This window comes from Paenibacillus sp. J22P277 (assembly GCF_059383675.1).
This window is the reverse complement of the sequence record NZ_JBXENS010000004.1, coordinates 173,014-286,487: the sequence shown is the minus strand read 5'-3', so window position 1 is coordinate 286,487 and position 113,474 is coordinate 173,014. Positions and strand designations below refer to the sequence as shown.

The 113,474-nt window shown below is 57.9% G+C and carries 110 protein-coding genes, 7 tRNA genes and 2 riboswitches (2 of these 119 only partly in view); of the genes, 83 read left to right on the top strand and 34 right to left on the bottom strand.

Going from position 1 to position 113,474, the window contains the following annotated elements; translation table 11 throughout:
- On the top strand, positions 1-1,286 hold the 3' portion of the coding sequence (locus tag AC50YL_RS14690; protein ID WP_494832946.1) for a UDP-glucose dehydrogenase family protein. It extends 52 nt beyond the left edge of the window; the window shows 1,286 of its 1,338 coding nt (coding positions 53-1,338); its start codon lies off the left edge, out of view; it ends in the stop codon at positions 1,284-1,286.
- Between the two features lie 244 nt (positions 1,287-1,530).
- Positions 1,531-1,992, top strand: a complete 462-nt coding sequence (locus AC50YL_RS14685; RefSeq protein WP_494832945.1) for a hypothetical protein — start codon at positions 1,531-1,533, stop codon at positions 1,990-1,992.
- Between the two features lie 137 nt (positions 1,993-2,129).
- Here the strand turns inward: AC50YL_RS14685 and AC50YL_RS14680 are convergent, their stop codons facing one another.
- Complete coding sequence (locus AC50YL_RS14680) at positions 2,130-2,360, bottom strand: DUF1128 domain-containing protein (RefSeq protein WP_494832944.1); 231 nt, start codon at positions 2,358-2,360, stop codon at positions 2,130-2,132.
- 158 nt (positions 2,361-2,518) lie between these two features.
- On the opposite strand from AC50YL_RS14680, the gene yyaC reads away from it, so the two are divergent.
- The 10 genes from yyaC to AC50YL_RS14630 all read left to right on the top strand — a co-directional run bounded on the left by yyaC (position 2,519) and on the right by AC50YL_RS14630 (position 13,467).
- Positions 2,519-3,133 (top strand): spore protease YyaC, encoded by a 615-nt coding sequence (gene yyaC, locus AC50YL_RS14675; RefSeq protein WP_494832943.1) that lies wholly within the window; start codon positions 2,519-2,521, stop codon positions 3,131-3,133.
- Between the two features lie 7 nt (positions 3,134-3,140).
- Positions 3,141-3,980 carry an alpha/beta fold hydrolase gene (locus AC50YL_RS14670; protein WP_494832942.1) on the top strand — a complete coding sequence of 280 codons (840 nt, stop codon included), beginning with the start codon at positions 3,141-3,143 and terminating at the stop codon, positions 3,978-3,980.
- A 33-nt stretch (positions 3,981-4,013) separates the two neighbouring features.
- Positions 4,014-4,670 carry a DUF6483 family protein gene (locus AC50YL_RS14665; protein ID WP_494832941.1) on the top strand — a complete coding sequence of 219 codons (657 nt, stop codon included), beginning with the start codon at positions 4,014-4,016 and terminating at the stop codon, positions 4,668-4,670.
- Positions 4,671-4,687: 17 nt separating this feature from the next.
- The gene (locus AC50YL_RS14660; RefSeq protein ID WP_494832940.1) at positions 4,688-5,896 is read left to right on the top strand and encodes a class I SAM-dependent methyltransferase; all 1,209 of its coding nucleotides are present in this window, start codon (positions 4,688-4,690) and stop codon (positions 5,894-5,896) included.
- 124 nt (positions 5,897-6,020) lie between these two features.
- Positions 6,021-7,685 carry a histidine kinase N-terminal 7TM domain-containing diguanylate cyclase gene (locus AC50YL_RS14655; protein WP_494832939.1) on the top strand — a complete coding sequence of 555 codons (1,665 nt, stop codon included), beginning with the start codon at positions 6,021-6,023 and terminating at the stop codon, positions 7,683-7,685.
- Positions 7,686-7,781: 96 nt separating this feature from the next.
- Positions 7,782-8,396 (top strand): GGDEF domain-containing protein, encoded by a 615-nt coding sequence (locus AC50YL_RS14650; protein ID WP_494832938.1) that lies wholly within the window; start codon positions 7,782-7,784, stop codon positions 8,394-8,396.
- 34 nt (positions 8,397-8,430) lie between these two features.
- Positions 8,431-9,513, top strand: a complete 1,083-nt coding sequence (locus AC50YL_RS14645) for an HD-GYP domain-containing protein (protein WP_494832937.1) — start codon at positions 8,431-8,433, stop codon at positions 9,511-9,513.
- A gap of 44 nt (positions 9,514-9,557) precedes the next feature.
- Positions 9,558-9,651, top strand: a riboswitch (cyclic di-GMP riboswitch).
- Positions 9,652-9,735: 84 nt separating this feature from the next.
- The gene (locus AC50YL_RS14640; protein ID WP_494832936.1) at positions 9,736-10,449 is read left to right on the top strand and encodes a PilZ domain-containing protein; all 714 of its coding nucleotides are present in this window, start codon (positions 9,736-9,738) and stop codon (positions 10,447-10,449) included.
- A 180-nt stretch (positions 10,450-10,629) separates the two neighbouring features.
- Entirely contained in the window at positions 10,630-12,726 is a 2,097-nt protein-coding gene (locus tag AC50YL_RS14635; protein ID WP_494832935.1) for an O-antigen ligase family protein, read from the top strand.
- 384 nt (positions 12,727-13,110) lie between these two features.
- Positions 13,111-13,467 carry a hypothetical protein gene (locus AC50YL_RS14630; RefSeq protein ID WP_494832934.1) on the top strand — a complete coding sequence of 119 codons (357 nt, stop codon included), beginning with the start codon at positions 13,111-13,113 and terminating at the stop codon, positions 13,465-13,467.
- Between the two features lie 93 nt (positions 13,468-13,560).
- Here the strand turns inward: AC50YL_RS14630 and AC50YL_RS14625 are convergent, their stop codons facing one another.
- Both AC50YL_RS14625 and AC50YL_RS14620 read right to left on the bottom strand, forming a co-directional pair.
- On the bottom strand, positions 13,561-13,872 hold the full coding sequence (locus AC50YL_RS14625; RefSeq protein WP_494832933.1) for a dehydrogenase: 312 nt from the start codon (positions 13,870-13,872) through the stop codon (positions 13,561-13,563).
- A gap of 193 nt (positions 13,873-14,065) precedes the next feature.
- A complete protein-coding gene (locus AC50YL_RS14620) occupies positions 14,066-14,512 on the bottom strand; it encodes a cupredoxin domain-containing protein (RefSeq protein WP_494832932.1) in 447 nt (148 codons plus the stop codon).
- A 171-nt stretch (positions 14,513-14,683) separates the two neighbouring features.
- Between AC50YL_RS14620 and uptA the strand changes: the two genes are divergently transcribed.
- The 4 genes from uptA to AC50YL_RS14600 all read left to right on the top strand — a co-directional run bounded on the left by uptA (position 14,684) and on the right by AC50YL_RS14600 (position 18,912).
- Positions 14,684-15,292, top strand: a complete 609-nt coding sequence (gene uptA, locus AC50YL_RS14615; RefSeq protein WP_494832931.1) for an undecaprenyl phosphate transporter UptA — start codon at positions 14,684-14,686, stop codon at positions 15,290-15,292.
- Between the two features lie 110 nt (positions 15,293-15,402).
- Positions 15,403-15,969: a thioredoxin family protein gene (locus AC50YL_RS14610; protein WP_494832930.1), complete on the top strand. Its 567-nt coding sequence runs from the start codon at positions 15,403-15,405 to the stop codon at positions 15,967-15,969.
- 1 nt (position 15,970) lies between these two features.
- On the top strand, positions 15,971-16,603 hold the full coding sequence (locus AC50YL_RS14605) for an MBL fold metallo-hydrolase (RefSeq protein WP_494832929.1): 633 nt from the start codon (positions 15,971-15,973) through the stop codon (positions 16,601-16,603).
- Between the two features lie 68 nt (positions 16,604-16,671).
- Positions 16,672-18,912: a Tex family protein gene (locus tag AC50YL_RS14600; protein WP_494833415.1), complete on the top strand. Its 2,241-nt coding sequence runs from the start codon at positions 16,672-16,674 to the stop codon at positions 18,910-18,912.
- Between the two features lie 164 nt (positions 18,913-19,076).
- On the opposite strand, the gene cmpA is transcribed toward AC50YL_RS14600, so the two are convergent.
- Complete coding sequence (gene cmpA / locus AC50YL_RS14595) at positions 19,077-19,211, bottom strand: cortex morphogenetic protein CmpA (RefSeq protein WP_161742182.1); 135 nt, start codon at positions 19,209-19,211, stop codon at positions 19,077-19,079.
- A gap of 114 nt (positions 19,212-19,325) precedes the next feature.
- A complete protein-coding gene (locus AC50YL_RS14590; RefSeq protein ID WP_494832928.1) occupies positions 19,326-19,679 on the bottom strand; it encodes a hydrolase/acyltransferase in 354 nt (117 codons plus the stop codon).
- 105 nt (positions 19,680-19,784) lie between these two features.
- Here AC50YL_RS14590 and AC50YL_RS14585 point away from each other — a divergent pair, with 105 nt between their 5' ends.
- The 10 genes from AC50YL_RS14585 (at position 19,785) to pyrB (ending at position 23,787) form a co-directional block, all read left to right on the top strand.
- Complete coding sequence (locus tag AC50YL_RS14585) at positions 19,785-20,264, top strand: SprT family protein (RefSeq protein ID WP_494832927.1); 480 nt, start codon at positions 19,785-19,787, stop codon at positions 20,262-20,264.
- A 28-nt stretch (positions 20,265-20,292) separates the two neighbouring features.
- Positions 20,293-20,368: transfer RNA gene (locus tag AC50YL_RS14580), tRNA-Asn, on the top strand.
- A 9-nt stretch (positions 20,369-20,377) separates the two neighbouring features.
- A tRNA-Ser gene (locus AC50YL_RS14575) sits at positions 20,378-20,468 on the top strand.
- 69 nt (positions 20,469-20,537) lie between these two features.
- Positions 20,538-20,612 (top strand) — tRNA-Glu (locus tag AC50YL_RS14570).
- Between the two features lie 37 nt (positions 20,613-20,649).
- A tRNA-Leu gene (locus AC50YL_RS14565) sits at positions 20,650-20,734 on the top strand.
- Between the two features lie 229 nt (positions 20,735-20,963).
- A tRNA-Glu gene (locus AC50YL_RS14560) sits at positions 20,964-21,038 on the top strand.
- 13 nt (positions 21,039-21,051) lie between these two features.
- A tRNA-Lys gene (locus AC50YL_RS14555) sits at positions 21,052-21,124 on the top strand.
- Positions 21,125-21,161: 37 nt separating this feature from the next.
- Positions 21,162-21,246, top strand: a tRNA-Leu gene (locus tag AC50YL_RS14550).
- Between the two features lie 171 nt (positions 21,247-21,417).
- The gene (locus tag AC50YL_RS14545) at positions 21,418-22,773 is read left to right on the top strand and encodes a TrkH family potassium uptake protein (RefSeq protein WP_494832926.1); all 1,356 of its coding nucleotides are present in this window, start codon (positions 21,418-21,420) and stop codon (positions 22,771-22,773) included.
- An 84-nt stretch (positions 22,774-22,857) separates the two neighbouring features.
- The gene (gene pyrB / locus AC50YL_RS14540) at positions 22,858-23,787 is read left to right on the top strand and encodes an aspartate carbamoyltransferase (RefSeq protein WP_494832925.1); all 930 of its coding nucleotides are present in this window, start codon (positions 22,858-22,860) and stop codon (positions 23,785-23,787) included.
- Positions 23,788-24,081: 294 nt separating this feature from the next.
- Here pyrB and map read toward each other — a convergent pair whose 3' ends face one another.
- On the bottom strand, positions 24,082-24,828 hold the full coding sequence (gene map / locus AC50YL_RS14535) for a type I methionyl aminopeptidase (RefSeq protein WP_494832924.1): 747 nt from the start codon (positions 24,826-24,828) through the stop codon (positions 24,082-24,084).
- Positions 24,829-25,091: 263 nt separating this feature from the next.
- A complete protein-coding gene (locus tag AC50YL_RS14530) occupies positions 25,092-25,892 on the bottom strand; it encodes an AraC family transcriptional regulator (protein ID WP_494832923.1) in 801 nt (266 codons plus the stop codon).
- 159 nt (positions 25,893-26,051) lie between these two features.
- Between AC50YL_RS14530 and AC50YL_RS14525 the strand changes: the two genes are divergently transcribed.
- Both AC50YL_RS14525 and AC50YL_RS14520 read left to right on the top strand, forming a co-directional pair.
- Positions 26,052-26,822 (top strand): sugar phosphate isomerase/epimerase family protein, encoded by a 771-nt coding sequence (locus tag AC50YL_RS14525; RefSeq protein ID WP_161745050.1) that lies wholly within the window; start codon positions 26,052-26,054, stop codon positions 26,820-26,822.
- A 33-nt stretch (positions 26,823-26,855) separates the two neighbouring features.
- Positions 26,856-27,875 carry a Gfo/Idh/MocA family protein gene (locus AC50YL_RS14520; RefSeq protein WP_161745049.1) on the top strand — a complete coding sequence of 340 codons (1,020 nt, stop codon included), beginning with the start codon at positions 26,856-26,858 and terminating at the stop codon, positions 27,873-27,875.
- A gap of 106 nt (positions 27,876-27,981) precedes the next feature.
- Here AC50YL_RS14520 and AC50YL_RS14515 read toward each other — a convergent pair whose 3' ends face one another.
- The gene (locus AC50YL_RS14515; protein WP_494832922.1) at positions 27,982-28,815 is read right to left on the bottom strand and encodes a phytanoyl-CoA dioxygenase family protein; all 834 of its coding nucleotides are present in this window, start codon (positions 28,813-28,815) and stop codon (positions 27,982-27,984) included.
- Positions 28,816-28,994: 179 nt separating this feature from the next.
- Between AC50YL_RS14515 and AC50YL_RS14510 the strand changes: the two genes are divergently transcribed.
- The 3 genes from AC50YL_RS14510 to AC50YL_RS14500 all read left to right on the top strand — a co-directional run bounded on the left by AC50YL_RS14510 (position 28,995) and on the right by AC50YL_RS14500 (position 31,726).
- Positions 28,995-29,903, top strand: coding sequence for a helix-turn-helix domain-containing protein (locus tag AC50YL_RS14510; RefSeq protein WP_494832921.1), 909 nt, complete (start codon positions 28,995-28,997; stop codon positions 29,901-29,903).
- Positions 29,904-29,963: 60 nt separating this feature from the next.
- Entirely contained in the window at positions 29,964-30,980 is a 1,017-nt protein-coding gene (locus AC50YL_RS14505) for an oxidoreductase (RefSeq protein ID WP_494832920.1), read from the top strand.
- A 206-nt stretch (positions 30,981-31,186) separates the two neighbouring features.
- A complete protein-coding gene (locus AC50YL_RS14500; protein ID WP_494832919.1) occupies positions 31,187-31,726 on the top strand; it encodes an NADPH-dependent FMN reductase in 540 nt (179 codons plus the stop codon).
- A gap of 148 nt (positions 31,727-31,874) precedes the next feature.
- Here the strand turns inward: AC50YL_RS14500 and AC50YL_RS14495 are convergent, their stop codons facing one another.
- Together AC50YL_RS14495 and AC50YL_RS14490 are read right to left on the bottom strand one after the other, a co-directional pair.
- A complete protein-coding gene (locus tag AC50YL_RS14495) occupies positions 31,875-32,765 on the bottom strand; it encodes a CAP domain-containing protein (protein WP_494832918.1) in 891 nt (296 codons plus the stop codon).
- A 76-nt stretch (positions 32,766-32,841) separates the two neighbouring features.
- Positions 32,842-34,872 carry a beta-galactosidase gene (locus AC50YL_RS14490; RefSeq protein ID WP_494832917.1) on the bottom strand — a complete coding sequence of 677 codons (2,031 nt, stop codon included), beginning with the start codon at positions 34,870-34,872 and terminating at the stop codon, positions 32,842-32,844.
- Between the two features lie 100 nt (positions 34,873-34,972).
- Between AC50YL_RS14490 and AC50YL_RS14485 the strand changes: the two genes are divergently transcribed.
- From AC50YL_RS14485 to AC50YL_RS14460, 6 genes are all read left to right on the top strand, one after another.
- Entirely contained in the window at positions 34,973-35,851 is an 879-nt protein-coding gene (locus tag AC50YL_RS14485; RefSeq protein ID WP_494832916.1) for an AraC family transcriptional regulator, read from the top strand.
- Positions 35,852-35,878: 27 nt separating this feature from the next.
- Positions 35,879-36,952, top strand: coding sequence for an HNH endonuclease (locus tag AC50YL_RS14480; RefSeq protein ID WP_494832915.1), 1,074 nt, complete (start codon positions 35,879-35,881; stop codon positions 36,950-36,952).
- Between the two features lie 102 nt (positions 36,953-37,054).
- Complete coding sequence (locus tag AC50YL_RS14475) at positions 37,055-37,792, top strand: CAP domain-containing protein (protein WP_494833414.1); 738 nt, start codon at positions 37,055-37,057, stop codon at positions 37,790-37,792.
- A gap of 110 nt (positions 37,793-37,902) precedes the next feature.
- Positions 37,903-38,535 carry a TetR/AcrR family transcriptional regulator gene (locus AC50YL_RS14470; protein WP_494832914.1) on the top strand — a complete coding sequence of 211 codons (633 nt, stop codon included), beginning with the start codon at positions 37,903-37,905 and terminating at the stop codon, positions 38,533-38,535.
- 72 nt (positions 38,536-38,607) lie between these two features.
- Positions 38,608-39,741, top strand: a complete 1,134-nt coding sequence (locus AC50YL_RS14465; protein WP_494832913.1) for an ATP-binding protein — start codon at positions 38,608-38,610, stop codon at positions 39,739-39,741.
- Positions 39,742-39,807: 66 nt separating this feature from the next.
- Positions 39,808-40,007, top strand: a riboswitch (cyclic di-AMP (ydaO/yuaA leader).
- Positions 40,008-40,111: 104 nt separating this feature from the next.
- Positions 40,112-40,927, top strand: coding sequence for a 3D domain-containing protein (locus AC50YL_RS14460; RefSeq protein ID WP_494832912.1), 816 nt, complete (start codon positions 40,112-40,114; stop codon positions 40,925-40,927).
- 48 nt (positions 40,928-40,975) lie between these two features.
- Here AC50YL_RS14460 and AC50YL_RS14455 read toward each other — a convergent pair whose 3' ends face one another.
- A complete protein-coding gene (locus AC50YL_RS14455) occupies positions 40,976-41,851 on the bottom strand; it encodes a polysaccharide deacetylase family protein (RefSeq protein WP_494832911.1) in 876 nt (291 codons plus the stop codon).
- A 139-nt stretch (positions 41,852-41,990) separates the two neighbouring features.
- Here AC50YL_RS14455 and AC50YL_RS14450 point away from each other — a divergent pair, with 139 nt between their 5' ends.
- Both AC50YL_RS14450 and AC50YL_RS14445 read left to right on the top strand, forming a co-directional pair.
- A complete protein-coding gene (locus AC50YL_RS14450) occupies positions 41,991-42,953 on the top strand; it encodes an acetylxylan esterase (RefSeq protein WP_494832910.1) in 963 nt (320 codons plus the stop codon).
- Positions 42,954-42,970: 17 nt separating this feature from the next.
- The gene (locus AC50YL_RS14445; RefSeq protein ID WP_494832909.1) at positions 42,971-43,630 is read left to right on the top strand and encodes an SGNH/GDSL hydrolase family protein; all 660 of its coding nucleotides are present in this window, start codon (positions 42,971-42,973) and stop codon (positions 43,628-43,630) included.
- 157 nt (positions 43,631-43,787) lie between these two features.
- Here AC50YL_RS14445 and AC50YL_RS14440 read toward each other — a convergent pair whose 3' ends face one another.
- Positions 43,788-45,047, bottom strand: coding sequence for a methyl-accepting chemotaxis protein (locus tag AC50YL_RS14440; protein ID WP_494833413.1), 1,260 nt, complete (start codon positions 45,045-45,047; stop codon positions 43,788-43,790).
- A gap of 249 nt (positions 45,048-45,296) precedes the next feature.
- Here AC50YL_RS14440 and AC50YL_RS14435 point away from each other — a divergent pair, with 249 nt between their 5' ends.
- Entirely contained in the window at positions 45,297-45,695 is a 399-nt protein-coding gene (locus tag AC50YL_RS14435) for an O-methyltransferase (RefSeq protein ID WP_494832908.1), read from the top strand.
- Positions 45,696-45,784: 89 nt separating this feature from the next.
- Here the strand turns inward: AC50YL_RS14435 and AC50YL_RS14430 are convergent, their stop codons facing one another.
- The 3 genes from AC50YL_RS14430 to AC50YL_RS14420 form a co-directional block, all read right to left on the bottom strand.
- Entirely contained in the window at positions 45,785-46,006 is a 222-nt protein-coding gene (locus AC50YL_RS14430; RefSeq protein ID WP_494832907.1) for an alpha/beta-type small acid-soluble spore protein, read from the bottom strand.
- A 93-nt stretch (positions 46,007-46,099) separates the two neighbouring features.
- Positions 46,100-46,423 carry a DUF1980 domain-containing protein gene (locus tag AC50YL_RS14425; protein WP_494832906.1) on the bottom strand — a complete coding sequence of 108 codons (324 nt, stop codon included), beginning with the start codon at positions 46,421-46,423 and terminating at the stop codon, positions 46,100-46,102.
- A 14-nt stretch (positions 46,424-46,437) separates the two neighbouring features.
- Positions 46,438-47,361: a permease gene (locus AC50YL_RS14420; RefSeq protein WP_494832905.1), complete on the bottom strand. Its 924-nt coding sequence runs from the start codon at positions 47,359-47,361 to the stop codon at positions 46,438-46,440.
- A 239-nt stretch (positions 47,362-47,600) separates the two neighbouring features.
- On the opposite strand from AC50YL_RS14420, the gene AC50YL_RS14415 reads away from it, so the two are divergent.
- Positions 47,601-49,628, top strand: coding sequence for a hypothetical protein (locus AC50YL_RS14415; protein WP_494832904.1), 2,028 nt, complete (start codon positions 47,601-47,603; stop codon positions 49,626-49,628).
- Positions 49,585-51,591 carry a beta-propeller fold lactonase family protein gene (locus AC50YL_RS14410; protein WP_494832903.1) on the top strand — a complete coding sequence of 669 codons (2,007 nt, stop codon included), beginning with the start codon at positions 49,585-49,587 and terminating at the stop codon, positions 51,589-51,591. Before AC50YL_RS14415 ends, AC50YL_RS14410 begins: the two co-directional genes overlap by 44 nt.
- 155 nt (positions 51,592-51,746) lie before the next feature.
- On the opposite strand, the gene AC50YL_RS14405 is transcribed toward AC50YL_RS14410, so the two are convergent.
- The gene (locus tag AC50YL_RS14405) at positions 51,747-52,745 is read right to left on the bottom strand and encodes a YihY/virulence factor BrkB family protein (RefSeq protein ID WP_494832902.1); all 999 of its coding nucleotides are present in this window, start codon (positions 52,743-52,745) and stop codon (positions 51,747-51,749) included.
- Positions 52,746-53,464: 719 nt separating this feature from the next.
- On the opposite strand from AC50YL_RS14405, the gene trpS reads away from it, so the two are divergent.
- Positions 53,465-54,451 (top strand): tryptophan--tRNA ligase, encoded by a 987-nt coding sequence (gene trpS, locus AC50YL_RS14400; protein ID WP_494832901.1) that lies wholly within the window; start codon positions 53,465-53,467, stop codon positions 54,449-54,451.
- Between the two features lie 45 nt (positions 54,452-54,496).
- Here the strand turns inward: trpS and AC50YL_RS14395 are convergent, their stop codons facing one another.
- Complete coding sequence (locus tag AC50YL_RS14395) at positions 54,497-54,673, bottom strand: DUF5325 family protein (RefSeq protein WP_161745029.1); 177 nt, start codon at positions 54,671-54,673, stop codon at positions 54,497-54,499.
- Positions 54,674-54,790: 117 nt separating this feature from the next.
- Here AC50YL_RS14395 and AC50YL_RS14390 point away from each other — a divergent pair, with 117 nt between their 5' ends.
- Positions 54,791-55,015: an alpha/beta-type small acid-soluble spore protein gene (locus AC50YL_RS14390; RefSeq protein WP_161745028.1), complete on the top strand. Its 225-nt coding sequence runs from the start codon at positions 54,791-54,793 to the stop codon at positions 55,013-55,015.
- Positions 55,016-55,138: 123 nt separating this feature from the next.
- Here the strand turns inward: AC50YL_RS14390 and AC50YL_RS14385 are convergent, their stop codons facing one another.
- Positions 55,139-56,125, bottom strand: coding sequence for a metal-dependent hydrolase (locus AC50YL_RS14385; RefSeq protein WP_494832900.1), 987 nt, complete (start codon positions 56,123-56,125; stop codon positions 55,139-55,141).
- A 120-nt stretch (positions 56,126-56,245) separates the two neighbouring features.
- Here AC50YL_RS14385 and AC50YL_RS14380 point away from each other — a divergent pair, with 120 nt between their 5' ends.
- Positions 56,246-56,548: a hypothetical protein gene (locus AC50YL_RS14380; RefSeq protein WP_494832899.1), complete on the top strand. Its 303-nt coding sequence runs from the start codon at positions 56,246-56,248 to the stop codon at positions 56,546-56,548.
- Here AC50YL_RS14380 and gerQ read toward each other — a convergent pair.
- On the bottom strand, positions 56,517-57,110 hold the full coding sequence (gerQ, locus tag AC50YL_RS14375; protein WP_494832898.1) for a spore coat protein GerQ: 594 nt from the start codon (positions 57,108-57,110) through the stop codon (positions 56,517-56,519). The genes AC50YL_RS14380 and gerQ overlap by 32 nt on opposite strands.
- A gap of 39 nt (positions 57,111-57,149) precedes the next feature.
- A complete protein-coding gene (locus AC50YL_RS14370; protein ID WP_494832897.1) occupies positions 57,150-57,572 on the bottom strand; it encodes a cell wall hydrolase in 423 nt (140 codons plus the stop codon).
- Positions 57,573-57,742: 170 nt separating this feature from the next.
- On the opposite strand from AC50YL_RS14370, the gene cyoE reads away from it, so the two are divergent.
- Genes cyoE through AC50YL_RS14355 form a run of 3 tightly spaced genes read left to right on the top strand, consistent with a single transcriptional unit; the run spans position 57,743 to position 60,241 of the window.
- Complete coding sequence (gene cyoE / locus AC50YL_RS14365) at positions 57,743-58,657, top strand: heme o synthase (protein ID WP_494833412.1); 915 nt, start codon at positions 57,743-57,745, stop codon at positions 58,655-58,657.
- An 11-nt stretch (positions 58,658-58,668) separates the two neighbouring features.
- Positions 58,669-59,289: an SCO family protein gene (locus AC50YL_RS14360; protein ID WP_494832896.1), complete on the top strand. Its 621-nt coding sequence runs from the start codon at positions 58,669-58,671 to the stop codon at positions 59,287-59,289.
- Between the two features lie 7 nt (positions 59,290-59,296).
- Positions 59,297-60,241 carry an AEC family transporter gene (locus tag AC50YL_RS14355; RefSeq protein ID WP_494832895.1) on the top strand — a complete coding sequence of 315 codons (945 nt, stop codon included), beginning with the start codon at positions 59,297-59,299 and terminating at the stop codon, positions 60,239-60,241.
- A 29-nt stretch (positions 60,242-60,270) separates the two neighbouring features.
- Here the strand turns inward: AC50YL_RS14355 and AC50YL_RS14350 are convergent, their stop codons facing one another.
- Positions 60,271-60,642 (bottom strand): toprim domain-containing protein, encoded by a 372-nt coding sequence (locus AC50YL_RS14350; RefSeq protein WP_494832894.1) that lies wholly within the window; start codon positions 60,640-60,642, stop codon positions 60,271-60,273.
- Positions 60,643-60,971: 329 nt separating this feature from the next.
- On the bottom strand, positions 60,972-62,183 hold the full coding sequence (locus AC50YL_RS14345) for an MFS transporter (protein WP_494833411.1): 1,212 nt from the start codon (positions 62,181-62,183) through the stop codon (positions 60,972-60,974).
- A 177-nt stretch (positions 62,184-62,360) separates the two neighbouring features.
- Between AC50YL_RS14345 and AC50YL_RS14340 the strand changes: the two genes are divergently transcribed.
- The 13 genes from AC50YL_RS14340 (at position 62,361) to AC50YL_RS14280 (ending at position 76,760) form a co-directional block, all read left to right on the top strand.
- Positions 62,361-62,804, top strand: a complete 444-nt coding sequence (locus AC50YL_RS14340) for a hypothetical protein (protein ID WP_494832893.1) — start codon at positions 62,361-62,363, stop codon at positions 62,802-62,804.
- Positions 62,805-62,862: 58 nt separating this feature from the next.
- The gene (locus AC50YL_RS14335; protein WP_494832892.1) at positions 62,863-64,035 is read left to right on the top strand and encodes a transglutaminase domain-containing protein; all 1,173 of its coding nucleotides are present in this window, start codon (positions 62,863-62,865) and stop codon (positions 64,033-64,035) included.
- Positions 64,036-64,061: 26 nt separating this feature from the next.
- Positions 64,062-66,077: a peptidoglycan D,D-transpeptidase FtsI family protein gene (locus AC50YL_RS14330; protein ID WP_494832891.1), complete on the top strand. Its 2,016-nt coding sequence runs from the start codon at positions 64,062-64,064 to the stop codon at positions 66,075-66,077.
- A 478-nt stretch (positions 66,078-66,555) separates the two neighbouring features.
- Positions 66,556-67,308 (top strand): Cof-type HAD-IIB family hydrolase, encoded by a 753-nt coding sequence (locus tag AC50YL_RS14325; protein WP_494832890.1) that lies wholly within the window; start codon positions 66,556-66,558, stop codon positions 67,306-67,308.
- Positions 67,309-67,315: 7 nt separating this feature from the next.
- Entirely contained in the window at positions 67,316-67,792 is a 477-nt protein-coding gene (locus AC50YL_RS14320) for a DUF456 domain-containing protein (RefSeq protein ID WP_494832889.1), read from the top strand.
- Between the two features lie 21 nt (positions 67,793-67,813).
- Positions 67,814-68,536: a ThuA domain-containing protein gene (locus AC50YL_RS14315; protein WP_494832888.1), complete on the top strand. Its 723-nt coding sequence runs from the start codon at positions 67,814-67,816 to the stop codon at positions 68,534-68,536.
- Between the two features lie 29 nt (positions 68,537-68,565).
- The gene (locus tag AC50YL_RS14310) at positions 68,566-70,218 is read left to right on the top strand and encodes a putative polysaccharide biosynthesis protein (protein WP_494832887.1); all 1,653 of its coding nucleotides are present in this window, start codon (positions 68,566-68,568) and stop codon (positions 70,216-70,218) included.
- A 77-nt stretch (positions 70,219-70,295) separates the two neighbouring features.
- Positions 70,296-71,879, top strand: a complete 1,584-nt coding sequence (locus AC50YL_RS14305) for a copper amine oxidase N-terminal domain-containing protein (protein ID WP_494832886.1) — start codon at positions 70,296-70,298, stop codon at positions 71,877-71,879.
- A 63-nt stretch (positions 71,880-71,942) separates the two neighbouring features.
- Complete coding sequence (locus tag AC50YL_RS14300; protein WP_494832885.1) at positions 71,943-72,287, top strand: thioredoxin family protein; 345 nt, start codon at positions 71,943-71,945, stop codon at positions 72,285-72,287.
- Positions 72,288-72,436: 149 nt separating this feature from the next.
- The gene (locus AC50YL_RS14295) at positions 72,437-73,372 is read left to right on the top strand and encodes a COX15/CtaA family protein (RefSeq protein WP_494832884.1); all 936 of its coding nucleotides are present in this window, start codon (positions 72,437-72,439) and stop codon (positions 73,370-73,372) included.
- Positions 73,369-75,135 carry a UbiD family decarboxylase gene (locus tag AC50YL_RS14290; RefSeq protein ID WP_494832883.1) on the top strand — a complete coding sequence of 589 codons (1,767 nt, stop codon included), beginning with the start codon at positions 73,369-73,371 and terminating at the stop codon, positions 75,133-75,135. Before AC50YL_RS14295 ends, AC50YL_RS14290 begins: the two co-directional genes overlap by 4 nt.
- Positions 75,136-75,246: 111 nt before the next feature.
- Complete coding sequence (locus AC50YL_RS14285) at positions 75,247-75,951, top strand: Cthe_2314 family HEPN domain-containing protein (protein WP_494832882.1); 705 nt, start codon at positions 75,247-75,249, stop codon at positions 75,949-75,951.
- Between the two features lie 20 nt (positions 75,952-75,971).
- A complete protein-coding gene (locus tag AC50YL_RS14280) occupies positions 75,972-76,760 on the top strand; it encodes an SDR family oxidoreductase (protein ID WP_494832881.1) in 789 nt (262 codons plus the stop codon).
- 84 nt (positions 76,761-76,844) lie between these two features.
- On the opposite strand, the gene AC50YL_RS14275 is transcribed toward AC50YL_RS14280, so the two are convergent.
- A complete protein-coding gene (locus tag AC50YL_RS14275) occupies positions 76,845-77,090 on the bottom strand; it encodes a NifU family protein (RefSeq protein ID WP_161745007.1) in 246 nt (81 codons plus the stop codon).
- 88 nt (positions 77,091-77,178) lie between these two features.
- Between AC50YL_RS14275 and AC50YL_RS14270 the strand changes: the two genes are divergently transcribed.
- Positions 77,179-77,448 (top strand): YuzB family protein, encoded by a 270-nt coding sequence (locus AC50YL_RS14270; RefSeq protein WP_494833410.1) that lies wholly within the window; start codon positions 77,179-77,181, stop codon positions 77,446-77,448.
- Between the two features lie 35 nt (positions 77,449-77,483).
- On the opposite strand, the gene AC50YL_RS14265 is transcribed toward AC50YL_RS14270, so the two are convergent.
- Together AC50YL_RS14265 and mqnE are read right to left on the bottom strand one after the other, a co-directional pair.
- Positions 77,484-78,551: an NAD(P)/FAD-dependent oxidoreductase gene (locus AC50YL_RS14265; RefSeq protein ID WP_494832880.1), complete on the bottom strand. Its 1,068-nt coding sequence runs from the start codon at positions 78,549-78,551 to the stop codon at positions 77,484-77,486.
- 140 nt (positions 78,552-78,691) lie between these two features.
- A complete protein-coding gene (gene mqnE, locus AC50YL_RS14260; RefSeq protein ID WP_494832879.1) occupies positions 78,692-79,795 on the bottom strand; it encodes an aminofutalosine synthase MqnE in 1,104 nt (367 codons plus the stop codon).
- A 295-nt stretch (positions 79,796-80,090) separates the two neighbouring features.
- Between mqnE and trhA the strand changes: the two genes are divergently transcribed.
- The 8 genes from trhA (at position 80,091) to sda (ending at position 84,938) form a co-directional block, all read left to right on the top strand.
- A complete protein-coding gene (gene trhA, locus AC50YL_RS14255; RefSeq protein ID WP_494832878.1) occupies positions 80,091-80,735 on the top strand; it encodes a PAQR family membrane homeostasis protein TrhA in 645 nt (214 codons plus the stop codon).
- A gap of 140 nt (positions 80,736-80,875) precedes the next feature.
- Positions 80,876-81,235 carry an iron-sulfur cluster insertion protein ErpA gene (erpA, locus tag AC50YL_RS14250; protein WP_161745003.1) on the top strand — a complete coding sequence of 120 codons (360 nt, stop codon included), beginning with the start codon at positions 80,876-80,878 and terminating at the stop codon, positions 81,233-81,235.
- Between the two features lie 659 nt (positions 81,236-81,894).
- On the top strand, positions 81,895-82,557 hold the full coding sequence (locus AC50YL_RS14245; RefSeq protein WP_494832877.1) for a hypothetical protein: 663 nt from the start codon (positions 81,895-81,897) through the stop codon (positions 82,555-82,557).
- Positions 82,547-83,074, top strand: a complete 528-nt coding sequence (locus tag AC50YL_RS14240; protein ID WP_494832876.1) for an accessory gene regulator B family protein — start codon at positions 82,547-82,549, stop codon at positions 83,072-83,074. Before AC50YL_RS14245 ends, AC50YL_RS14240 begins: the two co-directional genes overlap by 11 nt.
- The gene (locus AC50YL_RS14235; RefSeq protein ID WP_161745000.1) at positions 83,071-83,199 is read left to right on the top strand and encodes an AgrD family cyclic lactone autoinducer peptide; all 129 of its coding nucleotides are present in this window, start codon (positions 83,071-83,073) and stop codon (positions 83,197-83,199) included. Before AC50YL_RS14240 ends, AC50YL_RS14235 begins: the two co-directional genes overlap by 4 nt.
- A gap of 2 nt (positions 83,200-83,201) precedes the next feature.
- On the top strand, positions 83,202-83,600 hold the full coding sequence (locus AC50YL_RS14230) for a LytTR family transcriptional regulator DNA-binding domain-containing protein (protein WP_494832875.1): 399 nt from the start codon (positions 83,202-83,204) through the stop codon (positions 83,598-83,600).
- A 266-nt stretch (positions 83,601-83,866) separates the two neighbouring features.
- Entirely contained in the window at positions 83,867-84,541 is a 675-nt protein-coding gene (locus tag AC50YL_RS14225; RefSeq protein ID WP_494832873.1) for a YheC/YheD family protein, read from the top strand.
- A 253-nt stretch (positions 84,542-84,794) separates the two neighbouring features.
- Entirely contained in the window at positions 84,795-84,938 is a 144-nt protein-coding gene (sda, locus tag AC50YL_RS14220) for a sporulation histidine kinase inhibitor Sda (protein WP_494832871.1), read from the top strand.
- Between the two features lie 380 nt (positions 84,939-85,318).
- Here the strand turns inward: sda and AC50YL_RS14215 are convergent, their stop codons facing one another.
- The gene (locus AC50YL_RS14215) at positions 85,319-86,317 is read right to left on the bottom strand and encodes an NAD(P)/FAD-dependent oxidoreductase (protein ID WP_494832869.1); all 999 of its coding nucleotides are present in this window, start codon (positions 86,315-86,317) and stop codon (positions 85,319-85,321) included.
- 355 nt (positions 86,318-86,672) lie between these two features.
- On the opposite strand from AC50YL_RS14215, the gene AC50YL_RS14210 reads away from it, so the two are divergent.
- Entirely contained in the window at positions 86,673-87,866 is a 1,194-nt protein-coding gene (locus AC50YL_RS14210; RefSeq protein ID WP_161744995.1) for an NAD(P)/FAD-dependent oxidoreductase, read from the top strand.
- The gene (locus tag AC50YL_RS14205; protein WP_494832867.1) at positions 87,866-88,120 is read left to right on the top strand and encodes a hypothetical protein; all 255 of its coding nucleotides are present in this window, start codon (positions 87,866-87,868) and stop codon (positions 88,118-88,120) included. Before AC50YL_RS14210 ends, AC50YL_RS14205 begins: the two co-directional genes overlap by 1 nt.
- Before the next feature lie 55 nt (positions 88,121-88,175).
- Here the strand turns inward: AC50YL_RS14205 and hemQ are convergent, their stop codons facing one another.
- Entirely contained in the window at positions 88,176-88,922 is a 747-nt protein-coding gene (gene hemQ, locus AC50YL_RS14200; protein WP_494832865.1) for a hydrogen peroxide-dependent heme synthase, read from the bottom strand.
- Between the two features lie 173 nt (positions 88,923-89,095).
- Between hemQ and AC50YL_RS14195 the strand changes: the two genes are divergently transcribed.
- From AC50YL_RS14195 to dnaI, 3 genes are all read left to right on the top strand, one after another.
- Positions 89,096-89,401, top strand: a complete 306-nt coding sequence (locus AC50YL_RS14195; RefSeq protein ID WP_161744992.1) for a YuiB family protein — start codon at positions 89,096-89,098, stop codon at positions 89,399-89,401.
- 496 nt (positions 89,402-89,897) lie between these two features.
- Positions 89,898-91,436: a replication initiation and membrane attachment family protein gene (locus tag AC50YL_RS14190; RefSeq protein ID WP_494832863.1), complete on the top strand. Its 1,539-nt coding sequence runs from the start codon at positions 89,898-89,900 to the stop codon at positions 91,434-91,436.
- A 24-nt stretch (positions 91,437-91,460) separates the two neighbouring features.
- Positions 91,461-92,414, top strand: a complete 954-nt coding sequence (dnaI, locus tag AC50YL_RS14185; protein ID WP_494833409.1) for a primosomal protein DnaI — start codon at positions 91,461-91,463, stop codon at positions 92,412-92,414.
- 98 nt (positions 92,415-92,512) lie between these two features.
- Here dnaI and AC50YL_RS14180 read toward each other — a convergent pair whose 3' ends face one another.
- The 3 genes from AC50YL_RS14180 to AC50YL_RS14170 all read right to left on the bottom strand — a co-directional run bounded on the left by AC50YL_RS14180 (position 92,513) and on the right by AC50YL_RS14170 (position 99,247).
- Positions 92,513-94,042, bottom strand: coding sequence for an S-layer homology domain-containing protein (locus AC50YL_RS14180; protein WP_494832862.1), 1,530 nt, complete (start codon positions 94,040-94,042; stop codon positions 92,513-92,515).
- A 76-nt stretch (positions 94,043-94,118) separates the two neighbouring features.
- Positions 94,119-98,036, bottom strand: coding sequence for a bifunctional 2',3'-cyclic-nucleotide 2'-phosphodiesterase/3'-nucleotidase (locus AC50YL_RS14175; RefSeq protein WP_494832861.1), 3,918 nt, complete (start codon positions 98,034-98,036; stop codon positions 94,119-94,121).
- Positions 98,037-98,227: 191 nt separating this feature from the next.
- Positions 98,228-99,247 (bottom strand): sulfate ABC transporter substrate-binding protein, encoded by a 1,020-nt coding sequence (locus AC50YL_RS14170; protein ID WP_494832860.1) that lies wholly within the window; start codon positions 99,245-99,247, stop codon positions 98,228-98,230.
- Between the two features lie 410 nt (positions 99,248-99,657).
- Here AC50YL_RS14170 and AC50YL_RS14165 point away from each other — a divergent pair, with 410 nt between their 5' ends.
- From AC50YL_RS14165 to AC50YL_RS14145, 5 genes are all read left to right on the top strand, one after another.
- Positions 99,658-100,821 carry a sulfate ABC transporter substrate-binding protein gene (locus AC50YL_RS14165; protein WP_494832859.1) on the top strand — a complete coding sequence of 388 codons (1,164 nt, stop codon included), beginning with the start codon at positions 99,658-99,660 and terminating at the stop codon, positions 100,819-100,821.
- A 26-nt stretch (positions 100,822-100,847) separates the two neighbouring features.
- On the top strand, positions 100,848-101,696 hold the full coding sequence (gene cysT, locus AC50YL_RS14160) for a sulfate ABC transporter permease subunit CysT (RefSeq protein ID WP_494832857.1): 849 nt from the start codon (positions 100,848-100,850) through the stop codon (positions 101,694-101,696).
- 12 nt (positions 101,697-101,708) lie between these two features.
- Positions 101,709-102,587, top strand: coding sequence for a sulfate ABC transporter permease subunit CysW (gene cysW / locus AC50YL_RS14155; RefSeq protein ID WP_494832856.1), 879 nt, complete (start codon positions 101,709-101,711; stop codon positions 102,585-102,587).
- Between the two features lie 2 nt (positions 102,588-102,589).
- A complete protein-coding gene (locus AC50YL_RS14150; RefSeq protein WP_494832855.1) occupies positions 102,590-103,654 on the top strand; it encodes an ABC transporter ATP-binding protein in 1,065 nt (354 codons plus the stop codon).
- Positions 103,655-103,722: 68 nt separating this feature from the next.
- Positions 103,723-103,938 carry a YezD family protein gene (locus tag AC50YL_RS14145; protein WP_161744985.1) on the top strand — a complete coding sequence of 72 codons (216 nt, stop codon included), beginning with the start codon at positions 103,723-103,725 and terminating at the stop codon, positions 103,936-103,938.
- Positions 103,939-104,104: 166 nt separating this feature from the next.
- Here AC50YL_RS14145 and rsgA read toward each other — a convergent pair whose 3' ends face one another.
- Together rsgA and AC50YL_RS14135 are read right to left on the bottom strand one after the other, a co-directional pair.
- Positions 104,105-105,181, bottom strand: coding sequence for a ribosome small subunit-dependent GTPase A (gene rsgA / locus AC50YL_RS14140; protein ID WP_494832853.1), 1,077 nt, complete (start codon positions 105,179-105,181; stop codon positions 104,105-104,107).
- 560 nt (positions 105,182-105,741) lie between these two features.
- A complete protein-coding gene (locus tag AC50YL_RS14135) occupies positions 105,742-105,888 on the bottom strand; it encodes a YqzM family protein (RefSeq protein ID WP_494832851.1) in 147 nt (48 codons plus the stop codon).
- 198 nt (positions 105,889-106,086) lie between these two features.
- Here AC50YL_RS14135 and uvrC point away from each other — a divergent pair, with 198 nt between their 5' ends.
- The gene (gene uvrC, locus AC50YL_RS14130; RefSeq protein WP_494832849.1) at positions 106,087-108,099 is read left to right on the top strand and encodes an excinuclease ABC subunit UvrC; all 2,013 of its coding nucleotides are present in this window, start codon (positions 106,087-106,089) and stop codon (positions 108,097-108,099) included.
- Here the strand turns inward: uvrC and AC50YL_RS14125 are convergent.
- Both AC50YL_RS14125 and AC50YL_RS14120 read right to left on the bottom strand, forming a co-directional pair.
- Entirely contained in the window at positions 108,068-109,702 is a 1,635-nt protein-coding gene (locus AC50YL_RS14125; RefSeq protein ID WP_494832848.1) for a CPBP family intramembrane glutamic endopeptidase, read from the bottom strand. The two genes, uvrC and AC50YL_RS14125, sit on opposite strands and share 32 nt — an antisense overlap.
- 298 nt (positions 109,703-110,000) lie before the next feature.
- Positions 110,001-110,894 carry a LysR family transcriptional regulator gene (locus tag AC50YL_RS14120; protein ID WP_494832847.1) on the bottom strand — a complete coding sequence of 298 codons (894 nt, stop codon included), beginning with the start codon at positions 110,892-110,894 and terminating at the stop codon, positions 110,001-110,003.
- Positions 110,895-111,179: 285 nt separating this feature from the next.
- On the opposite strand from AC50YL_RS14120, the gene AC50YL_RS14115 reads away from it, so the two are divergent.
- Together AC50YL_RS14115 and sdhA are read left to right on the top strand one after the other, a co-directional pair.
- Positions 111,180-111,851, top strand: coding sequence for a succinate dehydrogenase cytochrome b558 subunit (locus AC50YL_RS14115; RefSeq protein WP_494832846.1), 672 nt, complete (start codon positions 111,180-111,182; stop codon positions 111,849-111,851).
- A gap of 24 nt (positions 111,852-111,875) precedes the next feature.
- Positions 111,876-113,474 carry the 5' portion of a succinate dehydrogenase flavoprotein subunit gene (sdhA, locus tag AC50YL_RS14110; protein ID WP_494832844.1) on the top strand. The gene runs 150 nt beyond the window's last position, so only the first 1,599 of its 1,749 coding nucleotides appear in the window; its start codon is at positions 111,876-111,878; the stop codon falls past the right edge of the window.

Below are 113,474 nucleotides of genomic sequence, written 5' to 3'. Positions count from 1 at the left end.
GCTTCGCGGAGCTTCATAACGAGGTCGTCTGCGTCGACAAGGACGCGTCCAAAATCACCGTTCTGTCGCGCGGCGAGATCCCGATTTACGAGCCGGGACTGCAGGAGCTTGTCGTACGCAATACGGAAGCGGGAAGACTGGCGTTTACATCCGACATTCAGTCGGCCGTCCGGCAGTCGGAGGTCATTATCCTCGCCGTGGGAACGCCGTCCCTGCCCAGCGGGGAAGCGAATCTGAAAATCATCGAACAAGCTGCGCGCGAAATCGCGGCCGCGATGAACGGATACAAGCTGATCATGGTCAAGAGCACCGTGCCGGTCGGCACGAATCACCGGCTCCAAACGCTGGTCGCTTCCGTGACGAAGTTCCCGTTCGAGCTCGTCTCCGTGCCCGAATTTCTGCGCGAAGGTTCGGCGGTCGGCGATACGTTCCATCCGGACCGCATCGTCGTCGGCGCGGACCGGAGCGAGGCCGCGGAAATGGCGGTAGCGCTCCATCGTCCGTTGACCGATCATATTTTCGTGACGGATATCCGCAGCGCCGAGATGATCAAGTATGCGTCCAACGCCTTTCTGGCGACGAAAATTTCCTTCATCAACGAGATCGCGAACATCTGCGAGAAGGTCGGCGCGGACGTGACGAAGGTCGCGGAAGGCATGGGTTACGATCGGCGGATCGGCCATTCCTTCCTGCGGGCCGGCATCGGGTACGGCGGTTCGTGCTTTCCGAAGGACACGCAGGCGCTCATTCAAATCGCCGGCAACGTCGATTACGAGTTCAAGCTGCTGAAGTCCGTGGTCGACGTGAACCGGGATCAGCGATTCAGCGTCGTTCATAAGCTGCAGCGCATTTTCGGGGAGCTGGAGGGGCGGACGATCGCGGTCTGGGGATTGGCCTTCAAGCCGAATACGGACGATGTGCGGGATACGCCGGCGCTGGATATCGTGCAGGCGCTCGTCGGGCTGGGAGCGAATGTCCGCGCCTGCGATCCGGTCGCGCTGCCGAACTTCAGAAACAGCTTCGACCACGGGCGGATCGCCTGGTGCGAGGATGCATTGGAGGCGGCTGACGGCGCAGACGCCGTATGCCTGCTGACGGAATGGCCGGAATTCGCCGGCGTGGATCTGCAGCAGCTCCGGCAAAGGATGAGCAGGCCGGTGCTCATCGACGGACGCAATCTGTTCTCCGCTGAGCGGTTGGAGCATGCCGGCTTCATCTACAGCTCGATCGGCCGCCCTGCGCTTAACCGTGGAACGGCGGGGCAGGCGGACGACAAGCCGGCGTGAACGTGTAACCGCAACATACGCTGTGTCATGCCGAATTCGCGAGAATCGGAAAAAATATATCCTCGTTTCCTCGTAAAGGTTGTTCGAAGCCGCGACGCTTCGGACAACCTTTTATGATTTCTCAATATATTTCGCTTTTACGACAAAAGAACTGGAATATTTTTATAATAAAAAAAGGAAAAATGAATGTTATGGCGAAAATAAATGCAGAAGCGTAATTTCCAGATCCGGAGGGACAATATCGATGCCGCAGCCAATCTTACCGATTGACGAGTTTCTTGCCTTATCGACCGATGAGCAAGTGGAGAAATTAAAGCAGTGGAAAATGGACTACACGCTGAAGGATATTCGCGACGCGTGGGGGTTCAAGCATTCCGCCCAGTATTATATGCTTCTGAAGAAGCTTCGCATTTACGAGCGCGTCGTGAACAAATCGGATAAATTTTCGCCGGAGCAGCTTCTGGCATCGCGCAATACCGCCGATGCTTATGCGGTGGGCGCTTACGCGGCCGGGGGGCGCCTGGCTCCCGAGGATCAGTTCGGTTACGAGCTGAACGTGACGCTGAGCGGGCCGGAGCTCGCGGAGAAGCTCGAACGGCTCGCGTATTTCCTGAAAGGCGAGAACAAGACGGTGAACGTCAAGCTGTCGATTTCCGCCTCGGGCGCTTCCACTGCAGGAGAAGGCGAGGAAGGCATTGAATCCTAGCTCCGCGGCGAAGGTTTGACCTTACTGGAATTTTCAGTAAAATAGTGGAAAAAAATAAAACCGGACGCGCTGCTCGCGTCCGGTTTTAAATTGTAATACTATGTCGGTAAATGGCATTAATTGTAATTATGTGGAAACTATTTTGTTTCGCGCAGCTGCCCGAGCTCCGACACGATCGCCTCGACTTCGCTGATGCTGAATTTGTCCTTGCCCGCCACGATCTCGTAGACATCCCGCAGGTCCTCGTATTTATCGAGACTGAAGTTCGATGCTTGCATAGCGGCTCCGGAGGCCATGCGGAGCTTGGTTTTGATGGCTTCGATCATGAAGGCGACGTTTTCCGCGTTCGGTTCTGCCAAATTTTGCATTCTATCTCTCCTTTCCCAATGAACGGACTGATTGATCGTATTGTAGCATGCCGAGCGGATGGCCGCTACTCCGGCCGCGGGCGGAAGGCGCTCGATTTGAAGCGGCATGGGGATTTCGGTACAATGAGGACAGTTGGAACGGAGAGGAAGCATGAAGCATGGGTAATCGGGCCAAAGCCCGCAGGGGACGCTCGGAAGATCCAGTGTTGCGTCAGCGCGTCGCGATCGACGGAGCGGCCGCTTTTCTGCGAAAAGCGGCCGCCGTTCAGCCGGACCGCAGCCGCGTGGCGTTCTTGTGCATCGGAACGGATTGCTCCACCGGCGATTCGTTCGGACCGCTCGTCGGCACGCTATTGGCGCAAGCCGGCTGGCTCCACGTCATCGGCACGCTGGAGGAGCCTTGCGACGCGGACCGGTACGACGCGATGCGCTCGGTCGTTCCGGAAGGCTGCATGACGATTGCGGTCGATGCCTGTTTGGGTAAGAAGGAAGAAGAACCGGGCTATATCGTCGGCGAAGGACCGTTGTTTCCGGGACAAGCGGTCGGGAAGAGGCTGGCGCCCGCGGGGCATTACAGCATCGCCGGCATTGTCGGACCGAAGAGCGTGAAGCCGTATTGGACGATTCAGCATGCCTCGCTGCGCGAAGTCTTGAGCATGGCCCGCGCCTTGGCGAGCGCCGTTCAAGCCGCTTGGGATCAGCCCGAGGTGCGATCCATGCGGCTGGAATCCATACATTCGCTGCACCCATTACAGCTTTCAAGGGAAAGGTAAATTCCTCATGACCACGGATCAACGTTCTATCGCAAACCTGTCGTTCGCGGCGCCGGGCGGACCGACGATCGCTTATTACGACTCGGCTCCCTCCGCGGAGGGGACCGGCAAAACGATCGTACTGCTGCACGGTTTCTGCGGCAGCTCGGCTTATTGGGAAGCGGTGCTGCCGCAGCTCCAAGAGGCGGGGCGGGTCATCGTGCCCGACCTTCGCGGCCACGGCCGGAGCTCCGCGCCGCGGCAATCCGTCTACGCGATGGAGGATTTCGCGTCGGATCTCGAGCAGCTGCTGGCGCATTTGAACGCCGGTGCAGTTTGGCTATTCGGCCATTCGCTCGGCGGTTACGTATCGCTGGCTTTTGCCGAACGGAACCCGGACAAGCTGGCCGCTTTCGCCCTCGTGCACTCGACGGCGAAGCCGGACGGCGACGAGGCGAGGGGCAATCGGGACAAAGCCGCGCAGGCGCTGCGCTCGGAAGGGATCGATCCTTTCGTGGCGGGCTTGGTCCCCAAACTGTTCGCGCCGGCGCACCGGGAATCGATGGCCGGCCGGGTCGATCGCATGATCGACGTCGGCCGCGGCACGGACGCGGAAGGCGCGGCGGCGACCGCGCTCGGCATGAAGGCGCGTCCCGACCGTACCGGCGTGCTGGAAGGACTCGCGGTTCCATGCCTGCTCGTCGCGGGCTCGGAAGACGGCGTCATTCCGCCGGCCAACACGTTTACGACGGACGGCCCGCAAGTGACGCAAGCGCTGCTTGAAGGCTGCGGCCATATGAGCATGACGGAGGAGCCGGATAAGCTGGCCGCCGCGATGCTCGCTTTTTTGGGAAGAGGCGAGGCTTAGGACCGGCAGCTGCCGGAATGGGGGGAATGGCGTTTGTTTCAGAGGGATTTCTTTATGCGCATGATCGAGCAGATGGGCGAGGCGGCGGGCGTGATCATGGGCCTGCGCCAGCAGCGCAAGCACGAAGAAGCGCTGCTCGTCATCGACGATTTATTGGATCGCCGGTTTCGCATGAACGGCAAATTGATCCGCCAGCTCTCCGATGCCGACCTCGTTCGGATGATGACGACGAACGGCGTCGTGGAAACGGCGAATTTGAGCGGAGTCGCGTTATTAATGAAAGAAGAGGCCGCGATTCTGAACGAGCTCGGCCGGACGGATCAGAGCTATCCGATCCAGCTGAAGGCCTTCCACCTGTTCATGCGCCTCGCGCTGCTGGATGCGCCGGCGCTGCTGCGGACCCCGTCGGAGGAAGCCGCCGATTTGGCGCAGCAGCTGGACGGCTACGAGCTGCCCCGCGCGACGAAGCTGCTCATGTGGGAATGGTACGAGGGCGACAAACGGTACGACGATGCCGAGAACATCCTGCACGAGCTGCTGGAGGACGGCATGGTCGACCGGGAGGAAGCCGAGGAATTTTACCGCCGGCTGCTTCTGCTGCCGGACGAATCGCTCGAGGCGGGCGGTTTGCCGCGGGACGAAGTGCTCGAAGGTCTGACGCGAATCAAGCAGGACAATGAAGCGGTTTAGGAGCTGAAGGACAGAAGATGGAAAGCAAGGAACAATGGCAGCGCGACGTCGAGCTATGGGTAGCGGAAGGAAGGCTGAAGGGGGCGACGTTCAGCCAGCTGCGCCGCAAGGACGGCGGCATCCCTTCCAAGACGGTCGTTCGTCCGGTCGAACTCAAAGGCGCGCTTCACTACCAATTTCAATATTACAAGGACAATAAAGTGACGCACGAGAACGTTCCGCAGGCCGAGGCGGCGGACCGGATGGCCGTTTGGCTGATTCAGCACTACCGTCAGGCGCTGATCCGTTCGGACGACGCCGACATGCAGGTGTTGTTCAACAAGAAAGGCAAAGCGGCGGTGCTCAGCAAACCGTCCGCGCTTGCTCCCGAGGCCAAGGGCGAGGCGCTCGCGCATAACCGGCAGAAGCAGCGGGTCGTGCAAGAAGGCGAGGCGGCGCCGTTTCTGGTCGAGCTCGGCATCATGACGAAGGACGGCCAGGTCATCGCGAAGAAGCGGGACAAGTTTCGCCAGATCAACCGGTTTCTCGAAATGGTGACGGACGTGCTGCCGCATTTGCCGGCCGACCGGGAGATTACGATCGTCGATTTCGGCTGCGGCAAGTCCTACCTGACCTTCGCGCTCTATCATCTGCTTGCGGTCAAGCAGGGGCGTCGGATATCCGTCGTCGGTTTGGATTTGAAAGCGGACGTGATCGCGTTCTGCACGGAGCTCGCCGAGAAGCTCGGCTACGACCGGCTGCGTTTTCAAGTGGGAGATATCGCCGACTACAAGGACCAATCCGAAGTGGATATGGTCGTGACGCTGCATGCCTGCGATACGGCTACGGATGCCGCGCTCGCCAAAGCGGTGGAGTGGGGCGCTTCCGTTATATTGTCCGTGCCCTGCTGCCAGCACGAGCTGTTCAAGCAGATCGCGAACGAGACGATGAAGCCGCTGCTCTCGCACGGGTTGCTGAGGGAACGGTTCACCGCCCTCGCGACGGACGCGATTCGCGCGCAGCTGTTGGAGGTACTGGGTTATCGCACGCAGCTGCTGGAATTCATCGATCCGGAGCATACGCCCAAAAACATGCTGATCCGCGCCGTCAAAGCCGCGGGCGGCAAAAGCGATGCCGACGCAAAATGGCAGGAATACGTAGCATTCCGCAGCATGCTGCAGGTGTCGCCTTATTTGGAGCGCGCCCTGGAAGAGCGGCTCCGGCAAGCCATCGGGGATGTCAAATAAGATAACAACTCATGTTGTCGAATATCTGAGCAGTGTGATAGAATGGAAGAGTGTTTTTGAAAATTGTCCCAGGCCTTTTTTCATAGAAAACTATATAGTGATTCGGGTGGAGTACATGGGACTTATGACAGGGATGGACTTAAGCTTACTCGTATGTTTGGTTGCCATCTTCATCTATGTGTTCGTCAAGAACGTCATCACTACGCAATATAAAGTCTACCTGCTCTTCCACTTCTTCATGATGATTTGGCCCATCGGTCAGATCGGCGTCCACACGACAGATCGTCCACACCTTCAGATTATCTACATCACACTATCCTTTGTCGGATTTTCAATGCTTGGCTTTGGCTGGCTGCTGTTCGCGAAGTTTCTGGTGAACGGCACATACTACAGGCCGGGCCGAAACGTCGTTCTGCTTATGTTTACGCCTTCGCTGCTGCTCTCCGCGGCCATGATCTGGAATCCGGCAAACTTATTCGTTGCGCCAGTCGATGACAATTACAGCGAGCGGGTCTATGGTCCTATCTTTTGGTGCATGCTGCTGCTGCTGATTTCTTATTATCTCTATTCGCTCTACCAGCTTTGGCAGGCGTACCGTTCCGAAGCGAGACAAGCCGACAAAGCACGCATTTTCAATGCGCTGATCGGCATCGTGATCATGCTCGGGCTGCCGACGCTGGACCTGGCCATCAATGTCGGCTTGGACCCGTGGCTTCCGGTCATTCCGGGCCTGACGACGCTCGGCATCGTGCTATCGGATTTGTATTTTCTGTTCTCGCTGCAGAAGCACCGTTCGTTCGATCTCGTCAAAGTGGCGCAGCAGGACGTGGTCGATACGCTGTCCGTGGGCATCGTCGTGCTGGACGAGGAAGATTTCGTCATCGAGATGAACCGCAATATCAACCCGGATCTTGCCATCGCGCTCGGCAAGCGGCTCGACATGGCGTCGCTGCTGGCGGGAAGATCGCTCGACGCAAACGCAGACGAGGCGTTTTTGCGAAGCTACGGCGAGCATTCGAGCGAGCGCATACATACCGAGATCGCGCTTGGCGCCGAGCCGGCGCCGAAGCAATTCCTGTCGCTCCATGCCGCGCGCATCATGGTCGGCGGGAACCTGCAAGGAAGGGTCATCACCCTTCAGGACATTACGGAGCTCAAATCGCTCGTACTGAAATCGCAGGAGCACAACACGTCGCTGCAGGAGCGGAACCGCGCCTTGATTTATATGCAGGACGAGCTGTTTCAGGCGAACCGGAAGCTCGAGCAGATGGCCATCACGGACAGCTTGACCGGCTGCTTCAACCGCAGGTTTCTGATGCAGCAGCTGGAGCACGAGGTGTTGACCAACTTGCGGTACAAAATCCCGTTCGCCGTCTTTCTGTTCGACATCGACTTGTTCAAGCTCGTCAACGATACCTACGGGCATGTCGTGGGCGACGAGGTCATCCGGCGCACGGCCGAGGCGGTGCGCGGCGCGTTGCGGCGCACGGACATCCTGGCGCGGTACGGCGGCGAGGAATTCGCCGTTTACCTGCCTCACACGAACAAGGATCAGGCGGAGCTGCTCGCGCAGCGGATCCGTCAGGTGGTGGAGTCGAACGAGGTGCCGACGGGCCGCGGCCGCGTGCCGATTTCCGTCACGATCAGCATGGGCGTTCACGTGGTCGAGGAACAGACGGATCTGCAGATCGACGACGTGAAGACGTATTTGAAAGATTTATTTTCCAAGATCGATTCGGCTCTCTACAGGGCCAAAGACAACGGGCGTAACAGGGTCGTCAACCATTAAGATGGAAGGGGATCAGCGAAAATGTCAAAGAACGGACGTTTGATAGCAACTGTCGCAGCATTGGGAATGACATCGGCAGCAGCGGGTCTGTGTTACATGGCGTCTCAACCGGGACATTCGCTGTTTCCCGTCGAACTCGGGCTTGGCGCGTTCGCGGCGGTCATGCTGCCGGGGGGATGGCTGCTCGGCCGCAGTTACGACCGTTTGAGGATCGATGCGACGGTAGACTCGCTGACGGGGGCCTACAACCGCAGATTCGTAGAATCGACGTTCGGGCGGCTGCTCCGGCAGGCGAGCCGAAAGCGCAAACGGATGTCGGTAATCATGCTCGACGTCAATGATTTTAAAGAAGTGAACGACCGTTTCGGTCATCAGCAGGGCGATTCGGTGCTTGCGCTCATCGCGGAGACGCTTCGTAGCTGCTCCGACCGCGGGGAGATCGTCGGCAGATGGGGCGGAGACGAATTCATCTTGATCTGTCCCTATGCGGACGACAAAGGAATGGACCGAATAACGAAACGGATTCATGATCAGCTGCTCGGCGTTTCCAGGCGAATCGGACTTCGTTTGTCAGTCTCGGTCGGCAATTCGATTTTCCCGGATCAAGGGAAGGATTTAAGCCAGCTGACGAACGTTGCCGATAAGAAAATGTATGCGGACAAGTATGTATGCAAAATGAAAGAAACCGAACCGGCAGCGCTGCAGGCATGAACCGTTAGCACGCGATAAAGGCGGGAGAACATCAATGAGGAAAATACACATTAACTCCGTTGCTCCGGGAGAAACGCTTGCCCGCCCTATTTTGCAGGAGAATGGAAACGTGCTGCTTGGTGCCGGCGTGGAGCTAAGCCAACGTTTCATAGACAGATTGATGGGGCTTGGCATCGATATGCTGTTCATAGACGACCCGCTGACGGAAGGATTGGAGCCGCCTTCCGCCATCCAGGACGACACGAGGAAACGGGCGTCGGATACGATATTCAAAACCATGACCTCGATCATGGATCAGCCGGTCATCAAAGGCCGGACGATCGCGCCCGAGCTTGGGCGAACGTTTCGCAAAGTATTCGGCGATATCGTGCAGGATCTCGTCAGGCGCCAAGAAGTGATGGTCAGCTTGACGAACATTCACGTCGCCGACAGCTATTTATTCCATCATTCGCTTAACGTCGCGATTCTCGCAGGTATTATGGGCTTGGCGAAAGGGTATAATCGAAATCAACTGGAAGAATTGGGCATGGGCGCGCTGATGTTCGATATCGGCATGACCCGGATACCGAAGGAGCTGCTGAAGAAGACGGGCGCCTACACGCCGGCCGAACGCAGCCAGATGGAGAAACACACGGAGGAAGGCTTCAATATCATCCGGGCGCAGCACGACATCTCGCTTCTCTCGGCGCATTGCGCGCTTCAGCATCACGAACGCTACGACGGGTCCGGCTATCCGCGCAAGCTGAAGCGGGAAGAAATCCACGAATACGCGCAGATCGTCGGGATCGTCGACGTCTACGACGCCTTGACCTCCGCGAGGCCGCACCGCAAACGATTTACGCCGACCGAGGCGATCGAATTTTTGTTTGCCGCGGGAAACACGTATTTCGATCTGGATTTGATCAAGATTTTTTGCAGGCATATCTCGATTTACCCCGTGGCCACGACGGTGCTCCTCAGTACCGGGCAGATCGCGGTCGTCGCGGTCAACAATCCGCTGGCGGTGCATCGGCCGATCGTGCGCATTATCCGGGAACCCGACGGGGCTCCGCCTCCGGCCGCGTACCAAATCGACCTCAAAGACGAGCACAGCCTCATGATCGTCAAAGAAGTGTAGAAGTGTAAACGGCAAAACCGATCGTCATTCAACAACTTCATAGACATCGATACTAGCAAACTTGCCGAAAGACAAGGACGCAAAGCCAAAGGGTCTAAGGTTCGCCTCGCGCGGACGACTGACAGCCTGGCTGCCGAAATGTACCCGAGCTGACGCCCGGGCCCTAGAAGCGGCTCCATGCACAAGGAAGCGCTTTTTTCATTATGGAGGAGGAAACGGAGAATGGCAGGAGGCATGAAGGCAAGGTCTCATGACGTTTACAACAGCGACAAGGCGAGATTCTCGTTGAAATCGCTGCTTCACAGCCGAACGGTCGTCGAGAAAGAAGGGTACGTGTCCACGGGCATCCTGGCGCATGCCGAGGGCGATATGCTGGAAATCGAACTGAGCGAGTTCAGAAACTTCGAGCTTGGCGACCCCGTCAACCTGACCGTCTATTCGCCGGTGGGCATTCATCGGCTGAGGTCGTCGGTGATCGCCAAGGCGAACGGGGCGCTTGCGGTGCTCTTCCCGGAGCGATCGTTCGCCGGGCTGGAGGAAAGGCGCGAATCGCCGCGCGTGGACGTCGTCGTGGAGGGTACGCTGAAGCACAAGCAATCCGAGACGGTCATGGTGAGAGGCGAGGCGCATACCGTGGAGATCGAAGAGGAATTCGAGCTCGCGACGCGCAATATCAGCGATTCCGGGGTGGGTTTCCGCTTGCTGTTCGGACCGAAGCTCCAAATCGGCGAAATCTTCGACGTGACGCTGGCGCTGGAATCGCGACTGGCCTGCAGGCTGGAGATTATCCGCAAGGAAGAGAACAACCAGCGCGAAGGGTACGGAGCGCGGTTCGTCGATATGGGCGAGCAGCAGCGCCGCGCGCTGCGGGCGTTCCTCATTCGCGAGCAGGTGGGCGCGTATTTCCGGCTCAAGCAGCAGAAGAACGAGCGGTAAGCGGATGAACAATCGATAAGCAGATGCGCCATTGCTAACAGAAGGAAGACGTTGACCGGGGGAGCCGGCGGCGTCTTCCTTTTTTGAACATGGCCGGCGCCTGCCGCGGGGGAGCGCGGCGGCTGTCGGCTGGCATGCGGTAAATTGGGGAAAAACGGGACGCCCGAGAGAAGGTGCTGGATGCGAAACGCGTTGCTTGGAATAGAATCGGCGGCCGCGGCTGCGGTACTTACGGAAGCCGCCTGGCGGTACGGCTTGTTTTTTGACGAGCTGTTTTATCGTCTGGCATCGACGCTCTGTCTCGGAGGATTGGCGGCCGTCGGCATGATCGGTTGGCAGCGCATGCGGAACGACCGTCATTGGCGGATCGAGTTGATGGCTATCCGGCCGGCCGTGCCGGGGCTGCTTCTCGCCGCGCTGCTGTACGGGCTTGCGCTCCTGCATGAGCCGGCGTCCGTGCTGGGCACCTTGCAGCAGGCGCTTCGCTACTGCGCTTACGCGGCTTATATGCTGCTGCTCTATGTAGGCTTCGGGGCGAAAGGAAGGCGTGCATGGCTATCGGCGGCGCTGCAGGCATCCGGCATCGTCGTTGCCGGCAGCGCGTTGGCAGGCTGGATGGGGGCGTTGTCTTTTCCGGCCATGATCATGACGACGGGCGACGGGCGAGTGTCGGCGGTCGGCGCAAGACTCGGGGGCTTCCTGCAATATCCGAACTTCTTGGGAGCGGCGGCCCTCGCGTATCTCGTATGGAGCTGGCTGCTGCTGGTACGGACGCGGACGGGGTGGGCATTCGGGCTGGCCGCCTGCAGCGTCTTGCCGTACTTTCTTGTCGGCCTGCTGACGGAGTCGCGCGGCGCGTGGCTGGCCGCTTCGCTCGCATGGGCGGCGGGCGCCGCGCTCATGCGAGGCAAGGAGCGCATCGGATGGCTGCTGTACAGCGGATGGACGCTGCTGTGCGGAGGCGCTGCTTGCCGCGTTGTCGTAGGGGCGGGCTTGCGCGGTCCGGGAGACGGTACCGGAGGCGGGGCGACAGTCACGGAATCGCTGCTGCTGCTGCTGCTATGCGCGGTGTCGGCTGCCGGCTTGTTCGGGTTGCGCTGGTTCGTCCGTAGGGGCGAAACCAAGCCGACCGCTGCTGCAGTTTGGACCGGCTGGGTATTATCGGTCGCCGGGCTGGCGCTGCTTCTACCGCCGGCGAGCTACGGACGGATGGCTGTCGGGAGCACGGGCGGCGGGACGGCTGGCGCGCGCGAGCTATTTTATCGCGATGCCTGGAGGCTTATACGCGAAGCGCCGCTCCTGGGAAGGGGCGGGGATGCTTGGCGAAGTCTCTTCGCGGGGGTGCAGTCGCAGCCCTATGTCGGGAACGAAGTGCACAGCGGGTATTTGGAAGTCGCGCTTGATCTCGGCGCGGTGGGCGCGGCGGCCGGCGTCGTCATTATGGCTGTGCTGCTGCGACCCGTCTGGAAGCACGACCGGACGGGACTGCTGCCGATAGGCGTGCTGCTGCTGCACGCAGCGATCGATTTCGATATGTCCTTCGGCTACTATTGGCTGCTGTTGACGAGTTGGATCGTGTATTATTCGGGCGGGCCGGACGAGGCGATACTGCATCGTGCGCTAGTGGCCGATGCTGGCCGCGGCGGACAACGCGGCCGGCGGACATGGCGGGGAGCGCGGTCCGCGACGTTGGCCGCGGCCGCCGCTTGCTTCGCCGCCGGAGCTCTGCTCGGCTGGCGGTTCGATGCCGCCGCGCGGCACCGCGAGGCGGCGGCTGCCGTCTCGGGCGCCGCGCGCACGGCCGCGCTCCGCGCGGCGCTCGAGGCGAATCCGTATTGGACGCGGATTCGCCTCGAGCTGGCCTTGCAGGCGCCGCCGCCGTCGGAACGCGCGGCGCTGCTGGCGGCCGGACTGCGCTATGAGCCGCAGTCCGTGCCGCTGCTGTGGGCGCTCGGCCGGCTATCCGCCGAACGCAAGGACGTTCGCGGCGCGTCGGCTTACATGCGCCGCGCGCTGGATGAGGACCGCTTCGACCGGGACAAGCAGACGGAAGCGGTCGTGACGATGGCGCGGCTCGCTCAGGAACTGAGAACAGCGTCCCGCTTCGCGGAAGCGCGGTTAGCGGCGGACGCGGCCGAAGCCTTCTTCGACAGTTACGAGGCGCTTGATCGCGATTACGCCGCGAACGACCGCCGGTTCTCGATTTCCGCGGCCGCCAAGTCCGCGGCGGAGCAGAACCGCCAGCTGGCGGCCCGGCCGGAGGCACCCGGCGACTAGCCGCTACGCCGCGAACGCTTTCGGCTCGCGGGCGCGTGCTCCCCGGCCGCTCGGCCCGGCCGGAGGCACCCCGCGACTAGCCGCTACGCCGCGAACGCTCGGCTCGCGGGCGCGTGCTCCCCGGCCGGAGGCACCCGGCGACTAGCCGCTACGCCACGAACGCTCTCGGCTCGCGGGCTCGTGTTCCCCGGCCGCTCGGCCCGGCCGGAGGCACCTGGCGACTAGCCGTTACGCCGCGAACGCTCCTCGCCCCGCCACCGGCCGCCAAGGCCATCCCGCGTCAAACCGTTCGCGCAAGAATAGGCGAACCGAGCTTAAGATTGTCCACGCCTCCGGGTTGCTCGCCGCATATGCTGTAGCAATTCCCCTTGAGGAGTGATGACAGTGACGACTCCACGCGTAAAACCGAAGCTCTTCGTGCCAAGCTCGGGTAAAACCATCCGGCGTTCGGTGCCGCAGAAGCTTGTCCAACAGTCGGGACCGATCTTTGACCGGCTGACGGTCGTCTGGGTGCAGAACAACGGCGTTTCTTTCAATACGTCGGGCTTCTTCGCTCGTTTGATCCGCAACAACCGGGTCGTGGCCACGGCTGCCTTCGATCCCTTCGGCGTCGTGCGGTTCAACCAGATCCAGACGCTGACGAACGTATCGTATACGATCCGCACGTTCAATGCCAACGGCGTCCAGTTCCGGTCCCGCTTCATTCCGGCCAGGGTCGAAACGTTCGCGATCATCGGCTGACGAATCGATTATCCCCCATTCGCGACAACGGCAGCACGGCTCTCTCGAAGAAGATGAGCCGTGCTGCCGTTCCATGTCTTGCGGGCCGGGCGGTCATCCGCCGAAGGCGTCCCGGAATGCCGCGCACAGCTTCTCCCGGTTGACGTCCCAGAGCTCGGCGATCTCGGCGCTCACGTTCTCGTCCCACCAATCGGCGAGCAATCTGCGGTTGCTGGCATTCTCATGGATCCACATCAGGTTCAGAAATACTTTCTGTACATAAAGCTTCTCGGCTAGCTCCAGTTTTTCCTTCGGAATGTAGACGCCGAGACGTTTGACGGTCCGGTAGAGCTCGTTTTCGCAGGCCCGTTTGATCTTGCGCGCGCTGGGCAGGGCGGATGCGTGCTTTTGGGTAGAAGGTTTCATCGTGACCGACTCCTCTCTACCCCTATATATGCGCCCTTCGGGCCTCGCGTCACAAGCCGTCGGGTCGGTGAGTCGCTGCGCCTGCCGGCGTGTCGTTGCCTTTCTGCGAGCCCTATCGATCTTGCAGAGATGCTAGGAAGCGCTCTCCCGATTGCTGCCGCGATCGCTGCATGCAGTCAAGCTTTCCTCCGGTCTACATCACCGTAATATACCCGACCATCGGCCCGCCGTTCGCGATCGACGTATGGGTCAGGCATTCGATGGCGAAGGTGCCGCGCTGATCCGCCGTAAAATGCACGACGGTCGTCCGGCCTTTGTTCACCGTGCCTTTGATGCCGAGCTCTTGAATGGCGAAAGGATGGGACGCGCCGTTCACGCCCGTGATGCGCAGCTCCACGGTCTCGCCTTTGTGCACGACGATCGAGGCGGGATCCCAGCGGTACACCTCCAGCTCCTTTCCGCCCGGCATCGTCGTTTTGAATTCGCCGGTCACGAGCTCGAACACCTGCGTTTCCTTCGGGGCGGACATGGCCGCGCGCGATTGGTTCCAGCGGAGGCAGACTGCCGCGAATACGATGAGGAGCAGCAGGAGGTAGATCAGCCGGAGCTGCTTTTTGCTGACGACGAAAATTTTGGACATCTCGCTTCACCTTCCTTTATGGGGTCGAAAGTTCGTTACTGCCAGTCTATGTCCGGGCTTGGACATCGATGACAGCGCTGGAAGGGATGTCCGCAAGTATGCTAGAATACCGTAAGAGAGACGGAATCATACGTTTGGCGAGACGCAAAAGAGAATGATAGGAGATGAAGAATGAGCTGGTTTCATGATCTGGTTAATACCCTGCTGAATTGGATTGAAGACCTCGGATATTTCGGTATCCTGATCGGTCTGATGATTGAGGTGATTCCGAGCGAAATCGTGCTTGGCTACGCGGGTTACCTGGTGTCCCAGCATTCGATTTCATTCGTCGGCGCGGTGCTGTTCGGCTTGCTAGGCGCCGTGGCGCAGCAGTGGATCCTGTATGCGATCGGGCGTTACGCCGGCCGGCCGTTCTTCGAGAAATACGGCAAATACATCAAAATCAAACCGAAGCATCTCGATATCGCCGAGCAGTGGTTTCAGCGTTACGGAGACGGCATCGTCTTCACGGCGCGTTTCGTGCCCGTCATGCGCCAGGTGATTTCGATACCGGCGGGGATGGCGCGCATGTCGTTCTGGCGGTTCACCGCGCTCACCGGCCTCGCTTCCATTCCATGGGTGCTGCTGTTCGTTTATTTGGGCCGTTCGCTGGGAGACAACTGGGAGGATATCGGCGAGAAGGCGGCGCCTTACGTGCAGCCGGCGATTCTGATCGCCCTCGCGGTGCTGATCGCGTACGTGGTGTACAAAGTGCTTAAGCGCAGAGGGAAATCGCTCTAGCCGTTTGTGCGCGACGGGCCGCGTTTGATACAATTGGAGCCAGAGGAAGCTTCGATTTAACGAGAGCATCGATTTTACCGGAAGAACCAGAAAACAAGGAGGCGTTTACGATGGGGAAAAACGTAGCCAACAAGCTGGGCAAGGGCATCAGCCCGCAGCAATTCATCGACGGCATGACCAAGAACCAGGAAGCGTTCAAAGATTGGGGCAGCCGGTTTGAATGGGTGAACGCGGAAGACCGCGAATTTTTCGAATCCATCCAGAACCGCGACGATCTGCGCTGCGTGATCATCGCCGCGGATTGGTGCGGCGACGTCGTCCGCAACGTTCCGGTCGTGTTCAAGGCGCTCGAACCGACCGGCATGCCGGTTGAAGTGCTTATCATGGAAGAGCATCTCGACACGATGGACGAGTTTCTGACCTTGGGCGGGCGCTCGATTCCGGTCGTGCTGATCGTGGACACCGGCGGTGCCGTGCTCGGCCAATGGGGGCCGCGCCCCACGTACGTTCAAGAGCCCATGGTTGCCTTCAAGCAGGCGAATACGGACCGCGAAGCCGCGAACTATCAAGAGAACCTGACGGCAGCGCGACAAGAGATCGGACGCCGCTACGGTGATGGCACGGCGTACCAACAATTGATCGTCTCCGAGCTCCGCTCGCTGATCGCGTCCGTCTAAGATGCGCATCGAAACCTTTACCCTCGGGCCGCTGCAAACGAATTGCTACCTCATCACCGAGGATGCCGGCAAGCGCGCGTTCGTGGTCGATCCCGGCATGGGACCGAAGCGCTTGATCGAGCGCATCCGCGAGCGCGAGCTGACGATCGAGGCGATCGTGCTGACGCACGCCCACTTCGATCATATGGCCGGGGTCGAAGACATGCGCCAAGCATTCGGCTGCCCCGTCTACCTGCATGACGAAGAAGCCGACTGGCTCGAGGACGCCCGCAAGAACGGTTCCGCGCGTTGGGCGGAAGTGACTCCGCCGCTCACGACGGCGCCTGCGGAATTCGCGTTGTCGGAAGGCCAGCAGCTGGAGCTGATCGGCCTTGCGTTCCGGGTCATGCATACCCCGGGCCATTCGCCGGGCAGCGTAAGCCTGCTGTGCGACGGCCATTTGATCAGCGGGGACGTGCTGTTCAAGCTGTCGGTCGGACGAACGGATCTGCCGGGCGGCAAGGAACGCGACCTGTTCGATTCCATTCGCACGAAGCTCTATAAGCTCGACCCTGCGGTTCGGGTATATCCCGGCCACGGCCCGCAGACGACAATCGGATTTGAAATGGCAAACAACCCTTACGTGCCGGCCTAACCGCCGGTACGAAGGGTTCTATTCGTTCTTGATGGAGGAATCGCACCGTGGCTGAGACGAAACAGCGGATGAAGGATGAAGATACGGAAGGTGCCGCCGGCAGGATCGAGCTGACGCCGGAAGAGCAGGCCGCCGAGCAGGCGGCCATCGTCAAGCGGATATCGGCGGAGCTTAATCTGCCGCACGGCAAAGTGAAATCGGCGGTCGCGCTGCTGGACGAGGGCAACACGATCCCGTTCATCGCCCGCTACCGGAAGGAAATGACCGGCGAGCTCGACGAAAACGAGCTGCGCGCCATCGAAGAGAAATTGCAGTACATGCGCAATCTGGAGCTTCGCAAGCGCGAAGTCATCCGGTTGATCGACGAGCAGGGCAAGCTGACGGACGAGCTGCGCGGCGCGATCGTCGCCGCCGTGAAGCTGCAGGAGATCGAGGACCTGTACCGGCCTTACCGGCAGAAGCGCAAAACCCGCGCGAGCGTTGCCCGCGAGCGGGGACTCGAGCCGCTCGCGCAGTGGCTGCTTTCCCAGCCGCGCCAAGGCGATCCGTTGCAGGAGGCGGCAAAGTACGCCGATGAGGCGAAAGGCATCCCGACGGCGGACGACGCTCTGCAAGGCGCGATGGACATCATCGCGGAGCAGCTGGCGGACGACGCCAAGACGCGGGCTTGGGTGCGCAGGTATACGTTCGACCACGGCGTGCTCCGCACCGAAGCGAAGGATGCCGCCCAAGAAACGGTCTACGAGATGTATTACGCCTACCAAGAGCCGCTCAAGCGGCTGCCGCCGCATCGCACGCTCGCGATCAACCGGGGCGAGCGCGAGGACGTGCTGCGTGTCGCGCTGGACGTGCCCGCGGACAAAATCCGCGACTACATGGACCGCCAGCTGCTGCGGATGGGGACGGCTGCCGGCGTGCGTTCCGCGCTCCTGTCGACGATCGAAGATTCGTACAAGCGGCTGATCGCCCCCTCCATCGAACGCGAGGTGCGCGGCGAGTTGACGGAGAAGGCGGAGGAGCACGCGATCGGCATCTTCTCGGCCAATCTGCGCAATCTTCTCCTGCAGCCGCCGGTACGCGGCAACGTCGTGCTGGGCGTCGATCCGGCCTTCCGGACCGGATGCAAGCTGGCGGTCGTGGACGAGACGGGCAAGCTGCTCGAAGTGGCCGTCTCCTACCCGACGCCGCCGAACAACAAAGTGGCCGAGGCGGAGAAGCTGATCAACGGTCTGATCGACCGCTGCAGCGTCAGGCTGATCGTCATCGGCAACGGAACGGCTTCCCGCGAGACGGAGCAATTCATCGCCGGCCTGATCGGCAAGCGGAAAGCCGACAAGCTGCCGGGCGCGGACGAGCTGAAATATATCATCGTGAACGAAGCCGGCGCGAGCGTCTATTCGGCTTCCAAGCTCGCGGCCGAGGAGTTTCCGAAGCTGGACGTGGCCGAGCGCAGCGCCGTGTCCATCGCCAGAAGGCTGCAGGACCCGCTCGCCGAGCTGGTCAAGATCGAGCCGAAGGCGATCGGCGTCGGGCAATACCAGCATGACGTCAGCCAGAAGCGGCTCGAAGAGACGCTTGGCGGCGTCGTGGAATCGGCGGTTAACCATGTCGGCGTCGACGTCAACACGGCATCGCCGTCGCTCCTGTCCTACGTGGCGGGCATCAATGCGACCACGGCCAAGAATATCGTGAAGTTCCGCGAAGAATCCGGCATCTTCACGGACCGTAAAATGCTGCAGAAAGTGCCGCGTCTCGGGGCCAAGACGTACGAGCAGTGCATCGGCTTCATCCGCGTGCTCGAGAGCGGCAACCCGCTCGACCGGACGCCGATTCATCCCGAATCCTACGCCGTCGTCGATAAGCTGTGCGGCATTCTGGGGCTGAAGCTGCAGCATCTCGGCAGCGATTCCTTCCGCGAGGCGCTGACGTCGATCGAGACGGATAAAGTCGCCGCCCAGCTCGGCGTCGGCGTTCCGACGCTGCGCGACATCGTCGACAGCCTGCTGCGTCCCGGACGCGATCCTCGCGAGGGGCTGCCCGCGCCGATCTTCCACACCGACGTTCTCAGCATGGAAGACCTGACGCCGGGCATGGAGCTGCAGGGCACCGTGCGCAACGTCATCGATTTCGGCGCGTTCGTCGATATCGGCATCAAGAACGACGGGCTCGTCCATATCTCGCAGCTGAGCGGCAAATTCGTCAAGCATCCGATGGACGTCGTGTCCGTCGGCGATACCGTGACGGTATGGGTGCTCGGCGTCGATACGAAGAAAGGCCGGGTCAGCTTGACCATGCGCAAGCCGGGTTAACGTCGCGGAGGAGGATTCCCGCCGGCTTCCCGAGCGAGGCCTGACGGCGCTTTACCCGTTTGGCACCTCCCCGCTAAAGTCAAAAGGGTGTTATCTCCGAGCAGTCGCGTTAGACGTCACTGCAAAGAGATAGCACCCTTTTTTGAGAATAAATCGACTGCTGCCTATAGACTTGCGGAATCGTCTTCCGGACGTTGACTGGTACGATAGAAATACCAGCAGTCGTTCAATAATCGGATCTGCCGGCGGTCCTTCTTCAAAAATGCGCGCATCAGTTGGTTGCACAGCCATTGCGGCACTGCCTTCGCCCTCCTTCCAGCCATCGCGTGTTGTATTAAGTAGTGTATGGAGGTAGGCGAATGTCCGTGCAGGTCCAACCGGTTTTTGTCGCAGAAAAGTCCGTTATCCGGCGCTTAGAGGTCGTATTCCTCTTCGTACCATTGCTCGAGCTGCGCCTGCAGGGCGCGGATTTCCGTCAGCAGGGAGATCAGCGGGTACGATTTCTCTTCAATAGAAGCGAAATCCCGTTCCAGCTGGTTCACGTAATCCAAGCCGGAGTGGATGGCGAGGGATTTGTCGTGAAGCTCGACATCGGCGCACTCCGCGATCGCATAAGGCAGCGCGGGGACATGGCTTGCAGTCAGCTTGTCGATTTCTTTATGAAGCCGCAGATTGAGCGCGCTCAGCTGGTAAGCGTGCGAGGCGGGCATTTCGACGAAGGAAACCTCTTGTCCGCTTTGTAAGACGATATATCGCATAATAGCCAATTCGAAAATCTCCCTTCAATATCGTTCCGATCAATACCTCTTGACAGTGTAGCGTATTCGTCCTTTAAAATTCAAGTATAACTGTTTATCGTAAGGAGATTGAGGATGCAGGATCATCTGTTGCAGGAATGGGTGGAGCGCGTATCGCTGCAATATTTCGGGCTTCCGTTCCGTCACCGCGCCACTTTTAACGGAAGGCTGAAGTCGACCGGCGGCCGTTACTTCACGAAGACGCACGACATCGAGATCAGTCCGCACCAGCTGCGCAATTACGGCGAGGAAGAGACGGAAAAAATCATCAAGCACGAGCTGTGCCATTATCATCTGCATCTCCTGAAGCGCGGCTACAATCACCGCGACCAGGACTTCAAGCTGTTGCTTGCCAAAGTCGGAGGCTCGCGCTTCTGCAAAGCACTGCCGGCCGGGGAGAAACGCAAGACGGAGCCGTACCGGTTCAAGCTGCAATGCCGGAGCTGCGGCATGGAATACATGCGCAAACGCAGGACGGATCCGCGGCGCTACGCGTGCGGAAAATGCCGCGGTCAATTAATGCTTTTTCAGCTTGACTTCATTTCTCAGACATGATACATTATTTCTTGTCACTAATTACTATTCCCTGATAGCTCAGTTGGTAGAGCACTCGACTGTTAATCGAGTTGTCACAGGTTCGAGTCCTGTTCGGGGAGCCATTTCTTTTTGGAGAGATACCCAAGTGGCTCAAGGGGACCCTCTGCTAAGGGGTTAGACTGCGCAAGTGGTGCGAGGGTTCGAATCCCTCTCTCTCCGCCATTTTATGGCGTTCGGCCGATCGGCCTGTTCTATTATCCTAGCTCATTCCTCGGTGAGCAAGGTTATCATGGCCCGTTGGTCAAGTGGTTAAGACACCTCCCTTTCACGGAGGTAACAGGGGTTCGAGTCCCCTACGGGTCACCAATTATGTATTCTTGATATGATAATCGCATATCACTTCGCGGTCGTGGTGGAACGGCAGACACACCATCTTGAGGGGGTGGCGCTCACAAGGCGTGAGGGTTCAAATCCCTCCGACCGCACCAACCTTACAACGAACAAGTCCCTGATCATTCAGAGGCTTTTTTTTGTTGCATAGACATTTGCCGATTCGCGAACACTATTTTGCATGCCCGAACATCAGGGCGAAGTAAGCAAGGTAGAAGCAAGTGCAAACGGCTGAACTTTTTTCGAAAAAAGTCTTGCCAACGGCTGGCGGGTTAGATATAATACTATTTGTTGTTTGAAAAGCTTATCCCATAAACAACAAATTATGGCCCGTTGGTCAAGTGGTTAAGACACCTCCCTTTCACGGAGGTAACAGGGGTTCGAGTCCCCTACGGGTCACCAAATTCCCATATTCGAGTCATTAGCTCAGTTGGTAGAGCACCTGACTTTTAATCAGGGTGTCGTAGGTTCGAATCCTACATGACTCACTTTACCTAATCGATATGGACAATTTCATATCACTCCGCGGTCGTGGTGGAACGGCAGACACACCATCTTGAGGGGGTGGCGCTCACAAGGCGTGAGGGTTCAAATCCCTCCGACCGCACCAACCTTACAACGAACAAGTCCCTGATCATTCAGGGGCTTTTTTTGTGCTCGCCCAGAAACGACCGCAATCGACGTTTGTCGAAGTTTTTTGCATTCGGGGCTGTATGCGACCCCATGACTTCGATTACAATTGTAAGATGCAGGAAGTACAGGCAGGAAGGAAACCGCCATCATGCTCAAAAAATTATTGACCGTGCTCTCGCCGGCGCAGCTCGTGTCGGCTGCTTATCTCCTAGTCGTCATTATCACCGGCGTGCTTCTCATGCTGCCCGTCAGCTGGAAGCCGGGCGTCTCGATATCGCCGCTGGACGCGTTGTTTACGTCGGTCAGCGCGATCAGCGTGACGGGGCTGACGACGGTCGGCACCGTGGATACGTTCAGCGGCTTCGGGGTGGCGGTGCTGCTTGTCGCCTTTCAATTCGGCGCGATCGGCATCATGACGCTCGGAAGCTTCTATTGGATGCTCATGGGACAGCATATCGGCTTGCTTCAGCGCAAGCTGATCATGATCGACCAGAACCGGAACAATCTGGCGGGGCTTGTCGATCTGATGCGGCTCGTGCTCATCTTGACGCTGGCGATCGAGCTGATCGGCACGGTGCTGTTCGCCGGCTATTTCTATTTGTCGGGATTCACGGCTTCGATCGGACGCGCGTTTTACTACGGCCTGTTTCATTCGGTTTCCGCGTTTACGAACGCGGGCTTCGATTTGTTCGGCGACTCGTTCGTCCGGTATTCCGACAGTTATTACATTCAAGCGTTGTCGATGCTGCTCATCGTCTCGGGAGCGATCGGGTTCCCCGTGCTGGCGGAGCTTTGGCGCTTTGTTCGCAGCGGGAAAGGGAAGCGATTCCGTTTCTCCTTGTTCACGAAGCTGACGCTCGTGACGCATGCCGTGCTGCTCTTCGGCGGGGCGGCCAGCATCTGGCTGACGGAGGCGGGACATTCTTTCGGCGCGATGTCCGTCGGCAGGCAAATCATGAACGCGCTGTTTCTCTCGGTCACGTCGCGCAGCGCCGGTCTGACGACGATCGACGTCTCGACGCTGCATCAGGCGACGCTGCTGCTGATTTCCGTGCTCATGTTCGTCGGAGCCAGCCCATCCAGCGTCGGGGGCGGCGTACGAACGACGACGGTCGCGGTTATATTCGTCACCATCGTCATGTTCTTCAAGGGCGAGCATGCGCCGAGAGCGTTTGGACGCTCGTTCAACCGCGAGGACGTGATAAAGAGCTTCGTTTTCTTCCTGTTATCGCTGTTGCTGGTCCTCGCGGGCGTCTTCGCGCTGTTGATGTCGGAGAAGCACAAATACGACCTCTCGGCGGTGCTGTTCGAGGTGGCTTCGGCCTTCGGGACATGCGGGATGTCCACGGGCATCACGGGCTCACTTCAGCCGACGGGCAAAATCACGCTCATGCTGCTGATGTTTTTCGGCCGTATCGGCATGTTTCTGTTCATCTCGCTGTTTCAGGCGCGCAAGAAGCAGCCGGCCGTCAAATACCCGGAAGAGAAGCTCATCATCGGGTAAACGGCCTGTTTGTCTCCGAACGGACGTCTCCCTTATAATCAGAGGGAAGCAAGCGATTTGAGACTGGAAGGGAATGAACGGGAAATGAGTACGCTGTATCACGTGCTTGGCGCAAAGCAGTTCGACAGGGAGCAGCTGGAGCAGCTGTTCGGATCGGCGAAGGAAATGGAGCAGGTGGCCGTGCAAGGAGGCGTCCAGCGCTATCCGAGCAAAATCATGAGCACGCTGTTCTTCGAAGCGAGCACGCGGACGCGCTTTTCCTTCGAATCGGCGATGCACCGGCTGGGCGGAAGAGTCATCGGCACGGAGAACGCGAGCCAGTTCTCGTCGACGATCAAGGGCGAGACGCTCGAGGATACGATCCGGATTATTGCCGGCTACAGCGATCTGATCGTCATGCGGCATACGGAGATCGGAGCGGCGAAGCGGGCAGCTGCCGTGTCGTGCGTGCCGGTCATCAACGCGGGCGACGGTTCGGGCGAGCATCCGACCCAGGCGCTGCTGGATCTGTATACGATCCAGAAGGAATTCGGTGGCATTGACGGGCTGCACATCGCGATGATCGGAGACTTGACTTACGGGCGGACGGTCCATTCGCTCAGTTATTTGCTGGCGAATTACCGCAACGTGCGCATTTCGTTCGTCTCGCCCGATAACGTGCGCATTCCGACGTACGTGAAGCAGTATTTGGACGAGAAGGGCGTGGCGTACGCGGAAACGACCGATCTGGATAGCCTGGCGGGTTCGGCGGATGTTTTCTACCAGACGCGCATCCAGAAGGAGCGTTTTCCTTCACTGGAGGAATACAGCAAGGCGGACGGCAAGTATATCATCGACCGCAAGCTGACGGACTTGATGAAGCGTAACGCGTTGATTCTGCATCCGCTTCCGCGCGCCGGCGAGATTCATCCGGAGGTGGACGACGACCCTCGGGCGGCTTATTTCAGACAGGCGCAGAACGGCTTGTACATTCGGATGGCCTTGATCGAGAAATGCTTCGAGGTCGCGCGTTAGGAGTGCACGGAGTCACCCGTTCTGAGCATTCGCGCGCTTAGCCTAACCGCCCGCCTGTTCGAGCTTCATGCAACCCATTGGACCGTATGATCGAAGAAAGGCCGTGTCGCAGCTGCTGCGGCACGGCCTTTCTCATGGATGCGAACGAGTTACGCGCGGTTCATAATGATTGCTCATCGCTAACGAAGCTGGCATCATTGCAATTCCGCACTGCGTTCAACTCCCGGCGCGCGGTTCCAGCGCGGGACTTGGGGCTCGGATACACGTCGGCGGGTTGCGTCACCGTCCGATTGCTTATTGCTTCGTCAGAATAACAGGCCCGTCATCCGTAATCGCGATGGTATGCTCGTACTGGGCGGAGAGTCCGCCGTCGATCGTGCGCGCGGTCCAGCCGTCGCCGTCGATCTTGCTTTGCCAGGCGCCGGTGTTCAACATCGGCTCGATCGTCATCACCATGCCGGCCTTCAGGCGGATGCCGCGGCCCGGAGGGCCGTAATGCGGCACCTGCGGTTCTTCGTGCATGTCTTGGCCGATGCCGTGACCGATGAAATCGCGAACGACGGAAAAGCCGTTCTCTTCGGCATACGTCTGAATCGCATTCGACACGTCGCCCATGCGGTTGCCGACGACGGCCTGCTCGATGCCCTTATACATCGAAGCCTCGGTGACCGCGAGCAGCTTCGCCGCCTGCTCGGAGACGTTGCCCACCGGATACGACCAGGCGGAATCCGCCAGCCAGCCGTTCAGGTTGACGACCATGTCGATCGTGACGATGTCGCCGTCCTTCAATGGCGCGGAAGAAGGAAACCCATGGCAGATGACGTCGTTGACGGAAGCGCAGGTCGCGAACGCATAGCCTTTATAGCCCTTCTGCTCCGGCGTGGCGCCGTGCTGCTTCAGGAATTTCTCGACGAATTGGTCGATCTCGTGCGTCGTGACGCCCGGCTTGACCATCGATTTGATTTCGCGGTGGCAGGCAGCCAAAATTTCGCCCGCTTTGCGCATATGCTCGATCTCGTCTTTTGATTTTAGAATGATCATGCTACAATACACCTCTTTAATCGCTAATTATAGAGAAAAAGACGGTCCAGGTAAAGAAACGAGCCGTTAGCGGCCGCGTTCCGCCGGACTTGTCAGATTGCATCCTAAGGAGAATAAATCCTTTTAAGAAGGTGAAATTCCCGATCAAGGAGCGGGAGCATGCAGCCACCGGCGGAAGCGGCGATCATAAGGTTGGCGTCGGCGGGTAGCGGGCGCTTCGGCGCCGGTCCGGCAGCGCGGCTTCCCGGGGAAGCCTTTCCGCTTTATTGTACCCTGTACGCCGCGGGCGACACGCCGTATTTCTGCCGGAAGACGCGGTAGAAGTAAGAATAACTGCCGAAGCCGCAGGTTTCGGCGACCTGGTCGAGCGTCATGCTGCTGTACTTGATCCGTTCGATCGCCATGGATAATCGGACGTTTTGGGTATACTGTATGATGGTCAAGCCATAGCATTCCTTGAACAGGTGAACGGTACGCGACACGCTGAGGCCGACGTGCGCGGCGACGTCCGCGACCGTAAACGAAAGCGCGGCTTGCTCGTCGATGAAGTTTTTCATGCGGGTCGCGATGAACGATTTCCCCTGAAGGACCGACTGCGTGTCGACGGCGCGGTCGAGGCCTAGGCACAGCGCGCGCAGCAGATAGTCCGCGAGCTCGCGGTCCTCCGCTTCAAACCGGCGTTTCTCCAGTATAAGCGCCTGCCAGATCGACAGCCACCGCTCGTCCGGAACAACCTTGACTTTCCGCTTGCGCTCCTTGCGGCTCCACCATTCGTCCAGCCATTCTCCCCGGCAGATGACGAAATAGTCGCCGCTCGATATGTCGGTGCCGTCCGGGGGCGTATCCTCCTGCTGCGGGGTCGACACGATGAGATTGTAGGAGTCGCCGGGCTTGAACATCAACAGGTCGCCGGCTTCGATGCGCTGCATGCGGCCGTCGACGAGCGCCTCGCACGTGCCTTCTGTCTGAAGGCGAAAGAGGTAGGCGCGCAGGCCTTCGGGATTGGTCATCTGAAAGGGCTGCGAATGATAGGAATAGCCGCAGCTCATGATATCGGCAAACACGGGCATGAACCTCACTTTGCAGCAATATTGTACATGTCACTGTTATATAATACATCCTGCTAACGCTCATTATCCACTATAATGGGTGTCAGATTGGTAAACTAACTTCGGCGAGATTGGCGCTTCCTGCCCCGGTCCGCGGATCGAAAGGACGAACAGATGATGAAAATCGGATTGCAAATGTATACGCTTCGCGATGAAACCGCAAAAGATATGAGAGGCACGCTCCGCAAGGTAGCGGCCATGGGATACGAGGGCGTCGAATTCGCCGGCTACGGCGACGTGCCGGCCGAAGAAATGCGCGACCTGCTGAAGGAATTGAACCTGGAGGCGTTCGGCAGCCACGTCGGTCTCGCCAACCTCGAGAACAAGCTGGAAGAGGAAATCGCTTACCTGAAAACGATCGGGGCAACGTATGTCGTCTGCCCATGGATTCCGCCGGACAAAGTTTCCGAGGGCGAATCGTTCTGGCGCGCGCTGATCGACCAATTCAACGGCCTCGGCGAGCGTTTGAAGCAGGAAGGATTGCAATTCGCCTACCATAACCACGACTTCGAATTCGCGCTCAAAATCGACGGCGAGTTCGTATTCGACGCCATGTACACCAAAGTGCCGGCCGATCTGCTGAAAGTCGAGATGGATATCGGCTGGGTGCAGTACTCCAACCAGGATCCGCTCGCGTATATCGCGAAATACGCGGGCCGTCTGCCGCTGCTTCATCTGAAGGACTTCCGCAAAGGCGAAGCCGGCGCGCAAATCGATACGGTCGAACTCGGCCGCGGCGATCTGGCCCTGAACGATATTATCGCGGCCGCGGGCAAAGCGAACGTCGAATGGATCGTCGTCGAACAGGATACTTGCGCGAACCCGCCGCTGGAATCGGTTCAAACGAGCATGGACTGGCTGAAAACGAACGGCCATAAAGCTTAATTCATTATTCAACGAGAAGGAGCCATCATACTCATGACAACCGTACGTGTAGCCGTCGTCGGCTGCGGCGCGATCGCGCTTCGCCGGCACATCCCGGAATACGCCGCGAACCCGAACGTGACGCTCGTGGCATTCGTCGACCCTGTCCTCGAGCGCGCGAACAAGTTCGCCGATGAATTCGGCGCCAAGGCGTTCGCCTCTTATGAAGAAATGCTGCAGGAAATCAAGCCGGACGCGGTCAGCGTCTGCACGCCGAACTACCTCCATGCCCCGGTCGCGATCGCGGCGGCCAATGCGGGCGCGCATGTGCTCGTCGAGAAGCCGATGGCGTCCACGGACGAAGAGGCGGCAGCGATGATCGAAGCGGCGAGCAAGAACGGCGTTTACCTGATGGTCGGCCACAATCAGCGCCTGATGCCTCCGCACGTGAAGGCGAAGGCGATCCTGGATTCCGGCATCCTCGGCCGCGTGCTGACGTTCCGCACGTCGTTCGGCCACCCCGGTCCCGAAGGCTGGAGCGTCGACGGCAAAGGCAGCTGGTTCTTCCGCAAGCCGGAAGCGATCATGGGCGCGATGGGCGATCTCGGCGTGCACAAGTCCGACCTGATCCGCTACCTGCTGGATGACGAAGTGGCCCAAGTCACGGGCTTTATCGGCACGCTGGACAAGAAGGACACGGACATCGACGACAACGCGGCCGTCCTGCTGCGAATGAAGAGCGGCGCGATCGGCACGCTGGTCGCCAGCTGGACGTATTACAAAGGCGAAGACAACAGCACCGTGCTCTGGTGCGAGAACGGCGTCATGAAAATCGGCACCGATCCCAAGGATCAGATCATCGTCGAGCTGCGCAACGGCTCGGTCGAGAAATACAACGTCGGCGCGATCAGCACCAACGACAAGCAGGAAACGAGCGGCGTCGTCGACGCGTTCGTCGAGAGCCTCGTGACGAATACGCCGCCGAGCATTTCCGGCGAAGAAGGACGCAAATCGCTTGCCGTTATTCTGGCGGCATTCGAATCGCAAGCAACGGGCAAAGTCATCAGCCTGTAGCGTTCAAGAGCGGTACGAGCATCGCGCGCCGCATATACCGCAAACGTAAAGCCCGGTTTCGAATACCATTCGAAACCGGGCTTTGTCGTTGTTCGGTTCAGGGAGATCAGGCTTTATACACGAGCGGATTGAGCACGGAAGCGGCCACGTCGCCCGGAGCGAGTCCGGGGAACCAGCCCTTCATATCGTTTTCCCGCGCTTTGCTGTCCGGCTCGATGATGCGCACGCCGTCGGCGATGTAAATGATCGTCATGACCTCCCGCATCGCATCGGTCGGGTTGCCCGGCGCGGAATGAAGCGTCCAGCCGGCATGGAACGTCGCGTCCCCGGCCGCCATGGCGCCGTAGTTCGTCTTCGGCAGTTGTTTGCCCTCGATGAACGAGCCGAGCGTCTTATGGGATTCGTCGGAGATCGCTTGGCGGCTCATATAGCCGAGCGATTGCGAGCCGTCGACGAACGTCATCGATCCGACTTCCTCGGAGACGGGGACGAGCGGCATCCAGAGCGTGATCGTATTCGGCGTGTCGAGCGGCCAGTAGACCTGATCCTGATGCCACGGCGTATGGCCGCCGCCAGGTTCCTTGAACAAGGCTTGGTCGTGGTAAATGCGCACGCCTTGCACGCCCATGAGCTCGGCGGCGATCTTGGCGAAGCGCCGCGCCATCACGAACCGCTTCGCCCCTTCGTTCATCTGCCACAGATTGCCGATCTGTATGAATGCTTTGCCGTACGTATCCCGCTCCGATACGGGCTTCGTGTTGTAATCATGCTCGCGGACGACGCCCGCGATAATCGGCTCGTAGGCTTGAATCTCGTCCTGCGTCGCGACTTGCTTCAGCAGGATATGCCCATTGCGCCGATAAGCGGCTATCTGGTCTGCCGAAAGGGAATAATCGGTTCGAAGCGAAGGGAGCTGCGCGTAATCCGCTGTCGTTGCCATCGTCGTTCAATGTCTCCTTTAAGTCATCCGGACGGATGCGTGGAATGAAGGCCCAATGCCTTTATTATAGAGCGGGCGATGTCTGGAATCTTTGTAACAAACGGCTGACTTTTTGTCAAAAACGACTGATTGCTTTTATAATGGGAGGTAGCATATATCGTGCCTAAGGGAGGAATTTCATGTATCTGTCCGAAATGCTGGCCCGGCAGCCGATCGTCCCGTATATCCGCGAAGGGGACTACGCGGTGCGTGCGCCATGGAGCGTGGCCGCCCGGCGCCTGCTCGATTATTTGCTGGTCTATATCCAGGAAGGGGAATGCTTGTTTCAGGTGGACGGGGTGCCGTATGAATTCCGCGGCGGCGAGTTTTGTCTGATTCAACCGGGGAGCTTAACGGCCCTGGAAGGGAAAACGAACTCGATCACGCCTTTCGTCCATCTGGATTGGTTCTACGACGAGTTCCGCGAAGAACGCTTCCCGACGCGGCCGGGCCAGATCGATCTTGCGCCGTACGAGCATTTGCTGCAACCGCGATTGAACGATTTGCAGGGCATCGAGATTCCGGTTCGGCTGCAGCCGAAACAGCCGATCTTGCTGCGCGACCGATTCTTGGAGATGGTCGAAAATTGGCAGCACCGCAATCCGCTACTTCAACTGCGCGTGCAGACGCTCGCTTCCGAAGTGCTGCTTGCGATCCTGGAGGATCACACGGACGATCTGAAGCAGGCGGAGCGATCCGCGCCACAGCCGATGAATTGGATCACGTCGTTCATGTCCTTCCGCTTGTCGGAGCCGCTCGCCGTTCATGAGATGGCGGCAAGGGCGAATTTATCTCCGTCCCGCTTCAGCGCCAAATTCAAGGCGCAATTCGGCGTCGCCCCGCATCGCTACCTGCTCCGGCTGCGGATCAAGCATGCATGCGAGCTGCTCGCGGGCTCGGAACATTCCATGGAAGAAATCGCGGCTTACTGCGGATTTGCCGACGTTCATCATTTTGCCAAAACGTTCAAGAAGGAGACGGGCGTTGCCCCGGGGGCGTTCCGTAAAGCCGGCAAAAACAGGCAGCAAGCCCAGGAGGAGAATGCTTGACCTGGAGCGCGCTCCATCGTTTACGATTCCAACTGTAGGACTGAAGGAGGAGAATGAACGATGCAAAAACAAACGAACGAACAATACCGGACGACGCCGCAAATGCCGCTTCCGTCGGGCTTCGGGCCGCAAACGACGGCCAAGGAAGCGCTTGGAGGACGCGACTTGAGGGGCAAGTGGGCCATCGTGACCGGAGGATACTCCGGCATCGGCCTCGAGACGACCCGCGTTCTCGCCGAAGCGGGCGCAACGGTGATCGTACCGGCGCGCACGCCTGAGAAAGCCCGCGCTTCGGTCGCCGATATCCCGCGCGTGGAGCTGGAGGCACTGGACTTGATGAAGCCCGCGTCGATCGACGCGTTCGCGCAGCGGTTTCTGGCTTCCGGAAGGCCGCTCGACATCTTGGTCAATAACGCCGGCATCATGGCGGCGCCGCTCGTACGCGATGCCCGCGGTTACGAATCGCAGTTCGCGACCAATCACTTGGGCCATTTTCAGTTGACGGCACGGCTTTGGCCGGCTTTGAAGCAATCGGGAGACGCCCGCGTCGTGTCGGTCTCGTCCGCTGGCATCCGGTTCGGCGGCATAGACTTCGACGATCCGAGCTTCGAGCGTCAGGCTTACGAGAAGTACCGGGCCTACGGCCAATCCAAAACCGCCAACGCGCTGTTCGCCGTCGCGCTTGACCAGCGCGGACGGGAACACGGCGTTCGCGCCTTCTCCGTCCATCCCGGCAGGATCATGACGGACTTGGCCCGTTTCATGTCGGACGATGAATTGCGCGCCGTGGGCATGCTTGACGAGCAGGGACGACGCGTCGCAACGACGCCGGCCGGCTACAAGACAGTCGAGCAGGGCGCGGCCACGAGCGCATGGTGCGCGGCAAATGCACAGCTCGAAGGCAAGGGCGGCGTGTATTGCCTCGATGCCGATATCGCGGAGCTCGTGCCGGAGTTCGATTTGCAAGGCGTGGCTCAAGTGTTGACGGGCGTTCTCCCCCACGCGACCGATCCGGAATTGGCCGAGCGGCTATGGCTGCTCAGCGAGGACATGACCGGCGTGAAGTTTCGGACGTAAAATCGAACGCGACAGTTATAGCAGAGTACGACCGAGCCTGTCGAGCGATCAGCTCAACAGGCTCTTCTTACTGTAATTGTTGACATAAGAGCGCATCTATTTTATTATAAAAAAATGAACGGTCGGTCTTTTAGTAGAAGCGGTAAATGATATTTAAACCGGACGACGCAATCATGTTCCCGTCCGAGTTCGAGGAGGAGTTCAACATGTCAAAGCTCAATATCGGTATTATTCTAGGAAGCACGCGTCAAGGCCGGTTAAGTCCGCAAGTCGGCGAATGGGTCAAAAGCATTGCCGACAAGCGCGGAGATGCCAACTATGAAATCGTAGATATCGCGGATTACAAGCTTCCTCTTTTGGGGGAAGTCGATGCCACGGAGCAAGCTGCGGCATGGAACGCCAAGATCGCGAGCCTGGACGGCTTTGTATTCATCGTGCAAGAATACAACCACAGCGTGTCGGGTTCCTTGAAGAACGCGTTGGATTACGCACGGGAAGCTTGGTACGATAAAGCGGCGGGTATCGTCGGCTACGGTTCGGTGGGCGGTGCTCGCGCGGCCGAGCATCTGCGCGGGATTTTGGGTGAACTGTGCGTGGCTGACGTTCGGACGCAAGCGGCCTTGTCGTTATTCACGGACTTCGAGAACGGATCCGTGCTTAAGCCTGCGGAGTATCACTTCGCGAATGTAAACGGCATGCTGGATCAAGTCTTGGCTTGGGGCGGCGCGCTGAAAACCTTGCGTTAATCTTTCGTTTAATCGCAATGAATGCAGCCATGAACCGATGGAAGCGAAGGAGCCGATGCAGCTGCGCGCTGCGCCGGGATCGAATCAAAAAGAGGCGGTGCAGGAGACTTCTCCCGCACCGCCTCTTTTTTCGTTATCATCCGATCCGTTAAGGACGGATAAACTCCTGCGTCCAGTACGGACTCATGTTGCCGCCTTTGGCATAGCCCACGCCAAGCTGGGTGTAGTTGGGGCTCAGGATGTTCTGACGGTGGCCGGGGCTGTTCATCCATGCGGTCATGACGGCTTGGACGTCCTGCTGGCCGGCGGCGATATTCTCGCCGGCGTACGAGTAATTCACGCCGAACTGTTTCATCATGTCGAACGGGCTGCCGTACGTAGGCGATTGATGGTCGAAGTAGTTTTTGTCGCGCATGTCGGCGGATTTAGCCTGCGCGATTTTGTTCAGGCTGGCGCTGAGCGTCAGCGCCTGAACGCCGGCCTTGGACCGCTCCGCGTTAACTTGCTGCAAGATTTGGTTCGCGATGCTTTGGTCGACGGTTCCGGCGCTGCCGCCGGTATTTCCGGTGCCGGTCCCAGTTCCGGTGCCGGTTCCAGCGCCATTACCTGTTCCAGTACCGGTTCCCGTGTTGCCGGGATACCGGTTTCCCGTGTTTCCGGCCGTGTTGCCCGGATACCCGGTGTTGCCGTTATAATTACCTGCATTGCCTGCATTGCCGGTATTGCCTGCATTACCGGTATTGCCATTCGCCCCGTTGTAGTAGTTGCCCGTACCCGGGTACATTTGACGCAGCCAATCATTGAGCGGGTTCAGATCGATGTTCTGCTGTTTGGCGCGAAGCGTGCCGTCGCCCAGCCTGTTGTCGGTGCGCGTTGTCATCGGCAGACGATCAACGCTGTTCGTTTTGATACGGTGAGCTTCTTTGCTCGCTGAATGATACGTACCGTTCGGCGTCGTGTCCCTGACGGAGTTATAAATAATTGCTCCTACGCCGAAAGCCAGCACCAATCCGAGCAGCGTTCCGAAAAATCGTTTCATCTGAGTATCAAGCTCCTTTCTAACCACTAATATGTTCAGCGGCAAAAGGAGCTATGCGACTCGGAGGCTAGGAATATCAAGCAAATTGCTCCACGATCAGGACATCGCGGCCGGCAAGCGCCACCGTGCCGGAGACCGCCGCGCCGGTGATCAAGTCGGTGCCGGCCGCGTCTCCGAGCGGAATAACGGCTTCCTGCTCGTTATGGTTCAGCACGAACAAGTACGATTTGCCGTCCAGCTCCCGCCGGGTGACTTCGACGCCAGGCGCTTTGCCCGGCAGCGGCGCGATGCCTTCGCCTCGGCACAGCTCGCTCAGGAAGCCCTGCAGGAAAGATTCCTCCGGGCAGGAAGCGATATACCAGGCTTCGCCTTGTCCGAACCGGTTGCGGGTCACCACGGGCATCCCTTTATAGAAATCGTCGCCGTATTCCGCGAGTACTTCCGCCGTCTCCGCGTGAACGAGATCGCACAGGAGCGAACAGCCGTAGCTGCCCTGCAGCTCCCCGTAGGCCTCCTTCATCACGATGGCATTGGTGCGTCCCGGGAGCAGCGCGTCGATCTCTTCCGCCCAAATTCCGAGCAGCTTGCGCAGCTCGCCCGGATAACCGCCGAGCGTGACGATGTCGTTCTCGTTCACGATGCCGCTGAAGAAGGTCGTGACGAATTTGCCGCCTTGCTCCACGAACCGTTCGATGCGGGCGGCCATGCCCGGTTTTACCATGTACATCACGGGGGCGAGCACGATGTCGTACGGGGACAGGTCGTCCTCGAAGGAGACGATGTCGACCTGGTAGCCCTGCTCGTACAGCGCGCCGTAATAACGCTGAATCTCGTCGACATACCGCAAATCGACGGACGGTCCGCTCGAGAATTCGATGGCCCACCGGTTTTCCCAGTCGTACATGATGGCGATCCGGCTGGGCAGCCGGGAGCCGAGCAGCTTGGTCCCGAACCGGCCGAGCTCCTCGCCGAGCTGCGCGCATTCGCGGAAGACGCGCGTATGCTCGTGGCCGGCATGCTCGATCAGGGCGCCGTGGTATTTCTCGCAGGCGCCGACGGAACGGCGGAGCTGGAAGAACATGACGCTGTCCGAGCCGTGCGCGATCGCTTGATAGCTCCATAGCCGCATGACGCCGGGACGCTTCAGCGTGTTGTAAGGCTGCCAGTTCTGCTGGCTCGGGGTCTGCTCCATCAGCAGGAAAGGCTTGCCGCCTTTGAGACCGCGCATGAGGTCATGCGTCATGGCCGTGAAGCTGACCGGCGTATCCATGCCGGGATAGTTGTCCCAGGAGACGATGTCCATTTCTTTGGCCCATTTGAAGTAATCGAGCGGCTTGTACGTGCCCATGAGGTTGGTCGTGATCGGAACCTCGGGCGTGTGACGCCGGATCGCGTCGCGCTCGAGTTTGTAGCAATCGAGCATGCCGTCCGAATTGAAGCGGGCATAGTCGAGCGAGATGCCCTGGAAATTGGTTCTCGTGTCGGTCCACTGCTCCGACAGCGCGTTCGGCGGCACGATTTCCTCCCAGTCGTAGAAGGTGTGACCCCAGAAGCGGGTGTTCCACTGTTCGTTCAATTTGTCCAGCGTGCCGTATTTCTCCCGGAGCCAGACGCGAAATGCCGCCGCGCAGTTCTCGCAGAAGCATTGGTCGCCGTATTCGTTGGATACGTGCCAGAGCAGCAGCGCCGGATGATCCCGGTAACGCTCCGCGAGCTTGTCCGCGAGGCGTTCGGCGTATCTGCGATAGGTCGGGCTGTTGGGACAGGAATTATGGCGTCCGCCGAATTTTCGGGCTCTGCCTTGAAAATCCGTGCGGAGAATATCGGGGTATCTGCGGGCCATCCACGCCGGATGCGCGCCGGTGCTCGTCGCGAGGCAAGCATGAATGCCGTTATCGGCAAGCATGTCCATGATGCGGTCGAGCGTGCCGAAATCATAGCCGTCCTCGCTCGGCTGCAGCATCGCCCACGAGAAGACGTTGACCGTCGCGATATTCATGCCGGCCAGCTCGAGCAGGCGCATATCCTCCGGCCAGACGGATGCCTCCCACTGCTCCGGGTTGTAGTCTCCGCCATATAACATTTTGGGCAGCTTCGCCGTGTCCATGTTTCAATCTCCCCTTTGGAGTGAATAGTGATAATAAGTCCATTCTATGGTAAGCTTGTACATAAGGATATATAAAATATGATTGGCAGGATATGATAATATGGAACAGCTGGATGGCCATCAGATTCTGTGGGCCAACGCGCATCGAAACCGCTACATGTTTACTCTCGGCGAATTTGATTTGCCGCTCTATATGGACAGCGTGGGGTACAATCCGTATCAGGAACCCGTCGACCGTTCCAAAGGCTACCCGAACTTCCATTGGCTGCAGACGCTCGAAGGCGAAGGCGAGTTTTTGCTCGGGGGACGCCGTTATACGCTCCCGCCGGGCAGCGGATCGCTGCTGTTTCCGGGCGTGCCCCATTCCTACACGGCGAAAGGCGGGAAGAAATGGTCCACGCTGTACGTCACGTTCGGCGGCGCGCTGGCGGGCTCGATGCTGGCGTCGCTGGGCATTCGCCATACGGAATGGCTCCATTGGAATGACGACGCGCCGATCACGTCGCAGCTCGTGCGGATGATCGAGCAGGTGCAGAAGGACGAGGACCGGACGGGCTTGAACGCTTCGGCCGCGCTGTACCGATTTCTGACGATGGTCAAGATCTACGGGCAAAAGGGCGGACGCTCGTCCGTCTACCAGCATTTGGAGAAGCTGGATCCGCTGTTGCATTGGCTCGACGATCATTACGGCGACCCCGAGATTGGATTGCCCGACATGGCGGAACAGCTGGACATCAGCCCGCGCTACCTGAACTCGCTGTTCAGGCAGGCGTTCGGCATCACGGCCTATGCTTATCTGATTCGGCTTCGCATCATGAAGTCTAAAGAAATGATGAGCTTCGGCGACAACAAACAATCCATCAAGGAAATCGCCCAGCTGTCGGGATACCGGGATTCCAGCCATTTCATCGCGGCATTCGGCAAAGCGGAAGGCATGACGCCGGAGCAGTTTCGCAAGCTGCACGGGCTTATGATATGAACGAAAGACGAACGGAGCGAAAGCACTATGACGGAATATAAATCATGCGCGGCCTGCGGCACGGAGAAGCCGTTGTCCGCCTTTACGAAGCGGTCCGGAAGCGCGGGAAGGCGCGGGACCTGCCGGTCCTGCTTGCGAAAGCGCAAGCAGCGCGCGGAAGAACCGGCAATGCCTGCCGCAGGCGAATACTCCTCGACCCAAGAAGCGCCGGCAAGGGCCGGAACGGTCGGAACGCCGACGAAAGCAGCAGCGGCAGCATCCGCCGAGGCGTCGGTCGGAGCTCCAGTAGGCGCAGCGATAATAGCAAGCCTAACGGCAGCTGAAAATCAGTCCGCCGCCGTGTCGGGCACCCCGCCGCGTCCGAAGCGCAAGCGCCGCCGCAGAAAAGGCAAGTCCGCCGAGCAGCGCCGGCAGGAAGCGTTCCAAGCAGCGCAAGACGACGGTGCTGATCCGGACGACGACGCGCAGGATACGGAAGAGCCCGCCGATTCGGCCGGGCATTCGACGGCCGTCGAGCCTTCGGCAAGCGTCGAAGGAACGGAAACCGAGGCGCATGGCGAACAAGCGCCTTCGCGTAAACGGAAGCGCAAGCGCCGCCGCGGACGCGGAAAATCGTCCAAGCGGCTGGCGGATCTCGAAGAAGTCGCGGAATCGACGGGCATTCGCCCGCCGGACCGCAAGATTTTGCCGGTTAAAGGCAATTTCTCGTACAAAACGTCGCTCTTGAACGACCGCGGGCGAGGGATGATCCGGCTGCGGGGCCGCCGCGAGACCGGCAAGCGCTGGTCGACGGAAATCCCGACGGAAATGGCCATTCGCATGGTGGAGGAAGGCGCGGCGGGCATCATCCATCCCGGCTTGATTCATAAGCTGTACACGAAGGCGGATTTCCGTATTCTGGTGCTGCAGCGGGATGATTACGTGTGCAAGTACTGCGGGAATTTCGGCGACACGATCGATCATGTCATGCCGAAATCCAAGGGCGGATTATCGACGCCGGCCAATTGCGTATGCGCTTGCGCGGATTGCAATCTGAAGAAGGCGGACAGCCTTGATTACGTCGACGACGAGGTGCTGCAGCACTTCCATTTCCAGACGTAGTGGAAGATTTTATGGGGTGAAATGAAAAATCTCCCGTGTTAGCATATAGGGCGTCGGAAGGCCGGCAGCACTTTTAACACACGAGGAGGATTTTTCATGAAGATGCAACCATTTCGAACAGGTGTCGTAAGCGTACTCGCAGCAGGTTTGATCGCGCTCGGTGGAGGAGCAGCACTGCAGAAGGCAGAAGCAGCCTCCGTGAAACCCGCTTCCGTGACGTATAAAGTAACCAACAGCGATACGCTGTACCAGATCGCCAAGAAATACGGAATCGACTTGAACGCCTTGATCAAAGCGAACCCGAACCTCGCGAATCCGAATTTCATCTGGGGCGGGCTGATCGTGAACCTTCCCGTACATGGAGGTACCGGCAGCGGAACGCCGAATACGGGATCGGGCACGAACGGCGGAACGCCGAATACGGGTTCGGGCACGAATGGCGGAACGAACGGCGGAACGATCGCGCCGGATAAAAACGCGTTCGCCTCGCAAGTCGTGACGCTTGTCAACAAAGAACGCGCGAACGCGGGCTTGTCCGCGTTGAAATCCGACTCCCTGCTGACGAAGGTCGCCATGGACAAAGCCAAGGACATGTATGCCAACAACTACTTCGACCATAATTCGCCGACTTACGGCTCGCCATTCGATATGATGCGTGCCTACGGCGTCGCTTATTCCTACGCGGGCGAGAATATCGCCAAAGGACAGCGTACGCCTCAAGAAGTCATGACCGCTTGGATGAACAGCGCGGGACATAAAGCGAATATCCTGAACACGCACTACGGCAAAATCGGCGTCGCTTACTACAACGGCGAGTGGGTACAGGAATTTACGAATTAATAGGCGTTACGACGCGGAAAGCGGCTCCCTGGAGCCGCTTTCTTTACATTTGGGCGGTCCCCGTTTAATATATAACCAATGGTTATCAAAAAATAAAGGGGTCCAAACCGATGACGACGACAACAAGAAGAAAACAAATGACCGAGGACATGAAAGCGGCGATCCGGCAGTCCGCGGCCGAATTGTTCGCCGAGAAGGGCTACCCGCACGTGACGATGCGCGAAATCGCCAAGCGGGCCGGCTGCTCGCATACGGCGATCTATTTGTATTTCAAGAACAAGGAAGAGCTGCTGCAGCATATCGCCATTCCTTCGCTGCTGGAACTGGAGAACGATTTTCTCGCGGAGATGGCGAAGATGGACAGCACGCCGCTCGAACGTCTCAAGAGCATCTGCAGCCGTTACGTCGTCTTCAGCCTGAGCAGCGGCAGTTTACATACGGTCTTGTTCATGTCCGGTTCCGTGCGGGTCGACGACCCCGCTCCGGCGCTGGAGATCAACGTCATCCGCAACCGCTTGTTCGCGCACATGCGGGATTCCCTGCGTTTGACCCTTCCTCTCGATCCGGCCGACGACGGAGAGAAGCTTATGAACCGCGCGCGGGTGCTTTTTTATTACATGGAAGGCTTCGTCAGCACGTACGGGGGGCATACGGGGCCGACCGAAGAGCTGATCGCGCGCGTTCTTCCGATTTTCGGCGAAGGCATCGAGATCTTGATCGCTGGCATGAAGGCCCAATATTAATTGTTTCTAATGCCGAAGGGATTAGCTTAGCGGGAGCGAATTCGTTAGGATAATCGTTGCGGAGGTTGGGATATGAGGCGCAAAGCCGTTTATTGCAATCGCGTGCTTGCTTCGGCATTGAAACGAAAGCTGGCGCTGAAGCCGGGCGGGAACGCGGAACGCGGGCTTCATCCGGATGCCACGAGCTATCAGCGGCTGATCAAATATTTGCCCGAACCCATTTTCGTCCACGACGGCGAAATGGTTATTTTTTCGAATCAGGCAGGCTTGCGCATTCTCGGATTGACGGAAGCGGAGCTGCTGTCGAAGCCCTTTCTTCACTACCTCCATCCCGATGTAAGAGAAACCGCGAAGGAACGGCTTATGCAAGTCTTCGAAACGGACGAGCCCAACGATTTTGCCGAATCGAAGCTGGTCAGCGCCACGGGCGAAGTGATCGACGTCGAGGTTTCGAGCACCCGCATCCGCGATTATCCGGGCAAAGGCACGGTCGTGCAGAGCGTATTTCGCGACATCCGCGACCGCAAGAAGGACGAAGAGGCGATGATTCAGTCGGAGAAGTTGTCGGTAGTGGGGCAGATGGCCGCGGGCATCGCGCACGAAATCCGCAACCCGCTGACTTCGCTCATCGGTTTTTCCAAGTTTCTCAAGACGCGGATCGACAGCTACCACGATTATTTCGACATCATGCTCGTAGAGCTGGACCGGATCAACTCCATCGTGCAGGAGTTCATGGCGCTCGCGAAGCCGCAGGCGAATCAGTTCCGCAAGCATGATCTGATCAAGACGATCCAGAGCGTGCTCACGCTGCTCGAGACGCAGGCGATCATGAACAACGTGCAGCTGACCGCGTATTACGACACGGATTCCGCGTCGCTGCTCTGCGAGGAGAACCAGCTCAAGCAGGTGTTCGTCAACGTGCTCAAAAACGCCATCGAAGCGATGCCTCAAGGCGGGACGGTGGTCGTGGATTTGAAATCCGCAGGCAACGGGATTGCCGTCTCGATCGCCGATCAAGGGGTCGGCATTCCCGAAGAGCAGCTGCCGCTGCTCGGAGGTCCGTTCTTCACGACCAAGGACAGCGGAACCGGGCTCGGACTCATGGTGTGCTACCGTATCATCGAAGGCCATGGCGGCAAAATCGACATTTCCAGCCGCCCCGGCATAGGGACGACAGTGACGGTGCATTTGCCCAAAATCGATTGAAACGATGCCGCGGTTCGTCCGATGGGCGGATTTACCGGTAGGATTGTCCGTTCGAATTGTGTTATTCTATTACGCGAGCCGAAACGTTACTCGTACGGGGGATCTTTTGGAGCAAGTCATATTGCTCCGTTCCCGTCATCTGATGGACATCACATGACGGGTTCACCGCGCCTTGGCGCTGGGGTGAATCGCGCGTTTACGTGCGTAGGGTCGAACTCCTCGACCCGAATCCGACAACTAACCTCGCAGGCCGCATGCGATGACGACATCATCGTTCCGCTTCCGTTTAAGCGGATCTGTCGCTCTCGCGATGACGTCCTATGCCCGCTTTTCAGGCATATGGCCGTAAACTAAGGAGGAAATCGACAACATGAATATCCACTGGAAGAAGAGCGTTGTAGCAGCAGCGCTCAGCCTGGTCATTCTCGCCCAAAGCGCGGCGGCCCATGCGGAGGCCAAGTACAAGGCGAAGGACGACGACACGTTCTGGAAGATTTCGAGCCAATTCGGCGTCAGCGTCGATCTGCTTCAGCAGGCGAATCCTTTCGTCGACGCGGGAAACATTTACGAAGGCTTGATGCTGGTTATTCCGGCGGCCGCAACGGCCAAATCGATGGCGCCGGTGAAAGCGACGAAGCTCGCGGCCGATAAACAAGCCGTGAAGCCGGCAGCCAAAAAAACGGCAGAAGCTCCGAAAGCGGCAGCGAAAAAGGTTGCATCGGCAAAGAAAGTCGCTCCGGCGAAAAAAGTCGCCCCGGCGAAGAAAGCCGCTCCGAAAAAGACGGCGACGACTTCCAAGACGAGAAAAGCGACCGTTCAAAAGCCGCAGGCTGATCGCGTTACGGTGAATGGCAAGTCGTATGTCTACAAGGACGTCGTTCAGGCAAAAGCAAGCGCGTATACGGCTGCAGCCTCCGAGAACGGCTGGGGAGCGGTCGACTACTTCGGGAATCCGCTGAAGCTCGGAACGATCGCGGTCGATCCGGACGTCATTCCGATGGGAAGCAAATTGTATATTACAGGCTACGATCATAACGGTCTCCCGTCAGGAGGCATGATGGCGGTCGCGTCCGACCAAGGCAGCGCCATCAACGGGAACCGAATCGATATTTTCGTTCCGCAATCGCAGGAGCAAGCAAGCAATTTCGGCTTTCAATCCGTCAAGGTCTTCGTACTTGATAAATAGGCGTCATACGGCAAACGGCAGTCCCTCGGGACTGCCGTTTCGTTCATTCTATTCCCCTTTGCGATTGGCCGGACGGCCGAGCAGCTCGGGCAGCGTGACGATCGTGTATCCTTTGCTTCGCAGCAGCTTGATAAGCCGCGGCAGCGCGGCGACGGTGCCGGACAGATCCTGGCCTGCGCCTCCCCCGGCATGCTGCAGGATGATGGAGCCCGGCTGAAGCGTTCGCTTGATGTTGATCAGGATGGCGTTGCTGTCCAGGCTTCGCCAATCCTCGGAATCGACGTCCCAATTGACGACGGTATAGCCTCCGCCCCGGAGCCATTCCACCTGCGCCGGCGTGATTTCCCCGTACGGCGGGCGGACGAACCTCGGGCTGTAGCCTGCCAACGGCCTCAGAATCCAATCCGTGCGCAGGATTTGCTGCTGCATGGCATACAGCGAGATCCGGGAGAACACGGGATGATTGAGCGAATGATTGCCGATGATATGTCCTTCCCTGCTCATGCGCCGGACGAGGGCGGGATTGGCGGCCGCCCGCTGGCCGACGACGAAGAAGGTCGCCCTTACTTTATAGCGTGCCAGCGTATCCAGCACCTGGGGCGTGTATCTGGGGTCCGGCACGTCGTCGAACGTAAGCGCTACTTTCCGGTACCGCCGAGAGCCCCAGACGACGAAGGCGCCGGGATAGCGCTTCTGCAGCGTTACCCAGGACATCGATTTCGCTCGGCTCTGTTTCTTGGGCTTGGCGCCGGAGAAGGCGTCCGTTTCATCGGAGGGCTCTTGAAGCTTATGGACGCCGCTTTCCGCCGCGGCCGCATGCGACGTTACGGCGCCGAACTCCCGTCCTTCATCGGAGGAGGCGGTCAATAACGTCCAAGCCGCCAGCAGCAACAGCGCTTTCCTCGCCCCGCTAAACATCCGCATGGCCTTCCCTCCTTAATGAAGTCATTTTGCCCGCTGGCCGCGCCGGGCATTCACCGAAAAATCGGAATCAACACTTTACAGCGGTGGACCGAGCACGTAACATAAAAAGGAATAATTACGTGCGAAAAGGGGATTGAAGATGCCAAACATCGATATGCCGCTTCACCAATTGCAAACGTATTCAGGAATCAACCCGAAGCCTGCCGATTTCGATGCTTACTGGGAAAGGGCGCTGTCCGAGATGCGCGCGGTCGACCCGGCGATCGAGCTCGTGCCGTGTGAATTCCAGACGCCTGCGGCGGAATGTTTCGATTTGTTTTTCACGGGGGTCAGAGGCGCGCGCATTCACGCGAAGTACGCGCGGCCGCGCCGCTCTGACGCGCCGCATCCCGCCGTCGTGCAATTCCACGGCTACAGCGGCAATGCGGGAGAGTGGGCGGACAAGCTCGGCATCGTCTCGCTCGGCTTTTCGATCTTCTCCTTGGACGTCCGCGGACAAGGCGGCTATTCCGAGGACACGGGCGGCGTGTCCGGGACCACGCTGAACGGCCATATCGTCCGCGGATTGGACGGCGATCCGGACGGGCTGCTGTTTCGGCATGTTTTCCTCGATTGCGCGCAGCTGGCAGGAATCGCGATCGACAGTCCGGAAGTCGATGCCGAGCGCGTCTACGCCATGGGCGGCTCTCAAGGAGGCGCGCTGACGATCGCCTGCGCCGCATTGGAGCCGAGAATCAAGAAGCTTGCGCCGGTATTCCCGTTCCTGAGCGATTACCGCCGGGTATGGGAGATGGACCTGGCCAAGGACGCCTATGCGGAATTGCGCACGTTTTTCCGCCATTTCGATCCGCAGCATAAGCGCGAGGACGAGATCTTCACCAAGCTCGGGTACATCGATATTCAGCATCTGGCGGACCGGATTCAGGGCGAGGTCATGATGGCCGTCGGATTGATGGATACGATCTGTCCGCCGTCCACGCAGTTCGCGGCGTACAACAAAATCACCGCGCCGAAGCGGCTGGAGATCTATCCGGATTTCGGACATGAAGGGCTGCCGGGCTTTACCGACAAGACGATTCAATTTTTCCTGGCGTCCAATTAAAAGGGAGGCAAACGAAGATGCTCATCGGAAATAATGAAAGACTGGTCATGATCGGCGATTCCATCACGGATTGCAGCCGCGCGCGGCCCGTAGGCGAAGGGTTGTTCGACGCGATCGGCAAAGGCTACGTCGGCGTCGTCGATGCGCTGCTGTCCTCGACGTATCCGGAGCGCGGCATCCGCGTCACGAACATGGGGACGAGCGGCAATACCGTTCGCGATCTGAAGAACCGCTGGCAGACCGACGTGGTGGATTTGAAGCCGGACTGGTTGTCCGTCATGATCGGCACGAATGACGTATGGCGCCAATTCGACTCGCCGACGATAAAGGAATCGCATGTGTACTTGGACGAATACGAAGCCACGCTGGAATCGCTCGTCGCGGCGACGCTGCCGCAGCTGAAGGGACTCGTCCTGATGACGCCGTTCTATATCGAGCCGAATGCGGACGACCTGATGCGGGCGCAGATGGACCGGTACGGCGCGGCGGTCAAGCGCGTCGCGGACAAATTCGGCACGCTGTTCGTCGACACGCAGGCCGCATTCGGGCGCGTGCTGGAGCACTTGTATGCCGGAACGCTGGCATGGGATCGCGTCCATCCGAATCAAATCGGCCACGCGGTGATCGCGCGCGCCTTCTTGCATGCGGTCGGCTACGAATACGGCAAAGGACTGTAAGGGAATGTCGGCGTAAGGCAGATTCGCTCCTCCGTCAACGGCTTGCGTCGCGATTGATTGGCGGCGGACGATATGTAGTTTTCATGGCAGGCCAAATAAAACGCACGTAAAAGCCGCCCCGGGTAACCGGGGCGGCTTTTTTGACATCGGGCATGAATCAGATCTTGAAGATCGACATCGTACGCTGCAGCTGCATGACGATTTGCTGCATCTTCTCCGTTTCGGAGACGACGGCCTGGACGGACCCGATCTGCTCGTTCATCGAGGCGGACACCTGCTCCGTGCCGGCCGCGGATTGCTGCGTGATGGCGGAGATGTTCTGGATGGCGCCGGAGATCTTGCGGGCGCTGTCCAGCATCGCATCGCTTTCGCTGGAGAACTGGGCGATTTGGGCGGTGATGAACTCGACGCTCGTGACGAGCTCCGTGAATACATGCTCGGAGTCGCGCAGCATTTGCATTTGCAGCTGGACGACTTCTTCGTTGACCTTGATGTTCTGGATCGCCTGCTGCACGCCGGCATCGATGTCGCGCACGAGCGTGAATACCTCCTTCGTGGAGGACGTTGATTCCTCGGCAAGCTTGCGCACTTCTTGGGCGACGACCGCGAAGCCCCGGCCGTGCTCGCCCGCGCGGGCCGCCTCGATGGAGGCGTTCAGCGACAGCAGGTTCGTCTGCTCCGCCAAATCCGAGATCGTCCGCGTGATGGAGGAGATGCCCTGCGCTTTCCGCGCCAGGTCTTCGATCGTTGCCGCGACCTTCAAGGTCGCCTCCACGTTGCGGTTCATGCCCAGCGACTGGCTGTCGACCGCTTGGCGGCCGCGCGCCACGAGGCTCAGCGTCTGTTCGGAGCGTTCGTTCATTTCTTGCGTGGAATGGGCGTAGGCGCTGACCTTCTCCTCGATCTCGCGAATCGAATCGGCCATGTCGCCGACATCCTCGGAGATCTCGTTGGCGCCCGTAGCCAGCTCGCCCGCGGAAGCGGCGACCTGCTCCATGACCCGTTTCAGCTCCACGTTCTTATCGAAGATGTTTCGGCTCGTATCGTTCACGACTCTGGATATCGTCGAGGTTTCTTTTAAAATATCGCGCAGCTTGTCCACCATGCTGTTGAACGAGTGGCCGAGCTCGCCGAGCGACGCGGTAGAGGATACGTCGACCTTCTGCGTGAAGTCCCCCTTGGCGATGCCGAACGCGATCGAAGTCATGTCCTGGATGGAAGATGTAAGCGCTGTCTCGATTACGCGCACAAGCGGGAAGGTGACGATTGCGGCGATCGCGATAATGCAAAGTCCCAGTACGACGCTGCCGCCCGTCAAAAGCAAACCAAGTATAAGCGCGACGGAGAAAATGCCGACGATGGCGTAGCAGCCCGTCAGCAGCTTATTGCGAATCGATAAAGCAGAGAACCATTGCATCATGCTTGCTCCCCCTAATTTTGAAATAATCCTATTATATCACCGCTCCGTTTTTTGTCTATATAAGTCCCATACGATCGGATCATGTCGAAAGAACTGTAAGGTTATGATTTTGGGTGTCGAAAGTACTAAAAATCTGTAAGATTTTTGTAAAAAAACTGTTGTAAGATCGAGTAGCCTGTCCTATAATAGGTCTATTGGATGAGATGGAAAATACATCTAAATCAGGGATGGCGGAGGCGTACACACATGGAACAGGATGAAATGGCCTTAACTCGACAAGTTGATTACGTGTTCAAACAATTGGAAGAAGAGCTGCTGCATTCGCTGGCGGGGACGGTCATCATTCAAATTCGAAACAACGTCGTCGGAAAGTACGGCGTTCGCCACAATCCGATCGAAAGCAAGAACGGACGGATCGGCGCTTCGGAGCAAGGAATGACGCGGGAGCAAGTGCAGGCCTTCCGTCACATGGCGGTCGATTCCATTAAGCTGAAGCGCAATTGGACGCACGGCGAGATTCTGTACGATTTCTCGGTCCGGTCCGGGGCCTGGTCGGCAAGCATCATGTTCGAGTCCAATTACAATTTGGCGAATATGTTCCGGTACACGCCCAAATACGGCCAACAACTGCGCGATACGCCTTGATTACATAATAAAGAAGCTGCCTCGGTACGCTGGGGCAGCTTTTTTCGTTCCTATTCGGCATATTGCCCTGGAGGATCATCGCTTAGCCGTTAACGGGAAGCTCTGCCTGCAAGTTGCATTTCCGCCATTTGCACGAGTTTGCGCGTAATGTTTCCGCCGATCGCGCCTGCGTCGCGGGTTGCCATATCGCCGTAATAACCGTCTTGCGGAATGGAAATGCCGATTTCGCGCGCCACTTCGAATTTCATTTGGTCAAGCGCCGCCATGGCGTGGGGAACGAGCAAGGAATTGCTGCTGCGGTTGGAAGCCATCGTAATCACCTCCTTTGTGTACCCTTAGTATGGATACGCTGGAAGCAATTATGCGAAATAATCTGTCAAGTTAATGTTGTAATTTTTTCCAATTTATATGGTGAAGCCCAAGACGATCGGAAGCGCGAAAAGGCCGTAAATGACCAGGTTCGCGGCGAGGGAAGGGGACGGTTCATGATTGCAATCGCATGCTTCGGGGGAGTAACCCTGCCATTCCGATAAGGCGGCATGCAGCTGGTAGATCGCGGTCGCGAACAAGCCGATCGCGGACAGCTTGACCGCGGCGGCGAGATTCGGCTCGACGTATCCGGCGAGACTGCCCGTGCGGACAAGAAAGACGATGTAGAAGCCGAACGCGCTCAGGATGCAGCACCGGATCAAGTGGTGGACGATGGCTCTTCGCTGCCTGGTCGACATGGCGGAAGACCTCCTTAGATTCCGAATACGAGCTTCTCCGCCAGCATGGAGCCGATCCACACCGCCGCGAACAGGAAGACGACGATGCCGATGACGATTTTGCTGCGGAAAGCCGCGAAGAGCAGCAGCAGGCTTTTGACGTCCACCATCGGTCCGAAGACGAGGAAGGCGAGCAGCGCGCCGGGACCGAAGATGCCGTGAAACGACGAGGCGACGAAGGCGTCGGAGGTGGAGCACAGCGACAACGCGAAGCCGGCCGCCATCATGAACAGGGAGGCGAGCGCCGGAGTTCCGCTGACCGTTTGCAGCAGCTCCGGACTGACGGAGGATTGCACGAGCGCCGCGAGCAGCGCCCCGATGATCAAATATTTGCCGATGTCGAAAAACTCGTCGGACGCATGGGTGAACGTCGCCTGAATGCGGTCCCGGATGCCGCCGCCCGAATGACCGTGATTGAACTGGTAATGATCGTCCGGCTGCCTGGAGCCTCCCGAAACGAAGGAATGGAGCCCGAGCTTCAGCGGGTTTCGCTTCATGAAGACGTAAAGCGCCAGGCCGAGCAGCAAACAAACGATCAACGCCAAGCCCATGCGGGCATAGGCGATGGATGGCTCGGACCGGAAGGCGTTGAAGGTCGAGACGAACACGATGGGGTTGAGAATCGGGCCAGCGAAGATGAACACCATGCCGATATAGGGGGGCATGCCCTTGCGGATCAGCCTCCGCACGATAGGAATCATGCCGCATTCGCAGAGGGGCAGCAGCAGTCCGAGCAGGCTGCCGAAGAGCACGCCCGCCACCGGATTGCGCGGCGTCAGCTTCGCGACGAGCCGGTCCGACACGAACACCTGGAGCACGGCCGAAGCGAGGACGCCGAGCAGGATGAACGGAAAAGCTTCAATAATGATACTGATGAAGATATGTTGAAAATCATGCACGCTCCCGATCGCTCCTCTCCGAATCGCATCGCCGGACGGCCCTTCGCGAAACCTTAGTTAAGAATAGGGTATGCGGGCTTGTTCGCGCGCAGGACAAACTTTGCAGCAAATTTGGGAACCATTCAAAAAACCGTTGCCAATCCCCAGCAAAAAGAGTAGAATTCGCTTAGTGTGATAATGATTATCATTGTTAATAAATTGCACCCATCATTCTTTTAAAAGTAAGGGGACTTATACCGATGACTTTACGCAAGAAAACGACCGGAGCCGCAGCGGTTTCCGCACTGCTTGCTTGCTCTGTCGCATTATCGGGCTGCAGCGATAACGACGTGCATGTGAAAGTGTCCGATTACAGCTTCGACACGGCGGGCAATATGTTCGCTTACGCGGAATTCGAACTCTCCGGCGAGCCGCTGGCCGAGTCGCTCGGCGTCGATCTCGACGTCTTGGATGCCGGCAAAATCGACCAGCCGACGGCTTTCGATTATAAGGCGGGCATCGAATCGTACGAGTACTCCGAGGAGGCGATGTACGAGGTCGTGGAGAAGTCCGGTCTCGGCCTTCATCTGGCCAACGGTCCGGCGACGTCGCTCGAGGCGAAGGCAGCCGGAGTCGCGAACAACGAGCTGCTCGCTTCGCGGTTCCAGCACATGGCCGAAAGCGTCGGCCAGCCCGCGGAAGACATCCAGCAGAACATGTTCCCGACGTTCATCGAGTACGCATCGGGCGATCCGCAATATAATCAGAAGGTGGATACCGGCAAATACGCGGACGGCGAAGACGGCGCGTATATTCCGAATTATCAGGTAGATTTCTCCTCGCTTCGTTGGAATCGCGATAAGATGAAGAAACAGCTTATTCCGGCCGCTTACGGCGGCACGATGCTGAAGCAGTCGTTGTGGGCGGGAGATTTCCTCGGCAACTTGCACGAAGGGAAAAGCGACGAGGAAGTGGACGCTTCCACGGCCAAGGAAGGCCCGGAGGCCGACCAAGGCTTGAAGCTCGGCGTGAGCTCCGTCGACGGCATGCAGGGCATGATCCTGACCGACGAGGTATGGAACAAGCTGCTGTATGTCCGCGACAATCTGTTCTACAATGCGTCTTCCAAATCCATCGGGGCCTTCTCCGGCGCTTCCGGCGGCTACCTGCCGCATGCGATCGACGTGGAGGAAGACGGCAACAAAGACTTCGCGGGCGTCAAGAGCCTGAAGGTCGCCGACGGCCGCAGCCTGCTGCAGGACCAGTGGCTGATGCTCTGGCCGACGTCGGAGTTCTTCGGCATGACCGACCAGCGTCCGGCGAATCCGAACCGCAACCCGGCCTTCGCGCGCGTGTTCGACGGCGATCCGTTCCCTGCGGCTCCCGCCGTGAATACGGATGCCGACGACAGCAACGACATCGCGTCCACGGATCCGTACACCGTTGCGCATGACGTGCTGCTCGCCGTGTTCGACAACGTGAAGAACCGCCATTGGAACGAGAAGGCAGGCGCGTTCGTCACGGAATCGGACGGCGATCAGCAGGGCACGCAGGTGGATACGTTCCAAGCGGGCTATACGATCGAAGCGCTTCGCATGTTCGAGCGCGCCATCGACGGGCTGCCGGTCGGGTATGCCAACGGCGATGCCGCCGAAGGGTTGAAGACGGAGCAGGGCGCGGCGGCGAAGGACATGATCGTGAAGCAGGCGGATTTCATCTTGAATTCGCTGATCAATAAAGACGGCTTGGCCGTTACCGGCTACGACACGGCGAAGGGCGAAGCGAGCACGGACACTTCGCTGGAAGCTCAAATCGGCGCGATTCGCGGCTTGACCTCCGCTTTCCTCGTGACCGAGGACGAGAAATACCGCGACGCGGCCCGCAAGCTGTACGTCGCCATGGACGTGAAGCTATGGGACGACGGCCTGAAAGCCTACAAAACAAGCGGCGACGAAGCGAAGTACGACGCGTTTACGGCCGGGGGGGTATCCGCCGTGTTCCGATTGGCGCTGGAGCATTTGAAGAACACGAGCGGCGACGCGGACGCGCCGAAAGCGCTCGAGCAGAACGCGATCCAAGACCGTTACGTGGCGTTCTTCAAGCAAGTCATTAACGGACCGAAGCTCGACGAAGGCATGCAGGCCAGCGAATTCTGGGATACCGGCGACGTCTACAAGGAAGGCGACGATTCCGGCAATACCGACGGCGATACGGTGCCTCAGATTCAGAAGGGACATGGTGATAATGGGATTGCGCCGATACTTCTCCCTGTTGAAGTTTCCAAATAACGGGCGGCGGGCGATCAAACTGGCGGCGGGTGCGGGTGCACTCGCCGCCATGGCGTTGTTAAGCGCGTGCACCGGCTCCGGCGACAAGGCCGCTCCGGCTCCGCAATCCGGGAGCAGCATCGTCCTGAGCCCTGATGGAGGCACGCTTTATATCGCGAACGGCGACACCAATACCGTTTCCGTCGTCGATGCCAAGGACCGCAAAGTCGTCAAGGAGATCGCCGTCGGCAAAGAGCCGCGCGAGGTTGCGCTGTCGCCCGACGGCGATACGCTCTATGTCACTTGCCGTTACGCGAACTCGGTGGAGTGGGTCGATATCGATAAAGGCGCGGTGCTCGGATCGGTCAAGACGGGCATCGAGCCGTACGGCATCGTGGAGAGCCCGGACGGGAAGACGCTGTACGTGACCAATTATCGCTCCGGCACCGTATCCGTCGTCGATACGGACAGCCGGAAGGTGCTGAAGCAAGAGAAAGCGGGCGATAATCCGCGCGCGGTCGCGATATCGGCGGATGGCGCGAAGCTGTACGTCTCGGATTATTTGACCTCGGACACGTCGATTTACGAGACGGCCTCGATGAAGCTTCTGAGCGACCGGGCGCTTGCGCCTTCTCCCGATCTGCCGGACCGGAAGAAAAGCCAGGGCAAGCCGAATACGGTGGAGCAACTGCGGCTGACGCCGGACGGCAGTTCGTTATGGGAAGCGCATCTGCTGACGAATACCGATACGCCGGTCCAGTTCGAGGAAGTGATTTTCCCGGCGCTGTCCGTCGTGGACGCGCAGACCGGCGAGGAGGATGCCAAGTCGCGCAAGGAGTTGTTCAAAGCCATCGACGTCAAGGATAAATTCGGCAAAACGATCATCGTCTCGAATCCGACCGACATCGTGTTCTCGCCCGACGGAAAGAAGGCTTACGCGCTTATGGGCGGCAGCGAGGATCTGCTCGTATTCGATCTGGCGCGAGGCGGCAGAGCCGGCCAAATCATACATCACCTGCCGGGCGATTTGCCGATCGGCATGGTCATGTCGAAGGACGGCGACAAGCTGTACATCAACAATGCGAGTTCTCATGACCTCACCGTCGTCGCGCTCCCTCCCGCGGATGAAGAAGGCGGACAGGCGCGCGTCGACGGCGAGCCGCTGAAGCTGATCGCGAAGGATCGGCTGGACGCGCAGCAGCGTCTCGGCAAGACGTTGTTCTACAGCGCGAATTCCGACGATTACGCGCTTACGGGCAGCAATTGGATGAGCTGCGCCTCCTGCCATTCCGACGGCGAGGTCGACCGGTTGTCCATCATGACAGGCAAGGGGCCGCGGAACATACCGAGCAACGTGCTCGCGTTCGATACCGGCTTGTTCATGTGGGACGGCAGCCGCGACGAGTTCGACGATTACATTCATACGGTTCAGGGCGAGATGGGCGGCCTCGCCGAGGTCGACCCCGCGAAGCCGCTGCCCGCGGACGCGAAGAAGCTGTTCGACGCTTTGGCCGCGTACATGCGCATGCCCGACGCCTTCCCGGTGCCGCAAAGTCCGTTCCGGACGGAGGATGGGCGGCTGACCGCGGACGCGGAGCGGGGCAAGGCGATATTCGAAGGCAAGGCGCAGTGCATCGTCTGCCATGCCGCCGACGTCATGACCGACAGCGGCAATGCCAAAGGGGCGGACGGACAGCTGACGACGGACAATAAGGACTTCCTGCATAACGTCGGCACGGTCAACGGCGCGGACGTCGATTATGCCGGCGATGCGCGCGGCGCGTTCGCCAACAAAAGAGAGCGCGGCTTCTATGATACGCCGACCCTGCGAGGCGTCTATGCGACCGCGCCTTACCTCCACGACGGGAGCGCGCCGACGCTGGAGGACGTGATCAAACGGGCCGGCGACGAGCATGGCCGTACATCGGATTTGTCCGACAAGGAAATTAAGGATTTGGTGTCTTACTTGAAGCAAATCCAATAAAAGCCGAAGCCGTTTTCAAGCAATGGGAGACGAAGGAAAGCCGCAGCGAAGTCAGCTGCGGCTTTTTGCGCGGCACGATCATACGCGCGCGACGGGAGAATTTCGTATTTCGTTCAGCGGATCCGGTGCAAGCAGGTTGCGGCAGCCTATATATTTTATTTCTTGTTTCGGAAAAACAACGGGACGGGGATGGAAAACTGTTTGCAATTGTCTTTCGTTTTGCCGTGACGGTCGAAATGAAGCACCGCGTTGATCTCGCCGCCCATCACGATGATGATGCTCGACAGATACAGCCAGGTCAGCAGGACGATAATGCCGCCGATGCTGCCGTAGGTTTTGGAATAGCTGCCGAAGTTGTTGACGTAGAAGGAGAACGCGAGCGATGTCGCAATCCAGCCGAACGTCGCGAAGAGCGCGCCCGGCAGCACCTCGCGGAACTTCAGCCGCAGATTGGGCGCATAGCGGTACAAGGCGACGAACAAGACGGCCATCACGACGATCGGCAGCACGAATTGGGCGACGTTCCAGAGCGCGTCGATACTGCCGGGCAGGCGCGTTTCCTTGTACAGCATGTCGCCGATGATACGGCCGAAGATGAGCATCACGAGGCTGAATACGATCACGAGCGCAAGCACGACGGTGAAAAGCAGCGAGTACGCCTTGACCTTCCAGAACGGACGCGATTCCTCGACATCGTAGGCTTTATTCAGGGCTTTCATGATGGCGCTGACGCCGCTCGAGGCGGACCAGAGCGTCACCAGGAGCCCGATCGACAGAAGGGAGCCGCTGCGGGAGCTCTGGATTTCCTCGAAGGCGTCCGCGATCGTCTGGGTCGACAGCTGCGGCATCACGGGCCGAATGCGGTCGATCACGTCGTTCACCGTCAGATCGGCGAAGCTGAGCACCGCGATGATGAAAATCAGAAAAGGGAAGAAGGACAGGATCAAATAATACGTCAGTTGAGCTCCCATCGCTTGGACATCGTCGTCTTGGAACCGGCAATACAGATGTTTCGAGAACGATATAACCCCCATCCGGCTGCGCTGCCGGGGTTGGTTGAGCGAAGAAGCGGCACGGGCGGCGGTACGCGGTACTGTTCCGTTATCGCGAAGCTTGGATTTTTCCGAATCGGGCACGGACCAAGGATTAGCCATTTGAAACTCCTCCTTTCATCGTTTCAACCATCATTAACCAACCTGCCGAAGAGACAAACGGAGGCCTATCATTCATTCTATGCAGCAGGGCGGGAAGTCTTGTCCTTTGTTAGAAGCGGTAGTACGAAAGGGAACTGCGATCGTGCCGCATCCAAATGCACGGTACCTAAGGCGACGTAAAGCGCTAGGCCGCGACGTTCGAAGAAGCTGGGGCGACGCACGGGACAAATACGAGCACAAGCACGCAGAAGCGCCACAGCCGTCACGAGATAATCATCCGGGTGTCCTGAGGGCGGGAGCCCTCGGGGTCCCCCTCAGGGGGATTTAGGGGGTGCAATTGAACTTAGAGGATGAATTTGAACTTAGGGGTGCAAGTGAACCCCTCTTGACATTAGCCACCCGCAGGGTATAATCGTCCTTAAAGCAATGACGGGAACAAGTAAGCGCGGATAGCCGCTTCAGAGAGCCGGTGGGTGGTGCGAACCGGCGCAGGCGTCCGATTGGCCGAATGGACCCCCGAGCCGCGATGAGGAAAGAGCTCCCCGGGAGCTTTCGTATGCATCGCCGAGTCGCTTCGCGTTAGGAAGCTTGGAGGTTTGCCGCGTCCGTACCGCAACGGTGCGTCGATGGCGCGAGCAAGCGAATTAGGGTGGCACCACGGTCCTCGTCCCTTGCGGCGGAGGGCTTTTTTTGCGTGGAAAAAAAGGAGGATGCAGGCAATGAAACGCGTATTATCAGGCATTCAACCAAGCGGGCAGCTGACGCTCGGCAATTACATCGGAGCGATTCAAAATTTCGTCAAGCTGCAGGAAACGCACGAGTGCTTCTTCATGGTCGTCGACCTGCATGCCATCACCGTGCCGCAGGAGCCGGCGGCGCTGCGGGAGCAGACGGAAGCGGTCGCGGCGCTCTTCATCGCGGCGGGCATCGACCCGGCCAAGGCGAGCGTGTTCGCGCAGTCCCACGTATCGGCCCATGCGGAGCTCGGCTGGTTGTTCACGACGCTCGCTTACATGGGCGAGTTGGAGCGCATGACGCAGTTCAAGGATAAATCCACCGGCAAAGATTCCGTCGGCGCGGGCTTGTTCGTGTACCCGACGCTGATGGCCGCGGATATTCTGCTCTACAACGCGGATCTGGTCCCGGTCGGGGACGACCAAAAGCAGCATCTGGAGCTGACGCGCGACCTGGCGCAGCGGTTCAACCAACGCTTCGGCGACTTGTTCACGATTCCGGAACCGTACATTCCGAAGGTCGGCGCGCGCATCATGTCCTTGGATGACGGGACCAAGAAGATGAGCAAGAGCAACCCGAATCCGGCCAGTTATATCGCGCTGCTGGATCCGCCGGACGTTATCCGCAAGAAGATCAGCCGGGCCACGACGGATTCCGGGCGCGACGTCATCTTTAACCCGGCCGAAAAGCCGGAGGTCAGCAACCTGATGAGCATTTACGCGCACTGCGCGGACATGATGCTGGAGGAGATCCAAGCGCGCTACGAGGGACAGGGCTACGGCGCGTTCAAGAAGGAGCTGGCCGAGCACGTCGTCGCGAAGCTGGAGCCCCTGCAGCGGCGGTATGCGGACATTCGCAGCTCCGGCGAGATTCACGATATCTTGAAGCAAGGCGCGGAGCGGGTATCGGAGGTCGCGAACGAGACGCTTCGCAACGCCAAGGAGAAAATGGGCTTCCTGCTGCCCCGCTAGGCGCGATACCGCATAGAGAAGAAAGACAAACGCCGCAGACGGGGGTTACCCTTGTCTGCGGCGTCTCATTTTGGCGTTGACGATGAAACCGGCGCCGATGCTGAAGATCGTCAGGACGAAAAACAGGACCGCGAGCCATCCGCTATAGCTGATGGAAATCGCTGTGGCGCACATTAAAAGCACGGAGAATATGGCGAAACAAAGCGCCATCGGCTTGGACATGGGAACCTACTCCTTCAAGCAATAAATTATTTGCGCGAGTTTAGCATATTCTTCTCGCCAACGAATCATAATAAGTTTGCAACACACCATCGTAAGAGTTGAAAGGAGAAATTCCACATGGCACGTAGCAACAGCAGCAATACGTTGGTTGTACCGCAAGCAAGCGCAGCACTTGATCAATTGAAGTACGAGGCTGCACAAGAGCTGGGCATTCAAATTCCGCAAGACGGCTACTATGGCAACTTTTCTACTCGCGATGCCGGCTCCCTCGGCGGTTACATCACGCGTAAATTGGTCCAAATCGCCGAGCAACAATTGTCCGGTTCTTCGCAATTCCGTTAATCCATAACCGGATAAAAAGAAGCAACAGCAGAAGCTCAAGGGCGACCTTGAGCTTCTGCTTTTTCGTTTTCGAAAGACGCAAGCGAAAGACCTCTTCTATTGTGCAAGAAGAGGCCCCTCGAGTCAATACGTATTCATTCTGAGCCGCTTTTGCAGCCGTTCGTCGCTTAGCCAGCCCACGTAGGAACCGAGCGTCTTATACTCCTTATCCATCAGCAGCACCCCGACGAACGGATATTGCTTGCGGTGCCTGTAGCGGACATCGGACCAGCGGATCTCGTATCCCCAGTCGCGCTCCTGCACGTCGGCGCAGGCAAAGGAGGTGAAGTAAAGGAATGCGCGGATGGACGGGTCGTTCCTGGACTTCTCGATGGCCGGATGCTCCCCGCACCTGGCGCTGTCGATCCAGCGCAGCTTGCCCTGGCGGAAGTCCCCGATGAAGAAGTAACCGTCCGGGCGCCGTTTGACGACGTTCCAGTCATGCAGCGATATCGTGGGAATCAGGATGAACCGGTCGCCTTCCTCGTAGCCGGGATCGAGCTTGACGAGCTTCTTCTGCAGCGCCTTGTGGGTGACGGTTCGCCAAATGTAGTACACGATCAAACCGGCGTAAAGCAGCGGGAAGATGATGGTCGGATCGCCGATCCGCAGCGCCCACAGCACGATCGCGATGAGATGGGAGACGAAGATGACGGGATCGAAAATATGGATGATGTTCCACGAAATCCATTTTTGCGTGAACGGCCTTGCGGCCTGCGTCCCGTACGTATTGAACAAATCCGAGAACACGTGAACGCATACGGCGAGCAGTACCCAGCCTCCGACATGAACCCACGGAAGCCGAAACTTGAATATCAACTCGACCAGCAGGGAAATGGCGATCGTCCACAGCGCGACGGCGGGAATGGAGTGCGAGGCGCCGCGATGATTGCGGATGTAGGCGGCGTTGCTCTTGAGCCGCAGCAAGCCGTCGAGATCCGGCGCTTCCGATCCGATGACCGTGCCGATCAGGACGGCCGCGTAAAGCGTCTGGTCCGAAGCGACGGCGGGATCGACCGCGGCGAGCCCCGCAAGCCCGATTCCCATGACCAAATGCGTTCCGCTATCCATGAGTTTTGAACCTCCTCGATTGTGCGTGCTGAGATGGCTTGCTGTTTTTGTGTATACTTCATATATGTACGCTTAAGTATTTTCCGAATCGTGGGCGATTATAACGGGAGGCTGAATTTCATGTTTATTTGTTTCGTCGAGTATCACATCGAGCCGTCGGCGGAGGAGCGGTACCGCGGCTGGATCGCGCCGCGCCGGGATGAAGCGGGTTTCAAGCTGTACGAGGGGACGGACCAGCCCTTGCTGTTCGTCGAAGTATGGGAGGCGCGTGACGAGGAAGAGGCGTTGAACATCAAAAAAGAACGCTGCGGGGAGCGTTCTTCTTGGCGTGAAATGGCGGATTGGGTGCCGGGAGGCAGCGCCAAAATCCATGCGTGGACGTTCAAGCCTGTTATGGACGGCCGAGCGGAACCGAGTTCGTAGTCGGGGTCGTGCCCGCCGTGCCGGAAGGCAGCGACGTGTTGTTCGTGATCGTGACGCCGTTGAAGGTGTAGGAATAATTGATCGGGCCGTCGAACGTGACGTAGTCAAGGTTCAAGGTCAGCAGCAGGTAACGCATGCCCGTGGACGGATCGCTGATGATGATATGGTCGCGGCCTGCAGCTTCGATGATGCCGCGGAACACTTTCGCGTTCCATTCGCGGTTGTTTTCGTACGTCATGTAGAACGTCGCCATTTTGCCGCGGTTCATCCGCAGGATATTCTCGACGTAAGACTCTTCCGACGCCGGGATCGCGACGACGTTGCCGCCGGACGGCGTGACGAACGAACCGCTCGGCACGGTCGGCGGCTGCGTGGAGGCGCCCGCTACCAGCGGCGATTGCATTTGCTGCATTTGCTGCATCGGCATTTGGACCGGCATTTGCACCGGCATTTGCATTTGCATTGGCATGGACGTCGGCTGCTGCCATCCGCCGCCGTAACCGGGGAAGCCCCCCGTGCTTGCTGGACTGACCGCCGTGTTGTACCCGTAACCGTTAGACATAAGATGTAATTCCTCGCTTTCGTGAATGTGTGGCTTTATTCAATAAACAGCTGGACAATCGGAAGATTTGGGCGCGTAGAAACAGTGGGATTTATATTTATCGACCAGCCCTTGGTCCCACCAGGTCGCCGGACAGCTGTTCGCCGGACGGAAGTACCAGAGGGCGTTCGTGGCCGGCCAGCGCCGTTCGCCGTTAATGACCCGTTTGGCAAGCCCGATCTCGCTGTCGCGGGCAGCCTGGTAGAAGTAGCCCTTCTGGGTTGCTTCGAACCCGCCGGGGCTTTGGAAGACCATCTGCTGAATCGTGCGGATATTTCTGAAATCCAAGCAGTTGCCCAGCACGCGGTTGACGCCGACGTTGCCGACCATCAGCATGCCGAGGTTTCCCTCGCCCTCGGCTTCGGCGCGCAGAAGCCGGGCCAGCAGCTTCACTTCTTCCGAATTGGATTTAACGACTGCCATTGCTGAACTTTCCACTTCCTTTCGCTCAGTTGGGCCATGAACCACATTGACAGTGTATTGAGGGCTGGGCAAAATGGTTCCAACCGGTGTCAAATTCATGAACAGGAACCGCGAACATTGTCAAGAGCTTGTTTTTTCGGTATGATTAAGTTCGATTTTAAAACACAAAAATTGAGCGGAAACGACGCTCAGAGGGATCGGAAGCGGGGAGGCTGGCTGTGCTTAAAGATTATGTGGCCCTGACAAAACCGAGCATCATACGTTTAAACGCGATCGCTGCGTTCGGCGGATTTTGGGTCGCTTCGAAATGGGATAATATCGATTGGTTGCTGCTGCTGTACATGCTTATCGGATCGGCTTTGACGATGGCATCGGCATGCGTCATTAATAACTATTGGGACCGCGACTTGGATACGAAGATGGAACGTACCAAGAATCGCGCGCTTCCGCAAAAACGACTCCATCCGACAGGCGTGCTCATTTACGGCATCGTGCTTGGCATTATCGGGGTGGCCGTGCTGTTTCTGCTTGTGAATCCTCTCACAGGCTGGCTGGGGCTGCTCGGATTTTTCGTTTACGTCGTCATCTACACCTTGTGGCTGAAGCGCACGTCGACATGGAGCACGTCCATTGGCGGCATTTCCGGCGCGATGCCGCCGGTTATCGGGTACTGCGCGGTAACGAACGAGGTCGATGCCGGGGCTTGGATCCTGTTCGCGCTCTTGTTCCTGTGGCAGCCGGCGCATTTCTGGTCGCTCGCCATTCGCCGCGTAGAAGAATACCGTGCGGCAGGCTTTCCGTTACTGCCGGTCGTCAAAGGCATTCCGCGGACGAAATGGCAAATGCTGCCTTACATCGTGCTGCTGATTCCGACCGGCATCCTGATGTTCGCTTACGAGTACGTCGGGTACACGTTCCTGATTATTTCGCTGATCGGCGGCATTCTGTGGCTGGTTCATACGATCATGGGCCTGCGCGCCGCGGATACCACCAAGTGGGCAAGAACGAATTTTCTGATTTCCATTAACTATCTGATGGTCGTGTTCCTCATCATGATCGCGGATACGAACGGCGCGATCGGTTAGGGGGAGCTTAGATGCATGTCATGCGGAAGTACGGATTTGCGATCGCGGTGCTGTTGCTATGCGCCGCGATGGGACTTTATTTATACCTCTCGTCCACGAAAGGCACGGAAGTCAACCTGGATCAGAGCCTGAAGGCGCCGAGCTTCGCGCTGACGGATTTGGACGACAAGCAGGTCACCTTGGACGATACGAACGGCAAAGTGCGGGTCATTTATTTCTTCTACGCCAACTGCCCGGACATCTGCCCGCCGACGACCTACCTGATGACGCAGGTGCAGAACAAGCTGAAGGAGAAGGGCACGTTCGGCAAGGACGTCGAGTTCATGTGGGTGACGTTCGATCCGAAGCGGGATACGACGGACGCCCTGAAGTCGTACGCGAGCAAATTCGATATCGACGCCGGCGGCTGGAAGTTCCTTCGGGAAGACAGCGCGGAAGATACGGAGAAGCTCATGAAGGATTTCGGGCTGGGGCTGTTGAAAGACGAGAAGACCAACTTGTTCACGCATACGGACACGATAACCTTCGTCGACCGCGAAGGGGTCGTGCGCAAGTATATGACGGGCTCCATCGACGAATCGCAAAACGCGGACAAAATCGTGGATGTCATCAACGCCCTCGTGAAAGCGTAGCGCGCCGATGACGATTTTTCTCTCCATACTATGGAACAACGTAATCCCGTTGTCAGTCATGATTGCTTTAGGCATCACGCTGCATCGGGTTTTTTCTTTGGACATCAAGACGTTGTCGAAGCTGAATTTTTATTTGTTCTCGCCGGCCGTCATTTTTAATTTATTGTATACGACCGATATCTCCGGCAACGTCCTGCTGAAAGTCCTGCTCTTCTTCTTCTTGTTCATGCTATTGCTGTACGGCGCCGTCGAAACGGTGATCCAGCTTCGCGGAACGCCGACTTCGCTGCGTGGCGCGATGCGCAACAGCGTGCTGTTCTATAACAGCGCGAATTACGGCATTCCGCTCAATCAGCTGGCGTTCGCCGCCAACCCGTACACGTTGTCGGTGCAGGTGCTCATCATGATGATGCAGGCGCTCATCCCGAATACATACGGAATCTACAACGTCAATTCCCATCGGCTCAAAGCGCGGGATATCCTCCGGACCATCCTGGGGCTGCCGGTCATCTACGCGATTCCGCTCGGCTTGCTGCTGCACGCGCTGCATGTCCCGATCCCGCAGCCGATCAGAACGCCGATCGGATATTTGGCGGATGCCTTCATCGGCGTGGCGTTGATCACGCTCGGCGTGCAGCTCGGCAGCATGAAGCTGACGTTCAGGCATCCGAAGATGAAGGACGTCCTGCTGTCCGTCGGACTTCGGCTCGTCGCCGCGCCGCTGCTTGCGCTGGCCGTCGTCTGGCTGCTGCGCACGAACAGCTTCACGTACGTGGACGGCCTGATGGCCAAAGCGCTCATCGTGTCTTCTTCCGTGCCGACGTCGCTCTCCAGCGTGCTGCTGGCGGTCGAATTCGACAACGAACCGGAATTCGCCTCGCAGGTCGTGCTGTTCTCGACGGCGCTCAGCATCGTGACGGTAACGGCCGTGATTTATTTCCTTCATATATGAGGACGGATTGTGATCATTCGGCCGAATGATCACAATCCGTCCTCTTTGCTCCAAATGGCGGCGCCCTGAGGCGGGTACGTAATGTACGCTTCGAGGCCCGCCTTTTCCAATTGCTCGATCAAATACTCCTCCGGCGTCTTCTCCACGCCCGGATAGCCGCGCCGCGTATGGATGTGCTCGGCGTCGGGGAAGGCGTCGCGGAGCATGCCGCGAATGCGCCGCCCGGAAGCGTCGTTGTCGGTGAAGATGTACACCTGCTTGTCCCCCGCCTGCCTGCGGAGCTTCTCGATCTGCAGCGTGCCGGGCGTGCCGTACGTGCAGAGGATGGGGACCTCCTCGCCCAGCACGCGCCGAAGGCGGCTGCGGTCGTTTTTGCCTTCCACGATCAGGACGATATCCATGGCTGTTCACCTCTAACGCCATCTTACCGCATCCGCGCGCGAAACGAAAAGACGGCCTGCCGGAATCCGGCGAGCCGTCTTTCCATTTTCCGAACTCGATTAGCAAAAACAACCGCTAAATACGATTACGAGCAGGATGAAGAGCACGAGGATAATGCCGATATGACCGAAGCCATGATGGCCTTGGATTGGTTCTACACATTGAGACATTGTGAAGTCACCCCTCTTTCGCCTAATAAGGACTAGGGCGTAAGGCGCTTTGCATTTAAGCATCACTGCCGCTTGCCACACAGTACTATATGCCCCGGAGTGACAGAAGCCCTGTGCCATCACCCAGAATGCGAAAAATGGGCGCCCGCGTCCCGCGCGTTCCGGCGCTTCGTCGGATCGGAAAAGAAGGGCAATACCGAGACCGCCAGCATCAAGCCGAGGAACGCGATATAGTAGGGCGAGACGAAATTACGAAGCTGCCCCGCCAGCATCGGACCCATGAAAGCGCCGATGGAGAAGGCGATGGACAGGATGGAAAACATGCGGCCGTACCGCTCGCCGCCGCTGCGTTCGATCAGCAGCGAGGACAGCGCGGGGAAAATCACGCCTTTCGCCATGCCGAGGAAGAACAGCAGCACGAAGAACGGCAGCGGCGCGCCGGCCGCGATCGCGAAGTACGTGAGCGCCAGCATGAACGCGCCCCAAAGCGAGCGCATGAAAGGCGACAGCTTGTTCAGGAAGAGCATGCTGAGCGTGAACAAGGCGCCGAGGCTGACGATGGAGAACAGCAAGCCCGTCGTCATCATGCCTTCCTTGGTCGTCGACATGAGCGGCAGCTCGAACGACAGGATTCCCTGCGCGCTGCTCATGGCGACCGGCAGCAGGAAGATCAGCCACGGGATGGCGGGCGGCCGTTCTTTCGGCGTTTGCTCGCCGCGCATGCCGATCGCCTCCGCGTTCGCTTGCGCCTGCGGGAGACTCGTCGCCGATTGCTCGCTTTGCGCGGGCACGTCGCGAATGAAGAACAGGGCGCAGGCAGCCGTGACGATCAGCACCCAGCCCAGCACGTTGAAGGCGGTCGTGAAGCCGATCTGCGCGACCAGGTAGGCGCCGGCGGCCGGTGAGATGACCGAAGCTAGCGTATGGACGAGCCCGTTGCCGGCCATCAGCTTCCGCTGCTTCATGCGGTCCGTCGCGATGCGCGCGAGCAGCGACATGCAGGCGGGCGAGAGAAACGCGAGCACGAAGCCGCTTATCGAACGGAGCGCCAGCAACTGCCACGGATTCGTGACATGGGACTGCATGAGCAGGATGCCCCCGGCGGCCCCCAGGCTGAAGACGATGAACAACCGGCTGCCGAACCGGTCGACCCCGACGCCGGCGATGAGATTGCCGGGCAAGTGGGTGATGGAATACAGCCCCATCATCAGTCCGATGAACGACGGGGCGGCTCCGAGCGATACCGCGAACGGAGTCAGGATCGGATATTGGGCATGCAGGTCGAAGAACGCGACGAACAGGAACAAATAGAGCCAGATGGCGGTTCTCAGGGCGAATCACTCCTTTTGTGCGCATGAAACGGATTGTTACTACTTGTACGCGGACGGGGGCTTGGATATGTCAAAGCTTGGATATGTCAGACCCGGCCTGGTTTACGCTCCCAGGGGGATGGGTTATAATGTGAGGTAGAATGACTTATCGGCGGTATAAGGAGACGTGCGCGCGCAATGAGCTTTGATTTTAACTACGATACGGATACATGGGTACACTTCTTTAAAGATAACTGGCTGTTTCTCGTCATCGCGCTGGTCGTCCTGTTCATCGTCGTCCGCATCGTGAAGACGGTCGTCAAATGGCTGATCGTCGTCGCGATTCTCGCAGGGGTCGTCATCTACAGCGGCTACTCGCTGGAGGACGTCAAGTCCATCGGCACGAAGGTCGCGGACAGCGTGAAGCAGGAAGCGATCTCGGCCATGGCGGGCGAAGCGCGGGACGCGACGTTCACGAACAACGACGACGGCACGTTCACGGTCAAGACGAAGAACCTGGAGCTGAACGGCACGCCGGGCGACGGGGAAGTGAAGGTTTCGTTCCGGGGCGCTTCGCTCGGCACGTGGAAGATCGACGCGACGATCCAGGCCTTAATCGATCAGGCGAAGCAGAACGTCTGAATTGGCGGGGCTTGATCGAACGGCAGTACGCGATTAAAAGGCCAAAGGGGGCGTCATCATGCATACATGGGTTCAAACCCTGCTGAAACCGGAACCGGTTGCGCTCATGGTGGTGCTCATCCTGCTTGTCTCCTTATTTTCGGGCATGAGAAGAGGTGCGTCGGGTTCGGCGAAGCACCTTTTCTTTTTTATTTGGCAGGCGGTCGCGGTGATCGCGTCGCTGCTCCTGGCGGGCAGGGGCAGCGTGTATTTCTCGCCGCTCGTGCGGGACTGGCTGGTAGAACGCGGCATCGCCGTGCCCAAGGAAGAGCTGAGCACGCTGAAGCAGCTTTGGTACACGGTCGTGACGAGCCTGCGCGATTTCGACCTGCTGCGGTTCGGCGTGCTGTTCCTGCTGCTCTATTCGCTGCTTAGGCTCGTGCTTCATGCGCTGGAGCCGGCGCTGTTCGGCATGGCCGATGCCGTCTTGCCGAAGCGGAACATGGACGTCCGCCGGAGCGGAGGCGGATCGCAGCTGCTCTCCGGCACGGCCAGCCGAACGACGGGCGCCATGATCGGCGCTTTGCTCGGCAGCGGCCGCGCCTTTATCGTGATGGCGTGCCTGTTCGTCTACGTATCCGTGCTGCCGAACGCATTCGGCACGGACATGATCCGCGCTTCCGCGCTGTATAATAAGACGGCGTCGGAGCTGCTGGATCCCGTGGCGGGCGACGTGCTGAAGCGCGGGCCGGTGATCAGCGATGCCGTGGAAGCCGAGTTCCGCCGCGTCCTGGAACGCAAGTACGAAGTGATCGACGCGGCGATTCCGCCGGACATCGAATCGGCGGCCGCCGCGGTGACCAAGAATTCGACGACCGACGAGCAGAAAGCCCGCGCGCTCTACGATTGGGTCGGCACGCGCATCGCTTACGACTGGGATAAGGCGAACGACTATGTCGATCACGGCGTCTGGAAGGAACAGTCGCCGACCGATACCTTCGCTTCCCGGAAGGGGGTCTGCATCGACGTGGCCAGATTGTACGCGGTCATGGCGCGTTCCGCGGGGCTGGACGTGCGCGTCGTGACGGGCGTCGGCCTGACCGGAGACGGCGGCTCCGGCCCGCATGCCTGGAACGAAGTAAAGCTGGCGGACAGCGGCGGTGCGTGGATTCCGCTTGACGCGACCTGGGCTTCCTCGGGCGACTGGTTTAACCCGCAAGGCTTCTCGAATACGCATATTCGGGAAGCTTAGGGAATCATGGAGAGGAGCTATTGCGCGTGGAGGACGATCCGCAGAAGCGGGAAATCCGGAGACGGCGGAATTTTACGTTCCGGTTGAACTTATTCTTTTTTGCCACCTTCTTCTTATTCAGCGTGCTGATCGTTCGTTTGGCGATCCTGCAGTTTGTCGACGGTCCCTCCCTGCGCGAGGAAGAGGAGCGGCGGGGCTCCACGAGCGTGCTGATTCCGCCGATCCGCGGCAATATTTACGATTCCGGCGGCAAGGCGATCGCGTATTCGACTTCGACGCAGTCGTTGTATTACAGCATCCAGCCCGGCGCGAAGAAAGAGAATTCGATCGCGACGGCCGGCAAGCTGCTCGAGGTGTTTCAGCGGCACGGGGACCCGAAGATGGCCGTAACGCTGGAGCAGATCATCAAGAACATGGACTTGGACTACAAGAAGAACACGGTTTCCGTGCCGAGACGGATCAAGAGCGGGTTGACGCCGGGCGAGATCGCGTTTTTCCTGGAAAACCGCGATTTGTACACGGGGATCGACATCGTCGAAGAGAGCATTCGCCATTACGATACGGGCAATACGGCCGTTCAACTCGTCGGGTATCTGAAGAAGTTCGGCGGCGGCGCCGAGAACGGCCTTTACAAAGACAAAGCCAAGACGGCCGATCCGCGGCTGAAATATTTGCAGCAGGAAGACGTCGGGTACGACGGGTTGGAATTCCTGTACCAGGACGTGCTGCGCGGCAAGAACGGACTGAAGGTGTACCCCGTCAACGCGGCGGGCCGCATCGTCGGACCGCCGACCGTGACGAAGCCGGATAAGGGCGACAATATTTATTTGACCATTAACCGGCAAGTGCAGGAAACGACCGAGAAGGCGATCATGGACCAGCTGGCGTATCTGCGGACGACCCCGACGGACAAACGCGCGCCCAACGCCAAGACCGGCTACGCCGTCGCCATGGAAGTGAAGACGGGCAAGGTGATCGCCATGGCCAGCATGCCTGATTACAATCCGAACATCTGGGAAGGCGGCAGCATCTCCACGGACGATTACAATGCCATCAAGTACGTGCTTCAGAACGGGACCATCAGTCCGGTCATCGGTCCGTACGACGATCCGAAGGAGCAGCGGAAGCATCCCTCGTCGATCGTGTTCCTCGGCTCTACCCAGAAGCCGCTGTCCGTGCTGATCGGCCTGAACGAGAAGCTGTTTACGACGAACAGCACCTATACGGACACGGGGTCGTTCTATTACGGGAAGGAAGGCGCCACGCGCCGCAGGATCGGCAATGCGAAGGGGCATGCCTACGGGACGCTTGACCCTTCGTCGGCGATATCCCATTCCTCCAATCCGTTCATGGCCAAGATGGTCGGCGATGCCCTGTACCGCAAGGATTCAAAGACCGGCGTCGACGTCTGGGATCACTACGTCAAGCAGTTCGGGCTCGGCGTCTCCACGGGGAGCGGCCTGCTGAACGAGAGCAAGGGCGTCATCGGCTACTTCGACGAGAGAGAGGCGGCGAGCTCGCAATCCGCGCTTATTCTGGCCTCGTTCGGCCAGATGGGGCGGTATACGACGCTGCAGCTTGCCCAGTACGCGGCGACGCTCGCGAGCCACGGCAAACGGATGAAACCGCAATTCGTGAAGGAAGTCCGCGACACGGACGGAACGGTCGCGCAGAAATTTCAGCCCGAAGTGCTCGGCACGATCAAGTTCCCGGACGCGTATTGGAAAGAAATCGAGACCGGCATGCTCAAGGTAAGCGTGAAGGAGTTCAACACCGCGCCGTACAAGGTGCTCCGCAAAACCGGAACGTCCCAGCAGCAGGTCAGCGGCAAAACCGTGGAAAATTCGGTATTCATCGCATCCGCTCCGGCCGAGGATCCCGTCGTCTCCGTCGCGGTCGTCATACCGGAAGGCGGCTTCGGCGCCGACGGCGCCGCGCCGGTCGCGCGCAAGATACTCGACGCTTACGACCAATACATCGGCTTGAACGGCGTGCCGAAGAAATCGCCGCCGACGGAGAATGCCGCCGGAAAAGCGCACTAATACACCGCCGCCGCACGGTAATCCGGGCACGATCGCGGAAGCCAAGCATCCCGATGACGGAAATTGCCGTCCCGGGGTGCTTTTTGGTTTAAGCGGAACGAAAAACGCGCGATCGCTTGTCCGATTGTTGCACAAAGGAAAGATTTTTGCATACGTTAAACTAGAACGCGAACCGAGGAGGGGATCCCCATGCGGAGACGATCGCGCAAGCATTCGTCCATTCGCCGCTTCCTGTATGCCGTGCTGTTTCTGGCGGGAACGGTTTTGGTCGTATAACCGACGGTGGCGCATGAACGCTTCATTCCAAACGCTGCAAGATCATGAACGGATCGCGCGCCGCCGGGCGGCGATCCCTTAGGATAAGAAACGGGCCGCGCTTCGCGGCCTTTTGTCGTTCACCGGTTTGGATTCTCCTTATTCTGTGCTAAAATTGCTCTTAGTGAGCTGCCGCAGGCGCAGCTTGGGCAAGGAGGCCAACATGGGATCAATTAAATTCGTCGCACTGGACATGGACGGAACGCTGCTCAACGACCGGCAGGAAGTCAGCAAAGAGAACGCGAAATGGATTCGGAAGGCATCGGACGCGGGCATCGTCGTGAGCTTCGCGACGGGGCGCGGTTATCAGAGCGCGCTGCCGTACGCGGAGCAGCTGGGCCTGGAGACGCCGATGATCACCGTCAACGGCGGGGAGATCTGGGCGCGGCCGCAGGTGCTTCACGAGCGGACGCTGATGTCCGTCGCGATGATGAAGCGGCTTCACGAGCTCGCGCTTCGGCACGAGGAATGCTGGTACTGGGCGTACTCGACGATGGGCGTGTACAACAAAGAAAACTGGCGCGAGCTCGGCGGGGATTTCGAGTCCCAGCATTGGCTGAAGTTCGGGTATTTCACGGAGGATGCGCCGATGCTTAGCGCGATTCTGGCGGAAACCTCTTCCTGGGGCGGCCTGGAAATCACGAACTCCTCGCCTACCAACCTGGAGATGAATCCGGCAGGCGTAACGAAAGCCGCCGCGATCCGGGAGGTATGCAAGCTGCTCGGCATCGACATGTCCCAGGTAGCGGCCATGGGCGACAGCTTGAACGACATCGCGATGATCCGCGAGGCCGGTCTCGGCGTCGCGATGGGTAACGCGCAGGATGAAGTGAAGGCCGCCGCCGACGTCGTCAATGTGACGAACGAAGAGGACGCGGTCGCGCGGCTGCTTCAAGACTACGTGCTGAAAGGGTGAGCCCGGCATGGAAATCGCAGGCTGGATCCTAGTTGTTCTGTTGTTCGCAGTCGGCATGGCCGGCGCGATCTTCCCGATCCTTCCGGGGGCGCTGGCGATCTACGCGGCATTCTTCGCCTACGGATTTTTCATCTCGTTCTCGCCCTTCGGCTTCTGGTTCTGGACGATCCAGACGATTATCGTCGTCGTGCTGTTCATCGCCGATTATGCGGTCAGCGCCTGGGGCGTGAAGAAATACGGCGGCTCCCGCGCGTCCGTCGTCGGCAGCACCGTCGGCATTTTGATCGGACCGTTCGTCATCCCCGCTTTCGGGCTGATTCTGGGACCGCTGCTCGGCGCCGTCATCGGCGAGCTGTTCACCGGCGCGAGTTTGGACAAGGCGCTCAAAGCGGGGCTCGGCGCCGTCGTCGGCCTGTTCACCAGCACGGTCGTCAAATTCATCCTGCAAGGCGCGATGATACTGATTTTCTTTCTATGGCTCTAATTCGGGGGAGGAAACTGACTAGTGATTAAAGTAACCGTTTGGAACGAGTTTTTGCACGAGAAAATGCACGACGAAGTGAAGGACGTCTACCCGGACGGCATCCACGAGGCACTGAAGGCGGGCATCGGATCGGACGGCTTCCAGGTCGCGACGGCAACGCTGGAGCAGCCCGATCACGGACTGACGGACGAAGTGCTCGCGAACACCGACGTGCTCGTGTGGTGGGGCCACATGGGCCATGACAAGGTGGAGGACGCCATCGTGAATCGCGTGCACGCGCGCGTCATGGAAGGAATGGGGCTGGTCGTGCTGCACTCCGGCCACTTCTCCAAAATCTTCAAGAAGCTGATGGGCACGGGCTGCGACCTGAAATGGCGCGAGGCGAACGAGAAGGAACGCATCTGGACCGTCAATCCGGCGCATCCGATCGCGGCCGGCATTCCGGAGCAGTTCGTGCTGGAGCACGAGGAGATGTACGGCGAGCACTTCGACATTCCGGCGCCGGACGAGCTGGTGTTCGTCAGCTGGTTCGAAGGCGGCGAGGTGTTCCGTTCGGGCTGCACGTGGTTCCGCGGCCAGGGCAAAGTATTCTATTTCCGTCCGGGCCACGAGACGTTCCCGACGTATTACAACCCGACCGTGCTGCAGGTCATCCGCAACGGCATCCGCTGGGCGGTGCCGTCCGGCGCGGCCAAGCCGGTTCGCGGCAACCATCAGCCATTGGAAGAAATCAAATCGAAATAAGCTTCGGAGTAGGAGAAAGATAACGGCTCATGGTTAAAAAGGACTCGTTGATCAAAGGCACGATCATACTCGCGGCGGCGGCGCTGGTCGCCCGGTTCCTCGGGATCTTCCAGCGCATTCCGCTGGACTATATGACGGACAGCCACGGCGGCGGTTATTTCACCGTCGCGAACAATATTTACCTGATGCTCCTGATCGTCGCCACCGGCGGCATCCCGAGCGCGATCAGCAAAATGGTTTCCGAACGGTACGCGCTTGGCCGCCCCGACGAGGCGCAGCGCATCTACAAAGCGGCGCTGCTGTTCGGCGCGATAACGGGCGTGCTTATCACGGTGCTGCTGCTGATCTTCGCGCCGTTTTACGCGACGCATATCGCCGAGAAGCCGGGCGCGGCGCTCGCCGTCCGGGCCATTGCGCCCGCGCTGTTTTTCTTCCCGGTCATCGCGATGATGCGGGGCTATTTCCAGGGCCGTCAGTTCATGGCGGCCGGTGGCGTCTCGCAAATCGTCGAGCAGATCCTGCGCGTCATTACCGCGGTCGGACTAGCGTACTTGGTACTGGCATGGGACTGGGGACAGAGCTGGATCGCCGCGGCGGCGACGTTCGGCAGCGTATTCGGCAGCCTCGGCGCGTTCGCCGTCATGCTGTCGTATGCGCGCAAGCTGAAACGGCAGGATCTGAAGGATGAGGCAGCCCATGGCGGAGGCGCATCGGAGCGGACAGGCCGCTCCGTCCTGTCCTTCAGCGCGATTTATAAGGAATTGTTCAAAATATCGGTGCCGATCGTCATCACGTCGATGACGGTGCAATTCATCTACTTCTTCGATACGTCGTTCTTCATGAAGCTGACGCACGGGTATTATGCCGTCGCCGATGCCGATCAGATGCTGGACTGGCTTGGCGTGAAGGCGCAGGCGCTTGCCGGCATTCCGCCGATTCTGGCGATCGCGCTCAGCCAATCCATGATTCCGATCATTTCGTCCGCCTACAAGGTCCGCAACATGAAGGAAGTCGAGCGCCAAGCCTCGCTCGTCATGCGGATCGTGGTCTTTACCGGCGTGCCTGTGTCGCTCATCATGACGGTCGCGGCGATGTCGATAACCGGCTTGCTCTTCTCGAACACGGGGGGAAGCGGCGCCGTAGCGGCTCTGACCGCAGGGACGATCTTCCAGATTACGATGATGACGAGCAACACCGTGCTGACCAGCATGAACAAGCCTCGGCTGCCGATGCGCCACGCGCTGATCGGCATCGTCGTCAAGGTCGTGACGAGCCTGATCCTGGCACCGCTGCTCGGCGTATACGGCATCATTTTGTCGTCCACCATCTGCTTCATGGTCATCGCTTCGCTGAATTTCCGGCAGATCCGCAAGGAAATCAAACTGAACATTCTCGGCACCCGCTGGGCGGGCTACGCCTTGACGATCGCGGCCGCGTCCGTGGCCGGCTTGTTGATCGACTATGTCTGCAGAACGTACATCGGAGGCATTCCGGTCAAATTGACCTATGCGATCTCCTGCATCGCCGCAGGCGTCGTATCGCTCGGTCTGTACGTCGCGCTGCTGGTGCTGCTCAAGGTCGTCACGCAGGAAGACGTCCGGCAGTTCCCGGGTCCGCTGCGACGGCTGCTGAACCCGCTGATGCGCATAACCGCGCGCGGCGGCGCCGATTCTAGCAGGTAATCTAGTTTCCAAATATCCCCTCTATATGGTAGAATAGGCGGTAGTCTGTTTACCTAGGAGAGGGGATATTTTTGATCATGAAATCGTGGAAACGAAGCAAGAAAGCGATCGGATTGCTGGTGATCTCGATGGTCGTGCTCGTCGCGGCGGGCTGTCAAGCATTGAACGGCGTGGATTTCAATGCCATGCTGAAGCAATCTATGAACGTCACCTCTTACGAAAGCAACGAAACGGTAGAGTTCAAGCTGCTGATGAACGACGGGGCCGAGGAAATGCTGACCGGCGAAGAAGGGGAACTCATCAAGCTGATTTCCGACATGAAGCTGGAGCTGACCGACGTCAAAACAAGCGAAACCGGAGGCATGTCCGCCAAGGGCGAGCTCAGCCTGGGCGCTAAACATATCGCGTTCGAAGCGAAGATGAACAACGAGCTCGCGGAACTCGATCTCGAAGGGGCGAAGAAGCCGATCATCATCGGCCTGACGGATCCGGGGACCGATGCGGCCGCGGCTTCCGCGGAAGAGAGCTTGACGGAAGCAAGCAAGCAAATCATCGATGCCGTCAGCGGCTATGCGATCGATAACCTGCCGAATCCGTCGCACTTGACCGTGCTGCCCGGACAGGAGAGCGTCAACGGGGAAACGGTGACCGGGATGAACGTCCATGCCGACCTAACCGGCAAAGAGCTGTGGGACTGGCTGAAATCCTACATCGACGCGCTGGTCGGCGACAAGGAAGGGCTGAAGGCGATGCTGACGGGCTTGCTGGAAGCCCTGCAAAGCCAAGAAGCTGCAATCGCGGCGTCTCCGGTCGAGAGCATGTTCGGCTCGCTGCCGGAAGAGGACGACACGGAAGCCGCGGTCAACGATGCGGCGGACGAGATTGTCGATATGCTGACGCAGCTGCAGGACGAGCTGGCGCAGACCGAGACGGATGAAGCGGAGACGCTGGACAGCGTCTTGAACGACGGGACCTTCGTGAAAGGCGATCTCTTCATCGACGGCAAGCTCGATATCCGCAAAGCCGTGATCGAAGCGGCGGTCAAGATTACGGAACCGGCGGTTGCCGCGGACGATGAGGATGAGGACATGGGGATGGAAGCGCTGATGCCGTTCAGCGGAATCTCGGTGAAAGTCACCTCGGACCGCTGGAACGTGAACGGCGACGTGCAGCCGGCGCAGCCTTCCGACGACAAGTCCGCGCTCAACGGCCAAGCATTGATGGATATGCAGGGCTACGAAGTGCTTCAACAGTTCGATAAGAATTCCGACGTCTACGACCTGCTCCGCAATACGGCGCATATCAGCAGGCAGTCGCTTACGCTGAGCCCGGAATTCAGCCGCAACGCGCCGATCATCACGCCGAGCGGCATCGCGATCGTGCCATTGCGTTACACCGCCGAGGCATTCGGAGCGGTCTTGACCAAGTCGGGCGGCTCGCTGATCGTCAAGGACGGCGCAACGAACACGACGATCAACTTGAAAAACGGCAGCAGCAATGCCATTATTAATGGCAAGACGGTCAAATGGGGCTTCCCGACGACCGTCGTGAACGGCGTCACCTACGTGCCTGCGCGCGATTTCGCGCAAGCGCTTGGCGCCGATATCGGCTGGGAACAATATAACGGCGTGAAGGCGCTGACGCTGGTTCGCGAGCCCTAGTAGGGGCTCGCGTTCGCTCAGCTCGCCGATCAGGCAGTTATGCCACGAAAGGAGAGGTTTCCTATGGAACTGATTACGACGGAAGACGCTTTTCGCGACGCGGTGCGGTCCGAAGGCGTGACGGTTGCCGTCTTCAAGACGACTTGGTGCAAGGATTGCCATTACATCGAACCGTTCATGCCGGCTGTCGAAGCCGAGTACGGCGGCAGAATCCGCTTCCTGCAGATCGACCGGGACGACCTGCCCGACCTCTGCGGCGAACTGAATATTTTGGGCATTCCAAGCTTCATCGCGTTCAAGAACGGCAAGGAGCTCGTACGGTTCGTCAGCAAGCTGCGCAAGGACCGGGAAGAGATCGAGCAGTTTCTGAATCGCGCCCTTCAGGTCGCGGAAGTTTTGGCAACTTAACCCCGGCTATTTTTGCGAAAAAGCCCGCCAGGCGGCCGTTTGCGGCCGCTCGGCGGGCTTTCTTTCGCCATGCGTGCGTTCACAGTTTGAACATGGTATTTGTCGAATTTGTTCAGTATAATGGGAGGTGATTCTTAGGAAGCAAGGTGATGACAGTGAATGATAACCGATATCGTGCGCTAGCGGTCTTGACTTGCATCGGCATGTTCCTCGTGCTGATCGCGGGCGCACTGGTTACGAATACAGACTCCGGCCGCGGCTGCGGGACGGATTGGCCGCTCTGCAACGGCAAATTCATTCCGGCGTATACGGTCGAATCGTTGATCGAATATTCCCACCGGTTGATCAGCGGCGGAGTAGGCTTGTTGGTGCTCGCGACTTTTATCGCGACGCTGATGCTGTACCGCAAGGAGAAGGAGCCGATCGCTTATGCCGCGGGCGCCGGCTTATTCACGGTCCTGCAGGCGTTGCTGGGCGCTGCCGCCGTCATATGGCCGACGACGCCTGCCGTGCTGGCGCTGCATTTCGGCATTTCCATCCTGGCTTTCATGTTCACGCTGCTGCTGGTGATCTGGACGTGGCGCAAGAAGCGGGGAACCGCGGCGGACAAGCCGCCGACCGCGATCCCCAGAGCCGTGTTCGCTTTCTCGCTCTTCATACTCGTGTATACGTATTTCGTGATTTACTTGGGCGCTTATGTCCGTCATACGGATTCGGCCGGCGGATGCGTAGGCTGGCCGCTCTGCAACGGGGAATTCGTCCCGGACCTGCAAGGCGCGACCGCGTACGTATTTATGCACCGCGTGGCGGCCGCCGTCCTGCTCGTGCTGATCGGTTGGCTGGCGCTTTACATCAACCGCGTCGGCAAGGAACATCCGGGCATGCGCAAGGCCATGAACGTGACTTTCATTCTCGTCTGCTGCCAAGTATTGAGCGGCGCGCTGCTGACGGTGACGCTTCGCAATGAAGATTGGTTCGTCTTCACGAGCATTCTGCACAACATGATCGTATCCGGGCTGTTCGGGATACTGAGCGATATTATGATCCGAGCCTGGAAATGGCGCGAAGGGCGGTTACGGGCATGAGCTTCACAGATTTGCGGGGATTGATCGACACGTTCCGCCGGGAGGGTGATCTCGCCGTTATCGAAACGCAGGTAGATCCGTACTTGGAGTTGGCCGAGATACATCGGCGCGTCATCGACGAAGGCGGACCGGCGCTGCTCTTCACGAACGTGAAAGGCAGTCCCTTTCCCGTCGTGACGAACTTGTTCGGCACGGTCAGGCGCGTAGACCTCGCGTTCGGGCCGCGTCCGGAAGCGTTCATGAAACAGGTGGTCGGCGCGATGGACCGGCTCCTGCCGCCAACGCCGGCGGCACTCTGGGGCGAACGTTCGCTGCTGTGGGACGCCATGAAGGTCGGCATCAAGGAAGTGCCGGCCTCCTCGGCGCCGATTTTGGGCGCCGTGCGCAAAAGCCGGCCGCTCGAAGGACTGCCCGCGCTGACGAGCTGGCAGTTGGACGGCGGCCCTTTCATCACGCTGCCGCTCGTTTATACGGAGCATCCGGAGCACCGCAAGCAGCATAACCTCGGGATGTACCGCATGCAGATCTTCGATCATTCGACGACGGGCATGCACTGGCAGATCCATAAAGGCGGCGGCTTCCATTACCACGAGGCGGAGAAACGGAACGAAGCGCTGCCGGTGTCCGTCTTCCTGGGCGGTCCGCCCGCGCTGATCGCGTCGGCGATCGCTCCGGTGCCGGAGCATCTGCCGGAGCTGCTGCTGTCGTCGCTGATCATCGGCGGCAAGCTGCAGGTCGTGCAGGACCCGCACGGCAGCCACCGGATTCCGGCGCACGCCGAATTCGTGTTGAGCGGGAAAGTGGCGCCTCATGCGCGGCGTCCCGAAGGGCCGTTCGGCGACCACTACGGCTACTATTCGTGGACGCATGATTTTCCGGTCTTCGACGTCAGCCATATGTGGCATCGCAAGGATGCCATCTATCCCGCGACGATCGTGGGCAAGCCGCGGCAGGAGGATTACTACTTGGGCGATTTCCTGCAGCGCCTGCTGTCGCCGGCCTTCCCGCTGGCGATGCCCGGCGTCAAGGACCTCTGGACGTACGCGGAGACGGGCTTCCACGCGCTGGCGGCCGCGGTCGTACGGGAGAGCTACTCGCGCGAAGCGCTAGGCACCGCTTTCCGCATCTTGGGCGAAGGGCAGCTGACGCTGACCAAATATTTGATGATTACCGATCAGCCCGTCGACCTGGCGGATTTCCCGCAATTGATGGAAACCGTGCTGGCGCGCTTCCGACCGGAAACCGATTTGTTCGTGTTTGACAAAACGTCCCATGATACATTGGATTACACCGGGGGCAAGCTGAATCATGGGAGCAAAGCCGTCATGCTCGGCGTCGGCGAAGCGATTCGCGAGCTCCCTTCCAGCTACGACGAAGCCCCGATCGACGAGATCGCGGATGCCCGGGTTTACTGCCGGGGATGCCTTGTCGTCTCCGGCGCCGCCTACGAGCAGGAGCCCGAACTGGCGGCGCGGCTGCTGTCGAGGCTGCGCGAGCGTGGCACGGCATGGCCGCTCGTGATTCTTGCCGACGACGCCTCCGTCGCCGACGCGCAGACGCCGTTCCTATGGACGGTATTTACCCGTTTCAACCCGGCCGACGACATCTACGCGGCTACGAAGCTGAACCGCCACCATCTCGGCTACGAGCTGCCGCTGGTCATCGACGCGCGGATGAAACCGGGCTACCCGGACGAGCTTATTCCGCGCCAGGATATCGTGGAACTCGTCGATAACCGATGGCATTCTTATTTCAACCGATAATGCGCTATAATGGATAACGGTACTCTGTTTGCTTGCCGGCACGGCGAAACCCGGATCCGTTAAGCAAGGCAGATGCTGCTTCTTGAGGCAGACGTTCGGAAGGAGATTGCGATGCTCCGCATCTTGTTTGGCGAACCTCCGCGCAAGGACGGGGGCAAGCTGCTTGAGGCGAACCAAGCGATGGAAAGGTTCGCGGGCTTAATGAACGAGCGCATCGAGCGCGGGCTGGACAATGACCATAAGCTGCGCAAATACGAAATTTATACGCTTGGGCTGATCTCTTCGCTGGACGAGCTGGAGCAAAGCGCATACGCAGCCGGCAAGTATGCCGCGCTCGTCACCTCCGATACGGTCGAAGGCATGACCGCCGAGGAACGGATCAATTACCGCCGGTACGTCTATTTCGACAAGAACGCGTTTATCCGCGTGTTCTCGCTGCTGGACAAGCTCGGTACGTTGATGAACGACTACCTGCGCCTCGAGACCGATCGGGTCAAACCGCATTTTTCTTATTTTACGGTGCTGCGCAGGATGCTGGAGGGTAATCTGTATCCTGAATTGACCGCGGAGCTGCATAAGCTGAAGGAAGCGGGCAAAGAACCGATGAACCGCCTTCGGAAGCGGCGCAACATGGAGATTCACTACATGAATTCCGAGATGCAGGACGATCTGAAGCAGAATCACGAGGCTTACTTCGAACAGCATCGCCTCGAAAACCTCTCGCAGCAGACGCAGGACCTCGCGCAAATGATGGTCCTCGTGCTGGATACGCTTAAGCTGACCTTTCATCATGCCTACAGCCAGATCAAGTCATGACGCTGACCTAGGAGGGTGCTATGGAGCTTAGAGGAAGAACGGCCCTAATTACCGGAAGTGCCAAAGGCTTGGGCAAAATGACCGCGCTTACGCTCGCCGCCATGGGCTGCGATATCGTGCTCAACTACGTGAAGAGCGAGCGCGAAGCGCAGCAGCTCGCGCAAGAGATCGAGCGGCGGCACGGCGTCAGGGCCACCGCCGTACAAGCCGACATCGCGCGCCAGGAAGACGTCGCGCGTCTGGCTGCGCAGGCGCTGGCCTGGTCGCTGACCGGCAGCATCGATATCCTGATCAACAATGCGGGACCGTTCATTCGCGAACGGCGGCTATTCGCCGACTACGAGGCTGCGGCCATTACCGGACTCGTCAACGGCAACCTGCTCGGCGTGATGCTGCTCGACCATCAGGCGCTGCCAGGCATGCGGAAGCGCCAATGGGGGCGCATCATCCACTTCGGCTTCGGCCATGCCGGCGAAGGCCGGGCGTGGCCGCATCGGGCGGTCTATGCCGCGGCGAAGACGGGACTCGTCTCCTTCACGAAGACGCTCGCCGTCGAAGAAGCGGCGAACGGCATCACGGTACATATGGTCTGTCCCGGCGATATTCGCGGGCTGAACAAGGAGCGCACGATCGCCGAGGTGTCCGAAGAACGGGACGACGAGTCGCCGAGCGGACGTCCCGGCAGCGGGGAGGACATCGCGCGGGTCATCGCCTTCCTCTGCCTGCCGCAGTCGGATTACATGACCGGCAATATCGTCGACGTGACGGGCGGCTTCGACCCTATCAAGACGTCGATTAAATCCAGTTAATACAGATCGCGAACGACAAAAAAAAGCGTCTTGCCCTCCGGCAAGACGCTTTCGTGTTCATATCGGGCAAAAGGGCAGGCAAGCTTAGAAAACTTGCATAACCTCTTGTACGCCTTCGACTTCCTCGAGCAGCGCGCGTTCGATACCCGCTTTCAGCGTGATCGTCGAGCTCGGGCAGCTGCCGCAGGCACCCATCAAACGAAGTTTAACGATGCCGTCTTCTACGTCGACGAGCTCAACGTCGCCGCCGTCGCGCTGCAAGAACGGGCGAAGCTTGTCGAGTACGTCCAGTACTTCGTCATACATCGTGGCTTGTGCATTTTCACTCATTGCAATCCACTCCTTTCTCCCCTATTATAGTACAAAGCGAAGCAATTGAAAATGGATATCAGTAACTAGAGGCCAGGTGAACATCATGTTGAAACCAATCATCGAATTTTGCGCAAGCAATATGCACCATGGAACGGATAAGCTGATGAAGAAGCTGGAGGCCAATCCGGACTATGAAGTCATTGAATACGGCTGCTTGGGCAACTGCGGCGAATGCTATCTGGCTCCGTTCGGCATGGTCGACGGAACGATCGTCTCCGCGGACACCGTCGAAGAGCTGGAAACGAAACTCATGGATGAAATCGAAGAGCAGCAGGCCGTTCGCGAAGCGCTTGACCGGCTCATTGACGATATGTAATACCGCCTTGGAACCGGACAGGTTCCTTCTACATTTTAGCCAAAATGATGCTTCGACATCCATAAGACGCCGCTTTTCACGAGGCGGGGAACGCGTCCCATCATCGTAGCGCGGCCCATCAGGCCGAAGCCGTCTTTTTTGCCGAGGGAGCCAAGCGTTCCCTTCAGCTTGATCTTGCCGAGTTTCGGCGTTTTGCCGCTCCAGACCGCGTGCATGACCTCGGCGACTTGCTTGCCTTGGCCTTCGGCGGCTTGCGCGCTTGGCGAGAACGGCAGCGAAGCGCAGTCGCCGACGATGAATACCTCGTTGTAATCCGGCAGCTGGTGATATTCGTTGATAATCAGGCGGCCTTGATTGTCCTTCGGCAAATTCATGCGCTGCACGAGCGCCACGGGCTGGATGCCCGCCGTCCATACGGTGACATCGGACAAGATCGGACTCGAGCTGTTGCTGTCGTGAAGGACGCCGTCTTCCAGCTTGTACAAGGAAACTTCGCCCCGCATTTCCACTTCATGCTCGATGAACCAGGAAGAGACATACTCCTGCAGCTTGCCCGGGAAAGCCGAAAGGATGCTCGGTCCGCGGTCGATGATGCGAATGTTCAGATCCGGCCGGCTTTCGCGAAGCTCCGCGGCCACTTCCACGCCGCTTAAGCCGCCGCCGACGATCGAAACTTGGCCGTACGGCTTCGCGTTGTTGAGCGCCATGTACGTTTTGCGCGAAGCGGCCATCGTCTGGATACTGTTGGAGTAAAGCTCCGCACCATCGATGCCATGGTATTTGTCGGTGCAGCCGAGAGCGACGACGAGCCATTCGTACTCGAGCGGCTCTTGGCCCGCGAGCACGATATGCTTGCCGTCCAGGTCGATATCGGCCACTTCTCCGTAGGTGACGATCAGACGGGGGTCGGACGGGAACGCGACCCGCAGGTCGATTTCCGGCGACGTTCCCGCGACAAGCGCGTAATACTCCGTTTTCAAGCCCTGATACGGCATCCGGTCGATCAGCACGACAACCGTATCGTCCGGCAGTTCGCCCTCGAGCAGCGCGTGGGCCACCGTCAATCCTCCGTAGCCTCCGCCAAGAATAACGAATCGTTTCATTTGAATCCCAACTTTCTGTAAGCAATGAGTAAATGGTAAATGAGTACGCTCTGCGTTGATTTGTCCTGTAGTATGCGCATGACTGACCCTCGCAATGAGAACATCTCGTCGCGAAGGTCGTGGGAATAGCTGTTTATGCGTTATTCGAACACTTTGACTTCGTTGTAGAACGTATCGCGCTCGACGGGTATCCGCCCTGCGCCTTTGATAAGCCAGATCAAATCCTCGCGCGTGATGCCTTCGGGAGTGAGCGCTCCGGCGGCATGGCTGATGCGTTCTTTCACCATCGTGCCGTGCACGTCGGAAGCGCCCATCGTCAGCGCGACCTGGGTCAATTGCGTGCCGATGTTGATGAAGTACGCTTTGATATGCTGGAAGTTGTCCAGCATCAGACGGCTGATCGCGATGGCCTTCAGATCGTCGAAGGCGGAATTCCGCCGGCGAATGCTGGCTTTCGGACTGATCGGCTGCATCGACAGCGGAATGAATACTTGGAAACCGTTCGTTTCATCCTGCAGATCGCGGATTTGGAGCATATGGTTGATGCGCTCTTCGGTTTTCTCCACGGATCCGTACAGCATGGTCGTGTGCGTGCGAAGGCCGAGGTTGTGCGCGGTGCGGTGAACTTCCAGGTATTGGGAGACATCGGCTTTGTCGACGCGCATTTTTTTGCGGTATTCGTCCGAAAGGATCTCGGCTCCGCCGCCGGTGAGGCTTTGCAAGCCCGCGGCGATCAGCTCCTCCAGTACCTCTTTGTAGCTGAGACCGCTGATGCGCGAGAAAAAGTCGATTTCCGCGGCGGTGTACGCTTTAAGCGCGACTTCCGGGAAGCGTTCGTTCAGGGCTCTCAGCGAATCGACGTAATATTGGAACGGCACGTGGGGATTATGTCCGCCGACGATATGGAACTCCCGGACGTCCGGGTGAATATGCTGTTCCACGTAGGCGATCATCTCGGGACCGCTCAGCGTATACGCGCCTTCCTGGCCTTCGTCTTTGCGGAAGTTGCAGAACGCGCAGTGCGCTTCGCAGACGTTCGTGAAATACAAGCTCATATTCTCGATAAAATAAACCTTGCGGCCGTTCTTCCTTAAATTAACCTCGTTGGCCATCTGTCCAATCGTCAGCAGGTCGTCGGAGCGATATAGAAACTCTCCGTCTTCCCGGGTGAGCCGCTCGCCGGATCGAACTTTCTCCACGATGGTTAGCATTTGTTTGTCTTCTGTCTGTATTGCCACATTCATGACGGCTTCCTCCTTGTCCGCCGGGCACGCGCTCGCAGGTCCGGTGAAAAATAATGAAATCGAAAACTTTGTGAAAAAAATTACTTATTCTTTCCCCAAAAAACCTCATAAACAACTTTCCTTATTATAAACCTCATCACAAATAGCGGCAACTATTAAGTCGTGCCAGCTCGGCAAAGAGATGGAAGGCTTGCCGTAGTCGCTGCTCGCCGGTTTTGATCCGGGAACGGAATGCGTTACAATAGAGGCAAACAAACCGGCTTTCAGACACAGGTTATTAGAAATGAGGGATAAAATGGCAAACACCCATACTTTTACCCGCCGGGAAGAAGCGGTAAACGCTATTACGCACGGCTTTGGCGCGCTTCTGAGCATTGCGGCGCTCGTACTATTGATCGTATTCGCCGTGCTCAAGGGGAATGCCGAGCATGTCGTCAGTTTTACGATCTACGGTTCCATGATGCTGATGTTGTACGTCTCGTCGACGCTTGTGCATGGTTTTCCGGAAGGCAAAGCCAAACGCTTTTTCGAAATTATGGATCATGCCTGCATTTATTTGTTTATCGCGGGCACCTATACGCCAATTCTGTTGCATCTGGTGCAAGGTACGATGGGCTGGACGCTGTTCGTTATCGTGTGGGGACTTGCGCTTTGCGGGGTCGTCTTCAAGGTCTTCTACGCATCAAAGTTTCTGTTTACGTCCACGTTAATTTATCTCTTGATGGGTTGGATGATCGTCATCGTATGGGGACCTCTCAAGGCGCATCTGGCTGCAGGCGGCATGCATTTGCTCATAGCCGGGGGCTTGCTGTACACGTTCGGGACGATATTCTACGTCTGGCGAAGCTTCAAGCATCATCATGCGGTCTGGCATCTGTTCGTGCTCGGCGGCTCGGTGCTCCATTTCTTCGTCATTATGCTCTACGTCTTGCCGAGATAACGGAAGCTTGAGGGACGCTTGACCGGGTAGCGCGGCCGAAATCGCGCCGTAAGCTTATTGAGTCCTTGCCGGAAGTGCAGTATACTGATTACTATAGAAACGTAAGTAAGTCGTTCCAAGAATGTTCGAGGAGGGATAGCATGATTACGATCAGCGATACGGCCAACGAGAAAATCAAAGAAATGCTGGAAGCCGAGGCTTCGCCGGAGCTGTTTCTGCGCGTCGGCGTGAAAGAAGGCGGCTGCAGCGGTTTTTCTTACAATATGGGTTTCGACGACGAGCAGGCGGAGTCCGATAAAGCGCTGGAAATGAACGGCCTGAAGGTCGTCGTGGACGCGGACAGCATCAAATACTTGAACGGTCTCGAGATTGATTTCAAGGAATCCGCCATGGGCGGCGGTTTCACCATTACGAATCCGAACGCGACCGCGACCTGCGGCTGCGGTTCTTCGTTCCGCACGGCGACCGAAGCGGGTAATCCGGCAGCGGAGCCTTGCTAAACCGGCGGCAAGCCGAGGTACGGCAACGCATTCATGCATGATTGGAAGCGGTCATTTAAAAGGGCTCCCGGCGACGGGGGCCCTTTGCATGCGACGTTGTTCCGCTGCCATCGCCCGGATCACGGCCAGCGTCGACGCAACGTGCGAGAGGAATCTCGTGCGGAATGCCGGAAATATCCGGTGCTCATGCGGACGATGGACGCACGGTCATCGGTTTCGAACAGGGATTACGCGGGATGGACCTAGGTTATTCCTGCAGGGAAAGGTGCAGAGGAACCGATTCTCAAAGTTATTATTTAGTAAATGATATATCTCTGCTATACTAAAGAAAATGCTAGCACGACAAATGACTCATATTAAATAGAACTTTGTTGATAGATTGCAAGATGCAATAATACATAGGGGCGCTGCCGCCAAAAAACAGCAGCAAACGCGGCTCGATGGCGCCGGCAGTTTGCGACAACCGAAGAAGGCGACGTCGTATAAACCGATCTCCTGCCGGATGATCGTCTCTTAACATACGTTCTTCTTTGTTGTGCTCGGCGGGTTGAGTTCCATAAGTCCGTTTCACTTGCGACATGCCGTGGACGGCTTATTGAATAGAGTAGATCAACCAGATCGTATGTTGCGAGTTAAGAAGGCGGAGGACGAAGACTATCATGAATTATACGCTTTTTTTGTCTGGTTCTTTAATCGAATATTGCACGACCTTCGTTTTCATGTTTGCCTTGTTCCGGTTTCCTCTGAAAGGTATCTTGATGCAGATCATCATCATTGCATTCATGATGAGCCATTTCTCTTATATTACACGGCATTTTACCGAGATAAACAGCTATTCGTCCTACTTGCAATTGTTGCTGTTGATTATTGTCACCTGGGGCTTGTTTCGCGTGCCGTTCTTTTATTCGTTTATTATGAACGGAGCGGGATTTATCAGCTTGTTCGCGGCACAGGGAATCACGATTTTCATCATCGTCTTGACGGGAACGCCCTTTTCCCAAATTACCAGCGATCCCGAGATCATTTTCTCCACGCAGCTCCTGTCGGGACTACTCCTGGTAGGCGTCAGCCGGTTCATCGTCATGAAAAACTGGGGTTTCGATTACGTGCCTGCATCCCACAGGAGCTATATCGAATTCAACCGGACGAATTCGGCGCTCTTTTCGGTAATCGCTTCCAGCATCGTCATCGCGCTCGTGGCGGGGATCGCGCTGAGAGGCAATTTGGAGAAATACATCGTCGTGGCAGGAACGACCTTTCTATGTTCGATTCCCGTGTTCCTGTACTATAGCAGACGGAAGGATGTAGAGGATGCTCGATAAGCTCGCTGTCGGCTTGCATAATCGGATGGTGGCCGCGGGCGTCGAGAACGCGCCGTCCGCATCGGTGATCAAGTATGCGTTCGATATTATGACGAATACGTTATCCGCAGCGATCGCGGCGTTGATTATCGCAGCCTTGACAGGAGAATTCCTGCCGACCGGATTTGCGCTGCTCGTCCTTGCCGTCATCCGTTATATGTCCGGCGGCTACCATCTAAAGTCCAGCCTGATGTGCGCGACCGTATCCACGCTTGTGTTGGTAGCCATCCCCCATGTTCCGATTCCGGACGGCTGGATGCCTTATCTCACCGGATTCGCGGTCCTGATGATGCTCCTATTCGCTCCGGCGAATTATGATAAATACGCTACGCTCCCAGCTCGATTCTACCCGTTGTTGAAAGCATTATCCGCCTTGTTCGTCTCCTCTAATTTTCTCATTCATTCAGACATCATGACGGTAGTCTTCGTATTGCAGTCGATTCTTCTCTTATTTAAAGAAGGAGGTGAAGAAGAATGAAGAAAAACGTGTATCGCATGCTCGGCGTCGTAATCGCCGGCGTGGCAACGATGTTCGTTACAACGGGCTCTTATGTGATTTTTCATAAGCCAAGAATCCCGGCTGAGCTCAGAAAGCAGGTGTAAGCATGCTGATCCCGCTTGTTAAACGCTACAACAAGAAGGATTTTGAGATCGTTTATGTCAATCGTAATGACGTGGTTCTCATGCACAGCCATTACGGGCAAATCAATTATCAGCATAAAGACGGAACGATCTTGAACCCGCTGTCCACGTTTGAAGAACACGAGCGTTTTCTGACGCAAGACGAATTCGCGCGGGTCGATCGCTGCTACGTCGTGAATATGGACCTGGTCGAATTTTTCGACGAGGAAAGACAGCGCGTGTTCTTCGAACCGGACCCGGTAGGGAAGAACGCTTTAAGCGCCCCGGTTTCCTTTTCCCGGATGGATACGGTTAAGAACGTGCGCAGGGGCAATGCCAGAGCAGGTTCCGCTCCATCGGGAAATGCGCAACTTTCGCGCTAAGCAAGAGCAAAGCTTTCTTTGCGGTTAATATATCGGCATCGCCGGCTCCGTAGGAAAGCTTGCGGAGGCAAAAACACTGCGGTTTGAACGCTATCGTTCATTCTGCGGTGTTTTTTTGCGTCGACCCGTGTCGATTGCCGGGCCGGTACAAGCCAGCCCCTATCAGCCTACTAAATCAGGCGAGTTGACCATATCAATCATCCAAGAGACAAAGAGGAAGGAGGCATATGTTGTCTTATAGGACGCTTGGAAGGGGAGGACCTGGAATGGGAAACGAACAGGGAAGGCAGCTGGCAAGCAAATGGGCGAAAACGGAGGCCTTGCTCTCGCATGCGCAAATCGCGCCGCATATCCCGCCGACTCGGATGTTCACGAGGGATAATCTGAACAGCATGCTGAGCCAGCATAGCATGGTGGTTATCAAACCGGTCAAAGGAGCGGGCGGCCACGGGGTAATCAAAGTTTCGCGGGAAGGGGGAAGCTTTAAATACTCTTATTATTCGAAGACGAATCGCTTCCAAAGCTTCGACGGACTTTATCGATCGCTCAATGCCAAGCGCGGCGGACGGCGGTATTTGATCCAGAAAGGCATTCGTCTTGCGACGATCGACGGCAGGCCGATCGACTACCGGGTGAAATACGTCAAGCAGGCGGAAGGGCATTGGAACATCACGGCGATCGTAGGGCGATTGGCCAAACCGGGCTTGTTCGTGACGAACATTTGCCGCGGGGGTACGCTGCTGAGCGGTTCCGAAGGCATTCGCCGTTCATTCTCGAAAGGCGCGGTCGTATCGAAGAAACGGGAGATGCGCACGCTTACCCAGCTGTCGACGGAAGTGTTGGAGAGCCGTTTCCCGGGCATCGGGCAATTGGGCTTCGATTTCGGGATCGACACCAGCGGGAAAATATGGATTTTCGAGGTCAATACGAGGCCGCAATAATGATTAACGAAATGTAATATATTCGTTTGATAGGTTAATAGAGGACCATTAAACTTTTTTATCGAAACGGGTTTTATTAAGCCTGTGTATAAACGTATCCACAAATCCCCACTGATGATTCCTGTTTTTTCGACGATTATTCACATGCTACTCACACTCTGTCCACATGGGGGTGTGGATAATCGGAACGCTTGTTCCTTCCCTCTGGGACATGCTAAGATGAACTGGAAGTAAGAGGAAAGGGGGCTGTGATATGGAACAGCTGTCTGATGAATTGCTGCTCGATGCGTATATAGCCGCTAATAAGTACAAGTTGGAAACCGAGTTTATCGAGATGCTGAGAGACGAATTGAAGCGCAGGCAGATCAGTCCGGACGCTTATCGCACTTCCGCCTAACTCCCAAGCCGATATTACGGCCATTGCGCGACTTCGGCTTCGAAGGCTGCGCGGCATTGCCGGCAGAACACGATATGATTGCACCTTTGAGTCTCCGGTCCGTTATCCATGATCGTCATTTCCGCGCTTAAATCGACATCGTCCGGCTGATAGGGTGCGTAAGGCGCAGTCAAGTCGAGCGCTCGCCCCAAATCGTTGGTTTGCATCGCGCAAGTTGGACATTTTACGGCAAGCTGCTCCAATCCGTTGCAAACGGGACATAACATAATGAAAGGGTACCCTCCTTGGCCCGGTGAATGAAGCATTCACGTTTGCGGCTAACGGTAGGATACCCTTTTTTATTGGTTTTTTATCGCAATTCCGAATCCCTTCCGGGATAACTACAGCTTCATGTTACTGCTGTGGCCCGGAGACAGCTTGGCCGATGGATCGACGTATACCTTGGCATTATTGATCGCGGTAGGCGCTTCGCCGAACCCGACGGCAATGAGTTTGAGCTTGCCCGGGTAGGTCGTGATGTCGCCGGCGGCGAAGATGCCCGGGACGCTCGTTTCCATACGGGAATCCACGATGATGGAGCCGTTATCGATCTCGAGACCCCATTCCGCGATAGGCCCGAGCGAGGAGACGAACCCGTAATTAACGATGACGGCATCGACGTCGAGCTGTTTGGTCTCTCCGGTCTTGACGTGCTGAAGCGCGATGCCGTCGATCCGGTCCGCGCCCTGCAGGGCGGTAAGCTCATAAGGCGTTAGCACATTGACGCTCGACTTCATCAGATTCTCGACGCTGTGCTCGTGCGCCCTGAATTTATCGCGGCGATGGACCAGCGTCACGCTTGCCGCGATCGGCTCGAGCATGAGCGACCAGTCGACCGCGGAATCGCCGCCGCCGCTGACGACGACATGCTTGTCTCGGAATTGGCTGAGGTCGCTTATGAAATAGTGCAGATTGCTTTTCTCGAACGGAGCCGCTTCTTTCAGCTCGAGCCGACGGGGTTCGAACGCGCCGACGCCGGCGGTAATGATGACGGCTTTGGCGTAATGCGTGGCTTTATCGGTCACGATGGCAAAGTCGCGCTCGTCCCGTTTCACGACCTCGAGCACCTTTTCTTCCAGATGAATGCCGGGCTTGAAATGGTCCATCTGCTGCTTTAATTGCTCGACGAGCTCGCCCGCCGTTATTTTAGGGAATCCGGCAACGTCGTAGATATGCTTCTCCGGATAAAGCGCCGCGAGCTGCCCGCCTAATTGGGGCATGCTTTCGATGATTTTGACGGATGCCTGGCGCATGCCGCCGTAAAAGGCGGCGAACATTCCGGCCGGCCCGCCGCCGATAATCGCGATATCGACTTGAGGGGATGAAGTTGAGCTTGACACAGTTGACACCTCCAGGATTTTGAAAATCGCTAGCCATAAGAAGCCGTTCTTTCAGTACATTATATATGGTCGACAAGCCGCTTTGAAAGAAGGAAATTGGATGTTGTTCTAAAGATTTTCGTATATTTTACCCTTGAACTTTGCGGGAAAAGTTTGTATCATGTGTGGTATTAGCAATCGGTTTGTCGAAAGAAGACTGGGAAATTTCATCATAAATGAAGACTTGGAATCACACACTACAGGCAAGAAATTATATCTCATTGTCTGTTTTTGCGTGTTTGTGTAAATTTTCACATGTTATTCACATGTTAATGTAGAGAAAAGAAAAGACTTTACGAATGGATGGGATTCTGCGATGAGCAACATACCGAAAATTGTTATCTTGGGTGCCGGTTACGGCGGCATCCTGACAGCGCTTCGGCTACAGAAAGAATTAAATTATAATGAAGCCGACGTAACGCTTGTCAACAAGCACGACTACCACTACTTTACGACTCATCTGCATATGCCAGCCGCAGGTACGGACAAGACAGAAAATGCGCGCGTCAGCATTTCCAAGCTTATCGATGAGTTCAAGATCGATTTCGTAAAGTCGACGGTCGTGCAAATCCGGACGCAGGACAAGAAAGTCATTCTTGAGGACGGCACGCTCTCCTACGATTACCTCGTAATCGGCTTGGGCGGCGAGCCTGAAACGTTCGGCATTCCAGGTATGCTTGAATACGCGATGAACATCCGCAGCATCAACTCGGTCCGCTTGATCCGCGAACATATCGAATATCAGTTCGCCCGCTACAAGCGCGAGCCGCACCGCACGGATTACCTGACCTTCGTGGTAGGCGGCGCCGGCTTCACGGGAATCGAATTCGTCGGCGAGCTGGCTGACCGCATTCCCGAGCTTTGCAAGCAGAACGACGTGGACCCGTCTCTCGTCAAAATCTATAACGTCGAAGCGGCGCCGTCGGCGCTTCCGGGCTTTGACCCCGAGCTTGTCGAGTACGCGATGGACGTGCTTACGAAGAAAGGCGTTACGTTCCGGATCGGAACGGCGATCAAAGAATGCACGCCGGACGGCGTCGTCGTCGGCGACAACGAAGAAATCCGTTCGGCTACGGTGGTCTGGGCCGCCGGCGTTCGCGGCAATCGCCTGATCGAAGAAGCCGGAATCGAAACGATGCGCGGCCGCGTGAAAGTCGACGAATTCCTGCGGGTTCCCGGTCACGAGAACATTTACGTGGTCGGCGACAACTCCCTGATGTTCAATCCGGAGGGCCGTCCATATCCGCCGACCGCTCAGATCGCCATGCAGCAGGGCGTCGTGTGCGCGCATAACTTGGTTGCTTCCATCCGCAATCAACCGCAGAAGAAGTTCGAGTTCAAGAACAAAGGCACGGTAGCCTCGCTCGGCAAGGGCGAAGCGGTCGGCCTGGCCTTCGGCAAAAAATACAAAGGCCGAATGGCCGCTTGGCTCAAAAAAGCGATCGATATCCGGTACCTGTATATCATCGGCGGCATTCCGCTCGTGCTTCGCAAAGGCAAGTTCCTGTAATGCGCCACTGCAGCGTGCAAGTCCGCGGACTGCTGACGCGAGAGGAGCTGGACCGGTACAACGCGCTCATGGAAGTGGGTTCCTTCCTGGAGTCGCAGACCCGGTACGACCTGTCGTATACGGTCCAGAAGGAAGTCGATATCCTTATCCTGCCCGCGATCGAGCGGCTGAAAGAAAAAGGCAGGGAGCGCGACCGCCAGACGGAAGCGTATCTGGAAGCAAAGCGCCTGCTGGAAGAAGACGACGATGATTAATACGATAAAGCGGATGGAAGCCCGAAGGCGTTCCATCCGCTTTTTTGCATTCCGATTAAAGGCTGAACAGTTCGGCCAGCTTCTCTTCCGTCAGACGGTTGCCGACGTAGAAGTCTCCGAAATCGCCGAATCGCGCGCTGACTTCGTCGAAGCGCATTTCGTAGACCAGCTTCTTGAATTGCAGCGCGTCGTCCGCGAAGAGCGTGACGCCCCATTCCCAGTTGTCGAAGCCGACGGATCCCGTAATGATCTGCTTGACCTTGCCCGCGTAAGTGCGTCCGATCATGCCGTGGCTGCGCATCATCGTCTTGCGCTCGTCCATCGACAGCATGTACCAGTTGTCGCTGCCGGAGCGGCGTTTGTTCATCGGGTAGAAGCAGATGTGATTCCATTTCGGCAGAATCGGCTTCAAGCGCGCGAGGATTTCCGGATTCTGCATCGGATCCGCGCCCGGCTGCGCCATGTAGTTGCTCAGCTCGACCACGCTCACGTACGAATGGGCCGGAATCGTGAATTGGGCGAACGCGGACTTGTTGAACGCCGTCTCGAGGGCATTCAGCTCGTCGAGCGTCTCGCGCAGATGCATCATGACGAAATCGGCTTTCTGGCCGACGATGGAATAGAAAGCGGTGCTGCCCTGCTTGTTATCTTCAACGGACTGCCATTCTTTCAGGAACGAATGGAGGTCATCGAGCGCCATATTGCGTTCTGCTTCTTCTGCCGCCGTCCATGCCATCCAGTCGATGGTACGAAAATCGTGCAGCGCGTACCAGCCTTCCAGCGTTTGTGCTGCTTCACTCATGGTCATCTCTCCTTATCTTATGCGACGATTGTCCGCATTTTATGTCGCTTACATTGTATCGTAACGGTGCGAAGGAGAGCAAATGACGGACTTGTGACAACATCGCATTACAAATTGACTTCCTTTCGGCCATCTAATACACTATTTGTAGCGAAAGGGGAAGAGATTTCCGTATGAATTCAGACGTCACTATTTTGCAGCTCATTATTGCGACGGTGTTGTTTTTCGTCATGATGTTCGGAATCGGGTTCATTTTGAACATGCTGCTCAAAACGACCTTTTTTCCGATTTACTTATTCATTATCGTGCTGGTCCCGGTATTCATCTGGCAGACATGGGACAACTCGAAGACGTTCTCCGGCAATTTCACGTCCTTTACGTTCGTGGATATTTTGCCCGGCATCGGCGCGCTGATCGGCGCGTACATCAGCGGGACGACGATTCGGCTTCTGCGGCGCGGCGGATACAAAATGTTCTAAGATGGCGGAACGGATTCCGACACGACAGCGCGGGACGCCCGGTTCGAACGGCTTAACGCGGCAAATTCATGCCGCCCGGTTAGGCTATTGGCGCAAGGCGGCCGACAAGATGCGCGGTGGCCTTTTTTCGTCCGGGTCTGTCATTGTCGCTAACGGCCTATCGGAGGCGATAGAGTTGCGTAGTGACGTCTCGCGGATCCGCAAGCATGCCCCAATAGACGCGATAGAGCCGTTTGCGACGCTTTTTTCGTCATGTCCTGCAATAGCCAAGTATGCGCATCCGGCGCCGCTTGACGCGCTCGGAGGCGGGAGATGCGCGTGCGGAAGTCCGGCTTTTCTCGGCGTTTCAGGGAATCGGAAATGCGTTGAGCACGGCTTAGATAGAGGGGAAATTCCTTCGAGAGGGGGAATTTTCTTTTTTTTGCGTCCTGAAAAGCGCGCCTCTTTTATGTTAAACTAGTAACAAGAATACAAGGCGGATGGAGTCGAGAACGAGATGCGGATCGGCAGCTTGCACCAATTTACTGAGCATCACCGCTACTACGCCTTTCGCGATTTTTCGCTTAGCGCCGTGGATCGCAAAATGCTCGGCCTCATTTATCAATCCATGATCGGCGCCTTTGCGGCCGGTCTCTATCATTTGCTGTACCAACAGGTGGCGGACGACCGCGTCGGCTATTCGGAACTGGAGCCGCAGCGCAAGCTCCTGCTCGGGCTCGGCCTCGAGATGAACGAACGCGGCCGGCAGGAGCTGGTGAACCAAGCGTCGCGGCTGGAGGCGGTGGGCCTGCTTCAGGTGACGCGTCTGGGCGTGCCGGACAATGACGATGTCGCGTACGAATACGAGGTAATCAAACCGCTATCGCCGGATGAATTTTTCGGCAGCCCGCATCTGGCGCTGCTGCTCCGGGACAAGGTGGGCAAGCACTCGGTGATCGCTTTGCGGGAATCGTTCTACGCGAAGGAAGCGGACGAGCTGGCGGGCGCGCAGCTGGCGCGGGAAAATATCTCGGTGCCGTTCTACGAGCTGTTCCGCCTGAACACGCAGGGCTTCGATCCCGAGCTCGAGCAAGCGCTGACGGAGGTCGCGCCGGCAAGGCAGCCTACGCCGAAGCCGGCGCAGACGGAGACCGCGGGCATTCAATACGGGGAAATCATCATGCGGTTCCCCCGCAATTCCGGCAACCGGGCTTTCGTCGAACGGCTGCGAGGCAATGACGAAGCAATCGCGCAGCTGAATTATGTCGCGTATAAATACAGTTTGACCGTCGTGGATCTATGCCGGTTGCTCGACGAGGACGATGTGTTTTCGGGTGGCGGCGAGCTGCTGATAGACGAGCTGCAGCTGCGCGGTAACCAACTGTACCGCCAGGACCGCAAGCGTAAAGACGAGCGCCAGCGGATCTACGGACGGATGGAAGCCGTCAAGGCCGAGAACGGCCGGAACGACGGCGGCATCGACGATATGCCGGAAGAAGTGGCCGTACAGGCCGAATTTTATATGGAAGTGCCCGCGCAGCTGGTCGGTCGCTGCGACATCCATCAGTACAATATGTTGATGCGCAACGAGCCGCATACCCGGTTCATTGCGCGTTTCTTTCCCGGTGCGGTGCCCGAATGGCTCATTCGGGTATTCGAAGTCATCGACCATAATTATCGGCTGCAGGGCGCCGTTATTAACGTGCTGATTCATTACGTGCTCGGGTTGAACGATTCGCAGCGCGTCACGAAGACGTATATCGACGCCGTGGCGTCCAACATGCTCGTGAAAGGTATCGATTCCTTCGAGCGGGCCGTCGGCTACGTTAGGGAGCAAGTGAAGCTGGAAGAGGACAAGGAGCGCCGACGAGACAGCGGCGGCGCGGCGTCTGCTGCGCCTAGAAGGAACGGAGGCGCGGGCGCTTCGGCAGCGAAGGGCAGGCGCAAGCCGCTCATTCCGATCATGCCGGAGGCGCAAAGCGGAGCGCCGCTCACGGCGGAGGAAATGGAAGAAATTCGCCGCATGGCGCGGAAGCTGGACGGAAAATCGACGTAAAAACGAGGTGAAGCAACGATGGCGATGGAGTCGCTGGGTGACCTGCTGAAGGCGATGCCGGGCGGCAGGAACATGAAGCAGCAGGCGGACAAGCTGATGGCCGATCTGCTGGAGGAGCCGCTCGTAGGGATGCTTCGCAACAAATACCCGGAGCTTGACGACGGGACGATCAAGTTGAACCTGAACCGGATCTACCAATGCACCAAGGAATACCGAAACTGCACGAATTGCACGGGGCTCGACCAATGCCCCAATGATTTCGAAGGCCATTATACGGAGCTGAGCTGCGAAACGATCGGCGGGGTCGTGCAGCTGAACGATCGCAAGGTCGCCTGCAAGAAGCTGATCGCGAGGCAAAGCGAGAACCGCATCCGCAGCCGTATCCGCAGCTTCTATATCGATGACCGTGCGTTGTTGCAAGGCTATTCCGCGGACGAGATCGTATCGAAGGATATTGAACGCATGAAGGCGGTCGGTCAAATCATCGGTTACATCAATCGGACCAAGGAAGAAGGCCTGCAGTCGGAAGGGCTTTATCTGACGGGTTCTTTCGGAACGGGAAAGACGTTTCTGATGTGCTATATGCTGCACGAGCTGGCTAAGGCCGGATTTACGGGCGCAATCGTGTATATGCCGGAATTCGTCGAGGACATGAAGTCGCTGATGTTCGAGCAGGGGAAGCTGAAGGAAACGGTGGACATGCTGAAAGAAACGGATCTGTTGATCTTCGACGATATCGGCGCGGAGAACCTGAACCCTTGGGTGCGCGACCATGTGCTAGGGTCTATCTTGAATTACCGGATGAACCGCAAGCCGACCTTCTATACGTCGAACTACGGCTTGGACGACATCGAGCAGCATTTCAGCTTCACGAACAAGGACGGCGACGATCTGCATAAAGGCCAGCGGCTGATGGATCGCGTTCGGCCTTACGTGCAGCTGGTGCATGTGACGGGCCAAAATAAGCGCGGACGCTAGACATGTGGATATTGCAAGAAAGTAGAAAAGAAGAGCCTGCCGTTCGAAAGAACGGCGGGCTCTTCTTTATGGTCCGAACTCATTAAGGTTCGCGCGCATTATGCGCCGAACAACAGGTTGTACAGCACCTTGGCCGCTTCGGCGCGAATGGCTTTATCGCGCGGCGCGAAACGGTTGTCGCTGCCGGTCATCAGTCCGGCATGGATTGCGGTTTGCACGGCTTCCTTTGCCCAGCTGCTGACCGCTTTGGCGTCCTTGAACGAACCAAGGTCGGCCGCGGTGCCGACGGATCCGGCTCCGCCGCGTTTCGCGTAGACGTTGACGATCATGATCGCCATTTCTTCCCGCGTGATGGCTTTGTTCGGCTCGAACTTGCCGTTGCCCGTACCGGACGCGATGCCGTTCTCATAGGCGGCGGCCGTCGTCTCGGCGAACCAGCTTCCGGCCGGAATGTCGTTAAACGGCGCCGCGGCGGTAGCCTTCAAGCCCAGAGCCCGCACCAGCATCGTGACGAACTCGGCACGGGTGATGTTGGCCTTCGGGCCGAATCGATCATCGGATACCCCTTCGACGATATGCTTGGCCGTCAGCTCCCGGATGACGCTCGCTGCCCAATAGGAAGAGGGAACGTCCGTGTACGTTTTGGAGTAGGCGAATACGCCGTATTTGCTGAAATGAGCGATATCGGCAGCGACGGCGCCATCCATGATCGTGCCGCCGACGTATTCGATCGTGCCGCTATCCGAGACGTAGTAGATTCCCGCAAGACGGGCATCCGCGCCGGGCGACAGCTTCAGCTGCAGTTGCACCGGTTTGGCGAAAGCGTCGAGCTTTTTCGACGAGCCGTCTTTCAATACGACGCTCAGCGAGATTTCGTAGACTTGGCCTTGCGGCGTCAATCCTTCGCCGGCGGCGCCGGATATCGCGGAAGCCGTCTCGGCGGGGCTCAGCGCGCGCACGTTCAGCGCGATGCTGGCGTCGGCGTCGGTGCCGCTCAGATCGGCCAAGGCTTTCAGCACTTCCTTCGGAAGCGTAATCGCGCCTCCCGGAAGCACGATTCGCAGACCGTTGTCGCCGATCGATTTTCCGACTGCGGCCGGGATCAAGATTTGCATATTGGGCGCCGTCGATTTGCTTGCGTCCACCGTCGCGAAGCCGTTCGCCGGCGAGGAAACGTCGGCGAGCTCGAACTTGACTTGAACGACCGCCGGATCCGTCGGAGTGACCGGGTTGCCAGGGTTGACCGGAGGCGGATAATAGGTGCCGCCGGTTACGGTGAATGTCCGATTGGCGACGTCGGTGCCTTGTCCGGCGACGATCTGATACGTTCCGGTCGATGCGGACGAAGGCAGCGTGAACGAGTCCGTGAATTGGCCGCCGCTTGCTTTGACGGTATCGAAGAACAGGATCGTCCCGTCCGGATGAATGACTTTAATAATGACTTCGGAGGCGTTCGTCGTGCCGCTGATCGTGACCGTGCCGCCGGCTTGGACATCGGCAACGGCGTTAATGGCCGTGCCGGGCTCGGCCGTTATCGCAGCTTCGGCGGCATAGGCGGCGGACGGAATCGCGGCAGGAGCCGCAAGCGCCATGGCCAGCGCCGCAAGAAGGACAGCTTTTCTCTTCAACGATGATGCTCCTTTCGATTGGGCGACCCGGATCTCGGGATGGGGATGAGATCCGGGTCCGCCTTTCGGCATGGGATTAAGGGGTTTGCGTAGTGATGTTCGTGATGCGGCCTTTCACGCTGGCCGTGATCGTACCGTGATTGAACGTTTTCAGCACGTATTGGTAAAAAGCTTCGATATCCGTGCTTCCGGCCGTCGGGTTGAGCCCTTGCGTCAGTATCGTGTAGTTGTCGCCGCCTGCGGCCATGAAGTTATTGACGACCGCCGTGTACGACTCCGTATCGACGATCGGCGTGCCGTCTTCCTTCGTCAAGGAAACGACCCGTTCCGCGATCGGCTTGCTGAAATCGGCCGTGTACTTCAAGCCGGAGATTTGCAGCGTCTTGGTGTCGGATGCGGAAGCACCCCATTGCTGCTGCAGCAGCGTTTTGATTTGCGCGCCGGTCAGCGTCATTTTCACGAGCTGATTGCCGAACGGCTGGATGCGGAACAGATCGGAATAGACGATGCTGCCCTTCGGCAGATCGGCGCGGATGCCGCCCGGATTCATGAACGAGAAGTCGGATTGCATGGCGTCCTTCATCGCGTCGGCGATCAGGCTGCCGAGCGCGTTTTCTTGGGTAAAAGCGGTCGCTTTCGAGATGATGTCGTCGGTCGTGCCGACCGGCTCAAGCAGCTCGGGATGGCGGTCCAGGGAAGCTTGGACGATTTCGGCCACTTTCGCATTCGGTGTAACGCGTGCCTGCTTCACGTCGACGATATTTGCTGTTTTGTTCACGATGTCGTGCGTCGATGGATCGATTTCCAGATCGACGTCCGCGAACGCCGTTCCGTACGAGTAGGCTTGGAATATCAGCTTGTTGTCCACCATTCCGTTCACCTTGGCATGATTGTCGCCGGCGAAGATAACATCGACTTCGTCATCCACCGCATTGGCCAGATCGGCGGCTTCGCCCGTAATCGTATCGCCGCTTTGCGATGCGGGATCATGTGCCAGCACGACGATCGCTTTAACGCCTTTCTCTTTCAATTCCGCTACCGCCGCGTTCACGACGGGCGCTTGATCCACGATATTGACCGGCTCCAGCGCCGCTGGCGAGACTTTGCTTGGCGTCAGCATCGTGACGACGCCGATGAAGCCGATCTTCTCGCCGCCGATTTCTTCGATAACGTATGGTGCGATAATGGGCTTACCCGTGTCTTTGTCGATGACGTTCGCGTTGACGTAATCCATCGTTGTCTGGTTGAAGGTCACGTTCGGATTGATCGGATCCTTGCCGCCGTTCAGCTGGGCCATCAGCGCCGGCACGCCTTGATCGAACTCGTGATTGCCGAGCGTGGCTACGTCGAAGCCGAGCATATCGAGCATATCGAGCGTCGGCTTGTCGCGATCCAGCGCCGAGACTGGCGAGCTGGCCCCGACCGCATCGCCGTTATGCACGAGCAGCGTGTTGGCGTTCATGCCTTCATAGTCCTTAAGATAGGTGGCCAAATATGCGGCTCCGCCTAAAATATTGCCTCCGGCGGCCGTCGAATAATCCAGTTGGCCGTGAAAGTCATTAATGCCGAGCAGCTGTACTTTAACATTGTCATTCGGCTGCGGCGTTTCTCCTTGCAAGTTGATTTTGAATAGGTTGAAGCCTTTGTCGTCCAACTTTTCCAGCGACGAAATTTTTGGACTGGCGTTCAGATATTCTTTCGCGGCCGGGGAGGACGTGAACGTCACGTTCACGTCGCCTTGCACTGGTGCAAGGGACCAATTGTTGTCCGCGGTCGGATTGATCGTCTTCTGATCCGCGATGTAGTCCATCAATACTTGGCGATTCTCATCGGCCGAGTCGAGAACTAGCGGGGCACCTTTAATCTCAGGGAAATTGCCGCCTCCGCCAACGCGGTAATTGTTGCTGACCACGACGAACTCCTGATTCGGGTCGATCGGCTTGCCGTCGTATTGCAGGTTGACGATTCGGTTGGATGCCAGATTGTTGAACGTACCATCCGTCTTGTATCTCGCTGGCTTCGTCACGTCGATCTGATAGGTAACGCCATCGATCACATCGAAATTGAATACCGAGAAGTTCGGATTAAGCAACGACTGCTCCGTCGTTTTGCCGGGATCGATCTGATTGAACATGCCGGCTGACATTTCAAGCCATTCTTTAACGGCCGAGCCTTTGATCTTGATTGCTTTTAGCGTGTTATCGTACAGGTACAGGTCGCTTGCGCTTTTGATCGCCAAGTCGCCTGTTTTGATGTCGGTGTATTCGGTCGGACCGTTGCGGCCAGCCTTGAACGGGGCGCCGACGGAGAGAACCGGAAGATCCTTGTCCGGAGAGTTCTTCGAGTCCAGCGTCTTCTCCACGAACCACTTCTGAGCTTGCGTGACGATTTGGATGGAAGGATCGTCCTGCACGAGCGCAAAATAACTGTAGATCGGTGCCGTCGTTTCGCCGATGGACTGATTGACGTAGGCTTTGGTCGCCGCATGCTCGTCCGCTATCGCGTCGACGACGGTTTGATCCGCTTCGACGAGCGATTTCTTGTTCGCCGTATCGTAAATGTATTTATTCGAGGATTGCGAGTTCGCGACTTGCCATTTTCCGTTCGTTTTGTTCAGCGTAAGGTCGATGATGCCGAGGTTCGCGCCGCCGAAGCCGGCCTGCACGGCCGCGACGCCGTTGATCGTGCCTTTCTCGTTGTCGACGCCCGGCAGCGGATTGCCCTGCGCGTCCTTGAAAAGGGTATCCAACGCGCTGACGCTCGGGGCAGGGAAGACCTTATGCGTATGCGAAAAGGTGATCGCATCGATACCGGGCACCTGGCTAAGCGGATAAACGGCGTCTTCGAAGCCTTTGCCTGCGACTGCCGAGCCGTTAAACCCGGAATGCGTCAGCGCGACGACGATGTCGGCGCCTTCCGCCCGCATTTGGGGAACGAATTTCTCGGCTGTCGCGACGATGTCCTTCGTAATTACCTTGCCGCTCAGATTGTCTTTGTCCCAATCCATGATTTGCGGCGTGACGAGACCGAGGAAGCCGACCTTAACGGTTTGTTCCTTGCCGTTCTCGTCCTTGAACGTCTTGTTCAAGATCATATAGGGGGTGTAATTATTAACGTCATTATTGGGATCCGCGTCGTGGTCGTCCTTGTAGATATTCGCGTTGACGTAAGGAAAACTGGCGTCATCTCTGGCTTCGTCCAAATAATCAAGGCCGTAATTGAATTCATGATTGCCGAAAGTCGCGATGTCGTAGCCCATCAGATTCATTGCTTTGTAGGCCGGGTGGACTTGTCCGTCCTTCAAGGGGTTTACTTTCGCCATGTAGGTGCCGAGCGGCGTACCTTGGAGCAGGTCGCCATTATCGACGAGCAGCGAGTTCGGTTGCTCTGCGCGTGCTTGTTTCACCAAAGCGGCGGTTTTGACCAAACCGACGGTATCGGCCGGCGCATCCTTGTAGTAATCATAGTTCATGAAGTTGGTGTGCACGTCCGTCGTTTCCATGATGCGGAGCTTCAGGGTCGTGCCGTCGATCGTAATGGGATCGGCGAGATTCGTGCCGACCTCTGTCAGCTTGCCGCTGTAGGAGTCCACGACGAACACTTTGACCGAAAGTCCGCTCCCGGTCGTATTGAAATGAGCAGTCAGGGTTTCGCTGCCCGCGATATCTTTGGTCACGGCGGCGATGCCAGCCGGCGTCGTTCCATTGAATAGCTCGAAAATGACGGTTTCTTCTCCAGCATGTCCTACGGAAGTAGGCGTAACGACTACGCTTGCTTTCACCCCGCCGTCCATCTCGATCGAAGGATTTTGAATGACGAAAGCGCGGTTATTATCAACGGGTACTGGCACATCTGCATCTATTGCGGTGATGGAGCCGACTTCAAGCGAAGACTGGGCATGTACCGGAACGGCGACATAAGACGAGGTCAAGAAACCTGCGAGAAGCGACGCGGCCAATGCCGTCCGCGACATTTTCTTGCGAAAAGAAACCATTTTCTAGCAATTCCACCTTTCATTTGGTATAGGGGTATTATAACAATCGAATTGTGATGGCAGGTTTAAAGAAATATTAAATATTCGAAAAGTCTGTAAATCTAAATATGGAAATAATTATCGCAAAATGTCGAATAAAATAAAAGGACCGCAAGCCGGATGGCGCTGCGGTCCTAGTTAAAAATGGCCGATTAAGGCGTGTAAATCTTGTCGAAAACGCCGCCGTCATTGAAGAACTTAGCCTGTGCCTTATCCCAGCCGCCGAAGTTGCGGATGTTCGTCAATTCGAGACTTTTGAACTGCTTCGAATACTGGGCTGCGATGGCGAGATTCGTCGGACGATAGAAGTTTTGCGCGATGATTTTTTGCCCCTCGGTCGTGTAGAGGTAATCCAGATAAGCTTTCGCCACGTCGCGCGTGCCGTGCTTGTCTGCATTCTCGTTCACGACGGCAACCGGCGGTTCGGCCAGGATGCTGTAGGATGGCGTCACGATCTCGAAGTCTTTCGGATGCTCCTTGAGCGCGAGATAGGCTTCGTTCTCCCAGGCGAGCAGCACGTCTCCGATGCCGCGTTCCACGAACGTCGTCGTCGAACCGCGGGCGCCGGAATCCAGCACCGGCACGTTTTTGTACAGCGACTTGACGAAGCTGGTCGCCTTGGCTTCGCTATGATCGTTGTGTTTCAGCGCGTACGCCCAAGCCGCAAGGAAGTTCCAGCGCGCGCCACCGCTTGTTTTCGGGTTCGGCGTAATGACGGAGACGTTTTTCTTGACGAGATCGCTCCAGTCGTTGATTTTCTTCGGATTGCCCTTGCGGACCAGGAACACGATGGTCGAGGTATAGGGCGAGCTGTTCTTCGCGAAGCGGCTTTGCCAGCCGGCATTGATCAGCCCGGCGCGCTGGATCTCGTCGATGTCGTATGCGAGCGCCAATGTCACGACGTCCGCTTCCAAGCCGTCGATGACCGAACGGGCCTGAGCGCCCGATCCGCCGTGGGACTGCTTGATCGTGACTTTTTGTCCGGTTTTCGTTTTCCAATAGGAAGCGAATGCTTTGTCGAACTGCACGTAGAGCTCGCGCGTCGGATCATAAGACACGTTCAGCAGCGTGACGTCTTTCTTCGCGGGCTTCGGCGCCGCGGCGAAACTCGTGGAGGATAATGACAGGACCAGCGTGAAGGCGGCGAGGACGGTAAAAAATTTCTTCTTCATTAAACAACTCTCCCCAGATAGATATGTATCCGCCGGCGACAAGTGCGCGTATGCAAAAGAGGCCCCGATCGTCCGCAAGCAAAATCAGTGCTTTAGGCGGACGATTCGGGGCCTCCGGAGTACCGGTCGGCTCGATGGACCCATCATAAACCGATAATTCCCAGCTGTCAACTATGAATTACCATTTTTCGTATGCGACATGCTTCTTCTTACCTATCTTTTTCCTATAAGAAGAATTGATAGGCGTGATAATCTTTTTTGAAAAATGAATTGACAAGAAAGCTTATCCATTGCTATTATAACTCCATAAACCAACTAAACAGGTAGGATTAATATTGTTTTTGCCACCGGTCAACCCGGCGTAGGAACACATTAGTTATCTGTAAAACGAAGACAAGGGGTGCTTTGACATGTCCAACATGAAAAAGAGAAACGTTTTACCGTTAAAAACACTAATGATCGTTATCGCGTTTGCGTTCGCCTTGACCGGCTGCGGATGGGATTCGGGCCCGAACAACGCGGCGAATACATCCGGCAATGCCGACCAGTCCGGCAACGCCGGCAAGACGGATACGAATGCAGGCACGAACGGCAACGCAACCGAACCTGCGGCAGCCAATGACGGCGGAGCCAAGAAGCCGGTCGAACTGCTTAACGTATCCTATGATCCGACGCGCGAACTATATGAAGCCTACAACAAGCTGTTCTCCGATTATTGGAAGCAAGAGAAGGGCCAGGAGGTTACGATCAAGCAATCCCACGGCGGCTCCGGCGCGCAAGCCCGCGCGGTTATCGACGGTCTGAAAGCGGATGTCGTGACGCTCGCGCTTGGTTACGATATCGATTCGATTTCGGCAAAGGGACTTATTAATGCCGATTGGCAGCAAAAATTCGATAACAACAGTTCGCCATACACGTCGACAATCGTATTTCTCGTTCGCAAAGGCAACCCGAAGGGTATTAAGGATTGGAACGACCTCGTGAAGCCGGGCGTGCAGGTTATAACGCCGAATCCGAAAACGAGCGGCGGCGCGCGCTGGAACTATCTCGCCGCATGGGGTTACGCGCTGAAGCAGAATAACGGCGACGAAGCGAAAGCGCAGGAATTCGTCAAAGCGCTGTTCAAAAACGTGCCGGTGCTGGATACCGGGGCTCGCGGTTCGACGACGACCTTCGTCGAGAAAGGCATCGGCGACGTGCTGCTCGCCTGGGAGAACGAGGCGCTCTTGTCGGTGAAAGAGCTCGGACCGGACAAATTCGAAATCGTGTATCCTTCCCTGAGCATTTTGGCCGAACCCCCGGTAGCCGTCGTCGACAAGAACGTCGACAAGAACGGGACCCGCGAAGTAGCAGAAGCTTACCTCGATTATCTCTATACGGAACCGGCGCAGCAGGTGATCGCGCAGAATTTCTACCGTCCGCAGCTCGCTTCGGTGGCGGAGCAGTACAAGGACCAATTCCCGGATATCCCGATGTTGAACATCAACGACGATTTCGGCGGTTGGGCGGAAGCGCAGAAGAAACATTTCAATGACGGCGGCGTGTTCGATCAAATCTATGCGCCGGGGTCATAAGCGATAACGAGGAGCTGACTCTACACATGACGAGTTCCGCACGGAAGAAAGCGAAGCCGCGCAGCGTGCTGCCGGGCTTCGGCCTATCGCTTGGCTTTACGGTTTTTTACTTAAGCATCATCGTCATTATTCCGCTCATCGGGATCTTCGTCAAAACTTCCGGGCTGACGCCGGGGCTGTTCTGGGATACCGTCACGAACGCGCGGGTGCTGGCCTCGTATAAGATCAGCTTCCTGACGTCGTTCTACGCGGCGCTCGTCAATCTCGTCTTCGGGCTGATCATCGCCTGGGTGCTGGTGCGTTACAAATTTCCGGGCAAGCGGCTGATCGACAGCCTGATCGACATGCCGTTCGCGCTTCCGACCGCCGTAGCGGGCATCGCCCTGACCGCCATCTACGCGCCGAACGGCTGGGTCGGCAAGCTGCTTGAACCGCTCGGCATCAAAGTCGCGTTCACGCCGCTCGGGATTACGCTCGCGCTGATCTTCATCGGACTGCCGTTCGTCGTCCGGACCGTGCAGCCGGTGCTGCAGGATTTGGACAACGAGGTGGAAGAAGCGGCGGTCATGCTGGGCGCGTTCCGCTGGAGAACGTTCCGCAGAGTCGTGCTGCCCGAGCTGATACCGCCGCTCCTGACGGGCTTCGCCCTCGCGTTCGCAAGGGGAATCGGCGAATACGGCTCCGTCGTCTTCATCTCCGGCAACATGCCGATGAAGACGGAGATCGCGCCGCTGCTTATCATGACGAAGCTCGAGCAGTTCGATTACCGGGGAGCGACGGCCATCGCCATGGTCATGCTGATCGTGTCGTTCCTGCTGCTGCTGCTCATCAACTACCTGCAATGGCGGAGCAATCGCCGCGTTGCGGCGGCATAGGAGGGGAACGTCATGGCTGGCGTGGTTACGACCCAATTGTCCGAGAAGACGGCGCGTCCGAAGCATATCAATGAATCGCTCGCCGTGCGCATTATCCTGATTTCCGTATCGCTGTTATTCCTGGGCTGCGTCGTCCTGCTGCCGCTGCTCTCGATCTTTATCGAAGCGTTCAAGAAAGGCGCGGAAGTGTACTTCGCGGCGATCCGGGACCCGGATGCCTTGTCGGCGCTGAAGCTGACGCTGCTGACGGCGCTGATCGCCGTCCCGCTGAATACCGTATTCGGCGTTGCGGCGGCTTGGGCGATCAGCAAGTTCCGCTTCCGGGGCAAAAACGTGCTCATTACGCTGATCGATCTGCCTTTCGCCGTATCGCCCGTCATCGCGGGCCTCGTGTTCATCTTGTTGTTCGGCGCGCAGGGCTTCCTCGGACCGTGGCTGGACAATCAGAATATTCAAATCATGTTCGCGCTGCCGGGCATCGTGCTGGCGACCACGTTCGTCACCTTCCCCTTCGTGGCCCGGGAGCTGATCCCGCTCATGCAGGCGCAGGGCGTGCAGGAAGAAGAGGCCGCCGCAAGCCTTGGCGCGAAGGGCTGGCAGATCTTCTGGCGCGTTACGCTGCCGAACATCAAGTGGGGCCTGCTGTACGGCGTCATTCTCTGCAACGCGAGGGCGATGGGCGAATTCGGCGCCGTATCCGTCGTATCCGGCCATATCCGCGGAGAGACGAACACGCTGCCGCTGCATATCGAGATCCTTTACAACGAGTATTCCTTCTCCGCATCGTTCGCCGTGGCATCGCTGCTGGTCATGTTGGCCGTCGTGACGCTGATCGTGAAGAGCTTCATCGAATGGAAAACCGCCAGGCAACTTCCGAAGGAGGAGAGCTGAGGATGCACATCGAGGTCAAGAACGTTAACAAGGCGTTCGGCACCCATCATGCCGTACGGGACTTGAGCTTCGCGATCGAGCGAGGCAAGCTGATCGGCCTGCTGGGACCGAGCGGCGGCGGCAAATCGACGCTGCTGCGCATTCTGGCGGGATTGGAGACGCCGGATTCCGGCGATATCTTCATCAACGGCCAGCGCGTCAACGACGTGAAGCCGCAGCTCCGCGGCATCGGGTTCGTCTTCCAGAATTACGCGTTGTTCAAGCATATGAACGTGTTCGACAACATCGCCTTCGGCTTAACGATCCGGAAGGCAAGCAAAGCGGAGATTAAGGAGCGCGTGAACGAGCTGCTCGACCTCACCGGCCTTCGGGGCTTCGAGCACAGGTATCCGCATCAGCTCTCCGGCGGTCAGCGGCAGCGGGTTGCATTTGCCAGGGCGCTGGCGCCGAAGCCGGAGCTGCTGCTGCTGGATGAGCCCTTCGCGGCGATCGACGCGAAGGTCCGCAAAGAGCTGCGCACCTGGCTGAAGAGCCTGATCGCAGAGCTCGGCATAACCTCGATCTTCGTCACGCATGACCAGGACGAAGCGGTCGAGGTGGCCGACGAAATGCTGATCGTGCAGCAAGGCAGATTGGAGCAGCAGGGCTCGCCGATTCACATTTACACGGATCCGCGGACGGCCTTCGTGGCCGGCTTCATCGGTCATTCCAGCGTAGTCGAGCAGCCTAACAGTCTGCGCGGGTTCGAGAACGCAGTAAGCCTGGCCGGAGCGAAGGCGATCATTCGTCCCGAATTCGTCGAGGTCGGACGACAGGAAGAAATCGCGTTCCCGTCCGCGGCGGAGAAGGGCAAGGTCCGGCATGTTTTCTTCCGCGGCGCGCATCTGGAGCTGGACGTGGAGATCGGGGCCAACCGGGTTTCCGCGCACCGCTCGTTGGATCAGGTACCGCTGCAGCCGGGCGAGGAAGTATCCGTGCTCATTCACCGGTTATACGTCATTTCGGACGAATCGGCGACCATGGTCGAAAATCCGCTCAAGGTCGATCCGCTTCCGGTGCATATCTGACTTGTCCTCGCCGACGTCGGAGCCGGGGCTATGGGCGGAATTGCAAAACAACCTAGGAGGGGTTTATGATGGCGAAGCCAATCGTGTTGGATCAAGAATGGTTAGAGCGCATTGCAACGCAGGTGAACGGGCTTGAATACGGTTCGGTTCTCATTACCGTTCATGACGGCCGCGTCGTCCAGATCGACAGAACCGAGCGCAAACGCTTCGAGACGAATGCCGCGAAGCAGTCCCAGCCGCAGGCGCAAAACGGCAACGACAAGCTAAAGGCAGTCAACGGCTAGCTCGAATGGCGGCCGCACACATAGAAAGCGCCCGTATGCCCGGCGAATAGCCGTGCATATGGACGCTTTTTCGCCGTGCATGAAGATCGAACGCAGGCTAAGCACGCTGTGAACATAATACAGCGCGGTTACGTTCATCGAATAGAGTACGCCGTCCTGTTACAGGTTAATCCTGCTCCATCGATTGGCGGACGTCGTTCGTTCGCGCGCCTTGCCGTTTATCCGCGCTTTTCTTGGCGCGCATCGTGACGGACTTCTCTTTGCGGGCTTGGCGCGCGAGCTCGCGGCCGGTCTTCTTGTAGCTGGCGTAGCGATGTTCGTCGAGCGTGCCGTCCCGGAGCGCATCCTTGACGGCGCATCCGAGCTCCGCTTCATGCTTGCAGTCGCGAAAGCGGCATGAAGCGGCGAGCGCTTCGATTTCGGCGAAAGCCTCCTGCCAGCCGGATTCCGATTCCCACAGCTGCAGCTCCCGCATGCCGGGCGTATCCATCATGATGAAACCGCCGGGAAGCGGGAACAACTCGCGATGCGTCGTCGTGTGGCGTCCCCGCGCGTCGTCCTCGCGAACGCCCTGCACCGTTTGACGGTTCTCGCCTGCCAACCAATTGAGCAGCGTCGATTTGCCGGCGCCGGACGAACCGGTGACGGCGATCGTGCGGCCCGGTTGGAGATAAGGCAGCAGCGCCTGCCTGCCTTGATCCTCGATGGCGCTTACCGCGTGCACCGGCACGCCGGGGGCAGCCGAGGCAACCTCGGCGATCCGGCTTTGCACGTCCTCGCACAGGTCCGCTTTCGTCAGCAGCACGATCGGCGCGGATCCGCTTTCCCAGGCGGCAACGAGGTAGCGTTCGATTTTGCGGACGTTATAGTCCCCGTTAAGCGCGTTGACGATGAACAAGATGTCGATGTTGGTGCCGATCACCTGTTCCTCCGGCACGCTGCCCGCCGCTCTGCGGATCATCGCGGTGCTGCGCGGAAGGACGCCGTGAATGACGGCGCGCCGCTCGCCGGGCAGCGGCTGCGCGACGACCCAGTCCCCGACGGCCGGGTAATCGCTGCGGGCAGCGGCTTGGAATTGGAATTTGCCGCTGACTTCCGCGGAGAATTCGCCTTCGTCGGCACAGATGCGGTATTGATTCGTGAACTGCGCGGTGACGCGGGCGGGCACGAGGCCGTTGCTCGGTTTGGGTGCAGCATCGAACAGATGCTGCCATTGCGAGCTCCACCCTAAAGCCCGGAGCATCGGGACGATTGCGGCGGTACTGCCGGCGTCTGCGGCGTTATGATTGTCTGCATCTCGGCATTCGCCGGGATTTGTTTGTAGTTCGGGTTGTTGCTCGAGATATGGACTTGCGGAATTGCTTGTTGGCTTGAATTTCAAATCGGATAACCCCTTTTTAAATGGAATTGGAATTGGTCTGGAAACGGGCGTGTGTTGTACGAACGACAAAAAGACCGCAGGAGAGAAGCTCCTGCGGTCTGCGAATGAAGGAAAGGCTGCCGACAAGACGGCAGCGACATCCTCCGAACGACAGAAAAGCCGCAGGAAACCGGAGCATCCGGTTCCCTGCGGCTAGCATAAGAACGACGACAATAACGCCGCTCTTTCTATGATCCGACCGAGACCGATGCGTATGCGATTTCCGTTATCGAAACAATCGAAGTAAAAGTCACCATGCGACATCAGCCTCCTCAAGTAGTTGTTGTTGCCATTTTATGCCGAACCGGACCGTTTGTCAACGGCTGGCTTCCAAATAATGAAAATGACCCTGCTCCGGCTGGCTGCCGAAACAAGGCCAATGATTACGATATCGCGAATTTAATGATCACCGCAACGGCGAAAATAACGAACATGATCCCGAAGAAACCGCCGAAGCCCATTGCGACGTCGAACAAATCATCGCGAGGCTCCTCGTTTAAATGCTCGCGTGGATCTCTTACATTTTCCATGTATTCATTTTCCTCCTCTGGGGCGACATTGCTCCCCATAGTATACCCAACTTTCAGAATAATTGTAAAGGCGCAGAACGTGACAAAATTGAGGACGATTTCAGCGTGCGAGCGAATCGTCCGCCAACTTCTGCCGCCGCAAAACGAACGTATGTGTGGTACAATAAGAGTCAACGAAAGTCCGGGAGGAGGACGAGAATGGGGGAACACCAAGCAAACGAGACGGCCGCCGACAGGCGTCTCGCGGAAGAACGGATTCGCAGCAAGCTTGCGCTGCTGCCGGATCAGCCGGGCTGTTATCTAATGAAGGACGCCGGCGGAACCATCATCTATGTCGGCAAAGCGAAGGTGCTCAAGAATCGCGTGCGGTCGTATTTCAACGGCAGCCATAACGGCAAGACGCTGCGGCTCGTGTCGCTGATCCGCGATTTCGAATATATCGTCACGTCCAGCAACATGGAGGCGCTCATCCTGGAGTGCAACCTGATCAAGCAGTACCATCCGAGATATAACGTGCTGCTGAAGGACGACAAGTCGTTTCCGTATATCAAGATCACGAGCGAGGCGCATCCGAAGCTCGAGGTGACGCGGCGCATCGTGAAGGACAAAGGCAAATATTTCGGTCCTTATCCGAACGCGTTCGCCGCCCAGCAGACCAAGAAGCTGCTCGACCGGCTGTATCCGCTGCGCAAATGCGGAACGCTGCCGGACAAAGTATGCTTGTATTACCACATGGGCCAATGCGTGGCGCCGTGCGAATTCGACATCGCGCCGGGCACCTACGAGGCGATGGTGCAGGAGATCACGCGCTTCCTAGGCGGCGGCCACGACGAAGTGAAGAAGGCGCTGCAGTCCAAGATGGAGGCGGCCGCCGAGCAGATGGAGTTCGAGCGTGCGAAGGAATTCCGCGATCAGATCATCGCGATCGACGCCGTCATGGAGAAGCAGAAGATTACGATGAACGACGCGATGGACCGCGACGTGTTCGGATTCTCGGTCGATAAAGGCTGGATGTGCGTGCAGATCATGTACATGCGGCAGGGCAAGCTAATCGAACGCCGCGCGACGATGTTTCCGTATTACGGCAATGCTTACGATGATTTCATGACGTTCGTGACGCAGTATTACTCGGAGAATCCGGCGCTGCCGAAGGAAGTTTTCCTGCCGGCGGCGCTGCAGGCGGGCGAATCGGGACTGGAGTCGGAAAGCGACGCCGACGCCGTGGCAGCGTCCGCCCAGCAGCCGGTCCAGATGGCCGCGGAGTCGCGGGAATCCTACATGGACGGCGACGCGGCGCTTGCGTCCGCGCTGGAGGATGATGCGGGGGATGCCGACAGCCCGGCTGCCGGCTCGCCGGAGGAAGAGCTGCGGAATTCTTTGCAGAAATGGCTGAAAGTGAAAGTATTCATTCCGCAGCGCGGGCGCAAGAAAGACGTAGTCGCAATGGCCGTGCATAACGCCAAGATGACGCTGGAGGAGAAATTCAAGCTGATCGAACGGGACGAAGACCGAACGTTCAAAGCGGCCGAAGGATTGGCCGAAGCGATCGGAATGGCGCAGGTCAGCCGTATCGAAGCGTTCGATAACTCCAACATCCAAGGCACGGATCCCGTATCGGCGATGGTCGTTTTCACGGACGGCAAGCCGGATAAGAAGGAATACCGCAAGTACAAAATCAAGACCGTCAAAGGCCCGGACGATTACGAGACGATGCGGGAAGTGATCCGCCGACGCTATGAACGCGTGCTGAAGGAAGGCCTGCAAATGCCCGATCTCATCATCGTGGACGGCGGGCGGGGACAGATCTCCGCCGCGCTGGACGTGCTGGAGAACGAGCTCGGCTTGCTGGTGCCGGTATGCGGCCTCGTCAAGGACGCCAAGCATAAGACGGCGCAACTCATGACGGGCGATCCGCCCGAGGTTGTGCCGCTTGCCCGCGACAGCCAGGCGTTCTACCTGCTGCAGCGGATCCAGGACGAGGTGCATCGCTTCGCCATCACCTTTCACCGCGAGCAGCGGGGCAAGTCGATGGTGGCGTCTCGCCTGGACGCGATTCCCGGCATCGGCGAGAAGCGCCGGAAGGCGCTGCTGAAGCATTTCGGCTCGATCAAAAAAATAAAAGAGGCCGGAATCGAAGATTTCCGGCCGCTGTCCATCGGCGAGAAGCTCGCCGCGCAAATTATCGAAGCATTGAGGGAGGAGCCGTCATAGACGGTCTCGGCCCTCTTTTTTTGTCCCATATCCGGAAGAGCCAGGCAATCGGAATCGGCAGGACGATGTAGACGATGCCGACCAGCACGTCGCCGACGTCGCCCATGAACATCAGCGAGATAGCCATCATCGTGCTGTCGAACACCGCATGCGCGAACAGCACGGTAATGAAGCCGAAACGCAGGAACATGAAGCTGAAGACAAGGCCGATGATCGTCAGCTCCAGCAGCCGCGTCGTCGACGGGAAGATCGGGTACGTGACATGGCCGAGCGCCCAGATGATCGTCGGAATCAGCGAAGCGACGAACGAGTTTTTGAACCAGCGCTTCATCAGTCCGATGCCAAACAAGCGGAACACGGCTTCTTCCGAGATGGCGGCGCACCAGGCCAGCAGCGGGAATGCCCATGGAATCGCCAGGTTATACGTCGATTGCGTCACGTCGGTCGTGGCCCAAGAACCGTACACCTTCATGAGGACGATAAAAATGATCGTTTGCAGCCCGAGAAGCGCGAACGCCGTCAAATAGCCGAGCCACATGCTGCGCCATACGTATTCGCCGTAACCCGACTGGCCGAAGCGCGGCCACAGGTTGCGTCCCATCGATTTCCACAGGCCGTCTCCGCCGACGAGCGAGAAGTACACGGCCAGCGCCATGACCACGGTAACGAGGCAAGTGACGATGACGGCCGCGGCGGCGAGCACGTTGCCGTCGGTCGATTCGCCGTAACCGGCCAGCAACCCGTCCTTCATATTGATATCGTTGACGAGATACATGCCGAGGAACAGCAGGGAAACCACGATTCCCCTCAGGAACGAGCTGTGCTTCCGGTACAGCGACGCATAGATGATGGCTAATATAAACAGGACGAACGAGAGGAACAAGCTTCCGATCGTCGATAAATAATTGGCAAGGCTCTTCTGCTTGTTCACGTAGTCGGAATAACTGTCCGGCACGACGTAATGCGGTTTGAACGAGGTGATCCTGAAGCTGCCGTCCGTCAGCTTCTCGCTGCGGATGTCGAGATGCAGCTTTGCCTGCCCGACGGCGGCAGTCGTTTGCTCGAAGACGATCCGGCCGGTATCCGGATACGTCCGGTAGACCGTGAGCTCCGACTTGTTATAGCCCTTGGAAGCGGCAAAGGACAGCGCGGTGTCGGTCAATGCTTTGCCCTCGGCTGGCAAGGCCTGCGATTCGTTCAGCCTGTTCCAGGCCACGACCGTGCCTTTCTGCATGTGGATATAGACGAATACGACGCTGCCGTCCGGCATGTCGGCGGTGACTTGAAAGGTGTCGGTCGGCAGCGTCTTGTCGTATTTGTCCTCGTAGCTGCGGGTCAGCTTGTTTTTCTCCAGGTAGCCGTAAAGCAGGCTGTCCGATTGATGGACGGCATGCACGCGCTCGGGCCGGCTCGCGAACTGCTTTTGCACGAAGGCCGCCGCCGTTTCCTCCGCCGCGCTTTTCTCGATGACCGGTTCGCTGTTGCTGGAGAAGAACGAGTCCGCCGTCGTGGGGATGATTTGAATAAGCAAGTAGATAATGAGTCCAATTCCGGCCAACCAACCGTACAATTTCCAATTCGGCTTTAGCTGCAACGAATCCATCCGGCACCTCGTTCGTTCAAATTCTTCGATCGCGATCGCATACTAGCTTACCTTAACATAACCCCGGCAAGATTATCCATGCCTTGAAGCGGTACCGCAAGCTGTCCCCGCGGTAGAAACGCTTGTCATAATCATATTCGCGGAATCGCGGCAATAACACGTCAATCGGACGCAACGGAGACGAAAAATGCCGTGCCTTCTTATCATCGGCCGCGCCGCGGGAATCATCCATGGTATTGGATACGAAAATTGGCAAACAATAAAGACAGGGCCTGCTCGGTCCTGTCTTTATACCGCTCTAAGGCTGCTTGTAATGGGAAGCCATTTCGTCGATCCACAGCCGAACCGCGGGACTCATGCTTTCGGAATGATCGAAGATGAGCGAGGTCGTGCGTTTCGACTCCTCGAGTTCCGGGATCGGCACGACCTGCAGGTCGTTGTCGGCCAGCATCTGCGGACGCAAATACGATTTGGGCAGGAGCGTCGCGGCGCGGCAGGTATGCAGCAGCCGGAGTATGGCCTCGAACGAGTCGATTTCCATGCGGACGTCGGGCAGCAGGCGGTATTTCTCGAACAGCTCGTCCGTGAGGATCCGGTACCACGTGCCCTTGGAGAACAGAATCATCGGCAGGCCGTTCAAATCGGTGATGACCGGCGCGTGTTTCTCCATTATAGAATGGTTGCGCGGCAGCACGAGCACGAGATGGTCGTCGAAGAGGGGCACGCAATTGAGCTGCGCATCGTCGATCCGGGAAGCGACGATGCCGAGATCGGCCTTATGCTCGCGGACGAGGGTGACGATTTCATGCGTTTTGCCGGTAATCGCCTTGATGTCGAGTTCCGGACTGTGCGCGGTCAGGGCCTGTATGAGATCGGGCAGCGACGTCTGCAGGGTCGTCAAACTCGCTCCGATCGTGAACGTGGTGCGTCCGGTATGCTTGTATTCCGCGAGCAGCTTGAGGAACCGCAGATGCTGCTGACCCGCTTCAACGGCATAATCGTACGTAAGCTGGCCGATGCGCGTCAGCTCGAGCCGCTTGCCGATCCGGCGGAAGAGCAGCGCGCCGAGCTCCTGCTCGAGCTTGGCGATTTTCCGCGAAAGCGCGGGCTGGGAGAGGTTCAGCGCGGCCGATGCTTTGTTCATGCTGGACTGTTCGACGACGACGGCAAACATGTTCAATTCTTCGAGCATAGGGGATGACCACCTTCGTTTAAGTTACATATGCAAATTGGTTATAACTTTTAATGAATAATAAGCAATTCCATTATAAGCGCAAAAGGAGTATCATGTGAAATGTGACCATTATGTGTAAATCTTTATTTAAGCTGGATGGATTTTCGCGCGTATCGATTTCCGTCCCGATTACAGGGAAGAAACCTTGTTGACGCCTTTTTGGGCGAGGGTTACAATGGAGAATGGTTTTGGCGAATAATGGCGAATGCAACCCCACAGTTTGGAAAGGAGAACGTTTACGTTATGAAAGGAAATTCGTATTTATCGCGCAAGATCCACTCCTTGCTCGGAGTTATCCCGCTCGGCCTGTTCCTTATCGAACACATGATAACGAACTATTCGGCCTACGAGAAGGGGGCGCAGGGGTTCAAGGATAGCGTCAAGTTTTTGAACGATCTGCCGCTGGTTTTCTTCCTGGAGCTTTTCGGCATCTGGCTGCCGCTGCTGTTTCACGGGGTATATGGCCTGTACGTGGCTTACCAGTCCAATCTCAATACCGGCCGATTCCAATACGGCCGCAACTGGGCGTTCATGCTGCAGCGGATTTCGGGCGTGATTACGTTCATCTTTATTTTCTGGCATCTGTACCAAACGCGATTCCAAGTCATGGTCGGCAACGTCACGCACGAGCAGCTTGGCGACCAGATGCATACGATTACGTCGAACGGCTTTTACTTCGTGCTTTACATCATCGGGGTTATCGCGGCGACGTTCCACTTCAGCAACGGCATGTGGGCATTCCTTGTCAGCTGGGGCATCACGATCGGCCCGCGCGCGCAGCGCATTTCTTCTTTCGTTTGGCTGGGCGTTTTCGTCATCGTGGCGGCCTTGTTCCTGCTGTCGCTCGTGTCGTTCCGCGGCGACGAATTCAAAGAGGCGGCTTCCGCTGCCCTGCAAATGACGAATCTCGTTTAAGTTCAAGACAAGGAGTGAAAAGGAATGGCTAAAAATAGAATTATTGTCGTTGGCGGCGGTCTCGCCGGCCTAATGGCTACGATAAAAGCCGCGGAGGCCGGCGTGCACGTCGACCTGTTCTCGGTCGTGCCGGTCAAGCGGTCGCACTCCGTCTGCGCGCAAGGCGGCATCAACGGCGCCGTGAATACGAAGGGCGAAGGCGACTCCACCTGGGAGCATTTCGACGATACGGTATACGGCGGCGACTTCCTGGCGAACCAACCGCCGGTCAAAGCGATGTGCGATGCAGCGCCGGGGATCATTCACTTGATGGACCGGATGGGCGTCATGTTCAGCCGTACGCCGGAAGGTTTGCTGGACTTCCGCCGTTTCGGCGGCACGCAGTATCACCGTACGGCATTTGCCGGCGCGACGACGGGACAGCAGCTGCTGTACGCGCTGGACGAGCAGGTTCGCCGCTGGGAAACGGCCGGGCTCGTGACGAAACGCGAGCACTGGGAGTTCATGGGCGCGATTCTGGACGACGACGGCATCTGCCGCGGCGTGTCCGCGCAAGACTTGCGCACGATGGAGATTCATACGTTCTCGGCTGACGCGACCATTCTCGCTTCCGGCGGCCCCGGCATTATTTTCGGGAAAACGACGAACTCCGTCATCAATACGGGGACGGCCGCGAGCGCGGTCTACCAGCAAGGCGTCTATTACGCCAACGGCGAATTCATTCAAATTCACCCCACCGCGATTCCGGGCGACGACAAGCTGCGCCTGATGTCCGAATCCGCGCGCGGCGAAGGCGGCCGGATCTGGACGTACAAAGACGGCAAGCCTTGGTACTTCCTCGAAGAGAAGTACCCGGCGTACGGCAACCTCGTGCCGCGCGACATCGCGACGCGCGAGATCTTCGCGGTCTGCGTCGACGAGAAGCTCGGCATCAACGGCGAGAACATGGTCTACCTTGACCTCTCCCACAAAGATCCGAAGGAGCTGGACGTGAAGCTCGGCGGCATCATCGAGATCTACGAGAAGTTCACGGGCGACGACCCGCGGAAGATTCCGATGAAGATTTTCCCGGCGGTTCACTATTCCATGGGCGGCATGTGGGTCGATTTCAATCAAATGACGAACATCCCGGGCTTGTTCGCATGCGGCGAATGCGAATACCAATATCACGGCGCGAACCGTCTCGGCGCGAACTCCCTGCTCTCCGCCATCTACGGCGGCATGATCACGGGACCGAAAGCCGTCGAATACATCAAGGGCCTGAAAAAATCGGCCGACGACATCTCCTCCTCGGTGTTCGACAGCGAGAAGAAACGTCAAACCGACAAGTACGAAAACATCTTGAAAATGGACGGTACCGAGAACGCCTACGTCCTGCACAAAGAGCTTGGCGAATTGATGACGAACAACATGACGGTCGTCCGGTTCAACAAGCGTCTGGAAGAAACGATCGCGACGATCAAGGATCTGAAGCAGCGCTACAAAAACATCAACATCAACGATACGGCGCGCTGGAACAATGCCGGCGTGGCGTTCACCCGCCAACTGTGGAACATGATGGAGCTGTCCGAAGCGATGACGCTGGGCGCCCTCATGCGCAACGAAAGCCGCGGCGCGCATTAC

Bases quoted from the DNA above. Each gene is read 5' to 3' on its own strand.
- AC50YL_RS14685 (WP_494832945.1), top strand. From the start codon at position 1,531: ATGCCGCAGCCAATCTTACCGATTGACGAGTTTCTTGCCTTATCGACC.
- AC50YL_RS14680 (WP_494832944.1), bottom strand. From the start codon at position 2,360: ATGCAAAATTTGGCAGAACCGAACGCGGAAAACGTCGCCTTCATGATC.
- yyaC (WP_494832943.1), top strand. From the start codon at position 2,519: ATGGGTAATCGGGCCAAAGCCCGCAGGGGACGCTCGGAAGATCCAGTG.
- AC50YL_RS14670 (WP_494832942.1), top strand. From the start codon at position 3,141: ATGACCACGGATCAACGTTCTATCGCAAACCTGTCGTTCGCGGCGCCG.
- AC50YL_RS14660 (WP_494832940.1), top strand. From the start codon at position 4,688: ATGGAAAGCAAGGAACAATGGCAGCGCGACGTCGAGCTATGGGTAGCG.
- AC50YL_RS14655 (WP_494832939.1), top strand. From the start codon at position 6,021: ATGACAGGGATGGACTTAAGCTTACTCGTATGTTTGGTTGCCATCTTC.
- AC50YL_RS14650 (WP_494832938.1), top strand. From the start codon at position 7,782: ATGGCGTCTCAACCGGGACATTCGCTGTTTCCCGTCGAACTCGGGCTT.
- AC50YL_RS14645 (WP_494832937.1), top strand. From the start codon at position 8,431: ATGAGGAAAATACACATTAACTCCGTTGCTCCGGGAGAAACGCTTGCC.
- AC50YL_RS14640 (WP_494832936.1), top strand. From the start codon at position 9,736: ATGGCAGGAGGCATGAAGGCAAGGTCTCATGACGTTTACAACAGCGAC.
- AC50YL_RS14635 (WP_494832935.1), top strand. From the start codon at position 10,630: ATGCGAAACGCGTTGCTTGGAATAGAATCGGCGGCCGCGGCTGCGGTA.
- AC50YL_RS14625 (WP_494832933.1), bottom strand. From the start codon at position 13,872: ATGAAACCTTCTACCCAAAAGCACGCATCCGCCCTGCCCAGCGCGCGC.
- AC50YL_RS14620 (WP_494832932.1), bottom strand. From the start codon at position 14,512: ATGTCCAAAATTTTCGTCGTCAGCAAAAAGCAGCTCCGGCTGATCTAC.
- uptA (WP_494832931.1), top strand. From the start codon at position 14,684: ATGAGCTGGTTTCATGATCTGGTTAATACCCTGCTGAATTGGATTGAA.
- AC50YL_RS14610 (WP_494832930.1), top strand. From the start codon at position 15,403: ATGGGGAAAAACGTAGCCAACAAGCTGGGCAAGGGCATCAGCCCGCAG.
- AC50YL_RS14605 (WP_494832929.1), top strand. From the start codon at position 15,971: ATGCGCATCGAAACCTTTACCCTCGGGCCGCTGCAAACGAATTGCTAC.
- AC50YL_RS14600 (WP_494833415.1), top strand. From the start codon at position 16,672: ATGAAGGATGAAGATACGGAAGGTGCCGCCGGCAGGATCGAGCTGACG.
- AC50YL_RS14585 (WP_494832927.1), top strand. From the start codon at position 19,785: ATGCAGGATCATCTGTTGCAGGAATGGGTGGAGCGCGTATCGCTGCAA.
- AC50YL_RS14545 (WP_494832926.1), top strand. From the start codon at position 21,418: ATGCTCAAAAAATTATTGACCGTGCTCTCGCCGGCGCAGCTCGTGTCG.
- pyrB (WP_494832925.1), top strand. From the start codon at position 22,858: ATGAGTACGCTGTATCACGTGCTTGGCGCAAAGCAGTTCGACAGGGAG.
- map (WP_494832924.1), bottom strand. From the start codon at position 24,828: ATGATCATTCTAAAATCAAAAGACGAGATCGAGCATATGCGCAAAGCG.
- AC50YL_RS14525 (WP_161745050.1), top strand. From the start codon at position 26,052: ATGATGAAAATCGGATTGCAAATGTATACGCTTCGCGATGAAACCGCA.
- AC50YL_RS14520 (WP_161745049.1), top strand. From the start codon at position 26,856: ATGACAACCGTACGTGTAGCCGTCGTCGGCTGCGGCGCGATCGCGCTT.
- AC50YL_RS14515 (WP_494832922.1), bottom strand. From the start codon at position 28,815: ATGGCAACGACAGCGGATTACGCGCAGCTCCCTTCGCTTCGAACCGAT.
- AC50YL_RS14510 (WP_494832921.1), top strand. From the start codon at position 28,995: ATGTATCTGTCCGAAATGCTGGCCCGGCAGCCGATCGTCCCGTATATC.
- AC50YL_RS14505 (WP_494832920.1), top strand. From the start codon at position 29,964: ATGCAAAAACAAACGAACGAACAATACCGGACGACGCCGCAAATGCCG.
- AC50YL_RS14500 (WP_494832919.1), top strand. From the start codon at position 31,187: ATGTCAAAGCTCAATATCGGTATTATTCTAGGAAGCACGCGTCAAGGC.
- AC50YL_RS14495 (WP_494832918.1), bottom strand. From the start codon at position 32,765: ATGAAACGATTTTTCGGAACGCTGCTCGGATTGGTGCTGGCTTTCGGC.
- AC50YL_RS14490 (WP_494832917.1), bottom strand. From the start codon at position 34,872: ATGGACACGGCGAAGCTGCCCAAAATGTTATATGGCGGAGACTACAAC.
- AC50YL_RS14485 (WP_494832916.1), top strand. From the start codon at position 34,973: ATGGAACAGCTGGATGGCCATCAGATTCTGTGGGCCAACGCGCATCGA.
- AC50YL_RS14480 (WP_494832915.1), top strand. From the start codon at position 35,879: ATGACGGAATATAAATCATGCGCGGCCTGCGGCACGGAGAAGCCGTTG.
- AC50YL_RS14475 (WP_494833414.1), top strand. From the start codon at position 37,055: ATGCAACCATTTCGAACAGGTGTCGTAAGCGTACTCGCAGCAGGTTTG.
- AC50YL_RS14470 (WP_494832914.1), top strand. From the start codon at position 37,903: ATGACGACGACAACAAGAAGAAAACAAATGACCGAGGACATGAAAGCG.
- AC50YL_RS14465 (WP_494832913.1), top strand. From the start codon at position 38,608: ATGAGGCGCAAAGCCGTTTATTGCAATCGCGTGCTTGCTTCGGCATTG.
- AC50YL_RS14460 (WP_494832912.1), top strand. From the start codon at position 40,112: ATGAATATCCACTGGAAGAAGAGCGTTGTAGCAGCAGCGCTCAGCCTG.
- AC50YL_RS14455 (WP_494832911.1), bottom strand. From the start codon at position 41,851: ATGCGGATGTTTAGCGGGGCGAGGAAAGCGCTGTTGCTGCTGGCGGCT.
- AC50YL_RS14450 (WP_494832910.1), top strand. From the start codon at position 41,991: ATGCCAAACATCGATATGCCGCTTCACCAATTGCAAACGTATTCAGGA.
- AC50YL_RS14445 (WP_494832909.1), top strand. From the start codon at position 42,971: ATGCTCATCGGAAATAATGAAAGACTGGTCATGATCGGCGATTCCATC.
- AC50YL_RS14440 (WP_494833413.1), bottom strand. From the start codon at position 45,047: ATGCAATGGTTCTCTGCTTTATCGATTCGCAATAAGCTGCTGACGGGC.
- AC50YL_RS14435 (WP_494832908.1), top strand. From the start codon at position 45,297: ATGGAACAGGATGAAATGGCCTTAACTCGACAAGTTGATTACGTGTTC.
- AC50YL_RS14430 (WP_494832907.1), bottom strand. From the start codon at position 46,006: ATGGCTTCCAACCGCAGCAGCAATTCCTTGCTCGTTCCCCACGCCATG.
- AC50YL_RS14425 (WP_494832906.1), bottom strand. From the start codon at position 46,423: ATGTCGACCAGGCAGCGAAGAGCCATCGTCCACCACTTGATCCGGTGC.
- AC50YL_RS14415 (WP_494832904.1), top strand. From the start codon at position 47,601: ATGACTTTACGCAAGAAAACGACCGGAGCCGCAGCGGTTTCCGCACTG.
- AC50YL_RS14410 (WP_494832903.1), top strand. From the start codon at position 49,585: ATGGGATTGCGCCGATACTTCTCCCTGTTGAAGTTTCCAAATAACGGG.
- AC50YL_RS14405 (WP_494832902.1), bottom strand. From the start codon at position 52,745: ATGGCTAATCCTTGGTCCGTGCCCGATTCGGAAAAATCCAAGCTTCGC.
- trpS (WP_494832901.1), top strand. From the start codon at position 53,465: ATGAAACGCGTATTATCAGGCATTCAACCAAGCGGGCAGCTGACGCTC.
- AC50YL_RS14395 (WP_161745029.1), bottom strand. From the start codon at position 54,673: ATGTCCAAGCCGATGGCGCTTTGTTTCGCCATATTCTCCGTGCTTTTA.
- AC50YL_RS14390 (WP_161745028.1), top strand. From the start codon at position 54,791: ATGGCACGTAGCAACAGCAGCAATACGTTGGTTGTACCGCAAGCAAGC.
- AC50YL_RS14385 (WP_494832900.1), bottom strand. From the start codon at position 56,125: ATGGATAGCGGAACGCATTTGGTCATGGGAATCGGGCTTGCGGGGCTC.
- AC50YL_RS14380 (WP_494832899.1), top strand. From the start codon at position 56,246: ATGTTTATTTGTTTCGTCGAGTATCACATCGAGCCGTCGGCGGAGGAG.
- gerQ (WP_494832898.1), bottom strand. From the start codon at position 57,110: ATGTCTAACGGTTACGGGTACAACACGGCGGTCAGTCCAGCAAGCACG.
- AC50YL_RS14370 (WP_494832897.1), bottom strand. From the start codon at position 57,572: ATGGCAGTCGTTAAATCCAATTCGGAAGAAGTGAAGCTGCTGGCCCGG.
- AC50YL_RS14360 (WP_494832896.1), top strand. From the start codon at position 58,669: ATGCATGTCATGCGGAAGTACGGATTTGCGATCGCGGTGCTGTTGCTA.
- AC50YL_RS14355 (WP_494832895.1), top strand. From the start codon at position 59,297: ATGACGATTTTTCTCTCCATACTATGGAACAACGTAATCCCGTTGTCA.
- AC50YL_RS14350 (WP_494832894.1), bottom strand. From the start codon at position 60,642: ATGGATATCGTCCTGATCGTGGAAGGCAAAAACGACCGCAGCCGCCTT.
- AC50YL_RS14340 (WP_494832893.1), top strand. From the start codon at position 62,361: ATGAGCTTTGATTTTAACTACGATACGGATACATGGGTACACTTCTTT.
- AC50YL_RS14335 (WP_494832892.1), top strand. From the start codon at position 62,863: ATGCATACATGGGTTCAAACCCTGCTGAAACCGGAACCGGTTGCGCTC.
- AC50YL_RS14325 (WP_494832890.1), top strand. From the start codon at position 66,556: ATGGGATCAATTAAATTCGTCGCACTGGACATGGACGGAACGCTGCTC.
- AC50YL_RS14320 (WP_494832889.1), top strand. From the start codon at position 67,316: ATGGAAATCGCAGGCTGGATCCTAGTTGTTCTGTTGTTCGCAGTCGGC.
- AC50YL_RS14310 (WP_494832887.1), top strand. From the start codon at position 68,566: ATGGTTAAAAAGGACTCGTTGATCAAAGGCACGATCATACTCGCGGCG.
- AC50YL_RS14305 (WP_494832886.1), top strand. From the start codon at position 70,296: ATGAAATCGTGGAAACGAAGCAAGAAAGCGATCGGATTGCTGGTGATC.
- AC50YL_RS14300 (WP_494832885.1), top strand. From the start codon at position 71,943: ATGGAACTGATTACGACGGAAGACGCTTTTCGCGACGCGGTGCGGTCC.
- AC50YL_RS14295 (WP_494832884.1), top strand. From the start codon at position 72,437: ATGACAGTGAATGATAACCGATATCGTGCGCTAGCGGTCTTGACTTGC.
- AC50YL_RS14290 (WP_494832883.1), top strand. From the start codon at position 73,369: ATGAGCTTCACAGATTTGCGGGGATTGATCGACACGTTCCGCCGGGAG.
- AC50YL_RS14285 (WP_494832882.1), top strand. From the start codon at position 75,247: ATGCTCCGCATCTTGTTTGGCGAACCTCCGCGCAAGGACGGGGGCAAG.
- AC50YL_RS14280 (WP_494832881.1), top strand. From the start codon at position 75,972: ATGGAGCTTAGAGGAAGAACGGCCCTAATTACCGGAAGTGCCAAAGGC.
- AC50YL_RS14275 (WP_161745007.1), bottom strand. From the start codon at position 77,090: ATGAGTGAAAATGCACAAGCCACGATGTATGACGAAGTACTGGACGTA.
- AC50YL_RS14265 (WP_494832880.1), bottom strand. From the start codon at position 78,551: ATGAAACGATTCGTTATTCTTGGCGGAGGCTACGGAGGATTGACGGTG.
- mqnE (WP_494832879.1), bottom strand. From the start codon at position 79,795: ATGAATGTGGCAATACAGACAGAAGACAAACAAATGCTAACCATCGTG.
- trhA (WP_494832878.1), top strand. From the start codon at position 80,091: ATGGCAAACACCCATACTTTTACCCGCCGGGAAGAAGCGGTAAACGCT.
- erpA (WP_161745003.1), top strand. From the start codon at position 80,876: ATGATTACGATCAGCGATACGGCCAACGAGAAAATCAAAGAAATGCTG.
- AC50YL_RS14245 (WP_494832877.1), top strand. From the start codon at position 81,895: ATGAATTATACGCTTTTTTTGTCTGGTTCTTTAATCGAATATTGCACG.
- AC50YL_RS14240 (WP_494832876.1), top strand. From the start codon at position 82,547: ATGCTCGATAAGCTCGCTGTCGGCTTGCATAATCGGATGGTGGCCGCG.
- AC50YL_RS14235 (WP_161745000.1), top strand. From the start codon at position 83,071: ATGAAGAAAAACGTGTATCGCATGCTCGGCGTCGTAATCGCCGGCGTG.
- AC50YL_RS14230 (WP_494832875.1), top strand. From the start codon at position 83,202: ATGCTGATCCCGCTTGTTAAACGCTACAACAAGAAGGATTTTGAGATC.
- AC50YL_RS14225 (WP_494832873.1), top strand. From the start codon at position 83,867: ATGGGAAACGAACAGGGAAGGCAGCTGGCAAGCAAATGGGCGAAAACG.
- sda (WP_494832871.1), top strand. From the start codon at position 84,795: ATGGAACAGCTGTCTGATGAATTGCTGCTCGATGCGTATATAGCCGCT.
- AC50YL_RS14210 (WP_161744995.1), top strand. From the start codon at position 86,673: ATGAGCAACATACCGAAAATTGTTATCTTGGGTGCCGGTTACGGCGGC.
- AC50YL_RS14205 (WP_494832867.1), top strand. From the start codon at position 87,866: ATGCGCCACTGCAGCGTGCAAGTCCGCGGACTGCTGACGCGAGAGGAG.
- hemQ (WP_494832865.1), bottom strand. From the start codon at position 88,922: ATGAGTGAAGCAGCACAAACGCTGGAAGGCTGGTACGCGCTGCACGAT.
- AC50YL_RS14195 (WP_161744992.1), top strand. From the start codon at position 89,096: ATGAATTCAGACGTCACTATTTTGCAGCTCATTATTGCGACGGTGTTG.
- AC50YL_RS14190 (WP_494832863.1), top strand. From the start codon at position 89,898: ATGCGGATCGGCAGCTTGCACCAATTTACTGAGCATCACCGCTACTAC.
- dnaI (WP_494833409.1), top strand. From the start codon at position 91,461: ATGGAGTCGCTGGGTGACCTGCTGAAGGCGATGCCGGGCGGCAGGAAC.
- AC50YL_RS14175 (WP_494832861.1), bottom strand. From the start codon at position 98,036: ATGGTTTCTTTTCGCAAGAAAATGTCGCGGACGGCATTGGCCGCGTCG.
- AC50YL_RS14170 (WP_494832860.1), bottom strand. From the start codon at position 99,247: ATGAAGAAGAAATTTTTTACCGTCCTCGCCGCCTTCACGCTGGTCCTG.
- AC50YL_RS14165 (WP_494832859.1), top strand. From the start codon at position 99,658: ATGTCCAACATGAAAAAGAGAAACGTTTTACCGTTAAAAACACTAATG.
- cysT (WP_494832857.1), top strand. From the start codon at position 100,848: ATGACGAGTTCCGCACGGAAGAAAGCGAAGCCGCGCAGCGTGCTGCCG.
- cysW (WP_494832856.1), top strand. From the start codon at position 101,709: ATGGCTGGCGTGGTTACGACCCAATTGTCCGAGAAGACGGCGCGTCCG.
- AC50YL_RS14150 (WP_494832855.1), top strand. From the start codon at position 102,590: ATGCACATCGAGGTCAAGAACGTTAACAAGGCGTTCGGCACCCATCAT.
- AC50YL_RS14145 (WP_161744985.1), top strand. From the start codon at position 103,723: ATGGCGAAGCCAATCGTGTTGGATCAAGAATGGTTAGAGCGCATTGCA.
- rsgA (WP_494832853.1), bottom strand. From the start codon at position 105,181: ATGCTCCGGGCTTTAGGGTGGAGCTCGCAATGGCAGCATCTGTTCGAT.
- AC50YL_RS14135 (WP_494832851.1), bottom strand. From the start codon at position 105,888: ATGGAAAATGTAAGAGATCCACGCGAGCATTTAAACGAGGAGCCTCGC.
- uvrC (WP_494832849.1), top strand. From the start codon at position 106,087: ATGGGGGAACACCAAGCAAACGAGACGGCCGCCGACAGGCGTCTCGCG.
- AC50YL_RS14125 (WP_494832848.1), bottom strand. From the start codon at position 109,702: ATGGATTCGTTGCAGCTAAAGCCGAATTGGAAATTGTACGGTTGGTTG.
- AC50YL_RS14120 (WP_494832847.1), bottom strand. From the start codon at position 110,894: ATGCTCGAAGAATTGAACATGTTTGCCGTCGTCGTCGAACAGTCCAGC.
- AC50YL_RS14115 (WP_494832846.1), top strand. From the start codon at position 111,180: ATGAAAGGAAATTCGTATTTATCGCGCAAGATCCACTCCTTGCTCGGA.